This window comes from Streptomyces eurythermus (genome assembly GCF_014649115.1).
GTDB classification, from domain to species: Bacteria; Actinomycetota; Actinomycetes; order Streptomycetales; family Streptomycetaceae; genus Streptomyces; species Streptomyces eurythermus.
Genome location: NZ_BMSK01000009.1, coordinates 54201 through 166330, shown reverse-complemented (window position 1 = coordinate 166330; position 112130 = coordinate 54201). Strand labels below are relative to the sequence as shown.

Annotated in this window: 101 protein-coding genes, 3 tRNA genes and 4 pseudogenes (2 of these 108 cut by a window edge); 47 read left to right on the top strand and 61 right to left on the bottom strand. The window is 72.6% G+C overall.

The window, feature by feature from the left end; all coding sequences use genetic code 11:
* Positions 1-73, top strand: partial view of an SPFH domain-containing protein gene (locus IE251_RS18940; protein ID WP_189754166.1) — the 3' end only. Its footprint begins 1061 nt before the window's first position; 73 of the gene's 1134 nt are visible here — the last part of the coding sequence; its start codon lies beyond the left edge, outside the window; its stop codon occupies positions 71-73.
* Between the two features lie 131 nt (positions 74-204).
* A complete protein-coding gene (locus IE251_RS18935; RefSeq protein ID WP_189754165.1) occupies positions 205-810 on the top strand; it encodes a lytic polysaccharide monooxygenase auxiliary activity family 9 protein in 606 nt (201 codons plus the stop codon).
* Positions 811-856: 46 nt separating this feature from the next.
* On the opposite strand, the gene IE251_RS18930 is transcribed toward IE251_RS18935, so the two are convergent.
* The 7 genes from IE251_RS18930 to IE251_RS18900 all read right to left on the bottom strand — a co-directional run bounded on the left by IE251_RS18930 (position 857) and on the right by IE251_RS18900 (position 6245).
* Positions 857-930, bottom strand: a tRNA-Lys gene (locus IE251_RS18930).
* 96 nt (positions 931-1026) lie between these two features.
* Entirely contained in the window at positions 1027-1779 is a 753-nt protein-coding gene (locus tag IE251_RS18925; protein WP_189754164.1) for an IclR family transcriptional regulator, read from the bottom strand.
* A 177-nt stretch (positions 1780-1956) separates the two neighbouring features.
* Positions 1957-2739 carry an ectoine/hydroxyectoine ABC transporter ATP-binding protein EhuA gene (ehuA, locus tag IE251_RS18920; protein WP_189754163.1) on the bottom strand — a complete coding sequence of 261 codons (783 nt, stop codon included), beginning with the start codon at positions 2737-2739 and terminating at the stop codon, positions 1957-1959.
* Positions 2729-3379 (bottom strand): ectoine/hydroxyectoine ABC transporter permease subunit EhuD, encoded by a 651-nt coding sequence (ehuD, locus tag IE251_RS18915; RefSeq protein WP_189754162.1) that lies wholly within the window; start codon positions 3377-3379, stop codon positions 2729-2731. The genes ehuA and ehuD overlap by 11 nt, the downstream gene beginning before the upstream one ends.
* Positions 3376-4023: an ectoine/hydroxyectoine ABC transporter permease subunit EhuC gene (gene ehuC / locus IE251_RS18910; RefSeq protein ID WP_189754161.1), complete on the bottom strand. Its 648-nt coding sequence runs from the start codon at positions 4021-4023 to the stop codon at positions 3376-3378. Before ehuC ends, ehuD begins: the two co-directional genes overlap by 4 nt.
* Complete coding sequence (gene ehuB, locus IE251_RS18905; RefSeq protein WP_229896840.1) at positions 4020-4937, bottom strand: ectoine/hydroxyectoine ABC transporter substrate-binding protein EhuB; 918 nt, start codon at positions 4935-4937, stop codon at positions 4020-4022. Before ehuB ends, ehuC begins: the two co-directional genes overlap by 4 nt.
* Positions 4938-5291: 354 nt before the next feature.
* The gene (locus IE251_RS18900) at positions 5292-6245 is read right to left on the bottom strand and encodes a D-2-hydroxyacid dehydrogenase (protein WP_189754160.1); all 954 of its coding nucleotides are present in this window, start codon (positions 6243-6245) and stop codon (positions 5292-5294) included.
* A gap of 199 nt (positions 6246-6444) precedes the next feature.
* On the opposite strand from IE251_RS18900, the gene IE251_RS18895 reads away from it, so the two are divergent.
* The 4 genes from IE251_RS18895 (at position 6445) to IE251_RS18880 (ending at position 8425) form a co-directional block, all read left to right on the top strand.
* Positions 6445-7173 (top strand): maleate cis-trans isomerase family protein, encoded by a 729-nt coding sequence (locus IE251_RS18895; RefSeq protein ID WP_189754159.1) that lies wholly within the window; start codon positions 6445-6447, stop codon positions 7171-7173.
* A 103-nt stretch (positions 7174-7276) separates the two neighbouring features.
* On the top strand, positions 7277-7645 hold the full coding sequence (locus IE251_RS18890; protein WP_189754158.1) for a DUF8844 domain-containing protein: 369 nt from the start codon (positions 7277-7279) through the stop codon (positions 7643-7645).
* 134 nt (positions 7646-7779) lie between these two features.
* Complete coding sequence (locus IE251_RS18885; protein WP_189754157.1) at positions 7780-8361, top strand: bifunctional DNA primase/polymerase; 582 nt, start codon at positions 7780-7782, stop codon at positions 8359-8361.
* A tRNA-Lys gene (locus tag IE251_RS18880) sits at positions 8352-8425 on the top strand. Before IE251_RS18885 ends, IE251_RS18880 begins: the two co-directional genes overlap by 10 nt.
* A 100-nt stretch (positions 8426-8525) precedes the next feature.
* Here IE251_RS18880 and IE251_RS18875 read toward each other — a convergent pair.
* Entirely contained in the window at positions 8526-9740 is a 1215-nt protein-coding gene (locus tag IE251_RS18875) for a M6 family metalloprotease domain-containing protein (protein WP_189754311.1), read from the bottom strand.
* A 367-nt stretch (positions 9741-10107) separates the two neighbouring features.
* On the opposite strand from IE251_RS18875, the gene IE251_RS18870 reads away from it, so the two are divergent.
* On the top strand, positions 10108-11913 hold the full coding sequence (locus tag IE251_RS18870) for a putative bifunctional diguanylate cyclase/phosphodiesterase (RefSeq protein WP_189754156.1): 1806 nt from the start codon (positions 10108-10110) through the stop codon (positions 11911-11913).
* Here IE251_RS18870 and IE251_RS18865 read toward each other — a convergent pair.
* From IE251_RS18865 to IE251_RS18845, 5 genes are all read right to left on the bottom strand, one after another.
* Positions 11892-12989: an LLM class flavin-dependent oxidoreductase gene (locus IE251_RS18865; RefSeq protein WP_189754155.1), complete on the bottom strand. Its 1098-nt coding sequence runs from the start codon at positions 12987-12989 to the stop codon at positions 11892-11894. The two genes, IE251_RS18870 and IE251_RS18865, sit on opposite strands and share 22 nt — an antisense overlap.
* A gap of 88 nt (positions 12990-13077) precedes the next feature.
* The gene (locus IE251_RS18860; RefSeq protein WP_189754154.1) at positions 13078-14415 is read right to left on the bottom strand and encodes an AAA domain-containing protein; all 1338 of its coding nucleotides are present in this window, start codon (positions 14413-14415) and stop codon (positions 13078-13080) included.
* Positions 14412-16001 carry an amino acid adenylation domain-containing protein gene (locus tag IE251_RS18855; RefSeq protein WP_189754153.1) on the bottom strand — a complete coding sequence of 530 codons (1590 nt, stop codon included), beginning with the start codon at positions 15999-16001 and terminating at the stop codon, positions 14412-14414. The genes IE251_RS18860 and IE251_RS18855 overlap by 4 nt, the downstream gene beginning before the upstream one ends.
* On the bottom strand, positions 15992-17227 hold the full coding sequence (locus IE251_RS18850; RefSeq protein WP_373302025.1) for a hypothetical protein: 1236 nt from the start codon (positions 17225-17227) through the stop codon (positions 15992-15994). Before IE251_RS18850 ends, IE251_RS18855 begins: the two co-directional genes overlap by 10 nt.
* Positions 17124-18068 carry a phosphatase PAP2 family protein gene (locus tag IE251_RS18845; protein WP_189754152.1) on the bottom strand — a complete coding sequence of 315 codons (945 nt, stop codon included), beginning with the start codon at positions 18066-18068 and terminating at the stop codon, positions 17124-17126. Before IE251_RS18845 ends, IE251_RS18850 begins: the two co-directional genes overlap by 104 nt.
* 249 nt (positions 18069-18317) lie before the next feature.
* Between IE251_RS18845 and IE251_RS18840 the strand changes: the two genes are divergently transcribed.
* Positions 18318-18914 (top strand): histidine phosphatase family protein, encoded by a 597-nt coding sequence (locus IE251_RS18840; protein WP_189754151.1) that lies wholly within the window; start codon positions 18318-18320, stop codon positions 18912-18914.
* Between the two features lie 74 nt (positions 18915-18988).
* On the opposite strand, the gene IE251_RS18835 is transcribed toward IE251_RS18840, so the two are convergent.
* The gene (locus IE251_RS18835) at positions 18989-20461 is read right to left on the bottom strand and encodes an NsdA family TPR-like regulatory protein (RefSeq protein ID WP_189754150.1); all 1473 of its coding nucleotides are present in this window, start codon (positions 20459-20461) and stop codon (positions 18989-18991) included.
* Between the two features lie 274 nt (positions 20462-20735).
* On the opposite strand from IE251_RS18835, the gene IE251_RS18830 reads away from it, so the two are divergent.
* Together IE251_RS18830 and IE251_RS18825 are read left to right on the top strand one after the other, a co-directional pair.
* The gene (locus IE251_RS18830) at positions 20736-21143 is read left to right on the top strand and encodes a hypothetical protein (RefSeq protein WP_189754149.1); all 408 of its coding nucleotides are present in this window, start codon (positions 20736-20738) and stop codon (positions 21141-21143) included.
* 93 nt (positions 21144-21236) lie between these two features.
* Positions 21237-22100 (top strand): spermidine synthase, encoded by an 864-nt coding sequence (locus IE251_RS18825; RefSeq protein ID WP_189754148.1) that lies wholly within the window; start codon positions 21237-21239, stop codon positions 22098-22100.
* A 20-nt stretch (positions 22101-22120) separates the two neighbouring features.
* On the opposite strand, the gene IE251_RS18820 is transcribed toward IE251_RS18825, so the two are convergent.
* A complete protein-coding gene (locus tag IE251_RS18820; RefSeq protein WP_189754147.1) occupies positions 22121-22666 on the bottom strand; it encodes a hypothetical protein in 546 nt (181 codons plus the stop codon).
* A 151-nt stretch (positions 22667-22817) separates the two neighbouring features.
* On the opposite strand from IE251_RS18820, the pseudogene IE251_RS18815 reads away from it, so the two are divergent.
* The 3 genes and pseudogenes from IE251_RS18815 to IE251_RS18805 all read left to right on the top strand — a co-directional run.
* Positions 22818-23510 (top strand): annotated as a pseudogene (locus tag IE251_RS18815) (response regulator transcription factor); the annotation flags it as partial.
* Positions 23511-23938: 428 nt separating this feature from the next.
* Positions 23939-25342: a sensor histidine kinase gene (locus IE251_RS18810; RefSeq protein ID WP_189754146.1), complete on the top strand. Its 1404-nt coding sequence runs from the start codon at positions 23939-23941 to the stop codon at positions 25340-25342.
* A gap of 110 nt (positions 25343-25452) precedes the next feature.
* Positions 25453-26916: a glycoside hydrolase family 18 protein gene (locus IE251_RS18805; protein WP_189754145.1), complete on the top strand. Its 1464-nt coding sequence runs from the start codon at positions 25453-25455 to the stop codon at positions 26914-26916.
* A 64-nt stretch (positions 26917-26980) separates the two neighbouring features.
* Here the strand turns inward: IE251_RS18805 and afsR are convergent, their stop codons facing one another.
* Positions 26981-29902, bottom strand: a complete 2922-nt coding sequence (gene afsR, locus IE251_RS18800; protein ID WP_189754144.1) for an SARP-family global regulator AfsR — start codon at positions 29900-29902, stop codon at positions 26981-26983.
* A gap of 340 nt (positions 29903-30242) precedes the next feature.
* On the opposite strand from afsR, the gene IE251_RS18795 reads away from it, so the two are divergent.
* Positions 30243-30434, top strand: coding sequence for a hypothetical protein (locus IE251_RS18795; RefSeq protein ID WP_229896839.1), 192 nt, complete (start codon positions 30243-30245; stop codon positions 30432-30434).
* A 109-nt stretch (positions 30435-30543) separates the two neighbouring features.
* Here IE251_RS18795 and IE251_RS18790 read toward each other — a convergent pair whose 3' ends face one another.
* Together IE251_RS18790 and IE251_RS18785 are read right to left on the bottom strand one after the other, a co-directional pair.
* Positions 30544-31968 (bottom strand): GH1 family beta-glucosidase, encoded by a 1425-nt coding sequence (locus tag IE251_RS18790; RefSeq protein ID WP_189754143.1) that lies wholly within the window; start codon positions 31966-31968, stop codon positions 30544-30546.
* A 151-nt stretch (positions 31969-32119) separates the two neighbouring features.
* Positions 32120-33169 carry a LacI family DNA-binding transcriptional regulator gene (locus tag IE251_RS18785; RefSeq protein ID WP_189754142.1) on the bottom strand — a complete coding sequence of 350 codons (1050 nt, stop codon included), beginning with the start codon at positions 33167-33169 and terminating at the stop codon, positions 32120-32122.
* 484 nt (positions 33170-33653) lie between these two features.
* On the opposite strand from IE251_RS18785, the gene IE251_RS18780 reads away from it, so the two are divergent.
* The 5 genes from IE251_RS18780 to IE251_RS18760 all read left to right on the top strand — a co-directional run bounded on the left by IE251_RS18780 (position 33654) and on the right by IE251_RS18760 (position 40322).
* The gene (locus IE251_RS18780; RefSeq protein ID WP_189754141.1) at positions 33654-34976 is read left to right on the top strand and encodes an ABC transporter substrate-binding protein; all 1323 of its coding nucleotides are present in this window, start codon (positions 33654-33656) and stop codon (positions 34974-34976) included.
* Between the two features lie 410 nt (positions 34977-35386).
* Positions 35387-36379, top strand: coding sequence for a carbohydrate ABC transporter permease (locus IE251_RS18775; RefSeq protein ID WP_189754140.1), 993 nt, complete (start codon positions 35387-35389; stop codon positions 36377-36379).
* A 14-nt stretch (positions 36380-36393) separates the two neighbouring features.
* Positions 36394-37317, top strand: a complete 924-nt coding sequence (locus IE251_RS18770; protein WP_189754139.1) for a carbohydrate ABC transporter permease — start codon at positions 36394-36396, stop codon at positions 37315-37317.
* 419 nt (positions 37318-37736) lie between these two features.
* Entirely contained in the window at positions 37737-39179 is a 1443-nt protein-coding gene (locus IE251_RS18765) for a GH1 family beta-glucosidase (RefSeq protein WP_189754138.1), read from the top strand.
* Between the two features lie 87 nt (positions 39180-39266).
* Positions 39267-40322 (top strand): LacI family DNA-binding transcriptional regulator, encoded by a 1056-nt coding sequence (locus IE251_RS18760; protein ID WP_189754137.1) that lies wholly within the window; start codon positions 39267-39269, stop codon positions 40320-40322.
* Positions 40323-40444: 122 nt separating this feature from the next.
* Here the strand turns inward: IE251_RS18760 and IE251_RS18755 are convergent.
* From IE251_RS18755 to IE251_RS18740, 4 genes are all read right to left on the bottom strand, one after another.
* Positions 40445-40517 (bottom strand) — tRNA-His (locus tag IE251_RS18755).
* Between the two features lie 107 nt (positions 40518-40624).
* Positions 40625-41227 carry an oligoribonuclease gene (orn, locus tag IE251_RS18750; protein WP_189754136.1) on the bottom strand — a complete coding sequence of 201 codons (603 nt, stop codon included), beginning with the start codon at positions 41225-41227 and terminating at the stop codon, positions 40625-40627.
* A gap of 91 nt (positions 41228-41318) precedes the next feature.
* Positions 41319-42542 carry a helix-turn-helix domain-containing protein gene (locus IE251_RS18745; protein ID WP_189754135.1) on the bottom strand — a complete coding sequence of 408 codons (1224 nt, stop codon included), beginning with the start codon at positions 42540-42542 and terminating at the stop codon, positions 41319-41321.
* A gap of 378 nt (positions 42543-42920) precedes the next feature.
* Entirely contained in the window at positions 42921-43190 is a 270-nt protein-coding gene (locus IE251_RS18740) for a hypothetical protein (protein ID WP_189754134.1), read from the bottom strand.
* A gap of 317 nt (positions 43191-43507) precedes the next feature.
* Here IE251_RS18740 and IE251_RS18735 point away from each other — a divergent pair, with 317 nt between their 5' ends.
* A complete protein-coding gene (locus tag IE251_RS18735) occupies positions 43508-44035 on the top strand; it encodes a universal stress protein (protein WP_030782457.1) in 528 nt (175 codons plus the stop codon).
* A gap of 135 nt (positions 44036-44170) precedes the next feature.
* Positions 44171-44731 carry a GPR1/FUN34/YaaH family transporter gene (locus IE251_RS18730; protein ID WP_189754133.1) on the top strand — a complete coding sequence of 187 codons (561 nt, stop codon included), beginning with the start codon at positions 44171-44173 and terminating at the stop codon, positions 44729-44731.
* 69 nt (positions 44732-44800) lie between these two features.
* On the opposite strand, the gene glmS is transcribed toward IE251_RS18730, so the two are convergent.
* Both glmS and IE251_RS18720 read right to left on the bottom strand, forming a co-directional pair.
* Complete coding sequence (gene glmS, locus IE251_RS18725; protein ID WP_189754132.1) at positions 44801-46618, bottom strand: glutamine--fructose-6-phosphate transaminase (isomerizing); 1818 nt, start codon at positions 46616-46618, stop codon at positions 44801-44803.
* A 76-nt stretch (positions 46619-46694) separates the two neighbouring features.
* Complete coding sequence (locus IE251_RS18720; RefSeq protein ID WP_030782447.1) at positions 46695-46952, bottom strand: hypothetical protein; 258 nt, start codon at positions 46950-46952, stop codon at positions 46695-46697.
* A gap of 165 nt (positions 46953-47117) precedes the next feature.
* Here IE251_RS18720 and IE251_RS18715 point away from each other — a divergent pair, with 165 nt between their 5' ends.
* Positions 47118-48683 (top strand): purple acid phosphatase family protein, encoded by a 1566-nt coding sequence (locus tag IE251_RS18715; protein WP_189754131.1) that lies wholly within the window; start codon positions 47118-47120, stop codon positions 48681-48683.
* Positions 48684-48704: 21 nt separating this feature from the next.
* On the opposite strand, the gene IE251_RS18710 is transcribed toward IE251_RS18715, so the two are convergent.
* Positions 48705-49583: a DUF4429 domain-containing protein gene (locus tag IE251_RS18710; RefSeq protein ID WP_189754130.1), complete on the bottom strand. Its 879-nt coding sequence runs from the start codon at positions 49581-49583 to the stop codon at positions 48705-48707.
* Positions 49584-49667: 84 nt separating this feature from the next.
* On the opposite strand from IE251_RS18710, the gene IE251_RS18705 reads away from it, so the two are divergent.
* Positions 49668-51269 (top strand): beta-N-acetylhexosaminidase, encoded by a 1602-nt coding sequence (locus IE251_RS18705; RefSeq protein ID WP_189754129.1) that lies wholly within the window; start codon positions 49668-49670, stop codon positions 51267-51269.
* Between the two features lie 66 nt (positions 51270-51335).
* Here IE251_RS18705 and IE251_RS18700 read toward each other — a convergent pair whose 3' ends face one another.
* The 6 genes from IE251_RS18700 to IE251_RS18675 all read right to left on the bottom strand — a co-directional run bounded on the left by IE251_RS18700 (position 51336) and on the right by IE251_RS18675 (position 58411).
* Positions 51336-53108: an IucA/IucC family protein gene (locus IE251_RS18700; RefSeq protein WP_189754128.1), complete on the bottom strand. Its 1773-nt coding sequence runs from the start codon at positions 53106-53108 to the stop codon at positions 51336-51338.
* Complete coding sequence (locus tag IE251_RS18695) at positions 53105-53629, bottom strand: GNAT family N-acetyltransferase (RefSeq protein WP_189754127.1); 525 nt, start codon at positions 53627-53629, stop codon at positions 53105-53107. The genes IE251_RS18700 and IE251_RS18695 overlap by 4 nt, the downstream gene beginning before the upstream one ends.
* Positions 53626-54912, bottom strand: coding sequence for a lysine N(6)-hydroxylase/L-ornithine N(5)-oxygenase family protein (locus IE251_RS18690; RefSeq protein WP_189754126.1), 1287 nt, complete (start codon positions 54910-54912; stop codon positions 53626-53628). Before IE251_RS18690 ends, IE251_RS18695 begins: the two co-directional genes overlap by 4 nt.
* Positions 54896-56338: a lysine decarboxylase DesA gene (gene desA, locus IE251_RS18685; protein ID WP_189754125.1), complete on the bottom strand. Its 1443-nt coding sequence runs from the start codon at positions 56336-56338 to the stop codon at positions 54896-54898. The genes IE251_RS18690 and desA overlap by 17 nt, the downstream gene beginning before the upstream one ends.
* Positions 56339-56460: 122 nt before the next feature.
* Complete coding sequence (locus IE251_RS18680; RefSeq protein ID WP_189754124.1) at positions 56461-57306, bottom strand: siderophore-interacting protein; 846 nt, start codon at positions 57304-57306, stop codon at positions 56461-56463.
* A 52-nt stretch (positions 57307-57358) separates the two neighbouring features.
* Positions 57359-58411 carry an ABC transporter substrate-binding protein gene (locus IE251_RS18675; RefSeq protein ID WP_189754123.1) on the bottom strand — a complete coding sequence of 351 codons (1053 nt, stop codon included), beginning with the start codon at positions 58409-58411 and terminating at the stop codon, positions 57359-57361.
* A gap of 781 nt (positions 58412-59192) precedes the next feature.
* Between IE251_RS18675 and IE251_RS18670 the strand changes: the two are divergent.
* Together IE251_RS18670 and IE251_RS18665 are read left to right on the top strand one after the other, a co-directional pair.
* Positions 59193-59276: pseudogene (locus IE251_RS18670) on the top strand (IS5/IS1182 family transposase); the annotation flags it as partial.
* Between the two features lie 70 nt (positions 59277-59346).
* On the top strand, positions 59347-59700 hold the full coding sequence (locus tag IE251_RS18665) for an SH3 domain-containing protein (RefSeq protein WP_189754122.1): 354 nt from the start codon (positions 59347-59349) through the stop codon (positions 59698-59700).
* Between the two features lie 272 nt (positions 59701-59972).
* On the opposite strand, the gene IE251_RS18660 is transcribed toward IE251_RS18665, so the two are convergent.
* The 4 genes from IE251_RS18660 to IE251_RS18645 are packed head-to-tail and all read right to left on the bottom strand — an operon-like array spanning position 59973 to position 65621.
* On the bottom strand, positions 59973-61133 hold the full coding sequence (locus IE251_RS18660) for an acyl-CoA dehydrogenase family protein (RefSeq protein WP_189754121.1): 1161 nt from the start codon (positions 61131-61133) through the stop codon (positions 59973-59975).
* 5 nt (positions 61134-61138) lie between these two features.
* Complete coding sequence (locus IE251_RS18655) at positions 61139-62080, bottom strand: hydroxymethylglutaryl-CoA lyase (protein ID WP_189754120.1); 942 nt, start codon at positions 62078-62080, stop codon at positions 61139-61141.
* Entirely contained in the window at positions 62077-63993 is a 1917-nt protein-coding gene (locus tag IE251_RS18650; protein WP_189754119.1) for an acetyl/propionyl/methylcrotonyl-CoA carboxylase subunit alpha, read from the bottom strand. Before IE251_RS18650 ends, IE251_RS18655 begins: the two co-directional genes overlap by 4 nt.
* 11 nt (positions 63994-64004) lie before the next feature.
* Positions 64005-65621 (bottom strand): carboxyl transferase domain-containing protein, encoded by a 1617-nt coding sequence (locus IE251_RS18645; protein ID WP_189754118.1) that lies wholly within the window; start codon positions 65619-65621, stop codon positions 64005-64007.
* 96 nt (positions 65622-65717) lie between these two features.
* Between IE251_RS18645 and IE251_RS18640 the strand changes: the two genes are divergently transcribed.
* The 4 genes from IE251_RS18640 (at position 65718) to IE251_RS18625 (ending at position 69563) form a co-directional block, all read left to right on the top strand.
* Positions 65718-66314, top strand: coding sequence for an SACE_7040 family transcriptional regulator (locus IE251_RS18640; protein ID WP_189754117.1), 597 nt, complete (start codon positions 65718-65720; stop codon positions 66312-66314).
* A 548-nt stretch (positions 66315-66862) separates the two neighbouring features.
* Entirely contained in the window at positions 66863-68020 is a 1158-nt protein-coding gene (locus IE251_RS18635; protein WP_189754116.1) for an acyl-CoA dehydrogenase family protein, read from the top strand.
* 34 nt (positions 68021-68054) lie between these two features.
* Positions 68055-68930: an acyl-CoA thioesterase gene (locus IE251_RS18630; RefSeq protein ID WP_189754115.1), complete on the top strand. Its 876-nt coding sequence runs from the start codon at positions 68055-68057 to the stop codon at positions 68928-68930.
* 207 nt (positions 68931-69137) lie between these two features.
* Positions 69138-69563, top strand: coding sequence for a hypothetical protein (locus tag IE251_RS18625; protein ID WP_189754325.1), 426 nt, complete (start codon positions 69138-69140; stop codon positions 69561-69563).
* 97 nt (positions 69564-69660) lie between these two features.
* Here IE251_RS18625 and IE251_RS18620 read toward each other — a convergent pair whose 3' ends face one another.
* Both IE251_RS18620 and IE251_RS18615 read right to left on the bottom strand, forming a co-directional pair.
* On the bottom strand, positions 69661-70449 hold the full coding sequence (locus tag IE251_RS18620; RefSeq protein WP_189754114.1) for a phosphatase: 789 nt from the start codon (positions 70447-70449) through the stop codon (positions 69661-69663).
* A gap of 78 nt (positions 70450-70527) precedes the next feature.
* Positions 70528-72045 carry a PucR family transcriptional regulator gene (locus IE251_RS18615; protein ID WP_189754113.1) on the bottom strand — a complete coding sequence of 506 codons (1518 nt, stop codon included), beginning with the start codon at positions 72043-72045 and terminating at the stop codon, positions 70528-70530.
* Positions 72046-72215: 170 nt separating this feature from the next.
* On the opposite strand from IE251_RS18615, the gene IE251_RS18610 reads away from it, so the two are divergent.
* Genes IE251_RS18610 through IE251_RS18600 form a run of 3 tightly spaced genes read left to right on the top strand, consistent with a single transcriptional unit; the run spans position 72216 to position 76400 of the window.
* On the top strand, positions 72216-73682 hold the full coding sequence (locus IE251_RS18610) for a sodium:solute symporter family protein (RefSeq protein ID WP_189754112.1): 1467 nt from the start codon (positions 72216-72218) through the stop codon (positions 73680-73682).
* 55 nt (positions 73683-73737) lie between these two features.
* Complete coding sequence (speB, locus tag IE251_RS18605) at positions 73738-74718, top strand: agmatinase (RefSeq protein ID WP_030618710.1); 981 nt, start codon at positions 73738-73740, stop codon at positions 74716-74718.
* Complete coding sequence (locus IE251_RS18600) at positions 74715-76400, top strand: thiamine pyrophosphate-binding protein (RefSeq protein WP_189754111.1); 1686 nt, start codon at positions 74715-74717, stop codon at positions 76398-76400. The genes speB and IE251_RS18600 overlap by 4 nt, the downstream gene beginning before the upstream one ends.
* Here IE251_RS18600 and IE251_RS18595 read toward each other — a convergent pair.
* The gene (locus tag IE251_RS18595) at positions 76388-76798 is read right to left on the bottom strand and encodes an ATP-binding protein (RefSeq protein WP_189754110.1); all 411 of its coding nucleotides are present in this window, start codon (positions 76796-76798) and stop codon (positions 76388-76390) included. The genes IE251_RS18600 and IE251_RS18595 overlap by 13 nt on opposite strands.
* Positions 76799-77040: 242 nt before the next feature.
* On the opposite strand from IE251_RS18595, the gene IE251_RS18590 reads away from it, so the two are divergent.
* Complete coding sequence (locus IE251_RS18590) at positions 77041-77799, top strand: GntR family transcriptional regulator (protein ID WP_189754309.1); 759 nt, start codon at positions 77041-77043, stop codon at positions 77797-77799.
* A gap of 51 nt (positions 77800-77850) precedes the next feature.
* On the opposite strand, the gene IE251_RS18585 is transcribed toward IE251_RS18590, so the two are convergent.
* Positions 77851-78207: a peptidase inhibitor family I36 protein gene (locus IE251_RS18585; RefSeq protein WP_189754109.1), complete on the bottom strand. Its 357-nt coding sequence runs from the start codon at positions 78205-78207 to the stop codon at positions 77851-77853.
* Between the two features lie 274 nt (positions 78208-78481).
* Between IE251_RS18585 and IE251_RS18580 the strand changes: the two genes are divergently transcribed.
* Both IE251_RS18580 and IE251_RS18575 read left to right on the top strand, forming a co-directional pair.
* Positions 78482-79405, top strand: coding sequence for a serine hydrolase (locus tag IE251_RS18580; protein ID WP_189754108.1), 924 nt, complete (start codon positions 78482-78484; stop codon positions 79403-79405).
* A 53-nt stretch (positions 79406-79458) separates the two neighbouring features.
* Entirely contained in the window at positions 79459-80484 is a 1026-nt protein-coding gene (locus tag IE251_RS18575) for an esterase-like activity of phytase family protein (RefSeq protein ID WP_189754107.1), read from the top strand.
* Between the two features lie 102 nt (positions 80485-80586).
* Here IE251_RS18575 and IE251_RS18570 read toward each other — a convergent pair whose 3' ends face one another.
* The 6 genes from IE251_RS18570 to IE251_RS18545 all read right to left on the bottom strand — a co-directional run bounded on the left by IE251_RS18570 (position 80587) and on the right by IE251_RS18545 (position 86896).
* Positions 80587-81246: a histidine phosphatase family protein gene (locus IE251_RS18570; protein ID WP_189754106.1), complete on the bottom strand. Its 660-nt coding sequence runs from the start codon at positions 81244-81246 to the stop codon at positions 80587-80589.
* A gap of 118 nt (positions 81247-81364) precedes the next feature.
* Positions 81365-82621: a protein kinase family protein gene (locus tag IE251_RS18565; RefSeq protein WP_189754105.1), complete on the bottom strand. Its 1257-nt coding sequence runs from the start codon at positions 82619-82621 to the stop codon at positions 81365-81367.
* Positions 82622-82691: 70 nt separating this feature from the next.
* Positions 82692-83864, bottom strand: coding sequence for a class II D-tagatose-bisphosphate aldolase non-catalytic subunit (locus tag IE251_RS18560; protein ID WP_229896838.1), 1173 nt, complete (start codon positions 83862-83864; stop codon positions 82692-82694).
* Between the two features lie 256 nt (positions 83865-84120).
* Positions 84121-84633 carry a MarR family winged helix-turn-helix transcriptional regulator gene (locus IE251_RS18555; protein WP_189754104.1) on the bottom strand — a complete coding sequence of 171 codons (513 nt, stop codon included), beginning with the start codon at positions 84631-84633 and terminating at the stop codon, positions 84121-84123.
* Between the two features lie 35 nt (positions 84634-84668).
* A complete protein-coding gene (locus tag IE251_RS18550; RefSeq protein ID WP_189754103.1) occupies positions 84669-85664 on the bottom strand; it encodes an LLM class oxidoreductase in 996 nt (331 codons plus the stop codon).
* Positions 85664-86896, bottom strand: a complete 1233-nt coding sequence (locus IE251_RS18545) for an MFS transporter (protein ID WP_189754102.1) — start codon at positions 86894-86896, stop codon at positions 85664-85666. The genes IE251_RS18550 and IE251_RS18545 overlap by 1 nt, the downstream gene beginning before the upstream one ends.
* Before the next feature lie 155 nt (positions 86897-87051).
* On the opposite strand from IE251_RS18545, the gene IE251_RS18540 reads away from it, so the two are divergent.
* Positions 87052-87531 carry a MarR family winged helix-turn-helix transcriptional regulator gene (locus IE251_RS18540; RefSeq protein ID WP_229896837.1) on the top strand — a complete coding sequence of 160 codons (480 nt, stop codon included), beginning with the start codon at positions 87052-87054 and terminating at the stop codon, positions 87529-87531.
* Positions 87532-88003: 472 nt separating this feature from the next.
* Here IE251_RS18540 and IE251_RS42315 read toward each other — a convergent pair.
* From IE251_RS42315 to IE251_RS18520, 5 genes and pseudogenes are all read right to left on the bottom strand, one after another.
* A pseudogene (locus tag IE251_RS42315) lies at positions 88004-88090 on the bottom strand (DUF881 domain-containing protein); the annotation flags it as partial.
* 138 nt (positions 88091-88228) lie between these two features.
* The gene (locus tag IE251_RS18535; protein ID WP_200692172.1) at positions 88229-88894 is read right to left on the bottom strand and encodes an HAD-IA family hydrolase; all 666 of its coding nucleotides are present in this window, start codon (positions 88892-88894) and stop codon (positions 88229-88231) included.
* Positions 88895-88927: 33 nt separating this feature from the next.
* The gene (locus IE251_RS18530) at positions 88928-89683 is read right to left on the bottom strand and encodes an AfsR/SARP family transcriptional regulator (RefSeq protein ID WP_189754101.1); all 756 of its coding nucleotides are present in this window, start codon (positions 89681-89683) and stop codon (positions 88928-88930) included.
* Between the two features lie 39 nt (positions 89684-89722).
* A complete protein-coding gene (locus IE251_RS18525; RefSeq protein WP_189754100.1) occupies positions 89723-90394 on the bottom strand; it encodes a ThuA domain-containing protein in 672 nt (223 codons plus the stop codon).
* Positions 90395-90466: 72 nt separating this feature from the next.
* On the bottom strand, positions 90467-91675 hold the full coding sequence (locus IE251_RS18520) for an FG-GAP repeat domain-containing protein (RefSeq protein WP_229896836.1): 1209 nt from the start codon (positions 91673-91675) through the stop codon (positions 90467-90469).
* Between the two features lie 362 nt (positions 91676-92037).
* On the opposite strand from IE251_RS18520, the gene IE251_RS18515 reads away from it, so the two are divergent.
* The 3 genes from IE251_RS18515 (at position 92038) to IE251_RS18505 (ending at position 97779) form a co-directional block, all read left to right on the top strand.
* Positions 92038-95757, top strand: coding sequence for an ABC transporter ATP-binding protein (locus tag IE251_RS18515; protein ID WP_189754098.1), 3720 nt, complete (start codon positions 92038-92040; stop codon positions 95755-95757).
* A gap of 108 nt (positions 95758-95865) precedes the next feature.
* The gene (locus IE251_RS18510) at positions 95866-96255 is read left to right on the top strand and encodes a hypothetical protein (RefSeq protein ID WP_189754097.1); all 390 of its coding nucleotides are present in this window, start codon (positions 95866-95868) and stop codon (positions 96253-96255) included.
* Positions 96256-96360: 105 nt separating this feature from the next.
* Positions 96361-97779 (top strand): S28 family serine protease, encoded by a 1419-nt coding sequence (locus IE251_RS18505; RefSeq protein WP_189754096.1) that lies wholly within the window; start codon positions 96361-96363, stop codon positions 97777-97779.
* On the opposite strand, the gene IE251_RS18500 is transcribed toward IE251_RS18505, so the two are convergent.
* Positions 97776-99626, bottom strand: a complete 1851-nt coding sequence (locus IE251_RS18500) for a glycoside hydrolase family 3 protein (protein ID WP_189754095.1) — start codon at positions 99624-99626, stop codon at positions 97776-97778. The genes IE251_RS18505 and IE251_RS18500 overlap by 4 nt on opposite strands.
* 233 nt (positions 99627-99859) lie before the next feature.
* On the opposite strand from IE251_RS18500, the gene IE251_RS18495 reads away from it, so the two are divergent.
* Entirely contained in the window at positions 99860-100453 is a 594-nt protein-coding gene (locus IE251_RS18495; RefSeq protein WP_189754305.1) for an RBBP9/YdeN family alpha/beta hydrolase, read from the top strand.
* A 99-nt stretch (positions 100454-100552) separates the two neighbouring features.
* On the opposite strand, the gene IE251_RS18490 is transcribed toward IE251_RS18495, so the two are convergent.
* The 3 genes from IE251_RS18490 to IE251_RS18480 all read right to left on the bottom strand — a co-directional run bounded on the left by IE251_RS18490 (position 100553) and on the right by IE251_RS18480 (position 103846).
* Positions 100553-101800, bottom strand: coding sequence for an MFS transporter (locus tag IE251_RS18490; RefSeq protein ID WP_189754304.1), 1248 nt, complete (start codon positions 101798-101800; stop codon positions 100553-100555).
* Between the two features lie 87 nt (positions 101801-101887).
* A complete protein-coding gene (locus IE251_RS18485; protein WP_189754094.1) occupies positions 101888-102688 on the bottom strand; it encodes a sugar phosphate isomerase/epimerase family protein in 801 nt (266 codons plus the stop codon).
* Positions 102689-102796: 108 nt separating this feature from the next.
* Complete coding sequence (locus tag IE251_RS18480; protein ID WP_189754093.1) at positions 102797-103846, bottom strand: LacI family DNA-binding transcriptional regulator; 1050 nt, start codon at positions 103844-103846, stop codon at positions 102797-102799.
* 235 nt (positions 103847-104081) lie between these two features.
* On the opposite strand from IE251_RS18480, the gene IE251_RS18475 reads away from it, so the two are divergent.
* From IE251_RS18475 to IE251_RS18460, 4 genes are read left to right on the top strand one after another with little or no spacing between them, the layout of a single operon-like run.
* On the top strand, positions 104082-105233 hold the full coding sequence (locus tag IE251_RS18475) for a Gfo/Idh/MocA family protein (RefSeq protein ID WP_189754092.1): 1152 nt from the start codon (positions 104082-104084) through the stop codon (positions 105231-105233).
* Entirely contained in the window at positions 105230-106381 is a 1152-nt protein-coding gene (locus tag IE251_RS18470; protein ID WP_189754091.1) for a dihydrodipicolinate synthase family protein, read from the top strand. The genes IE251_RS18475 and IE251_RS18470 overlap by 4 nt, the downstream gene beginning before the upstream one ends.
* Complete coding sequence (locus tag IE251_RS18465; protein ID WP_189754090.1) at positions 106378-107211, top strand: sugar phosphate isomerase/epimerase family protein; 834 nt, start codon at positions 106378-106380, stop codon at positions 107209-107211. The genes IE251_RS18470 and IE251_RS18465 overlap by 4 nt, the downstream gene beginning before the upstream one ends.
* Positions 107212-107219: 8 nt before the next feature.
* Complete coding sequence (locus IE251_RS18460; protein ID WP_189754089.1) at positions 107220-107753, top strand: hypothetical protein; 534 nt, start codon at positions 107220-107222, stop codon at positions 107751-107753.
* A 54-nt stretch (positions 107754-107807) separates the two neighbouring features.
* Here the strand turns inward: IE251_RS18460 and IE251_RS18455 are convergent, their stop codons facing one another.
* Both IE251_RS18455 and IE251_RS18450 read right to left on the bottom strand, forming a co-directional pair.
* A complete protein-coding gene (locus tag IE251_RS18455) occupies positions 107808-108317 on the bottom strand; it encodes a DinB family protein (protein WP_189754088.1) in 510 nt (169 codons plus the stop codon).
* Positions 108318-108389: 72 nt separating this feature from the next.
* Positions 108390-109145, bottom strand: coding sequence for an SDR family NAD(P)-dependent oxidoreductase (locus IE251_RS18450; protein ID WP_189754087.1), 756 nt, complete (start codon positions 109143-109145; stop codon positions 108390-108392).
* Positions 109146-109271: 126 nt separating this feature from the next.
* On the opposite strand from IE251_RS18450, the gene IE251_RS18445 reads away from it, so the two are divergent.
* On the top strand, positions 109272-109706 hold the full coding sequence (locus tag IE251_RS18445; RefSeq protein ID WP_189754086.1) for an Rrf2 family transcriptional regulator: 435 nt from the start codon (positions 109272-109274) through the stop codon (positions 109704-109706).
* A 13-nt stretch (positions 109707-109719) separates the two neighbouring features.
* Positions 109720-109803: pseudogene (locus tag IE251_RS18440) on the top strand (hypothetical protein); the annotation flags it as partial.
* 13 nt (positions 109804-109816) lie between these two features.
* Here the strand turns inward: IE251_RS18440 and IE251_RS18435 are convergent.
* A complete protein-coding gene (locus IE251_RS18435) occupies positions 109817-110137 on the bottom strand; it encodes a hypothetical protein (protein WP_189754085.1) in 321 nt (106 codons plus the stop codon).
* Positions 110138-110301: 164 nt separating this feature from the next.
* Here IE251_RS18435 and IE251_RS18430 point away from each other — a divergent pair, with 164 nt between their 5' ends.
* Positions 110302-110502 carry a hypothetical protein gene (locus IE251_RS18430; protein WP_189754084.1) on the top strand — a complete coding sequence of 67 codons (201 nt, stop codon included), beginning with the start codon at positions 110302-110304 and terminating at the stop codon, positions 110500-110502.
* Positions 110503-110523: 21 nt separating this feature from the next.
* Here IE251_RS18430 and IE251_RS18425 read toward each other — a convergent pair whose 3' ends face one another.
* The 4 genes from IE251_RS18425 to IE251_RS18410 form a co-directional block, all read right to left on the bottom strand.
* The gene (locus tag IE251_RS18425; protein ID WP_189754083.1) at positions 110524-110973 is read right to left on the bottom strand and encodes a nuclear transport factor 2 family protein; all 450 of its coding nucleotides are present in this window, start codon (positions 110971-110973) and stop codon (positions 110524-110526) included.
* Between the two features lie 114 nt (positions 110974-111087).
* Positions 111088-111318: a DUF397 domain-containing protein gene (locus IE251_RS18420; RefSeq protein WP_189754082.1), complete on the bottom strand. Its 231-nt coding sequence runs from the start codon at positions 111316-111318 to the stop codon at positions 111088-111090.
* A complete protein-coding gene (locus IE251_RS18415) occupies positions 111308-111538 on the bottom strand; it encodes a DUF397 domain-containing protein (RefSeq protein WP_189754081.1) in 231 nt (76 codons plus the stop codon). Before IE251_RS18415 ends, IE251_RS18420 begins: the two co-directional genes overlap by 11 nt.
* Positions 111525-112130, bottom strand: the 3' portion of a protein-coding gene (locus IE251_RS18410; RefSeq protein WP_189754080.1) for a helix-turn-helix domain-containing protein. 219 nt of this gene lie beyond the right edge of the window; the window shows 606 of its 825 coding nt (coding positions 220-825); its start codon lies off the right edge, out of view; the stop codon is at positions 111525-111527. The genes IE251_RS18415 and IE251_RS18410 overlap by 14 nt, the downstream gene beginning before the upstream one ends.

The following is a 112130-nucleotide window of genomic DNA, read 5'->3' as shown; positions in this document are numbered from 1 at the left end:
CGACTACGACCGCAAGGTGCTGGTCCGGGACCTGACGGTGGCGTTCTGCTCGGGGCGCGGGGAGCCGGTGTAGCGGCGCGACGAACCTCTGCGCGATTGGTATGGACACGTTCAACTAACGGCAATAATCTGAGACTTGGTCTAGACCTACCTGCACGGCGCACCGAACTCCCAGAACACCCCACGTTCCCCAGGAGCGGCAGCATGCGCACCAAGACCAAGTTGTCCGCGGTCGTACTGGGCGCGGTGACCGCCGGAGCGTTCGCGCTCTCCACCGGCGGTGCCAGCGGCCATGGCTACACCGATCTCCCCATCAGCAGGCAGAAGCTCTGTCAGAACGGCACCGTGACCAACTGCGGCCAGATCCAGTGGGAGCCGCAGAGTGTCGAGGGCCCCAAGGGCTTCCCGGCCGGCGGACCCGCCGACGGCCAGATCTGCAACGCCGGGCTGGGGCAGTTCGCCCAGCTCAGCGCGCCGAAGACGCCGTCCGGCGCGGCCTGGCCGACCACGAAGGTGACGGGCGGCCAGTCGTACGGCTTCCGCTGGCAGTTCACCGCCAGGCACGCCACGACGGACTTCAAGTACTACATCACCAAGCCGGGCTGGAACCAGACCCACAACCTCGCCCGCTCCGACCTCAACCTCACGCCGTTCCTGACGGTGCCCTACGGCGGCCAGCAGCCGCCGTCCACGCTCAGCCACAGCGGCACCCTGCCGTCCGGCCTGAGCGGGCACCACGTCATCGTCTCGGTGTGGACGATCGCCGACACGGGCAACGCGTTCTACGCCTGCTCGGACGTCACCTTCTGAGCGCATACCGAAAGGCCCCCCGCCGAGGCGAGGGGCCTTTCCCAGGTGCGCCGCCAGGGACTCGAACCCCGGACCCGCTGATTAAGAGTCAGCTGCTCTAACCAACTGAGCTAGCGGCGCATGACTCCCGCCTGCCTCGGGTTTTTCCTTCCCGCGGCCGGCGACGAAGAAAATACTACCTGGTCCGAAGGGGTGCTCGTGACCACCCCGGCGACCCTAGATCGCCAGCGAGAGCAGGACCGGTGCCGCCTTGCGGTTCAGGGTCTCCGCGGCCCGCTTCAGCCGGTGGGCGTCGCGCACCGGCAGCGACAGGGCGAGGCAGCCGACCGTGGAGCCCGCGGTGACCGGTACGGCGGCGCAGACCGTGCCGACCGCGTACTCCTGGAGGTCGAGCACCGGCGCCGACGGCGGCTGGGCCTCCAGCCGGGACAGCAGCAGCTTGTCGCTGGTGATCGTGCGCGAGGTGAGCCGGGCCATCCTGTGCCGGGCCAGGTGGTCCCGGCGGGCGTTGGCGTCCAGCTGGGTCAGCAGGCTCTTGCCGACGGCCGTGGCGTGGGCGGAGCAGCGGAAGTCCACCCACTCGTTGACCGCCGGGGTGGCCGGCCCGGCGGCGTACTGGGTGACGCGGACCTCGCCGTCCACGTACCGGCTGAGGTAGACGGCGGCGCCGACCGCGTCGCGCAGCCGGTCCAGGTTCTGCTGGAGCTTGTCGCGCAGGGCCCGCTCCCGGTCGTGCGCCGAGCCGAGCCGGCGCAGGGTCTCGCCGGTGACGTACGCGCTGTCGGCGATCTCCTGGACGTAGCCCTCGCGGCGCAGCATCCGCAGCAGGCCGGTGAGCCGCCCGGGGCCCAGGCCGGTGCGGCGGGCCAGCTCGGCGGCGGTGATGCCGGCCGGGTGGCCGGAGACGGTCTCCAGCACCCGCAGGGCTTCCTGGGCGCAGTGGTACGGGGCGGTCGGCTTGAAACTCATGGGTCCCCCTCGGCCGCGATCCGGGTCGGATCGTGTCCACGATAGCCGCGCGGGGACCCCCGGGAAGAGGGTGTCGGCGAGAAGAAGCCCCTTCGTGTGCGCGCTCCCACCGGCGGCGAGATCCGCTGGCATATGCCATAGGCATGTACCGGCCGGTCCGCCGGCGGACCCCGCCGCTCACAGCACCGCGCTGATGAACTCCCGGGTCCGCTCCCGCTCCGGGTCGCCGAAGATCTTCTCCGGCGGGCCCGCCTCGATGACCCGGCCCGCGTCGAACATCAGTACCTGGTCGGAGATGTCCCGGGCGAACCCCATCTCGTGGGTCACGCACAGCATCGTGATGTCGGTGCTGCGCGCGATGTCCCGCAGCAGGTCGAGCACGCCCGCGACCAGCTCCGGGTCGAGCGCGGAGGTCACCTCGTCCAGCAGCAGCACCTGGGGCCGCATCGCCAGCGCCCGGGCGATCGCCACCCGCTGCTGCTGCCCGCCGGACAGCCGGGTCGGCTTCGCGTCGCACTTGTCGGCCAGCCCCACCAGGTCCAGCAGCTCCCGTGCCCGCGCCTCGGCCTCGTCCTTCGACAGGCCGAGCACCCGGACCGGCGCCTCGGTGAGGTTGCGCAGCACCGACATGTTCGGGAACAGGTTGAACTGCTGGAACACCATCCCGATCTTCTTGCGGACCTCCCGGACCTGCTTCTCCGGCGCCGGGAACAGCCGCTGCCCGGCCACCGTGATCGTGCCCTCGTCCGGCTCGGCGAGGGTCATCAGCAGTCTGAGGATCGTGGTCTTGCCGGAGCCGGAGGGCCCGATCAGGGTGACGTGCCGCCCCGCGTCCACGGACAGGTCCAGCCCGTCCAGGACGGTGTTCTCCCCGAACCGCTTGGTCACCCCCTCGATGCGGATCAGCTCGGTCGGCACGGTGCCGGTCACGGCCGGCTGCTTGCTGGTCTCAACGGACAAGGCGTCGCTCCAGGGTGCGCAGAAGAAGGGAGGCCAGATACGACACGACGACGAAGGCGATCCCGATCACCGTCAGCGGCTCGGTGAACTGGAAGTGCTGCTGGGAGACGAGCCGCGCCCGGCCCAGCATCTCCAGCACGCCGATCGTCATCAGCATCGGCGTGTCCTTCAGCATCGCGATCACGTAGTTGCCGAGCGGCGGCACCACCCGGCGCACCGCCTGCGGCAGCACCACCGCCGTCCAGGTGCGCCGCACCGGCAGGCTCAGTGCCGTCGCGGCCTCCCACTGACCCGCCGGCACCGCCTCGATGCCGGCCCGGTAGACCTGCATCGTGTACGTGGAGTAGTGCAGCCCGAGCCCGAGGACCCCGGTGGTCAGCGGGGACAGGGTCACCCCCGCCTCGGGCAGCACGTAGAACAGGAAGAACAGCTGCACCAGCAGCGGGGTGTCCCGCACGAACTCCGTGAAGACCCCCACCGGCCAGCGCACCCACCGGGTCGGCGCCCGCATCAGCAGCGTCCACACCAGACCCAGCGCGAACGAGATCAGCGACCCCAGGGCCAGCGCCTCCAGCGTGACGACGAGCCCCTTGCCGAAGTACGGCAGGAAGTCGGCGACCGCTCCCCAGTCCCAGGTCATCGGGCCACCTCCGCCTTCAGCCGGCGCTCCAGACCGCGCATCCCGCGGGTGAGCAGGAACGCGATCACGAAATAGATCAGCAGCAGGTACCCGTAGATCTGGGCGCTCTGCTGGAGGGCGAGCCGGACCAGGTTGCCGCTGAAGGCCAGGTCGCCCATGCCCGTGATGGACACCAGCGCGGTGCCCTTGAGTAGTTCGATCAGCAGGTTGGAGAAGGACGGGATCATCTCCGGCACCGCCTGCGGCAGAAGGATCAGCCGCAGCCGCTGCCAGGGCGTGAAGCCGAGCGCGATCCCGCCCTCGCGCTGCGCCGGGTCCACCGCCGCCAGCGCACCGCGCACGATCTCGGCGCCGTACGCGCCGTAGGTCAGGCCCAGCGCGAGCGTGCCCGCCCACATCGGCACCAGCTGCCAGCCGAAGGCGACCGGCAGCACGAAGAACACCCAGAAGATCATCACCAGCGCCGAGGTGCCCCGGAACACCTCGGTGTACAGGCCGGCGACGAAGCGGACCAGCCGCGAGCGGTGGGTGCGCGCGGCACCGGCGACGAAGGACATCGCGGCGGCCAGCAGCGCGCTGTACACCAGCAACTGGAGGGTGACGCCGACCCCTTGGAGGATGATTTTCCACAGCCCCGCGGTCATCGGCGGCACAGCTCCTTCGCGGTCAGGGTCGTCATCTCCGCCTCGGTGAAGCCGAAGGGCCGTACGATCCGGTACAGCTCCCCGCTGCGGCGCAGCTTGTGCAGCTCGGCGTTGAAGGCGTCCCGCAGCCGGGTCTCGGTCGGCCGGAACGCGAACGCGCCGCCGTCCGCCTTCGGTTTGCCGTCCACGAGCGCGACGAACGGCTTGGTCGACTCGGCCTTGGCGGAGCCCCGCGCGACCATCCGCGCGGTGACCGCCGTGGCCGCGAACAGGTCGACCCGCCCGGACTCCACGGCGTTCAGCCCGGCCACCTGGTCCGGGACGATGACCAGGTCGTTCTCCTTGAAGCCCGCCTCCACGGCGTGCTGGATCTGCGCGTACCCGGTGCCGGTGGCGATCTTCGCGTGCCGGCGCAGCGCGTCCGCGTAGGTCCGCAACCCGAGCGGATTGCCCTTGGGCACGATGAACGCGTCCGGCATCTGGTAGTCGGGGTCCGCGAAGATGACCTGCTCGCAGCGGTCCGGGGTGACGTACATCCCGGCGGCCACCACGTCGAACTGCTGGGCGTTCAGCCCCGGGATCAGCGAGCCGAACTCGGTCGGCACCGGCTGCACCCGCTCCACCCCGAGCCGCCCGAAGACGGCCCGGGCCAGCTCGGGTGCCTCCCCGGTGAGCCTGCCGTCCCGGTCGATGTACCCGAAGGGGACCTCGCCGGCGATCCCGAGCCGTACGACACCCTGGGCGCGCAGCCGCTCCAGCAGGTCGCCGCCGTCCTTCCCGGACGCCGACGCCACCCGTGTGCAGCCCGCCGCGCCCAGCGCGCCGAACGCCGCGAGTCCCGCCAGCACGGAGCGCCGGGTGTGTCTGCGTTCCGGCCGTATGGTGTGTGCGTCGTTCCCACGTGGTGCAGCCATGGCGGCGCGGCTACCCAGACGTAATCCGGCTATGCACCCCGGTTCTGCCGGCCGGGCGATTCGTCACCGTCTCGCCCGGACCGGGTGATGTGCCCTGCCCCGACCGCCTGTTGCGCCCGCCCGGCGGGTGTCGGAGCACGGCGGTGGCGGCCGGCTCCCCGCGTCTCCGGCGGGCCCGGGACTCACGGGCCCGGGCGAGCGCGTTCACCTCCGGCTGGATCCGCCGCGCCCGCTCCAGCACCTGCCCGGTCACCTCCACCGGGCCGAACTCGCCCGTGCGGTCACCCTCCAGGAGCCGCACGGCCGTGAGGTCGGTGAGCCGCACGCACCCTCCGGGGGACCGGCGCGGGGCCTTCAGCGGCCGGGCACATAGCCGCGCGTCTTGTCGACCACGTTCGGCAGAGGTCTGCCCGCCGCCCACCGCTCGTACAACTCCACGAACTGCGCACCGAGCCGATCGCGCCACCCGAAGGTGTCGCCGCTCATGTGCGGGGACACGATCAGCCCCGGCAGTTTCCACAACGGGCTGTCCCCGGGCAGCGGTTCGGTGGCGAACACGTCCAGGGCCGCGCCCGCGATCCAGCGCCGCTCCAGCGCGTGGACGAGGGCCTCCTCGTCCACCAGGCCGCCCCGGCCGACGTTCACGAAGAACGCCGAGGGCTGCATCACACCGAACCGGTGCGTGTCGAACATGCGGTACGTCCGCTCGGTCAGCGGCGCCGCCGCGATCACCCAGTCCGCGCGGGAGATCAGCCGGTCCAGGTCGTCCGGGCCGTGTATCCCGGTCCGCGGCACCCGCCCGACCAGCGCCGTCCGCACCTCCAGGGCCTTCAGGGCCCGCACGATCGCCCGGCCCATGGGCCCCGAGCCGACCACGCACGCGTGCGTGCCCGCCACCCGCCGGGTCTCCCGGTGCACCCAGGTGTGCTCCCGCTGGTGGGCCAGGGTGCGCGGCAGGTCCTTGGCGACCGCCAGCACCAGGGCCGCCACATACTCGGCCACCGGCTGCTCGAAGATCCCGCGCGCGTTGGTCACCACCGTGTCCGACGCGGCCAGCTCCGGGCACATCAGATGGTCCACGCCCGCGCTCGCCGTGTGCACCCAGCGCGGCCGGGGTCCGTCCCCCGGCCACGCCTCGCGCACCGCGTGCGAGGTGAAGTCCCACACGAGCAGGACATCCGCGGCGGGCAGCCGCTGAGCCAGGTGCGCCTCGTCCGTGCGCACGATCCGGGCGCGTCCGGTCAGGCGGCCGAGCCGGGGCGGGGGATCGGCGTCGAGGACCAGCACGGTGGGGGACGACGGTGTCATGCGGGCGGCTCCCGAAGGTCTGACCTGCGCGGACCGTGCACGGACCGACCACGCTCGCACCCGGACGCGGCGCCGTCAACACGGCCGCGTACCCCGAAGGCGCGGTGCCGCGCCTTCGGGGTACCCGGGCCATGGGCCCGCCGGGCACACCCGCCCGGGGACGGCCCGTACCGCCGGACCACCATCAGGAAGGCTGGACATGACCGCACTCGGATTCCTCTACCCGGGCCACCGTGCCGAGGACGACTATCCGCGCATCGAGCAGCTCCTGGGCAGCGACATCCGGGTGGACCTGATCCACACCGACCCCGGCGAGGACACCCGCGAGCCGGCGGCGCTGCGCGAGCTGGGCTCCGCCGAGCGGTTCGCCGAGGGCGTGGAGGCACTGCGGCTGACCGGCGCCGAGACGGTGGTGTGGGCCAGCGCCGGCGGCGGCTTCGTCCACGGCCTCGCGGGCGCCCAGGAGCAGGTGCGCACCCTGGCCCGGCTGGCCGGGATGCCCGCCTCCTCCACCTCCTTCGGCTTCGTCAACGCGGCCCGCGAGCTGGGCGTACGACGGGTCGCCGTCGCCGCGGCCTACCCGGAGGACCTCGCCGGCCTGTTCACGGACTTCCTGCGGGCCGGCGGCCTGGAGGTGACCGGCCCGCGCTCCCCGGCCGCCGCCCCGGCCGAGGTCGCCGGCTGGGGGCGGGAGGAGGTGCTCGCCCTGGCGCGCGCGGCGGACACCCCCGACGCCCAGGCCGTCCTGCTGCCGGACACGGCCCTGCACACCGCCGCCCACCTCGGCGTGCTGGAGAAGGCGCTGGCCAAGCCGGTGCTCACCGCCAGCCAGGTCACGGTCTGGGAGGCCCTGCGGCTGGCGGACCGCCGGGTGAACGCGCCGACCCTGGGCAGCCTGTTCACCCGGGAGCCGCTCGTGCAGGTGTGACCCCGGGATCTCCTCGCACCGGGTCCCTTGCGCGGGCGCGGGACAATGGACGGTGGCCCACCCGAAGGCGGTGCCGGCGAACCGTACGAGGAGGAGACAAGACATGGCGGAGCCCACGCCGCGTCGCAACGAACCGCGGCTACGCCCCGCGCCCCTGCTCTTCGAGCCCGCGGAGGCGGCCTCGGACCCCGAGCACTTCTTCGACCTGGAGTCGATCGAGGATCCGCGGGAGCTGCTGTCCCGGGCGACGGAGCTGACCCAGGCGTTCCGCGCGGCGGCCGACCGGGCCGTGGAGTTCCAGGCCGTCGCCGCCGCCCAGCTCGCCGACCCGCGCCGGTTCGACCGGCTGACCCCGGCGGACATCGCCGAGCGGGCGGAGTGGACCGAGGACTATGCCAAGAAGATGGTCGAGTTCGGGCGGGACCTGATGCGCGGCGAGGGCGAGGGGCGGACGTCGGCCGATTCGTTGTAGCGCGCGGCACGGCGGTCGTTCCCGGCCGCCAGGGGCATATGCCGGGCGGGCAAGATACTCCTCCTCGGCCGTCCTGTCCCGGTTTTCCGCAACTCAGCGAAGTTGCTCGCTGACGGGCTGTACATCTGGGTGCCATGACGACCAGTGCCCCGAACGTGACCTGTGACAGCCTCGGCGCCGTCGCCTGGCTCGCCTCGGCGGGAACCCACCCGCGCAGCACGCTCGCCCTGTGGCAGGAGCGCCCGGACGCCCCGGTGGTCCTGCCCTGCGGCACCGTCTTCGACGTGGTCAGCGCCCCGGTGGTGTTCGGGCGCCGCATGCTGGGCCGGCTGTGGGGCGCGGGATCGCGGTCGGGCCCGGTCGCGGTGTTCCGGGGCCGCACGCTGTTCTTCGCCGCCCCCGGCACCGCCCAGCGGCTGCCCTCCCTGCTGGCCTGGGAGGAGTGGGGCACCCGGCGGGCCCGGGAGGTGCCGCCGCTGCTGTGCCACGGCCCGGGCGACGCCGTGACCGTGCCCCCGCTCGCGCCCCTGAGCTGCGACGACACCCCCGGCGCGGCCCGCTGGCTGGTCGCCCCGGACGGCCGGTACCCCTGGCTGCCGGGCCCGGAGGTGGTGCTGTGGGCGGCCGTGGGAGCCGCCCGGTCCGCCGGACGGCCGTCGATTTCTCCTCACCGTGACCAGGGTGCTAATGTCTACGACGTCAGCAGGCGCCGCTAGCTCAGTTGGTTAGAGCAGCTGACTCTTAATCAGCGGGTCCGGGGTTCGAGTCCCTGGCGGCGCACATGCGAAAGGCAGCGGGCCGAATTCGAAAGAATTCGGCCCGCTGCTTTTGTATACGAACGGCCCTCGCCGCCTTTGCGTACGAACAGGGCCGGCGGGGCTCAGCCACGCACCCCCGGGGTGATCGTCACCGTCCACGCCCCCGACGCCGTCCTGCCCTCCGCCTCCACCCGCACGCCCTCCCCGGGCACGGTGAAGCGCTCGCCGAGGAAGACCGGCGCGTCCGCGAGCGGCGGGTAGACCGAGTCCTCCCAGCAAGCCTCGGTGCGCGGATGGGCGTCGACCACCTGGACCGGGCCGTCCCCGGAGGCGGCGCCGCCGCGCACCCGGTAGACCAGGATCCCCTGCCGGCAGGCCCCGTGGTCGGCGCCGGCCGGGCCGCGCGCCTCGAAGGCGAGGGCGCTGTCCGGCCCGGTGCGCACCACGGCCAGCTTGACGCCGTGCCCGAGGCCGAAGGCGGACCCGCCGCCGGCCACCGGCAGCGGGGCGCCCGGTCCGGCCGCGAGCGGCTCCAGGGTGAGGCGGCTCGGCGCGGCACCGCGCACGCACACCACCTGGCGCGGATCCAGCCAGCCGAGCCGCCATTTGTGCCAGCCCAGCAGATCGGGCGCGAGACCGAACTGGCTGCCCATCAGGTCCCAGTCGCCCACATGGGTGTCCCAGTCGCCCTTGCCGTCGGCCGGGCGGTGGTAGAGGTCGGGCAGGTCGAAGACGTGGCCGGTCTCGTGGGCGAGGACCAGCCGGTCCGGCGGGTGGTGCTCGAAGACGGTGACGACCCGGTGGATGTCGGTGCCGTCCGCGCGCAGGGGCGCGTCGAGGTTCACCACCTTCGTGGCGTCCGAGTCGACCCCGGGCGCGTCCGGGTCGGCGACGAGGTAGACGACCTGGTAGCGGGAGAAGTCGACCTCCTTGTCGGCCACGGCGAACGCGTCGCGCAGATAGTCGGCCCGGTCCTTGGCGCTCCAGTCCCGCCGTATGGCGTACGACGTCGAGGGGCGCGGCATGCGCAGCCAGCGCTCCAGCGGGTGCGGGCGCAGGGTGAACCTGCCGTAGGAGGACTGCGCGTAGAAGCCGGTGGTGGCCGGGAAGTGGTCGGCCGTCAGCTCCTTGGGAGTGGTGCGCGGGGCGGAGTCGGGGAATGACAGGAAGACCAGGACGGCGTCGAGGGTGCCGGCCGGACGGGGGTAGGCGGTGTTCCAGGTGTCCACGCCCTCCGAGTGGTGGGCCTCGGTGCGGTGCAGCGCGCACGGGGCGGTGGAGAACGGCTCGGCGGCCGACGGGCCGGTGAGGATCGAGGTAGCGGCGAGCGCCGACATCGTGGTGCACACGGCGGCGGTGCTGCGCAGCTTGGGCACGGACGTGACCTCCGGGTGTGGTTCGCGGGACCCGCACCCAGATTGCTGGTATTCATTGATTTATGCCCTGTTTGTCTGCACCAGAAGGGTGAGCGCGCGCCCATTGAGCGCCGGGCGCGCCCCGGCGCTCGATATCCGGAAACATTCACGGAACGTCACAACTTGTCGGAGGGCTGAAGAAGCTGCCCAGGTGCGGGCAGAAACGATCTGTCAGAACCTGTGCTCGGTCCGGGACACTGGACATCGGCTGGAAGGGCCCGGGGCCAGCCTCTATGATCGGCACACTTTCCGGCACGGACAGAGATCGAGTGCACTGCGGGAGCGAGCGGTGAGCGGAACGTCCGAAGGGCCGACGCCCGCGGCAGACCTCGACCGGTCAGCCGTCACAGACAGTCACTACACCACCTACCACCGTGTCTTCGCGACCGCCCCGCTCGCCATGGCGGTCGTGGGTCCCGAAGGGCTCGTCGTCACCGCCAACACCGCCCTCGGCGAACTGCTCGGCATCGACGCGGAGACGGTCGTCGGGCGGTCCGCCGCCGACCTGGTGGACCTGGCCGCGGACGCCCGCGGCCGGCACGCCTTCCAGGAGGTGCTCGGCGGACGCCAGACCCGGCTGCGCTGCACCCGCCGGCTCAAACAGCCGGGCGGGAACTCGGTGTGGGCGCAGATCACCCTCGCCCCGCTGAGCGGCGGCGAGCCCGGCGCCCTGATGTCGGTCACCGACATCAGCGCCAGCCGTGAACTCCAGGCGCAACTGCGGCATTTGCAGATGCACGACCCGGTGACCCGGCTGCCCAACCGCACGCTGTTCTTCGAGCGGCTGACGGCCGCGCTGGAGGCGGAGCCGTACGAACAGGGCGGCACCGGCCGGATCGGCCTGTGCTATCTCGACCTCGACGGCTTCAAGGCCGTCAACGACACTCTCGGCCATCGTGTCGGCGACCGGCTGCTTTCGGCCGTCGCCGGGCGGCTCACCCGGGTCGCCGACGCGGCCGGCTACGCCCGCGCCGCCACCCCCCTGGTGGCCCGGCTCGGCGGCGACGAGTTCGCCCTGCTGGTGGAGGACTCCACCGGCACCGAACAACTCGCCGACCTGGCCGACTCCGCGCTCAAGGCCCTTCAGGAACCCTTCGACCTGGCCGGCCAGCGGCTGTCGCTGACCGCGTCCATCGGCGTCGTCGAACGGCACACCGCGGGCACCACGGCCACCGGGCTGATGCAGGCCGCCGATACGACGCTGTACTGGGCGAAGGCCGACGGCAAGGCCCGCTGGACCCTGTTCGACCCCGAGCGCAACGCCCACCGCATGACCCGCCAGGCCCTGTCCTCCACCCTCCGTCCCGCCATCGAACGGGGCGAGTTCGCCCTGGAGTACCAGCCGCTGGTGGCCATGGAGGACGGCCGGCTCAACGGCGTCGAGGCGCTGATCCGCTGGCACCACCCGCAGTTCGGCACGCTCACGCCGAATCGGTTCATCGGACTGGCCGAGGAGGACGGCTCGATCGTGCCGCTGGGCCGCTGGGCGCTGGTCACCGCCTGCCGGCAGGCCCGCCGCTGGCAGCTCGACCGCCCTGGCGAACCGCCCATCTTCGTCAGCGTCAACGTGGCCGTGCGGCAGGTGTGGGACTCCGACCTGGTGGCCGACGTCGCCGAGACCCTCGCCGAGACCGGGCTCGCCCCGCACCTGCTCCAGCTGGAGCTGACCGAGTCCGCGGTGATGGGCTCGGCCGGCCGTCCGCTCCAGGCCCTCCAGGCGCTCAGCGACATGGGCGTGCGCATCGCCATCGACGACTTCGGCACCGGCTACTCCAACCTCGCCTACCTGAGCCGGCTGCCGGTCTCCGCGCTGAAGCTGGACGGCTCCTTCGTCCGGGGCTTCCAGTACGAGGAGGCCGCCCGGGACGCCATGCCCAACCCGGCCGACGAGGTCGTCGTGGAGGCGATGATCCAGCTCGCCCACCGGCTGGGCCTCACGGTCACCGCGGAGTGCGTGGAGACCTCGGCCCAGGCCAGCCGGCTGCGCCGGATCGGCTGCGACACCGGGCAGGGCTGGCTGTACTCCCGCCCGGTGCCGCCGGATCGTATCTCCGAGCTGCTCGGGGCGCGGACCTACGCGGTCGGCAACCCGTAGGCGTCCGCGATCAGTTCGTACGAGCGCAGCCGCAGCTCGCCGCGGTGCGCGTGCGAGACGAGCATCAGCTCGTCGGCTCCGGTGCGCTTGTGCAGATCGTCCAGGCCGGTGCGGACCTCGTCGGCCGTGCCGTGCACGATGTTCGCCGTCCAGGAGGTGATGAACTCCTCCTCCATCGGGCCGAACTCGTGCCGCTCGGCCTCCTCCGGGTCGGGGAAGAGGCCCGGCCGGCCGGTGCGCAGCCGGAGCATGTTCAGCGCCATCGCCCGGGTCTGCCGGCGGGCCTCCCGCGCGTCGTCCGTGGCGAGCGCGGAGACGCCGATGAGGGCGTAGGGCTCGGCCAGGACGGCGGACGGCCGGAAGGTCTCCCGGTACAGGTCCAGGGCCGGGATGGTGTTCTGCGCGGAGAAGTGGTGCGCGAAGGCGAACGGCAGACCGAGCAGGCCGGCCAGCCGCGCGCTGAACCCGGAGGAGCCGAGGAGCCAGACCGGCGGGCGGTGCGGGGACTGCACCCCGCCGGGCGAGGTGCCCTGCACCGGACCCGGGATCGCGTGGATGCGCCGGTAGGGGTGCCCGTCGGGGAAGTCGTCGTCCAGGAACCGGGTCAGCTCGGCGAGCTGCTGCGGGAAGTCGTCGGCGCCCTCGTTCAGGCGTTCGGTACGGCGCAGGGCCGCGGCGGTGGCGCCGTCCGTGCCCGGCGCCCGCCCCAGCCCCAGGTCGACCCGGCCCGGGGCCAGCGCCTCCAGCGTGCCGAACTGCTCCGCGATCACCAGCGGGGCGTGGTTGGGCAGCATGACGCCGCCCGAGCCGAGCCGGATGCGGTCGGTGTGGGCGGCGAGGTGGGCGAGGATCACCGCGGGGGAGGAGGAGGCCACGCCGGGCATGGAGTGGTGCTCGGCGACCCAGTACCGGTGGAAGCCGCGGGACTCCGTGAGCCGGGCGAGCGCCACGCTGGTGCGCAGGGCGTCGGTGGCGGTACTGCCCGCGCCGACGGTCACCAGGTCCAGCACGGAGAGGGGCACGGGGGCGCTGCCGCGCGTGACCCCCCTGATCTCGTCTACCTCGTCTGCCGCCACGGTATGGCCTCCTGTTCCGAGCACTGCGCTGTCCTCCGGGCGCTAACAGGAGGGAGTCCCCGTTTATTCCGGGGGCGGCGCACTTCGCTCAGGGGCGCCAGAGCACCCGGTGTTCGGTCAGGTGGGAGAGCACCGCGTGGTTCGCCTCCCAGCCGTCCGGGAACTTCACCAGCGTGCCCAGCTGGACCGGTTCCGTGGCGGGGTAGTCGTCCAGGAGGTCGGGGACGCCGGCCCGGCAGACCATGATGCAGGCGTGGCGGTGGCGGGAGGCCAGGACGCACAGGCGGCCGGTCTCCAGGTGGAACGCGGTGGCGTCGGGCCGGCCGGAGAGCGGGTGCAGGACGACCGTCACGTCGTACTCCCGGCCCTGGAGCCGGTTCGCGGTGTCGACCGTGACGTCCCGGACGCCCAGCTCGGCCAGGGCCGCCCGGACCGCCGCCGCCTGGTCGCGGTGGGCCGTGCCCACGGCGACCCGGTCGGCCGTCAGCGGGGTGGGGCCGGGGGAGCGCTCGGAGGTCGCCGCGCCGCCGCGGTCCAGCAGCCGGCGCACCACCGTCGCCACCGCCCGCACCGCCTCCGGGTCCGTGCGCGGAGTGTGCCGGGCGGGCAGCTCCAGCAGGCCCCAGCCGGACTCCGCGGCCTCGTCGATCACCCGGTCCGGGCCGGAGCCGTCCGAGGGCACGGCGAAGGCCAGCCGGCGGTCACCGTGGGCCGTGCCGCTGCGGAAGGGCGTGTACGGGTAGAACGCGTCCGACACCAGGGGGGCCGCCGACGCAGGCAGCCGCCAGGACACCGGCAGCCGGTGCTGGGGCAGGCCCGGGTTGTGGGCCAGCAGCGTGGTGACCGCCGAGGCCGAGGGGTCGTAGGACAGACCCGCCCACTGTTCGCCGCCCACGATGGAGAACGGGTCCAGCTGGCCCGGGTCGCCCACGAACAGCGCCCGCTCGAACAGGCCGGCCACGGCGAGCAGGGAGTCCGAGCGCATCTGGTACGCCTCGTCCACGATCGCGTGCCGCCACGGCTCGTCCACCTTCACATGCGCCCACTTCGCGGCGGTGGACAGCACGACGGGCAGCCCGGCGAGGTCGGCCGCCTTCGCCGACGTACGCACCTGCGGCAGCTCGTCCAGCGCCTTGTCGTAGGCGTCGGTGTCACTGCTGTGCAGCCGGCCGACAGGCAGCTCCGGGTTCTTCTCGGCCAGCCGCAGCACCAGGTCGTCCACCTGGGCGTTGGTCTGCGCCACCACCATCAGCGGGCGGCCCGCCGCGGCGAGTTCCAGGGCCGCGCGCACCACCAGCGTCGACTTGCCGGCGCCCGGCGGGGAGTCCACCACGACACCCCGCTCGGTGCCGTGCAGCGTGTCGTGGAGGATCGCCTCGGTGGCGCGGCCGGCCGCGGTGCCGGGATCGAAGTCGACGGTCGTCACAGCACGTCCTCCTCGGTGACGGGGTCGGGGGCCTCCGGCGGCGCCTCGCCCGGCGGGCCGCCGTGCGTCCACGGGGTGTCCTCGGGGTCGGGCAGCTTCGCGCCGCCGCGCTGCTCGTGCTCGAACAGCGTGAAGCAGACCCGGTCGCCCTTCTCCGGCACCGAACCGGGCTCGGGCTCCTTGCCCCGGCCCATCCGGTCCAGGACGCGCAGGGTCAGCACCCCCTCCGCCTCGTACCCGACGAACTCCGCCGACTGCGGCCGGCCGTCCAGCGAGCGGTACACCCGCGCCCGCTCCGCGAGGTGCGGCAGGTCGTCCGTGCGCACGGTCACCAGCGGGCGCGGGCTCGGCCGCCTGCCCTCGCTGTACGCCATCACGACATCGGTCACCTCGCCCGCGAACGCCTCCCCGGCCAACCGCCGCCCGGCCATCACCAGCGGATCGTCCAGCGCCTCCTGCGCCTCCAGCCGGGCCTGCTCCCGCTCGCGCGTGGCCAGCTTGTTCGCCGCCGTCACCGCGTCGTCCCGGCGCGGCTGCGGCGGCTCGCCGGCCCGCACCCGGTCCCGGTGCGCGGTGAACGACCAGCGGTCCCGCGTCCAGCGCCCCTCCACGTGCGCGCCCGCCGGCAGCGCCCGCAGCAGGTCCAGGCCCCGCCACACCGCGTCCCAGGTGGGCCGGGTGCGGCTTGCGACCAGGTCGCGGATCTCCCGCTCCGCGGCGGTGAGCGCGGCCAGCCGGGCGTCGGCCGTCAGCGGGTCCTCGGCGGCGGCCAGGGCCGTCCGCGCGCGGTCGTACCGCTCGATCGCCGGGGCCAGCAGCTTGTTGTCGAACGCCGGGTCGGTCGCGGGACCGGCCGGCGGGCACAGCAGCTGGCCGTCGGCGTCCCGGGCGAGCTCCGCCCGGCGGGCCGCCTCGGCGCCGGTCATCCCCACCGGGGGCTCGATCCAGGCCAGCAGCGCGCCCAGGTGCTGGTCCTCCAGGCCGGACTGGCCGGTCGCCCAGTGCCGGGACAGCACGTCGGTCAGGGCCAGCAGCAGCGAGGAGCCGGGCACCCGGGCCCGCTCGCCGTAGTGGGTCAGCCAGCGGCCGAGCAGCGGCACCCGGGGCGGCGCCGGGTAGGGCGCGTCCGGGTCCTGCTCGGCGGTGCGCCTGAACCGCATCGAGCGGCCCAGCAGCCGGACGAAGTCCAGGCCGGTGCGGCTCGGCACGATCAGCTGGGGCGCGTCCGCGCACAGCTCGGCCGCCACCTTGACCCGCTTGCCGGTCTCCGGGTCGGTCTCGGTGCGCTCGGCGGCCTCCACGGCGTCCGCGTACGACTCGATGTGCGGCAGCACGACGTCGGCCAGGTCGGCGAGGAACGTGAAGCGCAGATCGCGGTCCCGGGGCTGCGGCACGACCAGCAGCCGGGGCGCGTCCCGGTCGGTGCCGACCAGCGCGCCGAGCGGGGCGCCGGTCTCACCGGAGGTGGTCAGCGGCACGAACACCAGCGGGCGGTCGGACAGATGCCGGTGCCGGACCGTCGCCGCCGGCTGGGCCCGGCCGCTGTCCACGGCCTCCAGCCGGGCCAGGGTGGTGATCAGGGACACGCGCGCACCTCCCCGGCGCTCGCCGAGGGGTCGTCGGCCGGGAGGTCGGCCGCCCTCTCGGCGGCCGTCCGCAGGGCCTCCGCGCGCAGCGCCGCCGCGCGGCGCAGCGCCGCCACCGCCGGGTCGGCCGGGTCGCCGCTCACGCCCCGGGCGGCGGACAGCACCTCCGCCACGGTGGCCAGGCCGCCCAGTTCGGCCCGCAGGGGCCGGCCCAGCCGGGTGACCGCACCGGCCGCGCGGGCCCGCTCCCGGCAGTGGAAGGCCAGTTCGCAGGCGGACAGGCACTCCGGCGCGTAGGCCGCCGGCACCGCCTCCACCGCCGCCGTCAGCTCCTCGGCGGGCTGGTCGGGCGCGAAGCACGTGCCCTCGGGCAGCGTGTCGGCGATCTCCTCGATCCGGGTGAGCCGGGCGAGCTGGCGGGCGGTGACCGCGCGCTGTTTGCGGATGTCCACGGCGGAGCCCGCGGGCAGGTTCGAGAAGTCCTTCGGGCACACCAGCAGCACCTGGTGGCGCACCTCGGGAGCGGGGTCGAGGCGGGCGGCGACCTGCTCCAGCGCCAGCACGTACACCGCCGCCTGCCGGGCCGCCGCGCCCGCCTTCGCCGGGTCCGCGGCGCCGTCCACCATCGGGAAGGACTTGATCTCCACCACCGACCAGCCGCCGTCGGGGTGCACCACCACCGCGTCCGGCTCCAGGAAGGCGAGCGAACCGGCCACGTCCAGGGCGAGCATCGGATGGTCCAGCAGCGTCCAGCCGCCCGCCCGGGTGGCCTCGCGCAGCGCCAGCGCCGTACGGGCCGTACGCCCCTCGGGGCCGTGCGCGGTCAGGTCGGGCACGGCCGCGCCGGCGGGCGGCTCGGCGCCCGGGTCGAGCCGGGCGTGCACCAGCCGCAGCAGCTCCGCGCCGCCGTCCGCCTTCACCCGCGCCTCGAACGCGTTGCCCCGGGTCAGCGCGAACTGCGACTGCCCGAAGCCGGACGGGGCGCCCAGCGCCGTCGCCAGCCGGGCCTTGTCCACCCCGGCGCCGTCCAGGATCGCCCGTCGGGCGCAGCCCGGGTTCGCGGCGAGCGCCGCGAGGGCGCGGGCGTCCAGGGCCTTGGCCGGTACGTCGGGACCGCGCAGCTCAGCGAGCCGGTGTCGGAGCCCCTTCGCCCGCGTCGGTGGCGGGGGCGTCCGGTCCGGCCGCGGGACCGAGCCGCGACTCGCGCTGCCGTGGAATTCGCTCACCCGCCGAAGTCTGGCATCCGGCACTGACAATCGGGGAACCCGTGCCGGAGGCGACCGGGGCGGCGGGGCGCGACAGCCGGGCCCGGAGCCGGTCCACCGCCCGCATGAGCGGCGCCGCCAGCAGGTAGCCGACGCCCATCACGGCGACACCCGCGACCGCGTCCAGGAAGTAGTGGTTGGCGGTGCCCATGACCACGATCGCGGTCACCAGCGGGTAGACCACGCCGAGGACCTTCGTCAGGCGCGTGCCGCCGTGGCGCCACAGCAGCACCCCGCACCACAGCGCCCAGCCCACGTGCAGGCTCGGCATCGCCGCGTACTGGTTGGTCATGCCGCCCATGCCGCGCGGGGCGCTGGCCTCGCCGCCCCACCAGCCGTACGAGCTGTACTGCGCCATGGTGTCCACGAAGCCGTGGCCGGCGTCCAGCAGCCGGGGCGGGCAGGTCGGCAGCAGGGTGAAGCCGATCAGGCCGATGAAGGTGGACGCGAGCAGCCAGGTGCGCGCGGCCCGGTAGTGCGGGGCACGCGCGCGGAAGAGCCATACCAGGACGGCGGGCGTGACCAGGTAGTGCAGCGAGGCGTACCAGAAGTCGGCCGGCACGCCGAGCCATGCCTCCCGGGTGAACAGCCGGTTCAGCGGGTGCTCGGCGTTGAGGTGCAGGGTCTTCTCGATGCGCAGGATCGCCAGGCCGTGGTCCACGGCGCCGGAGACGTCACCGCGCGCGAGGAGCCGGCCGGCCGAGTAGCAGCCGTAGACCAGCAGGATCAGCGGCAGCTCGGTCCACCAGCGCGGCCGGGGACGGAGGGCCACCTCGGTGCCCGGTGTCTCGGTCTGCGGCAATCCGATCGCCCTCCCCCTTCTGCTGTGTGCGGTACGCGCGCCCCCGGCGGGCGACCGTGCCACTTTACGGTGTCCCTACCGCCCCCATGAGGGGCCCGTCGGCCATGACTGGTGTGCGTCCGGACCTGGAAGACGCCGGGGCCGCCCGCGGGGTTGCCTGTCGGTGGGGTGCGCGATGATGGAGTGGCCGACAACACTCGTAGCTTCCGTGGCGTCCCCGGGGCGCCACCTCTTCCGGAGAGGTCTCCCATGGCACCGCGCATCCTGCTGGCCCGGCACGGACAGACGGCCTGGTCGCTGTCCGGCAAGCACACCGGCAGGACCGATGTGCCGCTGCTGGAGGAGGGCCGGCACGGGGCCAAGCTGCTCGGCGAGCGGCTGCACCGCGCTCCGCTGGACGGGCTGCCGGACGTGGAGATACGCACGAGCCCGCTCTCCCGCGCGCGCGAGACGTGCGAACTCGCCGGGTTCGGCGAGCGGGCCGAGCGCTGGGACACGCTCATGGAGTGGGACTACGGCGCGTACGAGGGGATGACCCCGGCCGAGATCCAGGCGGTCCGGCCGGGCTGGCTGATCTGGCGGGACGGCGTCCCGGAGGGCGAGTCCGTCGCCGAGGTCACCGCGCGCGCCGACGAGGTGGTGTGCTGGGCCCGCTCGGCCGACCGCGACGTGCTGGTCTTCGCCCACGGCCACATCCTGCGGTCGATCGGCGCGCGGTGGCTGGGCCTGCCCCTGGACTTCGCGGCCCGCATCCGGCTGAACCCCACGTCGCTGTCCGTCCTGGGCTGGGCGTACGGCGAGCCGGCGATCGAGAACTGGAACGACGTGGGTCACCTCGCCGGGTGACGCGGTGAGCCGTGGCGGGGCGGCGCGGGTACGCGGTCCTGCTGATACGCCGCTTCCCCCGCCCGGGCCGGTGACTACACCGGCTCCCCGTCCCGTACCGCACGCGGCCCCTTGCAGGACGCGTGCCGGTTCAGGAACTCCGCCACTCCCGACGCCCGCCGGTGCGGCAGCAGCACCCGCGCCGTCCCGGCCAGCATTGCCTGGATCCGCGAGGACTGGACCTGGTCCAGCAGCGCGAGCACCCGCAGCCCCGCCTCCGCCGCCTCGTCGGGACGGCCCTCGCGGGCGAGGTCGTCGGCCAGCTCGGCGGTGTAGAGCGCGATGTTGCGGGTGAAGTGCGGATCCTGCGCCTGCGCGGCGCGCCGCGCCTGCCGGGACGCCCGCCGCCAGTCGCCCAGCGTGGACCAGCACTGCGCCTCCAGGCCCGCCAGCTCGGCCTCGCCGTAGAAACTCATCCACTCCGGGTCCGCGTCCGCGCGGCCCCGCTCGAACAGGGCCTGGGCGCGCGCCAGCGCCCGCTCGCAGCCGGTGCGGTCGGCGAGCCCCGCCCAGCCGCCCGCCTCGCGCAGCGCCAGCAGGGACAGCAGCCGGGCCGAGCCGAGGGGCCGCGCGGCGCGCTGCGCGGCCTGCGCGGCCCGGACCGCCTCCCGGGGGCGGCCCGCGTCCCGGGCGAGGAAGGCGGTGTTGCAGAACGCGTGCGCCTCCAGCCCCGCGTCCCCGGTCATCCGGGCGGTGGCCAGCGCCTCCGCGTAGTGCGAGCGCGCGTCGTCGAAGCGGCCGGAGTCATGGGCCAGCCAGCCGACGGAGATGGCCAGTTCACCGGCGCCCGCGTGCAGCCGGTCGGCGGTGGTCTGCCGGGTGGCTCCGGCGTCGAGCAGCGCGTAGGCAGCGCGCAGCGGGGCCGCCGCGCGCCGGTACAGGCCGTCCGCGCCGTGCCGGTCGTCGAGCAGCCGGATGCGGCGGACGGCCTCCTCCAGGGCCATGACCTCGGGGATCCCGGCGCGCCGCGGCAGCGGCTCCGCCGCCTCGGCGGCCGGGGCGAGCCCCAGCGGGGCCAGGGTGGCGGCGGCCACCGTGGCGCCTCCGCCGGTCATGAATGCGCGACGCAGCACGTCGCTCTCCTCGTGGTTCGCGTGGTTCGGGGGATCGTTCTGCCAGGGGTCCCGCGGCTCGTACGGCCCGACGGCCCCGGGCGGCTCACCGGGCGGCTCCCCGGGTGCGGGCCCCCGGGGAGCCGCCACGGCCGTGCGCGCCGCCCGGCCGCGGACGGACGAACGGGGCACGAAACCCAGGTCGGTGAGGGTGCGGCCGGGGAACATATGCAGGAACACCCGCTCGTAGGCGTAGTTGGGGCAGCGGATCTCGCCCGCCTCGACCCGGCCGATGTAGCGCGCGTCACAGCTCACCCGCTCGCCGATCTCGCGTGCGGCCCGCCGGACCAGCGCGGCGAACTCGGCCGGGGAGCGCGGGCCCCGCAGCCGGCGGAAGGCGAGGTTCGGCCGGGGCGGCCGGTCGGGCTGTGACGAGGTCACCGTTGACGACGTCATGGCCGGGTCCTCTCGTGCGAACCGTCGAACCATGCCGGGACCGGGGCGGTTCCGGAGTGGTACCGGGACGGGACGCCTGGCTGACGCTCCGGTTCCGGCGGGCATGAACGTACCCGCTGTACGGGGTCCGGCACGCGGTGTTTGGCCACAAACCGGATATCTCCCGCGTGATCTGCCATGAAGTGCCATCCTTTGCGGCGCACTTCGGCCGTGCCTGTTGACGGGTTGTCGCGTTGAACCCCGTGGACCGCAACAGGGCTGTGTGGAGGCCGGCATGGAGACCAGCCAGAGCAACGAACCTTGTACGTCGCCGTCGTCGTCCGCGTGTGCGGGCGACCCGGCATGCGACCTCGTGACGGTACCGGCCCGGCAGGGGCTGGAGGCGGTCGACATCCTGCGGCGAGCGGGAGCGGACGCGGTGGGGCCCGTCCTGCACGACGACGACCGCGACACCCTCGGCTTCCTGGTGCCGGCCGGTACGGCGGCCTGCTGGGACGTGCCGGGCAGCACCTGCACCGAGACGGACGGGCGCGGACTGCGGCCGGCCCCCGGGCCCCCGGTGGCGGGCTCGGACTGGCTGCTGCCGCCCGGTGAGACCGACCCCGCCACGGACCCGGCGGTACTGCGCCGGGCCCTGGGGGAGGCGGCCAGGCTGATCGAGGTGGCGGACAAGTGCTGCTGAGGCGCCGGCACGCGCTGCCCAGGCGCGTGCCCCGCGCCCCGACCGGTCGCCGGCGGTGCCGCGCCCTGCCGTGACACCTGCGAAAATGGGCGGATGGGCAGGTCCAGGAATACCCGGCGCAGGTCGGCCGTCACCATCGAGGAGCCGGTCGACGGCGGTCTCGCGCAACTCGTCCCCGACCCCGATCGCGGCCGGGCCTGGACCCTCTTGATCGACGGGGCACCCCAGTCGCACGTGGACCTGGACGACCCGGCGTACCTCTCCTTCGACTACCAGCGGCGCCTCGGCCATGTCATCGACCTCGCCGCCCCGCCCGGCCGGCCCGTGCACGCCGTGCACCTCGGCGGCGGCGCCCTCACCCTCGCCCGGTACGTCGCCGCGACCCGGCCCCGCTCCACCCAGCAGGTCGTGGAGCGCGACGCGAGCCTGGTCCGGCTGGTCCGCCGCGAGCTGCCGCTGGACGCGAACGCGCGCGTCCGGGTGCGCGCGGCGGACGCCCGGGAGGGCCTGGCCAAGGTGCCGGACGGCTGGGCCGACCTGGTCGTCGCCGACGTGTTCAGCGGCGCCCGCACCCCCGCCCACCTCACCTCCACCGAGTTCCTCGACGAGGTCCGCCGGGCCCTGAAACCCACCGGGAGCTACGCGGCCAACCTCGCCGACGGCCCGCCGCTCGCCCACCTGCGCGGCCAGATCGCCACCGCCGCCGCCCGGTTCGGCGAACTCGCGCTGATCGCCGACGCGGCCGTGCTGCGCGGCAAGCGCTTCGGCAACGCCGTCCTGGTCGCCTCCGACGCCCCGCTGCCGCTCGCCGAGCTCACCCGCCGCGCCGCCTCCGACCCGCACCCCGGCCGGGTCGAACACGGCCGGGCGCTCACCGACTTCACCGGCGGCGCGGTGCCCGTGACGGACGAGACCGCGGCGGCCTCCCCGGCCCCACCGCCGTCGGTGTTCCGCTAGAGCCGCTGCTCAGGCCCCGCTCAGTACGTGCCGACCTCGACCCGTGGCGGCCCGTCGTGCCAGGTGCAGAACACCGACACCCGGTCCGCGCCCCGGACGAACTCCACCCGGATCCAGCTAGCCGTCTTCCACACCTGCATCGACCAGCCGGTGCCCGGGGTCGCCGAGACGAGCGTGGCGTCGGCCGGACCGAGGTCGAACACCGCCCGGCCGCCGTCGGTGTCGTACGACCTGACCCGGCCGGACGTGCCGGCGGTGACGGACGCGGTGGCGGTGGCGGTGGGGGTGGGGGACGGGGTCCGGGGGCGGGCCGGGGTGGCCGCGGCCGTCCGGGCGGGCGGGTGCCGGGCCGGTTCCTCCGTCGACGGCGGGGCCGGGGAGGTGGCGGGCGCCGGGGGCTCGGAAGCCGTCTGCGGGGCCGACGCTCCGGCCGCCGGGACGGGCAGGGCGCGCGGCGGCTCGTACGCGGTGCCGGCCAGCACCGTGTGCACGCCCCACCAGGACAGCGTGACCGCCGCTCCCGTCGCGAGCAGCCAGGCCAGTACGTGTACGAGTCCTCTGCGCATCGGCGCCATACTGCCTCACCGGTCACAGGTCGCAGGTCACAGCAGCCACACCAGTCACGGCAGTCACCCCGCGTCATGGGGAGTTGTCCACAAGCGCGGAGTTGTCCACAGGCTCCGGACGGGTCCGGCGGCATGGCGTACGGTGCGGCGCATGGCAAGTGTGCTCGTGGTCGAGGACGACCAGTTCGTACGCTCGGCGCTCATCCGGCAGTTGACCGACGCCGCCCACACGGTGCGCAGCGTCGGCACGGCGCTGGAGGCGCTGCGCGAGGTCGCCCACGTCCGTTTCGACGTGGTCGTCCTGGACCTCGGACTGCCCGATCTGGACGGTTCCGAGGCCCTGAAGATGCTCCGGGGCGTCACCGACGTGCCGGTCATCATCGCCACCGCCCGGGACGACGAGGCCGAGATCGTCCGGCTGCTCAACGCCGGGGCGGACGACTATCTGACCAAGCCGTTCTCCGTCGAGCACTTGTGCGCCCGGATGGCGGCCGTGCTGCGCCGGGCCCGGGCGGGCGGCGGGGAGGCGCCGGCCTCGCCCGTGCTCCGGGTCGGCGGCCTGACGGTGGACCCGCTGCGCCGCCAGGCCGAACTCGACGGCGTCCGGCTCGACCTCACCCGCCGCGAGTTCGACCTGCTCGCCTTCCTCGCCGCCCGGCCCGGGGTCGTCGTCGCGCGCCGGGAACTCCTCGCCGAGGTCTGGCGGCAGGCCTACGGCGACGACCAGACCATCGACGTTCATCTGTCCTGGCTCCGCCGCAAACTGGGCGAGACGGCCGCCCGCCCGCGCTATCTGCACACCCTCCGCGGCGTCGGCGTCAAACTCGAACCCCCGGCACCGGAAAGCCCCCTGCCCGAGCCACCGGCACCGGCCGGCTCTGTGCCCGCACCTCCGACGCCCCGACACCCCGTGCCCGAGCCCCCGCCGTCCTCGCAGACCATCCCCGAGCCCTCGGCCCCCGGACCGGCCATGCCCGCCCCGACGGGGCCCTGGCCGGCCATGTCCTACCCGCCGGTGTCCCGGCCGGATGAGTCCCAGCCTCCTGCGTCCTGGCAGGCATGCCCCGAGCCCTCGGCGCCCGGACCGGCCATGCCCGCCCCGACGGTGCCCTGGTCAACGGAGCCTCAGCCGCCGGTGTCCCGGCCGACCGCGCCCGATCCCTTCGCGCCCGACCCTTCCGTACCCGGCCGCTCCATGCCCGGCCCCTCCGACCCCCGCCCCTCCGCCCGTGTGCCCCGTGTGCCCCCGTACCCCTTCGGCGGCGGGCCGCGATGAGGTGGGCGCTGGTCAAGGTCTGTCTCGCGGTGACCACGATGGTCGTCGTCGCCTTCGCGGTCCCGCTCGGCCTGGTCGTCAAGGAGATGGCCCGTGACCGCGCGTTCTCCAACGCCGAGCGGGAGGCCGCCGCGGTCGCGCCCGCGCTGTCCATCACCACCGACCGGGGCCAGCTGGAGCGGGTCGTGGCCTCGGCCGGCGCCGGCTCCCGGATGGCCGTCCACCTGCCCGCCGACGGCGGCCGGGCCGCGCTGGACCTCGGCCGGCAGCGAGCCGCCGCCCGGGACATCCGGGCCGTCCGCGGACTCGGCCGGGCCTCCACCACCACCGTGCCCGGCGGCTCCACCCTGCTCCAGCCGGTCGCCCTCGGCTCGGGCGCGATCGCCGTGGTCGAGGTGTACGTCCCCGAGTCCGAGGTGACCAACGGCGTCGGCACGGCCTGGGCGGTGCTCGCCGCCGTCGGCCTGGCGCTGATCGTCGGCTCGGTGGCCGTCGCCGACCGGCTCGGGGTACGCATGGTGCGCCCCGCGCGCCGGCTGGTGGAGGGCGCGCAGGAACTGGGCGAGGGCAAGCTGGGCGCCCGGGTGCCCGAGGACGGCCCGACCGAACTGCGTTTGGCCGCCAGCGCGTTCAACGCCATGGCCGACCAGGTCGTCCGGCTCCTCGCCAACGAACGCGAGCTGGCGGCCGACCTCTCGCACCGGCTGCGCACCCCGCTCACCGTCCTCAGGCTGAACGCGGCCTCCCTCGGCGGCGGACCGGCCGCCGAGCAGACCCGGGCCGCCGTCGCCCAGCTGGAGCGCGAGGTCGACACCATCATCCGCACCGCCCGGGAGGCCAAGCCGCAGACGGCCGCCGCCGGGCCCGGCGCCGGCTGCGACGCGGCCGAAGTGGTGCGCGAGCGCATGGAGTTCTGGTCCGCGCTGGCCGAGGACGAGGGCCGTAAGTGGCGGGTGGCCGGGGTGGACCGGCCGGTGCGCGTCCCCGTCGCCCGCGCCGACCTGGCCGCCGCCCTCGACGCCCTGCTCGGCAATGTCTTCCGGCACACCGCCGAGGGCACCGCCTTCGCGGTCGACGTGCACAACGGCGAGGACGCGGTGATCGTGCTCGTCTCCGACGCGGGTCCCGGCATACCCGACCCGCGGGCCGCGATGGCCCGCGGCCGGGGCTCCGGGCACACCGGCTCCACCGGGCTGGGCCTGGACATCGTCCGCCGGCTCGCCGAGTCCACCGGCGGGGATGTGCGCATCGGCTCCTCGGTGCTGGGCGGCACGGAGGTGCGGGTCTGGTTCCAGCAGGCCGGCCGGCAACCGGTGGGCCGCGGCCGGAGAGGGGCCGTGCGCAGGCGCCGGCCGGGCAAATCGGTCTTGGCCTTTAACCGTTCCCGATCGCTTCCTTAAGCGAACCCTAAGACCCGCGACGGGCGCCCCGGACAAGCGGTTTGTCCGTTTCCGGGTCGCTAGCGTGCTGCCGCACCCCACCCCCGTGAACAGCGAAGGCAGGCACGCGCATGAGCACGCACCGGCGCAGGATCAGTGGCAGGAACAAGGCGATAGGCGGCCTGCTGGCCGCGGCCGTGATCGGCGGCGGCGCGCTCCTGCTCACCGGCACCGCCAACGCGGCCGGGGTGAACGCCGCGTACACCAGGACCAGCGACTGGTCCACGGGCTACACCGCCCAGTACGTCGTCACCAACAACACCGGCCAGACCGAGAAGACCTGGACGCTGGAGTTCGACCTGCCCGCGGGCGCCACGCTCTCCTCGCTCTGGAACGGCGAGTCGAGCGTCAGCGGCCGGCACGTCACCGTGAAGCCGGCCGTCTGGGACACCGCCGGGCTGGCCCCCGGCAAGTCGGTGACCGTCGGCTTCGTGGTCAGCGGCGGCGGCGACCCGGCCGGCTGCCGCATCGACGGCGCCCAGTGCTCCGCGGACGGCGGCGCCACCCCCGAGCCGAGCGGCCGCCCGACCCAGACCACCCCGGCCCCGGACCCCACCCCCACCAGGACGGCCACGCCGACGCAGACCGCCACCCCGGCCCCCACCCCGTCGCAGAGCACCGGCACCGGAACCGGCGGCACCGCCCCCGCCGGCTTCGCCCCCTACGTCGACACCTCCCTCTACCCGGCCTTCGACCTCCTCGCCGCGGCCGACGCCACCGGCGTGAAGAACTACAACCTCGCCTTCCTCACCGACGGCGGCGGCTGCACCCCCAAGTGGGGCGGCGTCACGGACCTCACCGGCGACGGCGTGGCCGCGCAGATCGGCGCGCTGCGCGCCAAGGGCGGTGACGTACGGGTCTCCTTCGGCGGCGCCTCCGGCTCCGAGCTGGCCACCACCTGCTCCTCCGCGGACGCGCTGGCGGCGGCGTACGGCAAGGCGGTCGACGCCTTCCAGCTGACCAAGGTGGACTTCGACGTCGAGGGCGGCGCGCTGCCCGACAAGGCCGCCAACACCCGCCGCGCCCAGGCCATCGCCAAGCTCCAGGCCCGGCACCCCGGCCTGGACGTCTCCTTCACCCTCCCGGTGATGCCCGAGGGCCTCACCCAGGCCGGCGTCGACCTCCTCGCCGACGCCAAGGCCAACGGCGTGCGGATCGGCGCCGTCAACATCATGGCCATGGACTACGGCGCCTCGTACGGCGGGGACATGGGAACCTACGCCGAGCAGGCCGCGACCGCCACCCAGGCCCAGGTCAAGAGCGTGCTGGGGCTGTCCGACGCCGCCGCCTGGAAGGCCGTGGCCGTCACCCCGATGATCGGCGTCAACGACGTCTCCTCCGAGGTCTTCAAGGTCGAGGACGCCACCCAGCTGGTGAACTTCGCCAAGTCCAAGGGCCTCGGCTGGCTGTCCATGTGGTCCGCCACCCGGGACAAGAGCTGCGCGGGCGGCCCCAAGCCCGCCGCCGACCCCACGTGCAGCTCCGTCGCCCAGGACCCGTACGCCTTCTCGAAGGCGTTCGGCGCCTACAAGTGACCGACCCCCACGGGCGTACCCGCCCCGGCCGGACGGCTCCGCCTCCGGCCGGGGCGGGTCCGGTTCAGGAGGCCAGCGCCGACGCGGCGCCTTCGTGCAGCAGGTCCCGCAGGTCGCGTGCCTCGTCCGCGCCCAGCCCCTCGTACAGGGCGAGGGCCTCCCGCCAGCAGGACTCGGCCCGGCCGGACTGGCCGAGCCGGCCGAGCGCGCGGCCCAGCAGCGTCAGCGCGTTCGCCCGCCACACGTCCCCGCCGACCTCGTCCAGCGGGATCAGCGCGGCCTCGGCTGAGGCCGCGGCAGCCGCCGGGGCGTCCTGGGCGAGGTGGATCTCCGCCATCCGGTAATGGGCCATGCTCTGCCAGAACAACTGCCTGCCGCCCCGGAACACCTCCAGCGCCTCGCCGAGCAGGCGCAGCGCGGCGGCCGGCTCTCCGGTGGCGGCCGACGCCAGCGCCAGGGCGTAGCGCGCGTTGGCCCCGCGCAGGGCGTGGCCCATCGCGTCGTACATCTCCATCCCCTGCCGGGCGAGCCGGACGGCCTCGTCGGGGCGGCCGGCCGCCATGCGGAGGCGGGAGAGGAGGGACAGCGCCATCGCCTCGCCGGGCCGGTCGCCGCAGGCGCGGAAGCCGTCGGCCGCGTGGGCCAGATACCCGTCACCGTCCGCGAGCCGGCGCTGGTACTGCGCGATGACGCCCCGCCGGTAGCAGGCCCAGGCCGTGGTCAGGGGATCGGTGCCGGTGCTCAGCTCGACGGCCCGCGCGGCGGCCCCGTCCGCTTCCTCGAACCGGCCGCTGATCACATGGGCGTGCGCCACCGTGACCAGCGCCCGCGCCTCGGCCCGCCGGTCGCCGGCCGCGCGGGCGGCGTCGCACAGGGCCAGGGCCGTCTCCTCGTACGCCCGCGCGCCGCTGCCCTCGGACAGGTCGAGCGCGGCCCACAGCGTGTCCACCGCGCGGCCGAGCAGCGGCGGCCGCGCCGACTGGCGTACCACGGAGAGCAGGGATCCGGCCTCCGCGTACAGCCAGTCCTGGGCTTCCCGCGCGCCGGTGAAGGACAGCCCGGGCCGTCCGGCGTCGTGCAGATGCTCCACCAGCCGGTCCCCGGGCCGTTCGACCGCGTACGCCCGGGTGGCCGTGGCCAGGTGGAAGTCCAGCAGACGGGCGAGGGAAGCCTCCCGTTCGCCGGGCCCCTCGTCCCGCTCCGCGCAGGCACGCGCGAAGAGGCGGACCAGATCGTGCAAGCGGTAGCGGCCGGGCGCGGCCGACTCCAGCAGGGAGGTGTCGACCAGGGACTCCAGCAGATCCTCGGCGTCCTCGGCCGGGAGGTCCAGGACCGCCGCCGCCGCGGCCAGGGAGATGCCCGGGCCGTCGGCCAGGCCGAGGAGGCGGAAGGCGCGGGCCTGGGCCGGCTCCAGCTGCCCGTAGGCGAGTTCGAACGTGGCCTTGACCGCGAGGTCGCCCGCCTGGAGTTCGTCCAGCCGGCGCCGTCCGTCGGCGAGCTTGGCCGCCAGCACCGAGACCGTCCAGGTGCGGCGGGCCGCCAGGCGGGCGGCGGCGATACGGATGGCCAGGGGCAGGTAGCCGCAGGCCGCGACCACCTCCATGGCCGCCTCGCGCTCCGCCCGCACCCGCTCCTCGCCCACGATCCGCGTGAACAGGGCCAGGGCCTCCTGCGGGGACATGACGTCCAGGTCCACCAGATGGGCGCCCGCCAGGTCCAGCATGCGCACGCGCGAGGTCACCACGGCCGCGCAGCCGGGGGTGCCGGGCAGCAGCGGGCGTACCTGGGCCGCGTCCCGGGCGTTGTCCAGGACCACCAGGACCCGCCGGCCGCGCAGCAGCGAGCGGTACAGCGCCGCCCGCTCCTCCGCCGAGTCGGGGACCGCCGCATCCGGGGTGCCGAGCGCGCGCAGGAACGAGCCGAGCACCGTGGCCGGTTCGGCGGGGTGCCGCCCCGCGCCCTGGAGGTCGGCGTACAGCTGCCCGTCCGGGAAGGCGTCGCTCGCCCGGTGCGCCACCTGCACCGCCAGTGCCGTCTTGCCGACCCCGCCGATGCCCGTGAGGGACGACACGGCCATCACCTCGCCCTCGCCCGACGCGAGCACGTCGTGCAGCTCCTCCACGAAGGCGGTCCGGCCGGTGAAGTCGGGTACAGACGCGGGCAGTTGAGCGGGCACGACGGGCAGGGCGGCCGGTCCGGTCACCGGGGCCGAGGGCGCCGAAAGGGCCGGGTCGGCCTGGAGGATGCGCTGCTGGAGGTAGCTGAGGCCGGGACGCGGGTCGACGCCGAGTTCCTCGGCCAGGAGGCGGCGGGTGTCCGCGTACACCGCGAGGGCCTCCGCCTGCCGGCCGCTGCGGTACAGCGCCAGCATCAGAAGTTCGCGCAGCCGTTCGCGCAGCGGATGGGCCGCCGTCAGCGCGGTCAGCTCGGCCACCGCCTCGGCGTGCCGGCCCTGCTCCAGGTCCAGGTCCAGGCGGGACTCGATGAGTTGCAGCCGCCACTCCTCCAGGCGGGCCCGCTGTGCCTCCGCGTACGGGCCGGGCACGCCGGCCAGCGGCTCGCCGTCCCACACCGCGAGCGCCCGGCCGAGGACGTCCCGCGCCTGGTCCAGGTCTCCGGCGGCGCGGGCCCGCTCCGCCTCCTCCGCCAAGCGCTGTGCGGTCCATAGGTCGACGGCGCCCTCGGGCAGCGCGCTGATCGCGTATCCGCCCGAACGGCTGACCACGACGTCGGAGCCCAGCACCTTCCGCAGCCGGGAGGCATACGTCCGCACGACGGGCAGCGCCGACGCGGGCGGTTCGGCACCCCACAGGGAGTCGATCAGCTCGGCGGCGGTCGCCGTGCGGCCCTCGCGCATCAACAGGGCTGCCAACAGGGCCCGTTGGTAGGGGCTCCCCGTGGGCAGGGACTCCTCGCCCCGCCAGGCGCGCACCGGGCCGAGGAGGGAGAACCGCAGTTCTGCGTTACCGGATACCGATTCACGCATGACGCCCCCTTCCCGCAAGTCAGGGTAACAACCAGCGTGGATGGCGCATATATCGTTCGTATATCTCGGCGCGCGACTATCGGACGAGCAGTCTTCCGCGACTTGCCCAGTCCGGAGCTGACCTGAGCGGGGGGAACCCAGGGGTGGCTCCCTGGGACCCCTGCTCCTTCGTTGTCTCGGCCAACTCTGGCCCACGGGGCTTGGTTTGAGCTACCGTCATATCACCGGCGCCTTTCCGTGACTGTCCATGTCCCCCGCCAAGGGACGCGTATGGCCTGCTCGCGGCGGGGCCGGCACCGGACTGGGCATGTCGCACAGAGAAGAGCGCCGTATGCACTCGATGAGTCCTGCTGTCCTGCTCTCGGCCGGAGTCGTGGTGACTCTGGCCTATTTCGTCCTCGTGGCCTATCTCGCCCGGGCCCTGAAGTCGGCACACCGGCTGCCCGTGGTGATCGCGGCGCTGACCGGGCTCGTCGGAGCCCTCCCGGCCATCCTCTACGCGCTGTACTCCGCGCTCAAAGTGATCGCCTGACGCCCGGCGTCCCCCACCGGGGACGACGAAGGGCGCGGCCCGCCCCCCACGGCAGGCCGCGCCCTTCGGGCCGAACGGCCCACCCCCACGGCAGGCCGGGTCCTTCGAGCTAGACCGCCGGCACCGGCGGCAGCGCCCCGCTGCGGGCCGCCTCGCCGTACCAGCGGGCGCTCGACTTCGGCGTCCGCTCCAGCGTCGCGTAGTCCACGTAGACCGCGCCGAACCGCTTGCCGTAGCCGTACGCCCACTCGAAGTTGTCCATCAGCGACCACAGGTAGTAGCCGCGTACATCGGCGCCGTCGGCGATGGCCCGGCGCACCTCCGACAGATGGCCGTGCAGGTAGGCGATGCGCTCGGGGTCGTGGACGCGGCCGTCGGGGTCGGGCTTGTCGTCGTAGGCCGCGCCGTTCTCGGTGACGTACAGCGGCAGGCCCGGCGCCTCACGGGTGTAGCGCATGATCAGGTCGTACAGGCCCGTCGGGTCGATGGTCCAGCCCATCTCCGTGCGCTCGCCCGGCGTCTGGTGGAAGACGATGTCGTCGGCGCACGGCCAGGGGGAGTGCTCGCCGCCGCCGTGCCCGTCCAGCCGGGGCCCCTTCACCTCCCCGGACGCGGCCGAGACCAGCGCCGGCGTGTAGTAGTTCAGGCCCAGCGCGTCCAGCGGCGCGTTGATCGTGCGCAGGTCGGTGTCCTGGACGTGACTCCAGTCCGTCACCGCGCGCGTGGCCTCGAACAGCGTCTCCGGATACGCCCCGTGCAGCATCGGGCCGTGGAAGACCCCGTTGGCCAGATCGTCGATGCGGCGGACGGCGGCCAGGTCGGCCGGGTCCTGGCTGAACGGGCGCACCACCGAGGAGTTGAGGCTGACCGCGATCCGGTTGTGGGCGGGCATCGCCGCGCGCAGGGCGGACACGGCCAGTCCGTGCCCGAGGTTCAGGTGGTGCGCGGCGCGCAGGGAGGCCGCCGGGTCGGTGCGGCCGGGCGCGTGCACCCCGGATCCGTAGCCCAGGAAGGCGCTGCACCAGGGCTCGTTGAGGGTGATCCACTGCTCCACCCGGTCGCCGAGCGCCTCCCCGACCAGCCGCGCGTACTCGGCGAAGCGGAACGCGGTGTCCCGCTCCGGCCAGCCGCCCGCGTCCTCCAGCTCCTGCGGGAGATCCCAGTGGTAGAGCGTGATCGCCGGCTTGATGCCGTGCTCCAGCAGCTCGTCCACCAGCCGGCGGTAGAAGTCCAGGCCGCGCTGGACCACCGGGCCCCGGCCCGTCGGCTGCACCCTGCTCCAGGACACGGAGAAGCGGTACGCGGTCAGGCCCAGCTCCGCCATCAGCGCCACGTCGTCGCGGTAGCGGTGATAGTGGTCGACCGCGACGTCCCCGGTCTCACCGCCGGCCGTGCGGCCCGGCGTATGGCTGAAGGTGTCCCAGATCGACGGGGTGCGGCCGTCCTCCCCCGCCGCCCCCTCGATCTGGTACGCCGAGGTCGCGGCGCCCCAGAGGAAGGCGGGCGGAAAGGTCTGTGTCATCGGTTCGGGCATGGAGGCTCTCCCAGGGGTCGAGTGCACGCATTATGCATGGGAGCGCTCCCACGATGGAAGGGGGAGGTGCGGTGGTGCGAGGCGACAGGGGGGCGTGCGGGGGTGCGACGCCATGGGGGGCGTGCGGGGGAGCGGTGTGGCGGACGGTCCGTCAGGCGGACTCCCGCACCACCAGTTCCGTCGGCAGCACCACCCCGCGCTGCCCGGTGCCGCGCTGGGCGATCTCCTCCAGCAGCAGGCTCGCCATCGTGCGGCCCATCTCCGCCAGCGGCTGGCGGACGCTGGTCAGCGGCGGGTCGATGTGCCGGGCCACGATGGAGTCGTCGAAGCCGACCAGCGCCACGTCCCCGGGTATCCGGCGGCCCGCCGCGCGCAGTTCCTGCACCGCGCCGGACGCCATCACGTCGGAGGCGGCGAAGACGGCGTCGAGATCCGGGCGCCGGCGCAGCAGTTCCCGCATGGCCGCGCGTCCGCCCTGCTCGGTGAAGTCGCCCGCCGCGATCAGCTCCTCGGCGACGGGGACCCCGGCGTCGCGCAGCGCGTCCCGGTAGCCGTCGAGCCGGGCCCGCGCCGCGTCCATGTCCAGCGGGCCGGTGATGGTGGCGACGGCCCGCCGCCCGCCGGCCAGCAGGTGCCGTACGGCGAGCCGGGCGCCGCCCCGGTTGTCCGCGCGGACATGGCCGAGCCGCTCCGCCTCGCCGCGGCGCCCGGCGAGCACGGTCGGCACGGCCAGTTCCGCGAGCCGGTCGGGCAGGGTGTCCTCGGCGTGCACCGCCATCAGCAGCACCCCGTCCACCCGCTGCGCGGCCAGGTAGCCGGCCAGTCGGCCGTACTCGGTCTCGTCGCCGGTGAGCACCAGCAGCAACTGCATGCCCGCGCTGGAGAGTCCGGCGGACACGCCCAGGATGATCTCCGAGAAGTACGGCTCGGCGAACAGACGGCTCTCGGCGTCGGGCACCACCAGCGCGACCGAGTCCGTGCGGCGGGTGGCCAGCGAGCGGGCGGCGCGGTTGGGGACGTAGCCGAGTTCCGCGATCGCCCGCTCGACGGCCGCCCGGGAGCGGTCGCTGACCTTGGGGGAGCCGTTGATGACCCGGGAGACCGTGCCGCGGCCCACGCCGGCGCGGGCGGCCACGGCGTTCAGGGTCGGTCGCCGCACGTCCACCGGCCGGGGCGGCTGCGGCTGTTCGGCAGGGCTCATCGTTCACCTTCCGGCGGTCCGGGTCGGGGGCGCTTCATTCTGGCCCAGGATTTCCGGCAACCACCCCGCGACGGCGGGCGGATGCCCGTAGGAAGCCGCCGGTCCCGCCGGTGACCTGGGACGACGCCGGCCGGACCGTGCCCTGCCGAGGTGAGCGGGGCGACACGTTCCCGTGACGTACGGAACACGCTTGCGCAACAACGCCGTCTTCAAGTCTTGACACCCGGCCCCGGCACGGACGAGTCTTCCGGCATGCCGCGTGGGAGCGGTCCCACGGGGTGACCGGGGCTCTCTTCCGTTCGGACGAAACCACCCATGGCCTTCCCCTCTACCTTGCATGGCACACCGTTGACCAGCACGTTTCCATCGCACACCGTGTGCTGTTGGCTAGCCGCTGCTCGATCCGAGAGGGCAGGTCCGGACCGCCCGGCCCGGCGGTCCGAATCCTGAGGTCCCGTTCCCCACTGGAACAAGGAGTAGTGGAATGCGCATCACCCGTACCGGCGGTGGCCACGGCCGCAGAGCGGCGATCACGGTCACGACGGCCCTGACCGCCTCCGCCCTGCTGCTGACCGGTTGCAGCAGCGACGACGGCGAGGCGGGCAGCACGGACGCCAACGGCAACATCACCCTCACGGTGGCCGACTACGGGCAGTTCGGCTACAAGGAAGCCAACCTGTTCGCCAAGTACCACGAGCTGCACCCGAACATCACGGTCAAGGAAGAGACCACCGCCAACGAGCAGGACTACTACCCGAAGCTCCTTCAGCAGCTGAACACGGGCAGCGGACTGGCGGACGTCACCGGTATCGAGGTCGCGCGCATCAAGGAGGTCGTGGACACCCAGGCGGACAAGTTCACCGACCTCGGCAAGACCGTCAACGTCGGCGACTGGGTGTCCTGGAAGGCGAAGCAGGCCACCGCCAAGGACGGCTCGGTGATCGGCGCCGGCACCGACATCGGCCCGATGTCCCTGTGCTACCGCAAGGACCTCTTCGAGAAGGCGGGCCTGCCCACCGACCGCGAGGCCGTCGCCAAGGCCGTCGCCGGCGGCTGGGAGGACTACCTCAAGCTCGGCGAGCAGTACCAGAAGAAGGCGCCCTCCGGCACCTACTTCATGGACTCCGCCTCCGCGATGTACAACGCGGTCGTCTCCTCCTCCACCCAGCAGTACTACGACGCCGACGGCGAGGCGGTCTACAAGGACAGCCCGTCCGTCAAGCAGGGCTGGAACCTGGCCGCGGAAGCCGCCCAGAAGAAGCTCACCCAGGGCCTGCCGCAGTTCACCGACGCCTGGACCGCGGCCCTGCGCAAGGGCAGCGTCGCCACCGTGGCCTGCCCGGCCTGGATGGCCGCCCAGATCTCCACCAACTCCGGTGACGCCTACAAGGGCAAGTGGGACATCTCCCGCGCGCCCGGCTCCACGGCGGCCAACTGGGGCGGCTCCTTCCTGACCGTTCCCAAGAGCGGCAAGCACGTCAAGGAGGCCACCGAGCTGGTCAAGTGGCTGACCGCGCCCGAGCAGCAGGCCGCGGTGTTCAAGGCCGCCGGCATCTTCCCGTCCAACCAGAAGGCATACGACCTGCCCGACGTGAAGAACGCCAAGCTCCCGTACTTCAGCGACGCCCCCATCGGCCAGATCTTCGCCGAGGAGGCCAAGACCATCCCCGAGGCGGTGCTCGGCCCGAAGGACGGCGTCATCAAGGACACCATCTCCAACCAGATCAACAACATGGAGAAGCGGGGCACCGACCCCGACGACGCCTGGAAGGCCGCGACCGAGACGCTGGACAAGGCGCTCGGCTGACCGGCCCGGGTGCGGGCGGCCCCCGAGCCGCCCGCACCCCGCCCGTACGGGCACCCCGCCCCCGCCGCCGGCAGCGCAGACCGGCGCGCGGCACGGGGACCCCGGACCGGTCGTCGAACTCCCGCCGGGCCCGGCCTCCGGGCCGGCGGCGGGAGGCGCGGCGACAGGACCCGGGCCCGGGCGGGTGAGTGCCCGACGACGTGGAGCGGCGCCCGGCCCAGGGTGCCGCCGCCACGGCGTCACCGGCGGGGACCGGCGGCCGACGGCCGGGTTCCGCCCCCTACGCACGTCAGGCCGCGGCACGGGTCGTCCGCCACCGTACCGATCCGCGCGGGGAGCGGCGGACCGGTCCCGGTCCGGACCGCGCCGTACGCCCCACCGGCCGAAACCTTCAGGGAAGGACTCCCTCCGTGGCAACGACAACCCCCGCCCGGGGTGCCTACACCCCGCCGTCCGGCGGCTCCGGTGCCGCGTCGAACGGACGCGGCACATGGCGCAGCCGGCTGTGGCGCTTCGACGACAAGGCGTCGCCGTACGCCTACATCGCCCCCTTCTTCCTGATCTTCGGCGCCTTCGGGCTCTATCCGCTCCTCTACACCGGCTGGATCGCCCTGCACCGGGTGGAGATGACGGGCCTCGACCAGTCCGAGTGGGTGGGCTTCGACAACTTCTCCAGGATCCTCCAGGACGCCGAGTTCTGGACGGCCGTCTTCAACACCTTCGTCATCGGTGTCATCTCCACCGTGCCGCAGCTGCTGGTGGCCCTGGGCCTCGCCCATCTGCTCAACTACAAGCTGCGCGCCAGCACCTTCTGGCGGACCGTCATCCTCACCCCGTACGCCACCTCGGTCGCCACGGCGGCCCTGGTCTTCGCGCTGGTCTTCCGCGCCGACGGCGGCATCCTCAACTGGGTGCTGCACTTCTTCGGCGTGGGCGACATCGACTGGGGCGAGGGCACCTGGACCTCCAAGATCGCCATCTCGGTCATCGTGATCTGGCGGTGGACCGGCTACAACGCCCTGATCTACCTGGCCGCGATGCAGGCGGTCCCCACCGATCTGTACGAGGCCGCCTCCATCGACGGGGCGTCGCGCTGGCAGCAGTTCCGCAAGGTGACCATTCCCTCGCTGCGGCCGACGATCCTGTTCACCATCGTCATCTCGACCATCGGCTCGATGCAGCTGTTCGGCGAGCCGCTGCTGCTCCAGGGCGGCACCCTCGGCTCGATCGGCGGCAGCGAGCACCAGTACGAGACGCTCAGCATCTACCTGTTCAACTACGGCTGGAAGCTGGGGCATCTGGGACCGGCGGCGGCCGTGGCCTGGGCCATGCTCGTCCTGCTGCTGCTGATCGCCCTGATCAACTGGATCGTCGGCCGGTTCGTGCGCAAGAACGCGGCCTGACGGGAGCGACATCGATGACCACGACCAGTCCCACCAAGACCGAGGCGCTGGACCTCCTCCAGACAGCGTCTCCCCCCACCCCCGGCAGGGGCCGCAGCCGGCTCCGCCTGGGCGCCGGCCAGCAGTTGCGGGGCGGCCCGTTCACCTACGCCGCCCTGATCGTCGTCGGGCTCGGCTCGATCTTCCCGCTGTACTGGACGCTGGTGGCCGCCTCGCACGACCAGCAGCGGGTCCTGGACAGCCCGCCGCCGCTGCTGCCGGGCGGCAGACTGGCGAGCAACCTCCAGGCGGCCTGGGAACAGGCGCACCTGGGCAAGGCCATCGTCAACAGCGTGCTCGTGGCCGGCAGCATCACCGTCGCCACCCTGTTCTTCTGCACCCTCGCCGGTTACGCCTTCGCCAAGATGCGCTTCCGCGGCCGGAACGTGCTGATGACCGCGGTCATCGCCACCCTGACCATCCCGCCCCAGCTCAGCGTCGTCCCGCTGTTCATGATGATGGCGGACATCGGGTGGGGCGGAAAGCTGGAGTCGGTGATCTTCCCGACCCTGGTCGGCGCGTTCGGCGTCTTCTTCATGCGCCAGTACCTGATCGAGGCGCTGCCGTACGAGCTGATCGAGGCGGCCAAGGTGGACGGGGCGAGCAACATCCGCATCGTATGGAGCGTGGTGCTGCCCGTGGCCCGGCCCGCGATGATGGTGCTGGGCATGCTCACCTTCGTCCAGGCCTGGAACGACTTCTTCTGGCCCTTCCTCGCGCTGAACCAGCAGGACCCCACCATCCAGGTGGCGCTCGGCCAGCTCAGCGCCTCCTACACGCCCGACCAGAGCATCGTCATGGCCGGCGCGCTGATCAGCACCCTGCCGCTGCTGCTCGTCTTCGTGATCTTCGGCAAGCAGATCGTCGGGGGCATCATGGCGGGCGCGGTCAAGGGCTGACCCCCGGCCGCGGGATCCGCCCCGCCGGACCGGCCCACCACGGGCCGGCCCGTGTCCCACCGTCGGCGCGCCCGACGCGCCGGCCCACCCCTCGTGCCCGGTCCGGTACCGCCCACCTCCTCATCCGCCCCGCAGCGGGCCGTACCGGACCGGACACCACCCGGCCCCGCCGGGGCCGTACCGAACGCGACGACCACCGCCCGGCCACGGCCGCGCCGCCGGCCCCCGCACCGCGTACCGGACCGCCGCACCCGGACGGGCACGGCCTCGTCCCCGTCCGCACCGCGGGCCGCGACGCCCGTACCGCACCGTGGCGGGGCAGACCCGAGGCCGGGCCCCGCCCCGCCCGCGACCGGCTCCCGCACGGCCGGGCCGCCGTCCGTCATCCGTTTCTCTTCGCCTTTGGGAGCGCTCTCACCATGACCGCCGTACGCCCCGAGACCACCGCTCTGCCGGCCTCGGACACCTCCTTCCCGACCGGCTTCGTCTGGGGTGCCGCCACCGCCGCCTACCAGGTGGAGGGCGCCGCCACCGAGGACGGCCGCACCCCCTCCATCTGGGACACCTTCAGCCACACCCCCGGCAAGGTCCGCAACGGCGACACCGGTGACATCGCCGCCGACCACTACCACCGGTTCCGCGACGACGTGGCCCTGATGAAGGAACTCGGCCTCAAGGCCTACCGGTTCTCCATCTCCTGGCCCCGGGTCCAGCCCACCGGCCGGGGCCCCGCCGTCGAGCGCGGCCTGGACTTCTACCGCCGCCTGACCGACGCCCTCCTGGAGGCGGGCATCACCCCGGTCGCCACCCTCTACCACTGGGACCTGCCGCAGGAGCTGGAGGACGCGGGCGGCTGGCCGCACCGCGACACCGCCCACCGGTTCGCCGACTACGCCACCCTCGCCGCCCGCGCCCTGGGCGACCGGGTCGGGATGTGGACGACCCTCAACGAGCCCTGGTGCTCGGCGTTCCTCGGCTACGGCTCCGGCGTGCACGCCCCCGGCCGGACCGACCCGGCCGCCACCCTGCGCGCCGCCCACCACCTGAACCTGGGCCACGGCGAGGCCGTCGGCGCCCTGCGCGCGGCCCTGCCCTCCTCCGCGCAGGTCTCCATCACCCTGAACCTGCACCAGGTGCGCCCGCTCACCGACAGCCCCGAGGACGCCGAGGCCGCCCGCCGCATCGACGCCGTCGGCAACCGGATCTTCACCGGCCCCCTGCTCGACGGCGCCTACCCCGAGGACCTGCTGCGCGACACCGCGCACGTGGTCGACTGGGACGAGCTGGTGCGCGCCGGGGACCTCGCGGAGATCTCCCGCCCGCTCGACGTCCTCGGCGTCAACTACTACGCGCCGACCGTGGTGTCGCTGCCCGCCGACGGCGCCGCCAGCACCCGCAACGACGGCCACGGCGCGAGCGACCACTCCCCGTGGACCGGCTCCGAGCAGGTCGCCTTCCACCTCGCCAACGACGACCTGACCGCCATGAACTGGTCCATCGACCCGAGCGGACTGCACACGCTGCTGACCGAGATGTCGGCCCGGCACCCCGGACTGCCGCTGATGGTCACCGAGAACGGCGCCGCCTTCGACGACTACGTCTCCCCGGAGGGACGCGTCGAGGACCCGCAGCGGATCGCCTACCTCCACTCCCACCTGGACGCCGTCCGCCGGGCCATCGCCGACGGAGCCGATGTGCGGGGCTACTTCCTGTGGTCCCTGCTGGACAACTTCGAGTGGTCCTACGGCTATTCGAAGCGCTTCGGCGCCGTCTACGTCGACTACCCCACCCAGCGCCGCATCCCCAAGGCCAGCGCCCGCTGGTACGCCGAGGTGATCCGGAACAACGCCCTGCCCGCCTGATCGCCCGTCGCCGCCCGCGGAATCGAAGGCGCCGCCGTCACGCTGTTACATTCCTGGCCTGACGGCGGTGAACGGAAGGCGGCGACCATGGCAGGCAACGGTGTGAGGGGCCGGGGCGGCCGGCGGCCGACCCTGGAGGAGGTCGCCGCCCGGGCCGGGGTCGGGCGGGGCACGGTCTCCCGGGTGATCAACGGCTCGCCCCGGGTCAGCGACGCCACCCGCGCCGCCGTCGAGGCGGCCGTCGCCGAGCTGGGCTACGTCCCCAACACCGCCGCCCGCGCCCTCGCGGCCAACCGCACCGACGCCATCGCGCTGGTCGTCCCCGAGCCGGAGACCCGGTTCTTCGCCGAGCCCTACTTCTCCGACATGCTGCGCGGGGTCGGCGCGGGACTGTCCGACACCGAGATGCAGCTGCTGCTGACCTTCGCGGGCAGCGACCGGGAGCGGCAACGGCTGGCCCAGTACCTGGCCGCCCACCGGGTGGACGGCGTCCTGCTGGTCTCGGTGCACGCCGACGACCCGCTGCCCGATCTGCTGGCCGAGCTGGAGATCCCGGCCGTGATCAGCGGCCCGCGCTCGGCGGCCGAGTCGCTCACCTCGGTGGACTCCGACAACTACGCCGGCGCCCGCGCGGCCGTGGAACACCTGCTGTCCCGGGGCCGCCGCCGGATCGCGCACATCACCGGCGCGCTGGACGTCTACGGCGCCCAGCGCCGCGCCGACGGCTACCGCGACGCCCTCGCCGACGCGGGCCGCCCGGCGGACGAACTCCTCATCGAACCGGGTGACTTCACCGAGGAGGGCGGCCGGCGCGCGATGTCCACCCTGCTGTCCCGCCGGCCGGACCTGGACGCGGTCTTCGCGGGCTCGGACGTGATGGCGGCGGGCGCCCGCCAGGTGCTGCGCGAGGCGGGCCGGCGGATCCCGGAGGACGTGGCGCTGGTCGGCTACGACGACTCGGCCATCGCCCGCCACATGGACCCGCCGCTCACCAGCGTCCGGCAGCCCATCGAGGAGATGGGCCGCGCGATGATCGACCTGCTTCTCGCGGAGATCGCCGGCCGGGGCCCGGGACCGGCCCGGGAGGCGGCCCCCCGCCGGGCGGTGCTGCCGGTTCAGCTGGTGGTGCGGGCGTCGTCGTGACACGGCCCACCGGCCGGGCCGCACGGGTCCCGGCCGGTGGGGGAGCGCGAGGGAAGGACGTGACGGAAAAACGAATCAGCCGGTGACCCGTCTTCCGACGGAGTCACCGGCTGATCACTCAGGGTGAGTGACGGGACTCGAACCCGCGACATCCTGGACCACAACCAGGTGCTCTACCAGCTGAGCTACACCCACCACGACCGGCGGTGGAACTTGTCGTTTCCCCGACCGGCCGAGAAGAAGTCTACAGGGTCTTCAGGGGTGCTCGCGCACACGTTTTCGCGCGGGCGGCCGCGGGGCGGCTACGGCGCGGGTACGACGTGCCGGGCGGCGATCTGCCGGGCGGTGTCGGAGTCCGGGCCGGGCTGGGGCACGAAGATGGCCTCGCGGTAGTAGCGCAGCTCGGCGATCGACTCGCGGATGTCGGCGAGGGCCCGGTGGTTGCCGTTCTTCTCCGGGCTGTTGAAGTACGCCCGCGGGTACCAGCGGCGGGCCAGCTCCTTGATGGAGGAGACGTCGACGATCCGGTAGTGGAGGTAGTCCTCCAGGGTCGGCATGTCCCGCAGCAGGAAGCCGCGGTCGGTGCCCACGGAGTTCCCGCACAGCGGGGCCTTGCCGGGCTCCTTCACGTGCTCGCGCACATACGCCAGCACCTGCTCCTCGGCGTCCTGAAGGGTCGTGCCCCGCTCCAGCTCCTCGAGCAGCCCGGACGCGGTGTGCATCTGACGCACCACCTCCGGCATCGTCTCCAGCGCTTGGGCCGGCGGACGGATGACGATGTCCACTCCCTCGCCGAGTACGTTCAGCTCGGAGTCGGTGACGAGGGCGGCCACCTCGATGAGAGCGTCGTCGGACAGCGAGAGGCCGGTCATCTCGCAGTCGATCCACACCATGCGATCGTTCATGCGACCACCCTAAAGCGCACCTGAGCTTTTTACGTGCCCCTGTGCCGCGCGAGAGAAGGGGGCGGGACCTGCCCGCCCCCCTCCGTCGTGCTCAGTTACCGCTGCGCGGGCCCGGCAGCAGACCCACCGCGCCGGCCGGGGCGCGGCGGCTCTGGAGCGGTACTCCGCCTTCGCGGTGCTCGTGGAGCAGCGCGGGGGCGGGGCCGCTCACCGGTCCCGGGCCGGACAGCCCCGCGGGGGCGCCCTGCTGGCCGGTCACCGGCACCGCCGGCTCCGGCTCGCCCGGCCTGTCGCCCTGCGGCCTGCGGGCCCGGTAGGCGGCCCGGTAGGCGGCGGGGGAGGAGCCGAGCTGGCGGCGGAAGTGGCCGCGCAGGGCCACCGGGGAGCGGAAGCCGCAGCGGCCCGCCACCTCGTCCACCGAGTAGTCCGACGTCTCCAGCAGCCGCTGCGCCTGGAGCACCCGCTGCGTGATCAGCCACTGCAGCGGCGCGCTCCCGGTGAGCGAGCGGAACCGGCGGTCGAACGTGCGGCGGCTCATGTAGGCGCGTGCCGCCAGCGTCTCCACGTCGAACTGCTCGTGGAGGTGTTCCAGCGCCCAGGCGACGACCTCGGCGAGCGGGTCGGCGCCGATCTCCTCGGGTAAAGACCGGTCGAGGTAGCGCTCCTGGCCTCCCGACCGGCGCGGCGGGACGACCAGGCGCCGGGCGAGCGCGCCGGCCGCCTCGTTGCCGTGGTCGGTCCGCACGATGTGGAGGCAGAGGTCGATCCCGGCCGCGGTGCCCGCCGACGTCAGCACATCGCCGTCGTCGACGAACAGCTCCCGCGGATCGACGTGCACCGACGGATAGCGCTTGGCCAGCGTCGGCGCGTACATCCAGTGGGTAGTCGCCGGGCGGCCGTCCAGCAGGCCGGCCGCCGCGAGCACGAAGGCGCCGGTGCACAGCCCGACGATGCGGGCGCCCTCCTCGTGCGCCCGGCGCAGCGCGTCGAGCGCCTCCTCCGGCGGCGGCGAGGTGATCGACCGCCAGGCCGGCACGACGACCGTCCCGGCACGGGAGATCGCCTCCAGCCCATGCGGTGCGGTGAGTTCCAGGCCCCCGGTGGTCCGCAGCGGGCCTTCCTCGCCCGCGCACACCAGCAGCCGGTAGCGCGGCACGCCGGCGTCCTGGCGGTCGATGCCGAACACCGAAAGCGGAATGGAACTCTCGAAGATGGGACCGCCGCTGAACAGCAGCACCGCGACGATTTCCTTACGGCGTCGCCCGGACAGTTTCCGGGCTGCGGCATCCTGCGCGGCAGTGGAGTCGTGGCTCATACTGCTAAGCCCCCCTCGGTGGTCGCGGCTCCTCGGTTGTGTCGCTCCTGCACGTTTCCCCTCGGTCCTGCACGAGTCCCCCGCCGTAAAGAAGTCAAGATCGAATTTACTGGTTCCCGCGATCACGCGGTGGCCAGTTCGACACGCCGGACATTGTCGACATGACAACTTGGCGTGAAGCATTCGATCACGAAGCGTTGCACTCACGAGGCGTGCAGGGAAGTGCGCCTTGTCGTCGTGGCCAAACCGCGTAGGGTGCACGGCGGCCCGCAGACCCTTTCCTTGCAGGTGGAACGGGGATTGGGGGGTGGGTCGGGGCCCTCTTGGGCGATATCCAGAAGTTGGCTGAAAAGCAGCGGTCGGAGGCGCGAAAACAGGTCAGTCGACCGGTGTCTGGCCCCGGGTGTGACGTCCGCCTCTTTGCGCGGCGCAACGCGCCGCGCACCGCTCCGACCGGCGCAACAGCAGCCCGCAGACGGCCGTGACGGCGGTGAGACCCAGTGCGGTGCCGACGGCGCCGGCGAGCGCGGTGCCGTACCAGAGCAGGACGACCGGTACGACCACGCAGCTGAAGGCTGCCCACCGGATCACCTCGCCGACGGGGTCCGGCGCGGGGCGGGGGTCGCCGCTGGATCGGGGACCGGGCATCTCGTACTCCCTGTGGCGGTGGATCACCCCGGTTCAACGCGCGTTCGACCGGCCGGTCACCGACCGTACATCTGTGAACGGTGTGCAAACCGCCTGTACGGGGCAGCAACCATTGCGTTACGGGCGCGGCTCGTGCATGCTCCGGTGAACCCCTGCGGATGCCGGGGGGAACCGCTTACGGAGCGTGCGCGGGATCTGGGCTCAGGAGGCGTGCCGCCGTACCCTTGGGGGTATGGGCTTGGGAAGATGTTTCCCGGACACAGCTCCGCCGCACACTGTCGTCCCTCCCCATAAAGGATCACAACGCCGAGACAGCCATGGCCGGTCACGAATTCTTCGAACCCGCGGACCGCAAGCGGCCGGTCGCCGACCCCACGGCGGCCGATCCCCTGGCGGCGGAAGAGCCACGTCCTTCCTGCGACCCCGCCTTCCGGCACGGAGTCGTCGTCGGCTTCGACGGCTCCACCTCCAGTGAGCGCGCCCTCGCCTACGCGATCGGCATGGCCCACCGTTCCCGCTCGGGCCTGATCATCGTCCATGTCGCCAACCGGTTGCCCACCACCGTGTGGGCCGGCTGCGAACCGCCCGTCTTCGTCGATGTGCCGGACCACCGCACCGAGGTCCTGGGGCTCGAACTGGCCTGTGCGGACTATCTGGCCGAGGTGCCGTGGATCCTGGTCGAGCGGGGCGGGGACATCTGCCACGAACTCGAAGAGGTGGGGCGGGAGTACGAGGCCGACGCGATCGTGGTCGGCTCCACGCACGGCATCGTCGGCCGGATCTTCGGCTCCGTCGCCGGACGCCTCGCCAAGCGGGCGCGCCGGCCCGTGATCGTCATTCCCTAGCACATCCCACACCCCCTCAACTCCCTTGGCGCACAGGCGAACTACTGGCGCGTAGCAGGTGTTCCGGCCCTGGTGGAGGGCATATACCGGGCACCGCACCACGGCACCACCGCACCTGCACGAAGGGAGCCCGCCGTGCACAACGACGTCTCCGCGGGAAACGTGACCACCGCCGTGGCCGGCCGGCTGGCCCTCGCCCTGACCCTCCTGGCGTTCGGGCTCGGCACGACCGGCGTCATCCACGGCGTGGGCGCCTCCGACACCGTCACCGTGGCCCACTACGTCGGCGGGGTCACCCTCTTCCTCGTCGGCCTGCTGGCCCTGCACGACGGCGCCGCCGCCTCCGGCGCGGGGTATGTCACGCTCGGCGCCCTGTGGTTCGCCTGGGCCGTGTCGGACCGCGGACCGGCCAACGCCGCCGGGCTCTTCCTGCTGCTGTTCGCGCTGGTCGCGCTCACCCTGACCCTCACCGGCCGGGACGCCCTCGGCCGGCTGCTGTACGGGCTGCTGTTCCTGTCCATGCTGGTGTTGGCCGTCGCGGCCTTCGCCGGCAGTTCCGTGCTCGCCCGGGCCGGCGGCTGGGTGGCCGTCGCCTCGGGGGCGGTGGCCTGGTACGCGGCGACGGCGGCGCTCGCGCACTGGCCGACGGTGGTGTCCCGGCGTGCCGCGGGCCGGGGGGTGACGGCCACCGGTTGAAGTCGAGCGGCATGAGAAGGACCCCCGCGTGCCCGGTGGCACACGCGGGGGTCCGTTCTGCGGCCGTGCCTACTCGACCGTGACCGACTTGGCGAGGTTCCTCGGCTTGTCGATGTCCCGGCCGAGCGCCTTCGCCGTGTGGTAGGCGAGGAGCTGGAGGGGGATGCCCATCAGGATCGGGTCCAGCTCGTCCTCGTTCTTCGGGACGATGATGGTCTGGTCCGCCTTCTCCTGGTGCTGGTGGGCCACCGCCAGGATCTTGCCCTCGCGGGCCTTGATCTCCTCCAGGGCCGCGCGGTTCTTCTCCAGCAGGTCGTCGTCGGGGACGATCGCGACCGTGGGCAGGGCCGGCTCTATGAGGGCCAGCGGGCCGTGCTTCAGCTCGGAGGCGGGGTAGGCCTCGGCGTGGATGTAGGAGACCTCCTTGAGCTTCAGGGAGGCCTCGCGGGCCACCGGGTAGCCCCGGACGCGGCCGATGAAGAGCATCGAGCGGGCGTCGGCGTAGCTCTCCGCCAGCCGCTTGATCTCCTCCTCCTGCTCGAGGATCTCGGCGATCTGCCCGGGCAGCTTGCGCAGGCCCTCGATGATCCGCTTGCCGTCGCGGACCGACAGGTCGCGGGTGCGGCCCAGGTGCAGCGCCAGCAGGGCGAAGGCCACCGTGGTGTTGGTGAAGCACTTGGTGGAGACGACGCAGACCTCGGGGCCGGCGTGGACGTAGACGCCGCCGTCGGCCTCGCGGGCGATCGCCGAGCCGACCACGTTGACCACGCCGAGGACCCGCGCGCCCTTGCGCTTCAGTTCCTGCACGGCGGCCAGGACGTCGTAGGTCTCACCGGACTGGGAGACGGCGATGTACAGGGTGTCGGGGTCCACGACCGCGTTGCGGTAGCGGAACTCGGAGGCCGGCTCGGCGTCGGCGGGGATGCGGGCCAGCTCCTCGATCATCTGGGCGCCGATCATGCCCGCGTGGTAGGAGGTGCCGCAGCCGAGGATCTTCACCCGGCGGATCCGCCGGGCCTCGCGGGCGTCCAGGTTGAGGCCGCCGAGGTGCACGGTGGAGAACCGGTCGTCGATCCGGCCGCGCAGCACCCGGTCCACGGCGTCGGCCTGCTCGAAGATCTCCTTGTGCATGTAGGTGTCGTGGCCGCCCATGTCGTACGACTCGGCCTCCCACTCCACGGTGGTGGGCTCGGCGGTGGTGCGCGTGCCCTCGGTGGTGTAGGTGCGGAAGTCGTCGGCCTTGAGGGTGGCCATCTCGCCGTCGTCGAGGGTCACTATCTGGCGGGTGTGGGTGACCAGCGCGGCGATGTCGGAGGCGACGAACATCTCCTTCTCGCCGATGCCGAGGACGACCGGGGAGCCGTTGCGGGCCACCACGATCCGGTCCGGGAAGTCGGCGTGCAGGACGGCGATGCCGTAGGTGCCCTCGACCAGCCGGACCGCCTGGCGGACCTTGTCCTCCAGCTTCTCGGCCTGCGAGCGGGCGATCAGGTGGGTGAGGACCTCGGTGTCGGTCTCGGAGAGGAACTCGACACCGTCCGCCTCCAGCTTGCGGCGCAGGTCGGCGGCGTTGTCGATGATGCCGTTGTGGACGACGGCCACCTTCTGGTCGGCCGACATGTGCGGGTGGGCGTTCACGTCGGAGGGGGCGCCGTGGGTGGCCCAGCGGGTGTGGGCGATGCCGGTGGTGCCCTTGAAGCGGGCCGGGACCCTGGCCTCCAGGTCGCGCACCCGGCCCTTGGCCTTGACCATCTTCAGACCGGGCGTCTTCGGGGAGGTGACGACGATGCCCGCGGAGTCGTAGCCCCGGTACTCCAGGCGCTGGAGGCCCTCCAGGAGGAGGGGGGCGACATCACGCTTCCCGATGTAACCGACAATTCCGCACATATATAGAGGTATCCCTTGGCTGTCGCTGGTCCGGGCGGGAGGGGTCTGGCCGAGTGGGTCCGGGCTGCTGCCGGGCTCAGCCGTAGACCATGCGGCGCAGCTGCCTGAGCGAGAGCTCCGGCGGCGCCACCGCCCGGTATTTCAGATCCGCCTCGATCCGCTGGAAGATCTCCGCGTTCACCAGGCCCTGGGCCTGGAGCTCGCGGTGGCGGCGACGGACGTACTCCTGGGTCGTCTCGTCGAAGTAGGCGAGCACGTCCTGGACCACGCGCAGTGCCTCGCCCCGGCTCAGGGGCGTGGACCGCGTCAGATGATCTACGAGTTCGTCGTGCACCCGGTAGATCCTGGGGTACCGGCGCCTGTTTCGCAAGAATCGTGCCCGATTCCGGGCAGAGGGCTGTTGAAACTCTTATGGCGCCCTGTTCGCCCCCTGTCCACCCGGAGTCCCGCATCCCGTTGCCCGAGCCGACGAGTTTCAGACGCCATGGACATTCCTCGTATGGGCGTTCCCGAGCACCTGGCCGAGCGCATGAGCATGGCCGAGCAGCACGAGTACCTGCGCGCCAGATTCTCGCGGCGCACCATGATCCGGGGCGGCGCGGTCACGCTGGGCGCCGTCGCCGGTGGCGCGTTCGTGCCGGGGGCCACCGCCCGGGCCGCCGTGCCGGCCCGGGACACCGCGCCCGCCGCCGCCACGGTCGACGGCGCGCACGTCGCCCCCTTCGGCCGCCACCTGGCCTGGGGCAACGACCCGCGCACCGAGATCACCGTCTCCTGGCAGGTCCCGCTCGCCGTCAAGAAGCCGTTCATCCGGATCGGCGCCCACCCCTGGGACCTCTCCCGGAAGATCGAGGCCGAGGTCCGCACCCTGTACACCCCGGCCGGGGTCGGCGCGAGCGGCGACCACACCCAGTACTACCTGCACGCCAGGCTGACCGGCCTGCGCCCCGGAAAGACCTACTACTACGGCGTCGGCCACCAGGGCTTCGACCCGGCCGAGCCGCACCTGCTGGGCACCGTGGGCACCTTCACCACCGCCCCCGCCCACAAGGCGCCGTTCACCTTCACCGCCTTCGGCGACGAGGGCGTCGGCTACCACGGCCTGGCCAACAACAGCCTGCTGCTCGGCCAGAACCCCGCCTTCCACCTGCACGCCGGCGACATCGCCTACGCCGACCCGTCCGGCGCGGGCAAGACCGCCGACACCGGCTTCGACGCGCGCACCTGGGACTCCTTCCTCGCCCAGACCGAGACCGTCGCCAAGCAGGTCCCGTGGATGCCGGCGTACGGCAACCACGACATGGAGGCCTGGTACTCGCCCAACGGCTACGGCGGCGAGGACGCCCGCTGGACCCTGCCGGACAACGGCCCGGACCGGAAGAACCTCCCGGGCGTCTACTCCTTCGTCTACGGCAACACCGCCGTCATCTCGCTCGACGCCAACGACATCTCCTACGAGATCCCGGCGAACTTGGGCATCTCCGGCGGAACCCAGACCAAGTGGCTGGAAGCGCAGCTGAAGAAGTTCCGCGCCGCCAAGGACGTGGACTTCATCGTCGTCTTCTTCCACCACTGCGCCTACTGCACCTCCACCGCCCACGCCTCCGAGGGCGGGGTGCGCCAGGAGTGGGTGCCGCTGTTCGAGAAGTACACCGTGGACCTGGTCATCAACGGCCACAACCACCAGTACGAGCGCACCGACGTGATCAAGGCGGGCGAGGTCACCAAGAAGCTGCCCATCGGCGGCACGGCCTACCCCGAGACCGACGGCGTGGTCTACGTCACCGCCGGCGCGGCCGGCCGCAGCCTCTACGCCTTCTCCGCCCCCGACACCTACGAGGGCCACGAGCACGAGACCGACTCCGTCGCCTCGTTCGTCAACACCAAGGACGGCAAGGTCCACGAGACCGTCGCCTGGTCCCGGGTGCGCTACCTGAACTACTCCTTCCTGCGCGTGGACGTCAGCCCCGCGCCCAGGGGCCGCCAGACCACCCTGAAGGTGTCGGGCATCGCCGAGACCGGCGCCCGCGTCGACCACTTCACCGTGTCCCGCACGGCCAAGTAGCCCCCGCGGCACGGGCGGTCCTCACAGACGCTTGAGGACCGCCTGCTTGGCCAGCGCGAACTCCTCGTCCGTCAGCACCCCGTCACGGTGCAGCTCGCCCAGCTCCCGCAGCCGCCGCAGCAGCGTGTCGTGGTCGTCGTCCCCGGCCCGCTGCTCCCCGGCCCGTTGCGCCGGGATCCGCCCCGCCTCCTCCCGCGCGGCCGAGGGGTGCGGCAGCCGCGCCTGCACCGCCGCCGCGACCAGGGCCATCAGCGGGTCCTTGCGGAACCCCCACAACTCCACCGCGTTCGGGTCGTGCTTGGGCGGCACGCCCACCGGCGCACCGCGCACCAGGAACCGCAGGTGCCCGTTCTCCAGACCGGCCGCCGGCTGCCAGTCCACACCGGTGAGGTCGGCGAGCGGAATCGTGCGGGGCCCGGCCGACGCCTTGGACTCCTCCGTCTTCCAGTTCCACTCCAGCCGCACCCGCTCCCCGTCGAAGCTCGCGGTGCCGTCCCCGGCCGAGGCGGACACCGGCAGCGACGGGCCCGGCAGTAGGTACTCGTCGACCGGACCGGGCGAAATCCCCTCCAGCAGCAGGGCGTTGCGCAGCTCGTCGGCGACGTACTCGGCCACGCCGTACCGGTCGGGCTCCACGACCAGCTGATAGGGGTCGTGCGGCTCGGTCAGCCGGCCCGCGGTGGCCTGGAGCAGCGGATCGGCGCCGTCGCGCAGCCGCAGCCTGAGCCGCCCCGACTTCCGGCCCTGCTCGACGGAGACTCCGGCCAACGCGCGCAGCGGCACGACGAGTTCGCCCAGCTCACGGCGGAGCAGGCCGACGTTCTTCTCCCGGCCCGGAGTGATCCGCAGAGCGTCGCCGTCGAAGGCCCAGGTGCCGTCCTTCTGGATGATGTCCGCCATACGGGGATTGTTTCACCCGATCTGCGGCACAGTGGAGGACGACCCCGTCAGACGGTCAACTCCCCTTAACCGAAGGGAGCGCATGTGAGACCGAACCACGGCACGACTCCCCGGACGTTCCGCGTCCTCGCCACCCTGCTGCTGCTCGCGGCGGCCGGTGCCTTCGGCGTCGGCGCGGCCCCCGACGTCCAGGCCGCCGCCCCCTCGCCGCTGGACCGGGTGGTCCCGGCGCCCGTCTCCGTCGAGCCGGGCGGCACGCCGTACCGCATCACCCGCGCCACCCGCATCCGCGTCGGCGGCTCCGCCGAGGTCCGCCGCATAGGCGCCTACCTCGCCGGCATCCTGCGCCCGTCCACCGGATACCCGCTGCCGCTCACCGACCACGGCAGCGGCGGCATCCGGCTCCGGCTGCAGAACGGCGACTACGGAGCCGAGGGCTACCGGCTGCACAGCGGCGCCGGCGGCGTCACCCTCACCGCACGCACCCCCGCCGGGCTCTTCCACGGCGTCCAGACCCTGCGCCAGCTCCTCCCGCCGGCCGTCGAGAAGAAGACCGTGCAGCGCGGCCCCTGGCACATCGCCGGCGGCACCATCGAGGACCGCCCCCGCTACGCCTACCGGGGCGCCATGCTCGACGTCTCCCGGCACTTCTTCACCGTCGCCCAGGTCAAGCGCTACATCGACCAGGTGGCCCTCTACAAGGTCAACGAACTGCACCTGCACCTCAGCGACGACCAGGGCTGGCGCATCGCCATCGACTCCTGGCCGCGCCTGGCCACCCACGGCGGCGCCACCCAGGTCGGCGGCGGCCCCGGCGGCTACTACACCAAGGCCGACTACCGGGAGATCGTGCGGTACGCGGCCTCCCGCTACCTGGAGGTCGTCCCCGAGATCGACATGCCCGGCCACACCAACGCGGCCCTGTCCTCCTACGCCGAACTGAACTGCGACGGCGTGGCACCCCCGCCCTACACCGGCACCCAGGTCGGCTTCAGCTCGCTGTGCGTGCCCAAGGAGGTCACCTACGACTTCGTGGACGACGTGATCCGCGAGGTGGCCGCCCTCACCCCCGGCCGCTATCTGCACATCGGCGGCGACGAGGCGCACTCCACCAGCCACCCCGACTACGTGGCCTTCATGGACCGGGTGCAGCCGGTGGTCGCCCGCTACGGCAAGACGGTCATCGGCTGGCACCAGCTCACCGGCGCCCGCCCGGCCCCGGGCGCCCTCGCCCAGTACTGGGGCCTGGACCGCACCGGCGCCGCGGAGAAGGAACAGGTGGCGCAGGCCGCCCGGAACGGCACCGGGATCGTCCTGTCCCCGGCCGACCGGATCTACCTCGACATGAAGTACACCGCCGCCACGCCCATCGGCACCAAGTGGGCGGGCCTGGTGGAGGTCCAGCGTTCCTACGACTGGGACCCGGGCTCCTATCTCGCCGGGGTGCCCGCCCAGGCCGTCCGGGGCGTCGAGGCACCCCTGTGGACGGAGACCGTGAAGACCACCGCCGACATCGAGTACCTGGCCTTCCCCCGGTTCGCCGGGGCGGCCGAGCTGGGCTGGTCGCCGGCCGCCCGGCTGGGCTGGGACGGCTACCGTGAGCGGCTGGCCGCGCAGGGCCCGCGCTGGGACGCCCTCGGCATCCGCTACTACCACTCGCCGCAGGTGCCCTGGCCGACGTCCTGACGGTGGAAAGCCGGCGGGCACCCCGAAGGACCGTACTCCGGGGTGCCCGTCCGCCTCGCCGGCCCGTCAGAACCCGGCGAGGGGGTTCTCCAGGGTGCCGATCAGCTGGAGCGCGCCGGACGGATCGGCGAGGTCCACCATCTGCTTGTTGTCGCGCAGCTGGAGCCGGTTGAGGCAGGACAGCGCGAACTCCGGGGCGAACATGTCGTACTGCCGGAACCGGTCGGCCAGCTGCGGATTCGCCTCCTGGTACTCGCGGGTGACCTCGGCGACCGTGCGCCAGAAGCCGTCCTCCTCCAGGATGCCCTCGGCGGCCAGCTGGGCGGCGAGGAAGCGGAAGAAGCAGTCGAAGACGTCCGTGAAGATCGACAGCAGCTTCTTGTCCTCCGGGACCTCCACCCGGATGCGCGCCACCTCCGGCGGCAGCGCCGCGTCCGGGTCCATGACGGCGATCTCCTCGGCGATGTCCTTGTAGACCGCCCGGCGCACCGCCCCGTCCCGCAGCACCAGGATCGTGTTCTCGCCGTGCGGCATGAACACCAGGTCGTAGGCGTAGAAGCTGTGCAGCAGCGGTGTGTAGTAGGCCCGCAGATACCGCCGCAGCCACTCCACCGGGGCCAGGCCCGAGCGCTCGATCAGCGCGCCCGCGAAGGAGGCGCCCTCGTGGTCGACGTGCAGCAGCGAGGCCATCGTCGCCAGGGACTCGCCCTCCTGAAGCGAGGGCACCGGGCTCTCCCGCCACAGCGCGGCCAGCATCTTGCGGTACGGCGAGTAGCGGTCGGTGGCCCGCTCGTACTCCAGGTGCCGGTAACCGACGGCCGCACGCTCCCGGATGATCGACAGGCCGCTCGCCTTCAGCACCGGGTCGCTGTCGATCAGCTGGGCCAGCCAGTCGTTGATCGCCGGGGTGGCCTCCATGTAGGCGGCCGAGAGACCGCGCATGAAGCCCATGTTGAGGACCGACAGGGCCGTCTTCACATAGTGCTTGTGCGGGGCACTGGCGTTGAAGAAGGTACGGATCGACTGCTGGGCCAGGTACTCGTCGTCGCCCTCGCCGAGCGGCACCAGCAGATCCCGGGCCACCTCGGCGGCGAAGGTGACGCTGAGCTTGTTCCACCACTGCCAGGGGTGGACCGGTATGAACAGGTAGTCGGCGGGGTCCAGGCCCCGGCCGGTGAGGCGGGACCGGAACCGGGCCACCGTCTCCTCGCCCAGCTCCTCGCGCAGGAACGACTCGTACTCGATCCCCACGCCGGCCGTGAACGCGGCCCGCGAGCGGTGCGCGGCCAGCCACACCAGCCGGACGGGGCTCGCCGTCTCCGGCGCGTACGACAGGTACTCGTGGACGCCGAAGCCGAGCCGCCCGTTGTTCGCGACGAAGCACGGATGGCCCTCGGTCATCCCGGTCTCGATCGCCTGGAACCCGGCGCGCGACAGCTCGGCCGAGGTCACCTGCGGCTTGGTGAGCTTGTAGCAGGTGCCCGACAGGGTGGAGGAGATCTCCTCCAGGTACACCGGCAGGATCTCGTCGCTCAGCCCCAGCGACTCCTTCAGCTCGATGAAGAAGTCCAGCGCGGCCAGCGGGAGTTCCTCGCCGTCGCGGTGCCGGGTGATCGAGTCGGCGTCGATCTGCCAGTGGTCCAGGGCCCGGCGCACGGCGGCGAACCGGTAGCCGGTCAGCCCGTCGTCGCTGCGCACGACGTACCGGCCGCCGTCCTGCTCCTCCGGGGTGATCAGCCGCTCGTGCGCGAACTCGGCGAGGGCCTTGCGCACCAGCAGGCGGTTGGCCCGCTCCCACCGCTCGGGGGACAGATGGGCCACGGCGTCGGCGAGGGTCATGCGGTCACCGCCTTCTCGAACTGCTCGCGGGTGCAGAAGCTCAGCAGCGCCCGCTTCTCCGGCTTGTCGATCTCCCGCTCGGGCACGAACCCGACGGCGGCGTTCAGGGCGTGCACCGCCGTGTTGCGGACGTCCGGCTCGACCACGACCCGCTCCACCGCCGGGTCCTCGAACAGGTGCGCCATCACGGCGGTGATCACGGCCCGGGTGAACCCGTGCTCGGGGGTGTCCGTGGCCGGCGTCAGGAAGTGCATCCCGACGTCCCCCGGCCGCGCCTCGTACAGCCCCACCAGCTCCCGGTGCGCGGGATCGTACTTCTCCATCAGGAACACCGGCTCACCGCCGCGCAGCCCGAACAGCGCGTGGTGGTGCTCGTCCGCCGCGATCTCCATATAGGCCCGCTCGACGTCCTCCAGCCGCGCGTCCTGCATCATCCAGAACGCCGCCTTGGGATGCGTGACCCAGGCGTGCAGCAACTGGGCGTCGTTCAGCGGATCGACGGGTCGGAATGCGAAGGTCATACGGCGAACTCCTGGAAGGCGATGGACTTTTCGACCGGGTAGTACTCGGTGCCGAGGAGTTCTCGGATGATGTACGCGTTCCGGTACGCGCCCATGCCCAGGTCGGGGCTGGTGATGCTGTGGGTGTGGACGCCGGCGTTCTGCAGGAAGACCCCGCGGCCGGTGATGTCGACGGCGTAGTTGCGGGCCACGTCGAAGCGGCCGTGGCCGTCGAAGCGGAGGCGGTCGCGGACGGGGTCGAGGAAGGCCGGCGGGGTGTAGTGGTAGCCGGTGGCCAGGACCAGGCCCTCGGTGCTGATCCGGAAGTCCTTGTCCTGCTCGTCCTGGTGGAAGCCGAGGGTGTAGGTGCCGTCCGCGTACGTCGCCGTGCGCAGCGTGGAGTTGGTCAGCAGCCGGGTGGGCACTCCGCGGTCGCCGCTGACGACGTTCTTTTGGTAGAGCAGGTCGAAGATGGAGTCGATCAGGTCCGAGTTGATGCCCTTGAACAGGCCCTTCTGCTGCTTCTCCAGCCGGTAGCGGGTCTCCTCGGGCAGCGCCCGGAAGTAGTCGATGTAGTCCGGGGAGGTCATCTCCAGGGTCAGCTTGGTGTACTCCAGCGGGAAGAACCGCGGGGAGCGGGTGACCCAGTTGAGCTGGTAGCCGTGGGCGTCGATCTCCGAGAGCAGCTCGTAGTAGATCTCGGCCGCGCTCTGGCCGCTGCCGACGACGGTGATGGACTTCTTCTCCAGCAGCTCCGCCTTGCGGTGCATGTACCGGGAGGTGTGCAGGAAGTCCCCGCCGAGGTCCCGGCACGCCTCGGGGACGAAGGGCACGGTGCCGGTGCCGAGCACCAGGTGCCGGGCGCGGTAGGTGTCCCCGGCCTCGGTGCGCACGGCGTACAGCCCGTCGTCGTAGGACACCTCGGTGACCGTGGTGCCGAAGCGGACGCAGTTCAGCTTCCCGGCGGCCCAGCGGCAGTAGTCGTCGTACTCGACGCGCAGCGGGTAGAAGTTCTCGCGGATGTAGAACGAGTACAGTCTGCCCTTCTCCTTCAGGTAGTTCAGGAAGGAGTACGGCGAGGTCGGGTCGGCCAGGGTGACCAGGTCCGACATGAACGGGGTCTGGAGGTGGGCGCCGTCCAGGAACATCCCGGAGTGCCACTCGAAGTCCGGCTTGGACTCCAGGAAGACGCCGTCCAGCTCGGCGATCGGCTCGGTGAGGCAGGCGAGGCCGAGGTTGAAGGGGCCGAGCCCGATCCCCACGAAGTCGTAGGTCTTGGTCGGGCTGTCAGGACGCGCGGTCAAGGGACTCTCCCAGGTACTGCTCGGCATGGCCGGCGATCAGATCGAGGACGGCGGCGATGTCGTCCGCCTTGGTCTCGGGGTTGAGCAGGGTGAACTTCAGGTAGTGGCGGCCGGCCACCTTGGTGCCCGCGACCACGGCGTCACCGGAGGCGAACAGGGCCTTGCGGGCGTAGAGGTTGGCCCGGTCGATCTCGGCCGGGTCGGTGACGGCCGCCGGGATGTAGCGGAAGACGAGGGTGGACAGCGAGGGTTCGACCACGACGTCGTAGCGCGGGTCGGCGGCCAGCAGCTCCCAGCCCTCGCGCGCCAGGTCGCAGACCTCGTCGAAGAGCTGCCCGATGCCGTCGGCGCCCATCGTGCGCAGGGTCAGCCACAGCTTGAGGGCGTCGAAGCGCCGGGTGGTCTGGAGGGACTTGTCCACCTGGTTGGGGATACGTTCCTGCACCATGCGGCGCGGGTTGAGGTACTCGGCGTGGTAGGTGGCGTGCCGCAGGGTGGCCGCGTCCCGGACCAGCACGGCGGAGGAACTGACCGGCTGGAAGAAGGACTTGTGGTAGTCGACGGTGACGGAGTCGGCGCGCTCGATGCCGTCGATGCGGTCCCGGTACTTCAGGGAGGCCAGCAGCCCGCAGCCGTAGGCGGCGTCCACGTGCATCCACACGCCGTACTGGGCGCACAGCCCGGCGATCTCCGGCAGCGGGTCGATGGAGCCGAAGTCGGTGGTGCCGGCGGTGGCGACGACGGCCATGGGCACCAGGCCGTCCCGCGCGCAGCGCTCCAGCTCGTGGGCGAGGGCGACGGTCTGCATGCGCTTGTCGTGGTCGACGGGGATGACGACGACGGCGTCCGGGCCGAGCCCGAGCAGTTTCGCGGACTTCTTGACGCTGAAGTGGCTGACCTCGGAGGCGAAGATCCGCAGTTTCGCGAGCGAGTCGCTCTTGGCCTCCTCCCGCGCGAGCAGCAGCGCCTGGAGGTTGGACTGGGTGCCGCCGGAGGTGAAGACGCCGTCGGCGGCCGGGCCGAGGCCGATGCGGGCGGCCGTCCAGTCGATGAGCTTGCGCTCGATGAGGGTGCCGCCGGCCGACTGGTCCCAGGTGTCCAGCGAGGAGTTGACGGCGGACAGCACGGCCTCGGCGAGCACCGCCGGGATGACCACGGGGCAGTTGAGGTGGGCCAGGTAGCGAGGGTGGTGGAAGTAGACCGCGTCCCGCAGGTAGACGTCCTCCAGTTCGTCCAGCACGGCGGTGGTGTCGCCCAGCGGACGGTCGAGGTCGATCGCGTCGATGGCGGGGGAGAGGGCGTCCACGGTGACGCCGGTGAACGGACGGTCGGTGGTGGCGAGTTTGGCCGCCACCCGCTCGACTCCTTCGGTCACGGAGCGGCGGTAGTGCTCCGCGGTGAGGCCATTGAGCAGGTGCGAGCGCATGTGGGGGTCCTCCGAGCGGATGGTCCGTGCGGGATGATCTTAGGTTAGCCTAACCTAAGTCTCGCGGAGGGGGGCATGCCTCACCCAAGGCCGGATCAGGCCAAAGGGGGAGGGCTTCCGGGCTACTCGCCCGTCGCGCGGAGCTGTTCCTCCGTCAGGCCCTGGCGCCAGTAGCCGACGAACGTCACGCGCCGCCGGTCCACCCCGAGTTCCCCGACGAAGTGCCGCCGCAGGGCCTTGACCTGGCCGGACTCCCCGGCGAGCCACACATACGGCCGCTCGGCGGCCGGCAGCGCGGCGGCCCGTACGGCGTCGACGGCCATGGGGGACCCGTCCCGCCGCACGAGCCACGTGATCTCCGCGTCCGCCGGCGTGCGCACGACCTGCACATCACCGGCGTGCGGCACCTCCAGCCAAGCCCGGACCCGGGTGCCGGCGGGCAGGGACTCCAGGATCGCGGTCGCGGCGGGTACGGCCGTCTCGTCGCCGCACAGGACGACGAGGTCGGTGTCCCCGGGCGGACGGAAGCGGATCGCCCGGTTGTCGGCGACGGCCGGTCCGAGCAGCAGCACCCGGTCGCCGGCGGCGGCCCGCGCGGCCCAGCGGGAGGCGGGGCCGGCCGGGGTGGCGGCACCCGGCTCCACGCCGTGCAGGGCGAAGTCGATGTCGATCTCGTCGGGGTCGCGGCGCAGCGCCCGCAGTGTGTACGAGCGCATCACGGCCCGTATGCCGTCCGGCAGTTCACGCCAGCCCTGCCACCAGCCGTCGCCCAGCTCCAGCGGGACCGCCGGTTCGCTCTGCCCGGGGTGCGGCAGGAACAGCGACAGGGACTGGTCGCGTCCGTCGGAGTGGAAGGCGTGCAGGTCGGTACCGGTGAAGGTGATCCGGACCAGAGACGGACCGAGCCGCCTCGTCCGTACGACCTGGAGGGAGAAGAATCGGAACGGGGCGGCTACGGCCGTGGTCATGTGTGGCTCCTGAGGGTGGGGTTCAGGGCTTTGTGGGAGGGCTGGACCGTCGTCAGCTGACCTTCTTGGCCTTCTCCAGGGCCTCGGCCAGGTTGGTGAGCAGCGGCACGCACTTGTCGTACGAGAGGATCGGCTCGGGGGAGCGGGGGATGACCTGACCCGCCTTCACCGCGGGCAGCTTCTTCCAGGTGGCCTTGGTGATGTCGGCGGGCTGGATCGCCTGGGAGCGGTCGTCCATCATGATGATGTCGGCGTCGTACTTGTCGACGTTCTCCCAGCTCAGCGACTCGTACCAGCCGCCGCCGCCGTTCTTCTGCTTGGCGGCCTCGGACGGCTCGACGAAGTTCACGCCGAGGGACTTGAAGTACTCCAGGTCGATGGAGAGGTTGGTGCCGGAGACGTAGAGCAGCTGGTCGCTGGCGCTGCCGACCATCACCTTGATGTCGGGCTTGGCCTTGGCGGCGGCGCGCAGCCGGGCGGCGGCGTCCTCGAACCGCTTCTTGGCGTCGGTGACCTTCGCGGCCTTCATGTCGGCGCCGAGCGACTCGGCCAGGTCCCACATGCGCTGGAGCGGCTGGGTGAGCTGGCGGTCGTAGACGGAGATGCCGACGCTGGGGGCCAGCTGGGAGATCTTCTTCTTCGACTCCTCGGGGACGTACCAGAGGGTGCCGACGCCGTCGAAGATCGTCGTGATGAGCACGTCCGGGGCGAGGGAGGCGTACTTCTCGATGTTGAACTGACCCCAGGTGTTGCCGAGGATCGTCACCTTGCTGACGTCCATGTCGCCGGCCTGGACGTCGGGCTTGCCGTCGGTGGTCTTCGTCGGGCCGAAGACGCCCTTGGCCTGGATGCCGTAGTCGTACAGCGCGGCGGCGACGCCGGTGAACGCGACGATGTTCGCGGGGACCTTGTCCAGCTTCACGGTCGTGCCGCGGTCGTCCTTGAACGACCAAGGGCCCGACTTGCCCGTGCCCGCGCTCCCGTTGGAGCCACCGTCTTTGCCCTTGTCGTCCCCGCAGGCGGCGAGCGCGGCACCGAGGCCGAGGGCGCTGCCCGCGGCGAGCAGTCCGCGGCGGGTGAGGTGGGTGGCACGGGCGTGGGACATGGGTATGACTGCTTTCGACCGGGGCGAAGCGCCCGCCGGACAAGTTCGAAGGTAGGTTAGCCTAACCTCATCTGATGTCCAGGGGGTGGGGTTGCCCCGTTGCGTGGGACGCGTTCACCTCTTCCCTCAAGTGGCCGTCGGGCCGCTCGCTTCTCGGTCAGTGTCGTGCTTCCACGGGCCGCCTCAAGGGCGCTGCGCGTCGCCTTCGGCGATGGGCCTCCGGCCCACCCTTGACCCGGCCCGCTCCAGCACGGGTAAGAAGCGAGCGAGCGGCCGAAAGAACAGTGGCCCAGCCCGGTACCGGACCCACAGGTGGGCTACAAGGTCCCGTCAGCAGGGCACGCGGTCGCGCCTCGCCGGCACGCCGGGCCGGCCGAGCGGCCTGCGGGGCGGTGGGTGGTGCGCGCTCGCGTCTCGCCGGCACGCCGGGCGGCCAAGCGGCCTGCGGGCAGGTGGAGGGCGCGCGGTCGCACCTCACCAGCACGCGGGCCCGTCCAGCGGCCTCCGGCCCGGCGGGTGGTGCGCGCTCGCGTCTCGCATGGACGCCGGGCCGGCGAAGCAGCTTGCGGTCCGGTGGCGGGCCCTCCGGGAGAGCGGGCAGTTTGCAACGCCCACCGCGAGGGCGGGGGCGAGGGGGGCTAGTTATGGACGAGTATTCCAAAACGAGCCGCCCGCCCACCGGGCTCACCGTCCATCCATCCGGCAACCGCGCTGAATGAGCGTGTTCGGCGCCGGCCCGTCGGCCGCGCAAGGACGCCGTGTCGACCGGCCCCGCCGCGACACAACCACCATCGCCGACGGCGGGTACCAAGGCACCGGCCTGCTCATCCCGCACCGCAGACGACGAGGCCAGACGCACCTCAGCGGCCTTTAGGGAGAGACCAGTTGGCCGATGTAGGGTTCCGATGATCATGAAATCAATGAATAGAGGAACTGTGCGGCTCTCTCTGAAGGTTGCGACTGTCACCGCTTCGCTCATAGGCGCCACAGCGTTCGCGATCGTCCCGGCCAGCGCGGCGCCCGCGCAGACCGCTTCCGCCGCCGCGACCTGCTACGTCCACAACAACTCCAGCTCCGCGCTGAACGTGCGCAGTGGGGCCGGGCCGTCGTACTCGGTCATCGGCACCATCGCCCCCAAAGGAAAGCTTCCGTGCGGCAGCCTCGGTGAGCGCGAGGTGACCGGCGGGAAGTACACCGCGTGCGGTGGCACCAGCCCCTATTGGATGACCGTCCGGATCAACGGGGTCGACGGCTGGGTGGCCTCGGCGTGCGTGTCATTGGGCCTCTGAACATCACCGGAGAAGCACCCCCCTGGCTGACCGAGGTGCAGTTCGCCGGGCTGGTGGCGTTGGTGTGTCATCGGGGCGGGTACGGGTGAAGAACCGCGCTCTCCGGAGCCGCTCAGCTACAACTTCCGCCACTACCACGGACTGGCACCGGAGGTCGGGACGGCTTCCGCTCCGAAACGGTGCACGCGGCGACTCGTGGCGCACAGGTGTCCGGGGAGCCGTCGGCCCAACCGCTCCTCGGACACCCGTGACCCCGCGCAGGCGGCGTCGGCTCAGCCCGCCAGCCCCAGTTCCCGCGCGATCAGCATCCGCTGCACCTCGCTCGTGCCCTCGCCGATTTCCAGGATCTTGGAGTCTCGCCACATGCGGGCCACCGGGTACTCGTTCATGAAGCCGTACCCGCCGTGGATCTGGGTGGCGTCGCGGGCGTTGTCCACGGCGACCGTGGAGGAGTGGAGCTTGGCCAGGGCGGCCTCCTTCTTGAAGGGTTCGCCCGCGACCAGGCGGGACGCCGCGTCGCGCCAGGCCAGGCGGGCCGTGTGGGCCTTCATCTCCATGTCCGCGATCTTGAACTGGATGGCCTGGTTGGCACCGATCGGGCGGCCGAAGGCGTGACGTTCCTTCGCATACTTGACCGACTCGTCCACACAGCCCTGGGCCAGGCCCGTGGCGAGCGCGGCGATGGCGATGCGGCCCTCGTCCAGGATGCGCAGGAACTGGGCGTAGCCGCGGCCCTGTTCGCCCAGCAGGTTGGCCGCGGGGACACGGACGTCGGCGAACGACAGCTCGCGGGTGTCGGAGGCGTTCCAGCCGACCTTCGAGTAGGGCGCCGCCACCGTGAAGCCCGGGGTGCCGGACGGCACGATGATGGCCGAGATCTCCGGGCGGCCGTCCGGCTTGCGGCCGGTGACCGCGGTGACGGTCACCAGGCCCGTGATGTCCGTGCCCGAGTTGGTGATGAAGCACTTGGTGCCGTTGATCACCCACTCGTCGGTGTCCGGGTCCAGCCGGGCCGTCGTACGGGTCGCCCCCGCGTCGCTGCCGCCGTCCGGCTCCGTCAGGCCGAACGCGCCCAGGATCTCGCCCGCGCACAGACGGGGGAGCCACTGACGCTTCTGTTCCTCCGTGCCGAACAGGTGCAGCGGCATCGCGCCGAGCGAGACGCCGGCCTCCAGGGTGATCGCCACCGAGGAGTCCACCCGGGCCAGTTCCTCCAGGACGAGGCCCAGTGCCAGGTAGTCGCCGCCCATCCCGCCGTACTCCTCCGGGAACGGCAGCCCGAACAGGCCCATGCGGCCCATCTCGCGGACGATCTCGTACGGGAACTCGTGCCGCTCGTAGAAGTCGCCGATCTTCGGCGCCACGACATCGTGCGCGAACTCCTCCACCGTACGGCGGAGTTCCTCCAGCTCGGGGCTGAGACGGTGGTCCATGCTGATCACTGGTCCTTGTGGGAGAGAGCGCGGACGGTACGGGACGGGCTGGGCCGGCCCAGCTGTTCGGCCATCCACACGCTGGTGGCGGTCAGACGGCCGAGGTCGACCCCGGTCTCGATGCCGAGCCCGTGCAGCATCCAGACGAGGTCCTCGGTGGCGAGATTGCCGGTGGCGGACTTGGCGTACGGGCAGCCGCCCAGCCCCCCGGCGGAGGCGTCCACGGTGGTGACGCCGTGCTGGAGGGCGGCCAGGGTGTTGGCGAGCGCCTGGCCGTAGGTGTCGTGGAAGTGGACGCCGATCGCGTCGGTCGGCACGCCCCGCTCGTTCAGCAGGGCGAGCAGCGCCCGGACCTGGCCCGGGGTGGCCACCCCGATGGTGTCGCCGAGGCTCAGCTCGTCGCAGCCCATGTCCCGCAGCGCCCCGCACACCCGCGCCACCTGGGCGAGCGGCACCGGGCCCTCCCAAGGGTCGCCGAAGCACATGGAGACATAGCCGCGCACCCGTACGCCCTCGTCCTTCGCGCGCCGCACCACCGGCTCGAACACCGCGAGGGACTCCTCCAGCGTGCGGTTGAGGTTGGCCTTGGCGAAGGACTCGGTGGCGCTGGCGAACACCGCGACGTACTCGGCGCCGAGGGCGAGGGCCCGGTCCAGGCCGCGCTGGTTGGGCACGAGCACCGGAAGCGCCGCGTCCAGGTCCTTGACCCGGGGGAACAGCTCTTCCGCGTCGGCGAGCTGGGGCACCCACTTGGGGTGGACGAAGCTCGTCGCCTCGATGGTGGTCAGGCCCGCGCCGGCCAGCCGGCGGATGAACTCGGCCTTCACCTCCGTCGGTACGGCCGTCTTCTCGTTCTGCAGCCCGTCGCGCGCGCCCACCTCGTGGATCCGCACCCGCGCGGGCAGTCCCTCGGCCGGTACGGCCATGGGCAGACCCCGGGCGCTCATCCGGCCGCCTCCTCGAGCGGTGCGATGACAGCCAGCACCTGGTCCATGGCGACCGTGCTGCCCGGCGTCACGTCCAGTTCGGCGACCGTGCCGGCGTGCGGGGCGGAGATGACGTGTTCCATCTTCATCGCCTCCACCACCAGCAGGCTCTGCCCGGCGGTCACCTCGTCGCCGACGGCCACCTTGACCACCGTGACCGTGCCCGGCATGGGCGCGGTGAGGGAGTCGGCGCCCGCGTGGGCCGCGCGGTTCAGGGACGCGGCGACCGGGTCGTGGTCGCGCACCTGCCAGGCGTCGCCGTCCCGGCCGAGCCAGTCGCCGGCGCGGCGGAAGGTGTGCCGGACGCCGTCCAGGGTGACGCTCACCCGGTCACCGGTGACGGTGTGGACGCCCCGGGGGGTGTGGGCGACGGGTTCGCGCACCCGCAGGTGGAAGACGGGCGGCTTCGGGGTGCCGCCGAGCCGCCAGCCGTTCGGCACCGAGAACGGGTCGGTCCAGCCCTCCGCGCGCGGCTGAAGTGCCTCCAGCCGTACGGCCGCCGCTGCCTCGTACACCTCCTCGGGCACCTCGCCGGGGACCAGGTCGTCCACCACCCGCTCCACCAGACCGGTGTCCAGGTCGCCCGCGACCACCGCCGGATGGGCCAGCAGCCGGCGCAGGAACCCGGCGTTGGTCTGCACGCCCAGCGTGACCGTCCGGGCGAGGGCCGCCCGGAGCCTGCGCAGCGCGGTCGCGCGGTCGGGGCCGTAGGCGATCACCTTGGACAGCATCGGGTCGTACAGGCTGCCCACCTCGGTGCCCTCGCTCAGCCCGGAGTCGGTGCGCACCCCGTCGCCCTCGGGCTCGTCCAGCAGCAGGACCGTGCCGCCGGAGGGCAGGAAGCCGCGCGCGGGGTCCTCGGCGCAGATCCGGGCCTCCACCGCGTGCCCGGTGAGCGTGATGTCCGACTGGGCGAAGGGCAGCCGCTCGCCGGCCGCGACCCGCAGCTGCCACTCCACCAGGTCCAGTCCGGTCACCAGTTCGGTGACCGGGTGCTCCACCTGGAGGCGGGTGTTCATCTCCATGAAGTAGTACTGCGACGGGTCGTTGCCCGGGACGATGAACTCCACCGTGCCCGCGCCCCGGTACCCGCACGAGCGGGCCGCCTGCACGGCCGCCTCGCCCATCGCGGCCCGGGTCGCCTCGTCGAGGAGCACGCTCGGCGCCTCCTCGACGACCTTCTGGTGGCGCCGCTGGAGGGAGCACTCGCGTTCGCCGAGGTGCAGCACGTTGCCGTGACCGTCGGCGAGCACCTGGATCTCGATGTGCCGGGGCCGGTCGATCCACCGCTCCACCAGCAGCGTGTCGTCGCCGAAGGAGGTGCGGGCCTCCCGGCGGGCGGCGGCGATCTCCTCGTCCAGCACGGTCAGGTCCCGCACCAGGCGCATGCCCTTGCCGCCACCGCCGGCCGACGGCTTCAGCAGCACGGGCGCGCCCAGGGCGCGGGCCGCCTCGGCCAGCTCCGGGTCGCGTCCGCCGGGCACCACCGGCACCCCGGCCGCCTCGACCGTCTCCTTGGCCCGGATCTTGTCGCCCATCAGCGCGATCGCGTCCGCCGGCGGGCCGATGAACACCAGCCCGGCCTCCTCGCACGCCCGCGCGAAGGCCGCGTTCTCGGCGAGGAAGCCGTAGCCGGGGTGGACGGCCTGGGCGCCGGTGCGGGCGGCGGCCTCCAGCAGCCGCTCCACCGACAGATAGCTCTCGGCGGCCGGCGCCGGGCCGATCCGCACCGCCGTGTCGGCCTCCCGTACGTGCCGCGCGTCGGCGTCGGCGTCGGAGAAGACCGCCACCGAGCGCACGCCCAGGGCGCGCAGCGTACGGATCACGCGTACGGCGATCTCGCCCCGGTTGGCCACCAGCACTGTGTCGAACACGGTTCCCCTCCTCACATCCGGAAGACGCCGAACTGGGGGTCTCCCAGAGGCGCGTTGGCGCAGGCCGTCAGGGCCAGACCGAGGACCTGACGGGTGTCCAGCGGGTCGATCACGCCGTCGTCCCAGAGCCGGGCGGTGGCGTAGTAGGCGTTGCCCTGGCGCTCGTACTGGGCGCGGATGGGCGCCTTGAACGCCTCTTCGTCCTCGGCGGGCCACTCCTCGCCGCGCCCCTCCAGCTGGTCCCGCTTGACGGTCGCCAGCACGGACGCGGCCTGCTCGCCGCCCATCACGGAGATCTTGGCGTTGGGCCACATCCACAGGAAGCGGGGGGAGTAGGCCCGGCCGCACATCGAGTAGTTGCCCGCGCCGTAGGAGCCGCCGACCACCACCGTCAGCTTGGGCACGCGCGTGCAGGCCACCGCGGTGACCATCTTGGCGCCGTGCTTGGCGATGCCCCCCGCCTCGTAGTCCCTGCCGACCATGAAGCCCGAGATGTTCTGGAGGAATACCAGCGGGATGCCGCGCTGGTCGCACAGCTCGATGAAGTGGGCGCCCTTCTGGGCGGACTCGGAGAACAGGATGCCGTTGTTGGCGACGATCCCCACCGGGTGGCCGTGGATCCGCGCGAACCCGGTGACCAGCGTCTGCCCGAACTCCGCCTTGAACTCGGCGAACCGGGAGCCGTCGACCACGCGCGCGATGATCTCGCGGACGTCGTAGGGGGTACGGGAGTCGACCGGGACGGCGCCGTAGAGCCCGTAGGGGTCCACCTTGGGTTCGACGGACGGCCGGACCTCCCAGGGCAGGGTCCCCCGGGCGGGGAGCGTGGCCACGATGTCCCGGACGATCCCGAGCGCGTGCGCGTCGTCCTCGGCGAGGTGGTCGGTGACGCCGGAGACCCGGGAGTGCACCTCTCCGCCGCCCAGCTCCTCGGCGGTGACGACCTCGCCGGTGGCCGCCTTCACCAGGGGCGGCCCGCCGAGGAAGATCGTGCCCTGGTTCCGCACGATCACGGCCTCGTCGCTCATCGCCGGGACGTACGCCCCGCCCGCCGTGCAGGAGCCCATGACGGCCGCGATCTGCGGGATGCCCGCGCCGGACATGCGGGCCTGGTTGTAGAAGATCCGGCCGAAGTGGTCCCGGTCGGGGAAGACCTCGTCCTGCATCGGCAGGAAGGCCCCGCCGGAGTCGACCAGATAGACGCACGGCAGCCGGTTGTCCAGGGCCACCTCCTGGGCGCGCAGGTGCTTCTTGACCGTCATCGGGTAGTACGTGCCGCCCTTGACCGTCGCGTCGTTCGCCACGATCACGCACTCGCGGCCGCTGACCCGCCCGATGCCGGCGATCACGCCGGCGGCCGGGGCCTGCCCGTCGTACATCCCGTCGGCCGCGAGCGGCGCCAGCTCCAGGAAGGGCGAGCCCGGGTCGAGCAGTGTGTCCACCCTGTCCCTGGGCAGCAGCTTGCCGCGCGCGGTGTGCCGCGCCCGGGCCTTCTCGCCGCCGCCGAGGGCCGCCGCGGCCAGCTTGCCGCGCAGCTCCTCCACGAGTGCGAGATGGGCCTGTTCATTGGCCCGCCAGCCCTCCGACGCGGGATCGGCCGCGCTGTGAAGCTCCGGTGCCTCCTGCATCCTGCGGTCCCCTCACCGGTGTCCGAACCTGTTAATGAGCGTTAACCATTTCCCTCAGGTTAACGACCGCTAACGTCGCTGTCTAGAATTGTCGGCATGGCCAGCAGAACCGACGCCCCCACCCGCCGCGAGCAGATCCTCAAGGAGGCCGCCCGGCTCTTCGCCGAACGCGGCTTCCACGGCGTCGGTGTCGACGAGATAGGCGCCGCCGTCGGCATCAGCGGCCCCGGTCTGTACCGGCACTTCCCGGGCAAGGACGCGATGCTGGCCGAGCTGCTGGTCGGCATCAGCGGACAGCTGCTCACCGGTGCCCGGCGCCGGCTGGCGGAGGCCGACGGGATCCCCGCGACCCGGGTGCTGGACTCCCTGATCGAGGGCCACATCGACTTCGCCCTGGACGACCGCCCGCTGATCACCCTGCACGACCGCGAGCTGGACCGGCTGCGCGACAGCGACCGCAAGCTGGTGCGCCAGTTCCAGCGGCAGTACGTGGAGCTGTGGGTGCAGGTGGTCCGCGAGGTCTACCCGGACCTGACCGAACCGGCCGCCCGCTCGGCCGTCCACTCCGTCTTCGGCCTGCTGAACTCCACCCCCCACCTCGGCCGCGCCGGCACGCTCCCCGGCCGGGGGACGACGGCGGACCTGCTGCACCGGATGGCGCGGGGGGCGTTCGAGGCGGCGGGGCGGGAGTAGCCGCCGTACGGCTGCCTCCCCCGGGGGGCCTCGGCCGTTCGGGGGTCGTCCGCCGTGACCTCGTGGGGTGGCGCGGGCTGATGGGGCCGCCCCGGGTGGGAGGCGTGGCCGCGGGGCTGCCATCGCCGCCGACGGGGAGTTCCACGGATCCTGTCCGGGGCTGCCCGGGTGGGCGCTGCCTGCCGTCCCTGCCCGCTGCCTGTTGCCCCCATGGGCTGCCTGTCGCCTGCCGCCCCTGCTCTGCGCCCGCAGTGCCCGGTACTCGAAGGACGCCGCCTGTCGGCTGTGCCCTGTGCCCTGTGCTCCGGGGCCGGGCCCGTCCCGCCGCGCCCCGTGCGGACCGTCGCGCCCGGTGGGCTGTCGGTGTGCGGCCGGGTGCCGCAGGGCTCTTCCCTAGGGGCCGGGCCGTGTCCTCGGGCCCCTCTTCGCACGCGTGACGAGCATTACGGAGCAACACCCCTGGACGGGCTTCCGTACTCGCCGGTACGGTAAGTGAGCAAGCGCTTAGACATGCTCGAAGTCATGCCGAGGTACGTGGAGGTGGCGGCGTGCGCCGTACGGTGTTCAACGAGGATCACGAGGCGTTCCGGGAGACCCTTCGCGCCTTCATCGAGGCCGAGGTCGTCCCGGTCTACGACGAGTGGTTCGCCGCCGGCCAGGCGCCGCGCGACTTCTACTACAAGCTCGGCGAGCTGGGCATCTTCGGCATCAGCGTGCCCGAGGAGTTCGGCGGCGCGGGCCTGGAGACCCACAAGTTCGAGGCCGTCCTCTACGAGGAGACCGCGCGCGCGGGCGTGCAGTTCGGCGGCTCCGGCGTGCACGTGCTGCTCGCCCTGCCCTACATCAAGATGCTCGCCACCGAGGAGCAGAAGAAGCGCTACCTGCCGAAGTTCGTCACCGGCGAGGAGATGTGGGCCATCGCGATGACGGAGCCGGGCACCGGTTCCGACCTCGCGGGCATGAAGACCACCGCCAAGCTGAGCGAGGACGGCACCCACTACGTCCTCAACGGCGCCAAGACCTTCATCACCGGCGGCGTCCACGCCGACAAGGTGATCGTCTGCGCCCGCACCTCCGCGCCCACCGCCGAGGACCGCCGCCACGGCATCTCCCTGTTCGCCGTGGACACCAAGTCCGAGGGCTACTCCATCGGCCGCAAGCTGGACAAGCTGGGCCTGCGCACCTCCGACACCGCCGAGCTGGCCTTCGTGGACGTCAAGGTGCCCGTCGAGGACCTGCTCGGCGAGGAGAACAAGGGCTTCTACTACCTCGGCCACAACCTGGCCTCCGAGCGCTGGGGCATCGCCTTCGGTGCCTACGCCCAGGCCAAGGCCGCCGTCCGGTTCGCCAAGCAGTACGTGCAGGAGCGCACCGTCTTCGGCAAGCCGGTCGCGCACTTCCAGAACACCAAGTTCGAGCTGGCCGCCTGCCAGGCCGAGGTGGACGCCGCCGAGGCCGTCGCCGACCGCGCGCTGGAGGCGCTGGACGCCGGCGAGCTGACCCCCGCCGAGGCCGCCTCCGCCAAGCTGTTCTGCACCGAGGTCGCGCACCGCGTCATCGACCGCTGCCTCCAGCTGCACGGCGGCTACGGCTACATGAACGAGTACCCGATCGCCCGCCTGTACGCGGACAACCGCGTCAACCGCATCTACGGCGGCACCAGCGAGATCATGAAGACGATCATCGCCAAGGACATGGGTCTCTGAGGACGCCCGGCCCCCGGCGGTATACCTGCACGCCATGAGCAAGGCACTCCAGGACCTCCTCGATCTGCTCCGCCTGGAGCGGATCGAGGAGGACATCTTCCGCGGCGAGTCCCGCCCCGCCGTCGTCCCGCGCGTCTTCGGCGGGCAGGTCGCGGCGCAGGCGCTGGTCGCCGCCGGGCGCACGGTCCCCGCCGACCGGCCCGCCCACTCCCTGCACGCGTACTTCCTGCGTCCCGGTGACCCGGGCGCGCCGATCGTCTACACCGTGGACCGCATCCGCGACGGCCGGTCCTTCACCACCCGCCGGGTGGTCGCCGTCCAGCACGGCAAGCCGGTCTTCCACCTCTCCGCGTCCTTCCAGACGTACGAGGACGGGCTGGAGCACCAGGCGCCGATGCCCGCCGCCCCCGACCCGGTGACCCTGCCCACCTCCCAGGAGCGGCTGGGCGGCTACGGCCACCTCGCCCCCGAGGTCGTCGAGCGGTTCCTCCGGGCCCGCGAGGCGGTCGACCTCAGGTACGTGGACGAGCCGCCGTACGGGCGCTACGGCGAGCCGCGCGAGCCGCACTCCCAGGTGTGGTTCCGCGTCAACGGCAAGCTCGACGGCGACGACCCGTTGCAGCACGTCGTCCTCGCCACCTACGTCTCCGACATGACCCTGCTCGACTCCGTACTGCTCGCCCACGGGCGCGGCGGCTGGGCCGTCGGGGACGTCGTCGGGGCGTCCCTGGACCACGCGATGTGGTTCCACCGGCCCTTCCGGGCGGACGAATGGCTGCTGTACGACCAGGAGTCGCCGTCGGCGTCCGGCGGCCGCGGCCTCGGTCAGGCCCGCATATACACGCAGGACGGACGGCTCGCCATCACCGTCATCCAGGAGGGCGTGGTCCGCGTTCCGAGGCGGCCGTGACGGATGTGCTTCTCAAGATGACTTGTGACGTATGTCCGATTAGGCTCTCTGGGTGAAGGGCCGCAGCGAACGCCATTTCGTTCATTCCCTGCTGCGGTGACACCTGAAGACCGCGCCGCATCTTCCTCATCACCGCGGCGACGGCCATCCACCTCGCGCCTCCCCCTCGGGGAACCGCGAGAGACGATGGAGATGGAAGGTATTCCCATGCGATCACAGCGCACGAGGCGTCTTGTCGCGTTGTCCGCCTCCGGTCTGCTGCTGGCCGGCGGAGCCGCGTTCGGCACGGCCGCGACGGCCTCCGCCTCGGACTACAGCAGCGACAGTTCCTACAGCTGGTCCCACGACGACCACGGTGGCTGGTGGAACGACGATGACGACGACTACGGCTACGGTGGCGACCACGGCGGTGGCTACGGCGGCGACCACGGCGGCGGCTACGGCGGCGACCACGGCGGCGGCTACGGTGGCGACCACGGCGGCGGCTACGGCGGTGGTGACCACGGCGGCGGCGGTCACGGTGGTGGCGGCCACGGCGGTGGCGGCGGTCACGGTGGCGGCGGCCACGGCGGTGGCGGCGGTCACGGCGGTGGCGGTGGCGGCGGCCACGGAGGCGGTGGTGGCGGTCACTGATCCGGTCTGACAACCGAACACCGAGTGCGGCCCCGTCAGCGGGGCCGCACGTCGTTTCCGGGACCGGAGACGGTGACGCGACCGGGCTGTCGAGCCGTCAGGCCAGGCCCGCCCCGGCCAGCAGGTACGCCGTCATCGGGTCGTAGTGACGGGGGCTGACCACATGGTCGTCCAGCGGGACCACCACCTGCACGGTGCCCTCCGACTCGGCGAGGAAGAGCGCCGGGTCGTTGCAGTCGGCGTACCCGACGGAGTCCACGCCGTGCTGCCCCGCGTATCCCGCCCAGCCGTGGTCGGCCACCACCAGGTCGGGCAGCGGACGCCCCGCGCGCTCGAGTCCGGTCAGGACGGCCCGCATCGGCTCCCCGGAGTGGGTGTGCCACAGCGTCGCCCCGTGCTCCAGCACGGCCACGTCCGCGAACTGCATGACGTACCCCTCGTCCGTGCTCAGCCCGTCCGGGATGACCACGATCTCGCAGCCCGCGGCGCGCAGCGCGGCGGCCGTGGCCCGGTGCACGTCCAGCAGTCCGCCCGGGTGCCCGGTGGCGAACAGCACCCGCTGGCGTCCCTCGGCCGCCTTGCGCAGCCGCGCCGCCATCCGGTCCAGCGCGTCCACGGTCAGTTCGGGGTCGATGGTGTCCTGCCCGTACCGGTACTCCGGGTCGTCGTTGACACCCACCCGCTCGGCCATCACCGCGAGCACGTCCTGCTCGTCCGTCCAGCGGTCGCCCAGCTCCAGGCCGAGCCAGAAGTCGCGGACACCGTTGGCGAGCTGACGGTAGTGGGAGAGGTTGTTCTCGCGGGGCGTGGCGACGTCCCCCGCGATGCGGGTGCGCACCAGATGGTCGACGAGCTGGGCGCGGCTGGGTGTCCCGGATATCGGCATGGCTCCCATTGTGGGGCAGCGCACGGCGCCGGTCCCGGAGATATCGGCCGCTGGGACGGGGGTCACGTGCCGGGGCGGTCAGCCCCGGCGCAGGGCGAACCACAGCTCCATGCGCGCGTCCGGGTCGTCCAGGTCGGTGTCCAGCAGGGCCGCGCAGCGGGCGACACGCTGCCGCACGGTGTTGCGGTGCACGCCCAGCGCCACCGCCGTACGGTCCCAACTGCCGTGCAGCGACAGCCAGGCGCGCAGGGTCTCGGCGAGCGCGGGCTGCCCGGCGAGGGGGGCGAGCAGGGTACGGGCGTGCGTCTCGGCGTCCGCCGCCGGCACCAGGTCCGCGAGCGCCGGCCGGGCGGCGTGCCGCAGCAGCGGGACGCGGGTGGCGCGGGCCCGGGCCAGGGCGCGGGCGGCCTGGGTGTCGGCGGCCGGCCACTCCCGGGGCTCGGCCGGGGCGCTCACCCCGAGGGTCCAGCCGGGCTGCGGCTGCGGTACCCGGTCGGCGGGCACCAGGACCCGTACGGTCTCGCCGGCGAGGTCGACCAGCGGCGAGCCCAGGGCGGCGCCGAGCGCGGAGGCGGCGACCGGGTCCGGGGCCTGGGCCTCCGGCCGGGCGTGTACGACGAGCCGGCGGCCGGCACCGAGCAGCGGGGCCACCTCCTCGGGCGGGGCGCCGAGCAGCAGCCGCACCAGCGCGGAGGACCGGGCCGCGCCGGCCCCGCTGTGGTGCTCCCCGGTCAGCAGCGCCAGCAGCACGGCGGCGACCGACGCGATGGTGTGGTCCCCGGCCTCCCGCCGCCGGCCGGCCACCCCGAGCACGAACCCCTCCCCGGCCCCGAGCGCGTAGACCGCGAGGTGCACACCGCCGTGGGTGTCGGTGGCGGAGGCGGGGTGCGCGGGGGCCTTCGCCGGGTGGGAGGCCGGCCTGACCACGCCGGCCAGCCCGGCCAGGGCCGCCCGGACCTCCGGCGGTGTCTCCCGCCCCGCCCCCGCGACCTCCGTGCCGTCCGGGCCGTAGAGGACCGCCCGGCCGGACAGGTGCTGGGACAGCCGGCGCAGGACCGAGGGGATGGGGTCGGGGCGGGCGGCGGCCGCCGCGAGGCTCTGCTGGGCCTCGGTGACGCGGCGCAGCTCGGCCAGCCGGGCCTGGGCCATCAGCTGCCAGACCGCGCGGGCCACGGCCGAGAACGTGGTGTGCGGCGGGACCTCCAGCAGCGGCAGGCCCCGCTGCTCGCAGGCGGCGACCAGGGCGGGCGGGACCGTGTCGTGCACCGGGGCCACCCCGAAGCCGAGCGCCGTGCCGCCCCCCGCCACGATCCGGGAGACGTAGCCGGCGAAGTAGTCCCCGGGTTCCGCCCCCTCCGGGATGTGCACCCCGGCGGTGAGCAGCAGTTCGCCGCCCAGCAGGTAGGGGGAGGGGTCGGTCATCTCCGAGGTGTGCGCGCCGTGGATCACGGTCCCGGGGTCCGCGGGACCGGCGATCTGCCGCAGGGCGAGGTCCTCCCGGGCCAGCAGCGCCTGGAGCGGCACCGGCGGGGTCGGCGGGACGGCGGGGGCCGGGGCTGGGGTGATCGTCTCCGGCATGGTGTGCGTACCCTCCATCCCGCCCCGTTCCTCTGTATGAAACGTACACTTCGCAGTCGCTTTCCGGCCACCTACTGTCAGGTGAGCACGGCAGCCGCGGGTACGGGCGGATGTCCCCGCGAGCCGCTGCCGACACCGAAGGATCTGCACGACACGCCACCGGACAGTGCGCGAAGGAGGGCCGCCCCATGGCCGTCGACTACACAGTGATCGTCGTCTATCTCGCCGGCATGCTGGCGATGGGCTGGTGGGGCATGCGCCGCGCCAAGTCCAAGAGCGAGTTCCTGGTGGCGGGCCGCCGCCTGGGCCCGGCCATGTACTCCGGCACCATGGCGGCGATCGTGCTCGGCGGCGCGTCCACCATCGGCGGCGTGGGGCTCGGCTACCAGTACGGCCTGTCCGGCGCCTGGATGGTCTTCACCATCGGCCTCGGGCTCCTCGCCCTGTCCGTGTTCTTCTCCGCGCGCATCGCCCGCCTGAAGGTCTACACCGTCTCCGAGATGCTGGACCTGCGCTACGGCGGCCGGGCGGGCGTGATCTCCGGCCTGGTCATGTGGGCGTACACGCTGATGCTCGCGGTGACCTCCACCATCGCCTACGCCACCATCTTCGACGTGCTGTTCGACGTGAACCGCACCGTCGCGATCGTCCTCGGCGGCGCGATCGTCGTGGCGTACTCCACCCTCGGCGGGATGTGGTCCATCACCCTGACCGACATGGTGCAGTTCGTCGTCAAGACGATCGGCGTGCTGCTCCTGCTGCTGCCCGTCGCGGTGGTCAAGGCGGGCGGCTTCGCCGAGATGAAGGCCGAGCTGCCGACCTCCTACTTCGACCCGCTCGGCGTCGGCGGCGAGACGATCTTCACGTACGTGCTGATCTACACCTTCGGCATGCTGATCGGCCAGGACATCTGGCAGCGCGTGTTCACCGCCCGCAGCGACCGCACCGCCCGCTGGGGCGGCACGGTGGCCGGGACCTACTGTCTGGCCTACGCCCTCGCCGGCGCGGTGATCGGCACCGCCGCCAAGGTGCTCTACCCGGACCTGGGCAGCCCCGACGACGCCTTCGCCACCATCGTCAAGGACGAACTCCCCGTCGGTGTGCGCGGCCTGGTGCTGGCCGCCGCCCTGGCCGCCGTGATGTCGACCTCCTCCGGCGCCCTGATCGCCTGCGCCACGGTCGCCAACAACGACATCTGGTCCCGGCTGCGCGGCCTCGCCAAGCGCTCCGGGGACCACGAGGAGCACGACGAGGTCGCCGGCAACCGCGCCTTCATCCTCGTCATGGGCCTCGCCGTGATCGGCACCGCGATCGCGCTGAACGACGTGGTCGAGGCGCTCACCGTGGCCTACAACCTGCTCGTCGGCGGCCTGCTGGTGCCCATCCTCGGCGGCCTGCTGTGGAAGCGCGGCACCGCCCAGGGGGCGCTGGCCTCCGTCGCCGTCGGCGGCCTGTCCGTCATCGGCCTGATGGCCGGCTACGGCATCCTCGCCAACGAACCCGTCTACTACGGCCTGCTGGCCTCCCTCGTGGCCTATGTCGCCGTCTCCCTGGCCACCCGGCCCACCGACGAGGCCGTCCTCGCCGTCTGGCGCGAGCGGCTCGCCGGGCGGCCTTCCGAACTGTCGTCCGAAACGGTCCCGGCTCACCAGTAGAGTCATGGGAAAGCAGTACATGCGCGATGAAGCGCAAGAAAGAAGGCATTTCAGTATGAGCAGCAACGAGACGCCCCGCGGCCCCGTCGACTCCTCCCGCGTCCCGCGGTACGCCGGCCCCGCGACCTTCGCCCGGCTGCCCCGCCTGGACGAGGTCGGCACCGCCGATGTGGCCGTGGTGGGCGTGCCGTTCGACTCCGGCGTCTCGTACCGGCCCGGCGCCCGCTTCGGCGGCAACGCCATCCGCGAGGCGTCCCGGCTGCTGCGCCCGTACAACCCGGCGCAGGACGCCTCCCCGTTCGCCCTGGCGCAGGTCGCCGACGGCGGCGACATCGCGGTGAACCCGTTCAACATCAACGAGGCCGTGGAGACCATCGAGGCCGCCGCCGACGACCTGCTCGGCACCGGCGCCCGCCTGATGACCCTCGGCGGCGACCACACCATCGCGCTGCCGCTGCTGCGCTCGGTGGCGAAGAAGCACGGCCCGGTGGCCCTGCTGCACTTCGACGCCCACCTGGACACCTGGGACACCTACTTCGGCGCCGAGTACACCCACGGCACCCCGTTCCGGCGCGCGGTGGAGGAGGGCATCCTCGACACCTCGGCCCTCTCCCACGTCGGCACCCGCGGCCCGCTGTACGGCAAGCAGGACCTCACCGACGACGAGAAGATGGGCTTCGGCATCGTCACCTCGGCGGACGTCTACCGCCGGGGCGCCGACGAGATCGCCGACCAGCTGCGCCAGCGCATCGGCGACCGCCCGCTGTACATCTCCATCGACATCGACTGCCTGGACCCGGCGCACGCGCCCGGCACCGGCACGCCCGAGGCGGGCGGCATGACCTCCCGCGAACTGCTGGAGATCCTGCGCGGCCTGGCGTCGTGCAACCTGGTCTCGGCGGACGTGGTCGAGGTCGCCCCGGCGTACGACCACGCCGAGATCACCTCGGTCGCGGCCTCCCACACCGCCTACGAACTGACCACCATCATGAGCCGCCAGATCGCCGCGGCCCGGAAGGACGCTGAAGCGAAGTGACCCACGACCACGACCTGGTACTCCGCCCGACGCCGGCGCAGATCACCGCCGCCCTGAACCCGCCCCCGGGGCGCAACGGCGGAGACCTGGTCGTGGAGACGCTGGCCGGGCTCGGCGCGACGACCGTCTTCGGCCTGCCCGGCCAGCACGCCCTCGGCATGTTCGACGCGCTGCGCCGCTCCGCGCTGCGCTACGTCGGCCTCCGGGTGGAGAACAACGCGGGCTTCGCGGCCGACGCGTACGGCAGGGTCACGGGCGAGGCGGCCCCGCTGCTTCTCTCGACGGGTCCGGGGGCGCTGATGTCGCTGGCCGCGCTCCAGGAGGCGGCGGCGGCCAGCGCGCCGGTGCTGGGGATCGGCAGCCAGATCCCGGTCGCGGGCCTGGGCGGGGCCCGCAAGGGCTACCTCCATGAACTCCCCGACCAGCCGGCGTCGTTCCGGGACGTGGTGAAGTCGGTTCACACGGTCCGCAGCCAGTCCCAGATCCCGTCGGCGATCGCGGCGGCCTGGAAGTCGGCGCTGACGGCACCGCACGGCCCGGTGTGGGTGGAGATCCCGCAGGACGTGCTGCTGGCGGAGACGTCCCTGCCGGTGGTGACGGCGCCGGACGCCACCCCGGACGACCTGCCCCCGCGCCCCGAACTGACCGCCCTGGCCGCCCACTTGCTGTCCCACGCCGAGCGCCCGGCGATCATCGCGGGCGGCGGGGTCGTACGGTCGGACGCCTCGGGGAAGCTGCGGCTGCTGGCGGAGAGGCTGAACGCGCCGGTGGTGACCACGTTCGGCGGCAAGGGCGCGTTCCCCTGGAACCACCCCCTCTCCCTCCAGTCCTGGCTGGAGGACCGCCACACCACGGACTTCCTGGAGGAAGCGGACGTCCTGCTGGTGATCGGCTCGGGCCTCGGCGAACTCTCCTCCAATTACCACACGTTCAAGCCCCGGGGCCGGGTGATCCAGATCGAGGCCGACCTCGGCAAACTGGAGTCCAACCACCCGGCCCTGGGCATCCACGCGGACGCCCGCCTGGCCCTCCAGGCCCTGCTGGAGACGGTCGAGGACCGCCCGGACGAGACGGCGCGGGAGCGCGTACGCGAGCTGCTGACAAAGGTGGCGGCCCGCATAGACGGCCAGAACCTGACCCTGGAGCAGCAGGTCCTGTCGTCCGTCCGCCAGGCCCTCCCCACCGACTCCCCGTCCTTCTGGGACATGACGATCCTGGCGTACTGGGCCTGGTCGGCGTTCGACGCGCAGGGCCCGAACCTCATGCACTCCGCCCAGGGCGCGGGCGGCCTCGGCTACGGCTTCCCGGCGGCCCTCGGCGCGGCGGCGGCCGACCCGACCCGCCCGGTCCTGGCGGTCTCCGGCGACGGCGGAGCCCTGTACTCGATCGCCGAACTGGCCACGGCCAAGCAGTACGACCTCCCCGTCACCTGGCTGATCATCGACGACGGCGGCTACGGCATCCTCCGCGAGTACATGACGGACGCCTTCGGCGAACCGACGGCCACGGAACTCCACCGCCCCGACTACGTGGCCCTGGCGGAATCCTTCGGCGTGACGGGACTGCACACGACCCCGGAAACCCTCCAAGAGGACTTGACCAGAGCCCTGAACACCCCGGGCCCGTCGGTGGTCGTACTCCCGGCGGTGCTCCGGATGTTCGCACCGACTCATCTGGGCTGAGCGAGGGGCGTCAGCAGCAGTTCGGACCAGACCGCCTTGCCGATGCCGTGCCGCCGGGGACAGCAGCCCCAACGCACCGAGAGGGCGCTGATGATGGCGAGACCGCGGCCCTGTTCGTCGTCGGTCGCCGCCGTCTTCGGCATCGGCCGGGCATGGTTGGCGTCGGCCACCTCTACCCGCAGTCGGCCGTCGTACCGGGCGATGCGGACGCCGATCTCCCGGCCGGCCGGGCTCCGGGCGTGCCGGATGGCGTTGCTCATCAGTTCCGCGAGCAACAGCTCAGCGTTGTCGGCGACTTCGCCGTCGATCTTCCACTCAGTGAGCTGCGCGCGGAGTAGGGCACGGGCGCGTCCGGCACTGCGCGGGCCGTGGGGCAGGCGCCATTGGACTTCCGTCATGCCGGGGCAACCGGGCGCTCGTTGGGTGCCGTTGTCTGGCACGGGGGCCTCCGAGGTGATCAGGCCACAGGCGAGGATGGGCTACATCTCTAGAGATGTGAGAAGTAAAGCCTTGACGGAGACTCGCCGCAATACATCTCTAGAGAAGTGGCCCTGGATGGCCGAATGCGGACGCCGTCTGACTGGGGCTGGGAGACCTCTGATGCCTAGGATGTCTAGAGATGATCGGAGGAGAGGTCTGGATGAGCGGCCGGGAGACGGGGCGGCAGCCCAAGTACCAGCGGATCGCGGCGGAGCTTCGCGCGGCGGTCGAGGCCGGCCGGTACGGGCCGGGGGACCGGTTGCCCGGTGAGAACGACCTGATGGCCGAGCACGGTGTCGCCCGCATGACGGCACGGCAGGCGCTGGGCGTGCTCCAGGCGGAGGGCATCGCGGAGGCCCGCAAGGGTGCCGGGGTGTTCGTCCGCGACTTCAGGCCCATCCGCCGCCGGGGCATCGAGCGGCTCGCGCGGGAGCGGTGGGGTGCGGGGCGTTCGATCTGGTCCGCCGATATCGGGGACAGGGAACTGGTCGTGGACTCGGTCGAGGTGACGGAGGAGGCGGCGCCCGCCGCCGTGGCGGCGGTGCTGGGGCTTGGCGAGGACACCAACGTCTGTGTCCGGCGGCGGCGGTTCGTGCTCGACGGCAAGCCCGTGCTGCTGTCCACGTCCTATCTGCCGGCCGCGCTTGTCGCGGGTACGGCGATCACCCGGCCGGATACCGGGCCCGGTGGCACGTACGCGCGGCTCGCGGAGTTGGGGCGCGGGCCCGTGCGGTTCCGGGAGGAGGTCCGGTCCCGGATGCCCGGCGCGGAGGAGGCCGAGCGGCTGGCGTTGCCGGTGGGGGTGCCGGTCGTGTTGGTCGCGCGTACCGCCTTCGACGCCGAAGGGCTCGCGGTCGAGGTCAATGAGATGGTGCTGGACTCGTCGGCCTATGTGCTGGAGTACGACTTCGAGGCCTGAGGGGGCCAACTGCTTCCTCAGACCTCGTAGTCGGTGCGCGGACGGCGTGGGTCAGCAGCCGCCCGGGCCCACCCCGTCGATGCGGCCGCCGAAGTCGCTCAGGTAGCGGGAGCGCCAGTCGCCGTTGAAGACGTCCCGCTTCTCCACCGGGCCCCAGTTGATGAAACAGGCGCGGGTGGAGGAGACGAACGAGCCCACGTGGTCGTGGAGGAACGACGGCATGTCGCGGTAGCCGCTGCGGGACGTCCACTCCCAGGAGGAGCCGCCGAAGTTCTCGCCGCTCCAGAAGCAGACGGAGCCGTCGGGGCAGGAGGGCTGGGCCGCCTTGGCGGTCGCGGTCTGGGTGGGCAGGAGTACGGCGGTCAGGGCGAGGGCGGCGGCCAGCGTCCAGGAGCGGAGCTGCTTCATGGGGCTCTCCAGAGACAGGAGTCGGGGTGGCCGGCAGGACGGTGCGCCGGGCACCGTCATGGTGAGGGCAGGCTGTCCTGACACGCCCGGCGGTCACTTCCGCTTCGCCGGTGTGAGGGAAGAAGTGGGACTAGTAGGACCCCAGTGGTGAGCAACCCCGTCTTTCCGAACGTACGTGCAACCGTCGGCAGTCCTGGCGAGTCCACTAAGGCGGCGCACCAGTGCGCTCAAGGGCGTTCAGGGGGACGCCCGGACCTTCAAGGGGACTTTTTCCATGACTCACCGGACCACCGGCCGGGCCGGCGCGCTCGCGGCCGTCGTCAGCGCCGCGCTGCTCATACCCGCCGTCACCGCCGCCACCCCGGCCGCCGCGGCCACGCCCACCGTGACCTGCACGTCGGCCAAGGCGGGCCTCGCCGCCAAGCTGAAGAAGGACATCACGGCCGCCCTGTCGAACCGCAAGGGCACCGTCGCCGTCGGCCTCTACGACCGCAGCACCAAGACCACCTGCACCCTGCGGGCCACCAGCGCCTACGACTCGGCCAGCACCGTCAAGGTCACCGTGCTCGCCACGCTGCTGTGGGACGCCAAGAAGCACAACCGGTTCCTGACGAGCACCGAGCAGTCGCTCGCCAAGGCCATGATCACCCAGTCCGACAACAACGCGACCAGCAAGCTCTGGAAGCAGCTCGGCATGACGAAGATCAAGGGCTTCCTCCAGGCCGCCGGCATGACCAAGACCGTGCCGGGCACGGGCGGCTACTGGGGCCTGACCCAGGAGAACGTCAACGACGAGCAGAAGCTGCTCCAGCTCATCACCGCCAAGAACAGCGTGCTGAGCGACAACTCCCGCGACTACATCCAGAAGCTGATGGGGCAGGTCGTCTCCTCGCAGCGCTGGGGCACCCCGGCCGGCGCGCCGTCCTCCGTCTCCGTGCACGTCAAGAACGGCTGGCTGCAGCGCTCCACGCACGGCTGGCGCGTGCACAGCCTGGGCACCTTCAAGGGCGCCGGCCACGACTACATGATCACCGTGCTGACGCAGGACAACAGCACGATGAACTACGGCGTGACCACCATCCAGAACGTCGCCAAGGCCATCCACAAGGACCTGGTGCCGACCACCTCCGGCGTCACCCGCTTCACGCCGACGAGTCAGCCGCGCGAGGCGTTCGTCGCCGCGCCGCCGCAGGGCTGACGCTTCACGAGGCGGCTTCCCGCACGTCACTAGCCGGCCCTACGGTGACGGCCATGCGCCTGAAGACCGTATGCGCCGGCCTCGCCGCCGGCCTGGCGGCGGTCACCTCCCTGACCGCCGCCGGACCCGCCGCCGCCCACTCGCCGGACCGCCACGCCTGTTCGCCGTACGTCGTCCTCGACCGCTTCTCCGACGCGCTCGACAAGACGACGTACGAGGGCACGTACACCGGCAACCTCTCCGCCCTCGCCGTGGACCGGGACGGCTCGCTCGCGGCCCTCGGGGACCGCTCGTCCCTGTTCCGGCTGGACGCCCGTACCCTCCGGCCCGAGGGGGTCGTCCGCCTCGCCGACGAGAAGGGCGCCGACCTCGACTCCGAGGGCCTGGTCGTCGACCGCGACGGCACCCGGCTGGTCTCCTCCGAGACCGAGCCGTCCGTCCGCCGCTACGGCCCCGACGGCCGCCTCCTCGACCGGCTCCCGGTGCCCGCCGCCCTCCGGGTCGCCCCGGCCGGCCGGGCCACCGCCAACCAGACCTTCGAGGGTCTGACCCTGCTGCCCGGCGGCCGTACCCTGCTGGCCTCCATGGAGTACGCGATAGCCGGCGACTCCGCCGGGATCGTCCGCTTCCAGACCTGGCGGGGCCACCGGGGCCGCTTCACGCCCGCCGCCCAGTACGCCTACCGCACCGACCCCGGCCTCGGCGTCCCCGAGGTCCAGGCGACACCCGACGGCCGTCTCCTCGTCCTGGAGCGGGGCTTCACCGCGGGCGTCGGCAACACCGTCCGCCTCTACCTCGCCGACCCCCGCCACGCCACCGACACCCGGGACATCGAGAACCTGACGGGCCAGAGCGGCGTCCGGCTGGTGACGAAGACCCTGCTCGCCGACATCGCGGCCTGCCCGTCGCTCGGCGCCACGGCCAGGCAGCCCCAGCCCAACCCCCTGCTGGACAACATCGAGGGCATGACGGTGACCGGCCGCGACACCAAGGGCCGCCTGAAGGTCCTCCTGGTCAGCGACGACAACCAGAACCCGGCCCAGACCACACGGTTCTACGCCCTGCGGGTACGGATCTGAGGACCGGCCCCGCTCTCACGGCAAGGGCCCGGAACCTCCTCTTGCGAGGACGTTCCGGGCCCTTGTACGCGCTCAGTGGCTCACCCCCGGGCGGGGGACGGCTCACGGGGTGGCTCCGGCGGCGGGCCGGGCCGCGGACAGCCAGCCCGCCCAGCGCAGGCGCAGCCGGCCGTCCGGGTCCGTACGGGCCGTGAGTTCCGCCGCCTCGCAGTTGAGCCAGCGGGGCCGGTGCGCCCGCTCGAACAGGGCCCGGTCGGCGGGCGGCAGCAGGACGGTGAGGGCCTCGGTGAACAGGCCCCCGTGCCCGACCACGACGGCCGCCGATCCCTCCGCCCGGTCGTCCGTGACGGTGCGCAGGGACGTCTCGAACCGCTCGACCGCCTCCGCGAGGCTCTCACCGCCGGGGAAGCGCGCGGTTTCCTCGCCCAGCCGCCAGGCGGCGATCACCTTCTCGTAGGCGTCGCGGTCGTCGGGACGGCCGGAGCCGTCGAGTTCGCCGACGTCGAGTTCCCTGAGCCCCTCGAGGACCCGGATGCCGGTCCCCGGCGGGGCCAGTACCTCGGCCGTGTGCCGCGCACGGCGCAGCGGGGAGGACCACCATGCGGTGTCCGGCCCGCGGCCGGGCCGGCGCAGCAGGGGCGCGAGGGCCTCGGCCTGCCGGATCCCGCGCGACGTCAGCCGGAAGTCCGCTCGCCGGAAGGACAGGATGTGGTGGACGTTGGCCGGGTTCTCCCCGTGCCGGACCAGGAACAGGCGGATCACTTCGACCTCGTTCTTCCTTCCCGCGGCCCGCGGCTGGTGGTGTGCCCTTCTCGGGTTGCGGGCGGTCCGCCCGGGAGCCACTGTCCCTCCGGGCGGACCGCCACCGGCCGGGCCCGGGTCAGCCCAGCAGCGACAGCGCGGCGTCGTGGTCGACGCGGCCCCCGGCCTCCAGCTGGCGCACGGCGTCCTCCAGGAAGAGGACCCCGTAGAGGTAGTGCCCCGTCGCGAGGTCGACCGGGTCCAGCTGGTCGGCGGTGTCCTCACCCGTGCGCTTCTTGATGTCGGACAGCCGGCAGGCGGCCTCGGCGAGCAGGTGGAAGGCGTGCCCGAGCAGGTAGCGGCTCTCCCAGCCGGGGTCGTCCGCGGTGAGCCGCTGGAACGCGGGCAGGCCGCGCAGCAGTCCGAGCAGGCCGTGGGCCGCGGCCCGGTAGGCGGGGTAGGTGCCGCCCTCGATGGCCACCTGCCACTCCCCGGCGTCCTCGGCCAGCCGGAAGCCCTTGCGCAGACCGGCGTCCCACACCGTGAAACTGAACAGGATCTTGGACAGGTCGTAGGCGGGGTCCCAGTGCCCGAGGGTGCCGCGCGGGTCGATGATGCGGTACCCGCCCCGGCCGGCGCTCACGGCCGCGTCGTCCAGTACGAGGATGTTGCGGGTGTTGAGGTCGCCGTGGACCGGGTAGTACAGGCGGGCCGGATCGACCCCGGCCGTCAGCTCGGGCCGGTCCACCAGGGTCTGCGCCAGCCGCAGCGGGTTGCGGCAGACGACGCCGTTCACGGTGATCGTCTCCGCGTCGACCAGCGCGTCCGGCAGGTACTTCTGCAGCAGCCAGTAGCGCCGGATGAGCCGGTCGGCGTGCACCTCGGCGATGTGCCCGGGCGCCGTCTCCTCGCTGCTGCGCAGATAGCCCTGCCCGACCAGGTCCGACAGGATGCGGCGCAGCTGGGGCGTGTACCGCTTCTCCACGTCCTCGCCCGCCCGCAGCGGGGCGGCGATGTCCTGGTTCGCGTAGAACGGCATGGTGTACGCCGACCAGTTGTCCCCGTGGAACTCGTCGGACAGCTCGGTGTACACCTCGCGCAGCTCGGGGATCTCCGCGCGGATCTTCTCGATCTGCCGGATCTTGACCCGGAAGGAGTCCAGGTCGTGGCCGTCGACGGCGCCCGGTATGTCGACCAGGAGCTTGACGACCTGGAGACCGCCGCCCGGCAGGGCGAGTTTGACCAGGCGGGCCGGCGAGCCGCCCTCGGTGAGCTCTTCGGTGAGGGCGCCGCCGATCCGCTCGGCCAGTTCGCCGAGCAGGGCGTCCTCCACGGCGCCCACGTCGGGGGCCGACGGGTTCTCGTCGTTGGGGACCGTTGCGTTCTGAACAGCCATCAGCTGCAACCTCGTTCGGTGTATGGCCCTTCGGCCGGTGGGGGCGACGGACGGACCGTCGGGGGGAGGGTCAGACGGCGACCGCGGTGTCCCGGCCCGCGGAGACGCCGTCGGGCAGCGCCTCGGCGTAGTGGTCGATGGCACGGTCGACCGCGTCGCGCAGCCGGGCGTCGACATCGATGCCCTTCTTCGCGGCGAAGTGACCGGCGACCTCCTTCAGCGCCTGGAAGTCCTCGGTGGCGAAGGTGTAGTGACCGGCGATGACCGCCCGGTCGGTGTCGCTCGCCGTGGTCTGCGGGTGCATCCACTTCGCCCAGGAGCCGCTGTCGTAGGCCGCCTCGAGGAAGCGTTCGCGCTGCACCGGCAGGTTCAGCTCCTCCAGCAGGGACAGGAAGGCGCGGGTCTCGACCACCCCGAACTCGGGCGCCACGTTGAGCGCGTCCACCCCGGCCGCGTTGAGGAAGCGCAGCTGGTCGCGGCTGAGGTAGTCGCAGTTGTGGGCCTTGAGCGCGATGCCGTGCCGCCGGGTGACGGCGACCAGGGAGCGCACCGCCGAGGCGACCGCGAACGGCGCGATGGTCAGCGCGCCGACGTTGCGCGTCTCCATCACCTTCGTGGCCGTCTGCGCGACGATGAAGGTCGGCAGCGGCAGCCCGGCGCCCTTCAGCCGCTCCAGGGCCGTGGTGACCTGCTCCTCGAACTCCTCGGGGTCGTTGGTGTCGCTGCCCTGGTCCTCGAAGCCGATCTCGAACAGGGTGGCTCGGCCCAGCGAGCGCGCGGTCTCCACGGACTGGCCGTACAGTTCCACCGCCCGGTCGATCGCGTCCTCCAGGGAGGCGACGCCGTCGAGGTCGACGGACGTGTCGACGTGCAGCAGGTCGAAGCCCTGGCGGATGTCCTCGGCGTACGACTCGGCCGCGGACTTCATCGCCTGCTCGACGGAGTAGCGCTGGAGTCTCTCCTGCGGGTTCTGGTAGGGGCCGCCGTGGTCGCGGCACAGCAGGATCAGGCCCTCGGGGTCCCGGGACCGGACGTACTCGGCGAACGACTCGGTCGTCCAGCCCTCCACATAGCCGCCGCCCTGCTCGGCGGCCTCCACCTGGCGGCGGCTGGGGATCAGCATCAGACGGCGCTTGCGCCGGTACGCCACCTGGATCGCCGCGTCCACGGCGTTCTTCGACATCGGTCCCACGCCGAGACGGGAGGGCACGGCGATGTCGGCGGAATTCGTCGGGTTGGTCACGTGTGGGTCCTCCGTGAACGGGGAGACTGTGCGGTGCCGCACAGTGCCGGTCAGGAGCAACCCTCGGTGACGCCTCTTTCCTGGGGACTTCGTGTCTCTTTCGTCGGCCGGGACCTTCGCCCGGCCCGGCGGGACGACGCGGGAACGGCCGGGTACGAACCGGCGCGGGGCGGCTCCCGGGGAGCGGGGGAGTCGCCCGCGCGGTCGAGCGGTCCGGCCGTGGGACGCGCTCAGGCCTTCGGACGCGGTCAGGCCGTCACACGCGGTCCGGCCTTCGGACGCGGTCGGGGCGCGGTGCCGCGGCGGGTGGCGGGGCCTGCCGCGGGGCGCCCGGGCCGCCGCCGTCCGCCCTGGCCGTGCGCAGTACGCAGGCCAGGGCGCTGTCGGCCAAACGTGCGCCCGCGTCGCTGAGGGCACCGGCCAGGGCGGCGCGGACCGGCTGTAACCGGCCGAGCAACTCCTGACCGGCGGTGGTGAGTTCCACCTCGATCCCGCGCCGGTCGGTGGCACACAGCCGGCGGGCGACCAGTTCCCGCCGCTCCAGCCGCGTGATCAGCCGGGTGGCCCCACTGTGACTGAGACGCACCGCGTCGGCGAAGTCCTGCACCCGCACGGCACATCCCCGGTGCGTATGGAGGTGATCCAGTGCCTGGTACTCCTGCACGGACAGCTTGAAGCGGTGCAGCGCTGCGGCCAGGGCTCTGTCCACCTGCGCGCACAGTGACTGCAGCTCCCGCCACGCCGAGGTGGAGAGTTCGTCATCGGCCACGGTGGAGTACCTCGCTTTCTCCTCGCTGGGACGCTTCACATAGAGCCGGGCCCGGGAAACTCCGGCAGTACGTGCTCGGCGATCTCCGCCAGCACGTCGTCGACCGGCCGCCGGCTCCTGCGGAAGTTCAGGGCGACATGCGCCACCCGGGTCTTCTCCAGTCCTTTCAGGTAGTCGACCAGGGCGTGCCGGCCCAGGCGCGCGCCGAACCGGAAGGGCTGCGCGGAGGCGTCCGGGTCGTCCGCCAGGTCGACCAGCATGGTGGTCAGCAGGGGCCGCGGCCGGCCGGGCCCGCACAGGGCGTGCCAGTGGTCCGCGACCGGGCGCATCTCCGCCGGCGGCCGGTGATAGGTGAAGTGACCGTCGGCGTGCTCGGCCAGCCACTCGGGGGTCTGCCGGCCGTGCCCGGCCATGAGCAGCGGGACGGTCCGCTGAGCCGGCGCGGGCAGCACGAGCAGCCGGTGCGGGTCGCCCTGCCCGGCGTCCGTCCACGCCTCCCGCAGTACGCGGACGGCGTCGCGGACCGCCTGGCCGCGCCCGGCGTGGTCCAGGCCGAAGGCCGGGTACTCCACGGGCCGGTCGCCGGAGGCGATGCCGAGCAGCAGCCGGCCGCCGCTGAGCCGGTCGACGGTCGCGGCCATCTTGGCTATGTGCAGCGGGTGCCGCAGGGGCAGGGCGACGGCGGCCGTGCCCAGCAGGATGCGCTCGGTGGCGGCGGCGAGATAGCCGAGGTAGGGGAACGGGTCGTAGACCTGGCCGGCGTCGCCGAACCCCGGGTCCCACAGCGGTACGTCGCGCATCCACAGCGCGGTGAAGCCCAGCCGGTCGGCGAGCGCGGCCAGTTCCCGGTGGCGGCTCAGGTCGGGCACGCCGGACGGCCGGCCGTCCGCCCGGGCGCGCCGGGTGCCCTCCCGCGACCAGTCGTTGTCCAGGGGCAGTTCCACGCCGAGGGTGAGGCGGCCGGGGGCGGGGACCAGCCGGCCGAGCGCGTCGGGGCGGGCCGTGGCCGCGGGCTGGGGGGCGTCGGTCATCACGCCTCCGCCGGGGAGGGGGCGGCGCCCTCGACGGCGCGGTCGACGGTGGCCCCGGGCTGGTCCGCGATGTCCCGGTCGCTGGGCTTGCCGTGGGTGTCGAGCCAGCCGGAGTAGGCGGCGATGCCCAGGCCGATCAGGGAGATGACCGCGGCCACGGGGCCGAGGGCGGTCATGGAGTGGCCGGTGTCGATCACCCGGCCGCCGATGAAGGAGCCGCCGGCGTTGGCCACGTTGAAGGCGGAGATGTTGAAGGCGCTGGCGACGGCGGGGGCGTCGCTGGCCTTGGCGAGGATGCGCATCTGCAGGGGCGGTACGGTGCCGAAGGCCGTGGCGCCGAGCAGCAGGACGGAGACGGCGGCCGCGGTCTTGTCGTGGCTGGTGAAGCTGAAGGCGAACAGGACGGCGCCCAGCGCGAGCAGCACCACGTACACCGTGGGCATCAGCCGGCGGTCGGCGGCCTTGCCGGCCACGAGGTTGCCGATGAACAGGCCGGTGCCGAACAGGACCAGCAGCCAGCTCACGGTGGACTCGGCGAACCCGGTCACGTCGGTGAGCAGGGGCGTGATGTAGGTGAAGAGGGTGAAGACACCGCCGTAGCCGAAGACGGTGATGAGCAGGGCGAGCAGGACCTGGCGCCGCTTGAGGACCCGCATCTCGGCGCGGAAGCTCGGCGGGTTGTCCTGCCGGATGTTCGGCACGAGGACGGCGATGCCGATGGTGGCGATGAGGGCGATGGCGGTCACGGCCCAGAAGGTGGAGCGCCAGCCGAAGTGCTGCCCGAGGAAGGTGCCGAGGGGCACGCCGAGCACGTTGGCGACGGTGGAGCCGGTGAACACCATGGCGATGGCGCTGGCCTGCTTGTCCTTGGTGACCAGTTCGGCGGCGACGACCGAGGCGATGCCGAAGAAGGCGCCGTGGGCGCAGGCGGTGACGAACCGGGCCACCATCAGGATGCCGTAGGCGGGTGCCACGGCGCACAGCAGGTTTCCGACGAGGAAGATGCCGCTGAGGATGAGGATCGTCTTCTTGCGGGGCAGCCGTCCGAGGACCGCCGTGAGGACCGGGGCGCCGACGACGACGCCGAGCGCGTAGCCGGTGACGAGCAGGCCCGCCGAGGTGATGCTGACGTCGAGGTCGTCGGCGACGTTGGGCAGCAGGCCCATGATCACGAACTCTGTCGTGCCGATGCCGAACGCGCTTAAGGCGAGCGCGAGGAGAGCGATGGGCATGGGATGTCCGTCCTTCTGCGTGCTGAGGAGGGTGGGGCAGGCAGTAGTATGTACGTGCATATTACGGCGGTGCAATGATTGCTTATACATGACATGCGGATGCGGCCAATGTACTGTGAGAAGACCAGCACCATCGCGGAGGAGAGGAGCCTGGCGTGCCGCTCGTCGGTCAGGTGAGTCCCGTCATCGAGCTGCCCACTGCCCTTGAGCAGCGCTGGCAGACGATGCGAATTCTGATGGCGCGGATCGAGGACGCCTTGGCCAAGGCCCTGCAGGCGGCGCACGGCCTGTCGGTCTCCGAGTTCGCGACCCTGTCCGCGCTGGCGTACTCGGACGACGACGGCCATCTGCGCCAGCAGTTCCTGGCCGACTCCATTCCCCTCAACCAGAGCTCCCTGAGCCGGCTCGTCGGCAGGCTGGAGAAGCTCGGCCTGACCGAGCGGTACCTGTGCCCCCACGACCGGCGGGGCGTCTACACGCAGATCACGGACAAGGGACGGGCGTGCGTGGAGGAGGCCCGCGTCGTCTACGTCGAGACCCTGGAGGCCGCGCTGGCCGAGGCGGCCCAGGACGAGGACCTCGCCCCGGCCGCGGCATGGCTCGCGAAGGCGGCCCACCCCAAGTCCCGCGCCTGACAGCGCCACCGGGGCCCGGACAAGCGGACGCACACGGTCGCCGACGCCGGGCCGTGCGTGCGGGCGCGTGTTTCCGGGGCGGGGCACGTGTCGTCGCCGGCCGGGACTGTGCCTGCGGGCGGCCTCGCCCCGGTTTCTGATCGTGCCCGGTGGTCCCGGGGTGGGCGGGCTCGCGGCGTCGTCAGGAGCGGTCCTCCCGGAGGCCCCCTCGTGGAAGTGCCCTCGCCAGGGGCCTTCCTCGGGACAGCCGCCCTCGGCGCCGCCGCCGGCCGCAGGGCCGTCCCGGACGAGGCCGTGGCCGGTGAGTCCGCCGCCGGGCTTCCGGGCCGGGCCGGTGGGGGCGGCGGGCCGTCGGCTCGGCAGGCTCCGTTCCGTCCGCTGCTGCGGCCCGGCGGCGGACGGCTCCGAGCCGGCCCGTTCCCGGACCGGCCCAGGGCGTTGCCGGCTACCGCCGGCCTACGGCGTGCGGACTGCCCTCGCCCGCGGGCTTCCGCCGGGCGGTGGCCCCGGCGTGTCCGTCGTCGAGGGTGTGGTCCATGACGTCGGTGATCAACGACATGGAGGCGTCCGGGCACTGCGGCCGCAGGCTGCCCCGAACGGCGCGCGTCACCGCGCGGACGCGCCCGGAGCGGGCCCGGCAGCCGTATCCGCCTCTCCCTCCCGGCATCCGTGTACCGCTTCTCCCGGCCCGGGCGGATCAGCCGGGAAGCGGGTCGTGGGTCCTGCCGATGTGGCCGAGCAGGTCGGCCGGGCTGGTGATCGTCACGTCGACCAGGTCCGCCGCGGCGCCCAGGCCCGCGCCCGCGACGCCGGCCACGCGGGCGCCGGCGGCCCGCGCGGCCCGTACCCCCGCTTCGGCGTCCTCCACCACCAGGCACCGCCCCGGCGCCAGCCCCAGCCGCCGGGCGGCCTGGAGATAGCCCTCCGGGCTGGGCTTGCCCTCGGTCACGTCGTCCGCGGTGACCAGGACCTCGGGCAGCCGGATGCCGATGGCCCGCAGCCGCGTGGTGGCCGTGGCTCTGCTCCCGGACGTCACGATGGCCCAGGGAAAACCTCTGAGCTGTTCGGTCAGCTCGACCGCCCCCCGGCAGGCGGAGATGCCCTCCAGGTCGGCGGTCTGCACCCGCTCCAGCTCGGCGCCCTCCTCGCCGGCGTCGAGGTGCGGGGCGAGCAGGGCCACCGTCTCCACCGCCCGGCGGCCGGGTAACAGGGGAACCACCTGTTCCCAGGGGATGTCATGGCGCGCCGCCCAGGCACGCCAGACGCGGTCGATCACCGGGGACGAGTCCACCAGGACGCCGTCCAGGTCGAACAGGACGCCGCCGGCCGTCAGCACGGCATCCATTCCTCGGGGCACGGGCATGTTCTCTCCTTCGTCGAATCCGTACGGTGCCGGTCAGGCGGCGAGCAGTTCGTGGAAGAGCTCCCGGAGCCGGACCCCGGGCTCCACGCCCAGTTCGCTCACGAACACGTCCCGCGCCGTGTGGAAGGCGGCCACCGCCTCCGCGCTGCGCCCGGCCTCCAGCAGCGCTCTCATCAGCAGGTACCAGGTGCTTTCCCGCAGCGGATCCGCCATGGCCAGCCGGCGCAGCTCCGGTACCGCGAGCAGCGAGTCGCCCATCGCGATCCGCACTTCGTTGACGCGCTCCAGCACCCACAGGTGGCCGTCCCGGAGCTGGAGCCGTTTCTCGTCGTAGGCCCCGGCGAGGGGCACGTCCTCCAGCAGCTCGCCCCGCCACAGGGCGAGCGCCTGCTCCAGGTGGCGGCGCTCGACGGCCAGGTCACCGCTGTGCCGCGCCTCCATCGCGACGCGGGTCGCTCCCTGGTAGGCGGCCAGGTCCGTGCTCAGCCCGTCGCAGTCGATCCGGTACGACCCCTGCCCGGTGCGGATGGCGGAGCCCAGCCGGCAGTCCGCCCGCACCAGCAGACGGCGTAACCGGGTCATGTGGATGTGCAGGGCCGCCCGCTCGTTGCTCGGCCGGTTGCCGTCCCACAGGTACTCGGCCAGGCGCCGCGCGGAGACGGCTCTCGGATAGTCGGCGAGGAGCACGGCCAGCAGCCCCCGCTGTCTCTGCGCGGGGATGTCCAGGAGACATCCCCGCACGAAGAACCGGAACTCTCCGAGTAACTGCGCCTGAAACAACGCGTCCACGATTCCCCCTGCCGCACTCGTGTCCCGGTGATGACTGCATCAACGCTGCGGGCCCCGGCGGGCGGCCCAGCCGATCCCCTGCCGCACCAGCCGGGTGGCGTCCGGCTGGGTCAGGTCCTTCAGGTAGTGGCCGACGGAGCAGTAGAAGACCCGGCCCGCGCCCCAGCGCCGGACCCACGCCACGGGCATCCGCTGGCCCTCGATCCAGGGCAGGTGCTCGCCGCTGAACACCGTCTCCGCCAGGACGTGGTTGGCGGGATCCACATGCATGTAGTACTGCTCGGAGGCGACCTCGAAGTCCGACACGGAGGCGGTCACCTCGTGCGCGGGGTCGGTGATGGTGACCTTGTACGGGACCTCGACGCCCTCGCCGCCCGGGTGGGAGACGCAATTGCCGCCGACGAGGTGGTTGTAGCGCAGGCTGGCCCGGAACGACGCGGCCATGCCGTGCCAGCCCGCGACCCCGGTGCCGTTCTCCACGGCGTGCAGGAGGCTGTCCTCCTGGCGCGTGGTCAGGGTCTCGGTGGTGTGCGCCTGGGTCCAGCCGATGACGATCAGGTCGTAGCCGGTCAGATCCTCCTCCAGCCGGTACGGGTCGTTGATCGTGTCGACGCTCAGCCCCAGGTCCTTCATCTCGGCCAGGGCCCACTCCGCGACCTCGTAGGGCTTGTGGCCCGGCCAGCCGCCGTATAAGTACAGCGCCCGCGTCATGCGTACTCCTTCGTGTCGGAAGTCTCGATGCGCAAGGAAGATCTCGAACGCCACAAGAGCCGAGGGCGTCGCTCAGCTGCCGAGGTTGTGGAAGACGGCCACCACCGGGTCCTTCGCCAGGAAGTAACCGGGGGTGTAGTAGCCGATGGTGGCGAAGTCGGGCCGTCCGTCGCCGTTGAAGTCGGCGACGGCGATACGGGCCGCGGAGTCCTCGGAGACGAGCTGTTTGACCCACAGGCCGGCGGCGGCGTCGACCGCCTTGTAGTAGTAGACCCCCTGCCAGGGGTCCGGGCCGCGCAGGGCGACCAGGAACTCGTCGTCGCCGTCTCCGTCGAAGTCCGCGGCGACGACATGGTGGCCGGGCCCCTCACCGGCCTCGTTCGGGTCGCCGTAGACGTCGAGCACGGTGCGCCGCCAGGTGTCCGCGCCGGCGGTCCGCGTGTACACGGCGACCGTGTTGCCGTGGAAGGGCTCGACGGCGGCCGCGAACCGTGATCCGTGGCTGGTGCCCAGCGCGACACTGCTGCTGCCGCCGAAGCCGGTGGCCTCGCGCTGCCCCTGCTCGCCGAGCCCGAACCGGCGCGCCGACCAGGTGCCGCGGGCGTCGTCCCAGGCGTAGTCGCTCAGCCCCTCGGCGCTCGCGACGGCCAGTTGCTGCCGTCCCGCGGCGTCGGTGCCCTGGACCGTGTAGTCGTGCAGGACGGTGAAGGAGGCGTCGTCGACCGCGCTGACCTGCCAGTCGGCGGCGCTCAAGGGGTCCTCCGGCACGTCGAAGACCGTCACCCGCGCCGGCTGGGCCAGCCCGGCCCGGCCGCCCGCTCCGCCGACCACCGGAAGCGCCAGCAGCTGGAGCCGGTCGGCGCGGGTGAAGTGCCCCACCCGCAGGCGGTGCGCCGATACCAGGCCGCCGACGCGACGGCGCTCCCACGGGCCCGAGTCGCGCGGATCGCCGGGGTTGCGCAGCCACGAGATGGTGCCGTCGTCCGGTTTGTGCGCGTACATGCTCTCGCCGTAGTCGTGGCAGACGACCAGGTCGAGGCTGCCGGTCCCGGTGAGGTCCGCCGCGGCGAACGCCACCGGCTGGCTCAGTTCCGCGATGGTGTGCGGCTTCCAGGCGGACCGCTGCGCGCCCGGGTTCTCGTACCAGCGGACCACGCCTTCGGCGAGCCCTGAGGTCAGCAGTCCGGGCCGGCCGCTCCCGTCGAGGTCCAGTGCCTCGATCCAGTACCCGTCGGTCAGTCCCTCGGCCACGACTTCCCGTTCGAAGCGAGGTATTCGCACGACGCCTCCTAGAGCGGGTAATACCCGCATGCAGGTATTATGCATAAGCATAAGATGCTCTGGCGCATACTAAGGGGAATGCGAGACGCGGCATATGACGTAGGTCACTCCGCCGTGCCGGTGTGTGCGCGGGACTCGCGTAAAGCGGGAGCAAAAAGCGGGGGAACAGAGGCATGCGGCGAGCGCGTCGTCGCGTCCGCCCGCTACGGGGAGCATCCCCGCCTGTCGGCACCGCTATGCCCCGGGCACATACCCACCGGAAGGCGGATCGCGTCGCGTCGGCAATTGTTGCGGAGGGATGAAATCCGCATCTCCCGGCGTTGACGCCTTGCGGTAGAGCAGGGCGAACGGAAGGCACCGGCGTGGCAGCGCAACGGGGATGGGCACGACGGCTGGCGGGATACGCCTGGCGGTATCCGAAGGACGTCGTCCTGGCTCTCGGCTCCTCCCTCGCCGGCATGGCGGTGATGGCCGTCGTCCCCCTGATCACCAAGGTGATCATCGACGATGTGATCGGCGACCACAGCCGCGCCATGGCCCCCTGGGCCGGCGCCCTCATAGGCGCCGCCGTCCTCGTCTACGTCCTCACCTACATCCGCCGCTACTACGGCGGCCGGCTCGCCCTGGACGTCCAGCACGACCTGCGGACCGAGATGTACGGCACCATCACCAGGCTGGACGGCCGCCGTCAGGACGAGCTGTCCACCGGGCAGGTCATCGGCCGCGCCACCAGCGACCTCCAGCTGATCCAGGGCCTGCTCTTCATGCTCCCGATGACCATCGGGAACGTCCTGCTCTTCCTGATCTCCCTGGTGATCATGGCGTGGCTGTCGCTGCCGCTCACCCTGGTCGCCCTCGCCGTCGCCCCCGCCCTCGGCTGGATCGCCCGGCGCAGCCGCACCCGGCTGCACCCGGCCACCTGGTACGCCCAGGCGCAGGCCGCCGCCGTGGCCGGCGTGGTCGACGGCGCGGTCAGCGGTGTGCGCGTGGTGAAGGGCTTCGGGCAGGAGGAGCAGGAGACCAACAAGCTCCGCGAGGTCGGCCGCCGGCTGTTCGCGGGCCGGCTGCGCACGATCCGCCTGAACAGCCGCTACACCCCGGCCCTCCAGGCCGTCCCCGCGCTCGGCCAGGTCGCCATGCTGGCCCTCGGCGGCTGGCTCGCCGTGCACGGCCACATCACGCTCGGCACCTTCGTGGCCTTCTCCACCTACCTGGCCCAGCTGGTCGGCCCGGTCCGGATGCTCGCCATGGTCCTCACGGTCGGCCAGCAGGCCCGGGCCGGCACCGAGCGCGTGCTGGAGCTGATCGACACCGAGCCCGCCCTGAAGGACGGCACCAAGGAGCTGCCCGCCGACGCGCCCGCGACCGTCGAGTTCGACGACGTGACCTTCGGCTACGACGAGAAGCGCCCGGTGCTGGACGGGATCAGCCTCGAGATCCGGCCCGGCGAGACCCTCGCCGTCGTCGGCTCCTCGGGCTCGGGCAAGTCCACCCTCTCGCTGCTCCTGCCGCGCTTCTACGACGTCCACCGGGGCGCCGTCCTGATCGGCGGCCACGACGTGCGCGAGCTGACCCTGGACTCGCTGCGGGCCGCGATCGGACTCGTCCCGGAAGATTCGTTCCTCTTCTCCGACACCGTCCGCAACAACATCGCCTACGGCCGCCCGGACGCCACCGACGAGGAGATCGAGGCCGCCGCCCGCGCCGCCCAGGCGGACCGTTTCATCAGCGAGCTGCCGGACGGCTACGACACCAAGGTCGGCGAACACGGCCTGACCCTCTCCGGCGGCCAGCGCCAGCGCCTCGCGCTCGCCCGCGCCCTGCTCACCGACCCCCGCCTGCTGGTCCTGGACGACGCCACCTCGGCCGTCGACGCCCGCGTGGAGCACGAGATCCACGAGGCGCTGAGCCAGGTGATGCGGGGCCGCACCACCCTGCTCATCGCCCACCGCCGCTCCACCCTGAACCTCGCCGACCGCATCGCCGTCCTGGACGGCGGCCGGCTCGCCGACCTCGGCACCCACGACGAGCTCCAGGAGCGCTCGGCCCTCTACCGCCGGCTGCTCACCGACCCGGACGAACTGGGCGGCGTCTCCCCGGGCCACGCCCGCCCGGCCACGCCCGCCGAGGACACCTCCGTCCGCGACGAACTGGACGCCGAGTTCGACGCCGAGCGGGGTGTGACCCCCCGGCTGTGGACCGGCGACCGCGAACCGAAGGACCAGGCGCTGTCCGGCTCCCCGGCCACCCCGGAGCTGCTCGCCCAGGTCGAGGCGCTGCCCCCGGCCACCGACACCCCGGACATCGACGAGGGCCGCGCGACGCTGCCCGAGGAGTCCTACGGGCTGCGCCGCCTGCTGCGCGGCTTCTGGCCGCCGCTGCTGGTCAGCCTGGCGCTGGTCGCCGTGGACGCGGGCGCGGGCCTGCTGCTGCCGGTGCTGATCCGGCACGGCATCGACTCCGGAGTGACCCGGATGGCGATCGGCGCGGTGTGGTCGGCGTCCCTGCTCGCCCTGCTGACCGTGCTGGTGCAGTGGGCCGCGCAGATCGCCGAGACCCGGATGACCGGCCGCACCGGCGAGCGGGTGCTCTACACCCTGCGGCTGAAGATCTTCGCGCAGCTCCAGCGGCTAGGCCTGGACTACTACGAGCGCGAGCTGACCGGCCGCATCATGACGCGGATGACCACGGACGTCGACGCCCTGTCGACCTTCCTGCAGACGGGCCTGGTCACCGCGTTCGTCTCGGTCGTCACCTTCTTCGGCATCATGGTCGCCCTGCTGGTCCTCGACGTGCAGCTGGCCCTGGTCGTCTTCGCCACCCTGCCCCCGCTGGCCGTGGCCACCTTCTTCTTCCGCCGGGCCAGCGTGAAGGCGTACGAGCTGGCCCGCGAGCGCGTCTCGACGGTCAACGCCGACCTCCAGGAGACGGTGTCCGGACTGCGCATCGTGCAGGCCTTCCGGCGGGAGCGGGACGGCGGCCGGCGGTTCGCCGAGCGCAGCGCCGAGTACCGCAGCGCCCGCATCCGCGGCCAGCGGCTGATATCGGTCTACTTCCCGTTCGTGCAGCTGCTGTCGTCGGTCGCGGCGGCGGCCGTGCTGATCGCGGGCGCGGGCCGGGTGGAGGCGGCCACGCTGACCACCGGCGCCCTGGTGGCCTACCTGCTCTACATCGACCTGTTCTTCGCGCCCGTCCAGCAGCTCTCCCAGGTCTTCGACGGCTACCAGCAGGCCACGGTCTCGCTGGGCCGCATCCAGGAGCTGCTGCGCGAGCCGACGTCCACGAAGACCGCCGAGGCCCCGCTGGAGGTGCTCTCGCTGCGCGGCGACATCGCCTTCGAGGGGGTCCGGTTCGCCTACGGCGACGAGGAGGAGGCCCTCACCGGCATCGACCTGACGATCCCGGCCGGGCAGACGGTCGCCTTCGTCGGCGAGACGGGCGCCGGAAAGTCGACCCTGGTCAAGCTGGTCGCGCGGTTCTACGACCCGACCGCCGGCCGGGTCACGGTCGACGGCACGGATCTGCGCGCCCTGGACCTCACCTCGTACCGGCACCGGCTCGGCGTGGTGCCGCAGGAGGCGTACCTCTTCCCGGGCACCGTCCGCGACGCCATCGCCTACGGCCGGCCCGACGCCACCGACGCCGAGGTGGAGGCGGCGGCCCGGGCGGTCGGCGCGCACGAGATGATCGCCCGGCTGCCGGGCGGCTATCTGCACCGGGTGGCCGAGCGCGGCCGGAACCTCTCGGCGGGCCAGCGCCAGCTGATCGCCCTGGCCCGCGCCGAGCTGGTCGACCCGGACGTCCTGCTGCTGGACGAGGCCACGGCCGCCCTGGACCTGGCCACCGAGGCCCAGGTCAACCACGCCACCGACCGGCTCGCGGGCCGTCGCACCACGCTGGTGGTGGCGCACCGGCTGACCACCGCGGCCCGCGCCGACCGGGTCGTGGTGATGGACCACGGCCGGGTCGCCGAGGACGGCACCCACGAGGAGCTGCTGGCCCGCGGCGGCCGGTACGCCGAGCTGTGGCGGACCTTCGTCGGCCGGTCCGAGCCGGAGGAGCCGGTCGGCGCGGCCCGCTGAGACCCCGCCGAATCGTTTGGCTGACGGTCGTGCAACCATCCGGCATACGCGTGCGTCCGTACATCAGTACGGAGACGGGGGAGTGTGACCGGGTACGGGGAGGACGAAGTGGACAGTGGTGCGATACGCCGACGGCTCGCCCTCGGCGCGGCCGTGCTGGCTGCGTCCGGCGCGCTCGCGCTGACGGCGACCGGGACCGCGCAGGCCGCGACCGGCGGCTGTGCCGGGCGCGAGGTGCGGACCCTGCCGTTCAAGACCGGCATCACCCACGTCTACAAACGGGACGGCTACGTCTGCGCCGTCACCGTCCCGCGCACCCCCGGCCCCGCCCGCACCATGTCGGTCAGCGTGCAGGCGCGCGGCAACCGGCCGGTCGTCGACGCCGGCCGCTACACCCGCCTCGCCGGCCCGGTGACCGTGCACGCCGGGCACCGCTGCGTGTGGATCAAGGGCGCGGTGGGCCGCTCCTCGGTCAGCTCCGGCTGGATCCTGTGCTGACCCGCTGAGCAGGGGCGGCCCGGCGACCGGACGAACGTCCTCTGGTGGGGCGGCACTTGCTGGGATAGTTTCCGGCGCACATCTGTCTCACAGGGGAGAGTGCGCATGCGCAAGGCGCTCAGATGGCTGCTCGCGCTCACGGTGCTCATCGGCACGCTGAGCACGGCGGCCGGGGCGGCCACCGCCGCCGGTGATGAGCCCACCGACATCAAGGACCGGCTCCTGTCGATACCCGGCATGAGCCTGATCGAGGAGAAGCCGTACCCCGGCTACCGCTACTTCGTCCTGAACTTCACCCAGCCGGTGGACCACCGCCACCCGGACCGGGGCACCTTCCAGCAGCGGATCACCGTGCTGCACAAGGACGTGAGCCGGCCCACCGTCTTCTACACCGGCGGCTACGGCGTCTCCACCAAGCCCTCGCGCCGCGAGCCCACCCAGATCGTCGACGGCAACCAGGTCTCCCTGGAATACCGCTTCTTCACCCCCTCGCGCCCCGACCCGGCCGACTGGTCCAAGCTCGACATCTGGCAGGCCGCGAGCGACCAGCACCGCGTGTTCCGGGCGCTGAAGGCCCTCTACCCCGCCAACTGGCTGGCCACCGGCGCCTCCAAGGGCGGCATGACGGCCACCTACTACGAGCGGTTCTACCCGGGTGACATGGACGGCGTCGTCGCCTACGTCGCCCCGAACGACGTCGTGAACGACGAGGACTCCGCCTACGACCGGTTCTTCGCCCGCGTCGGCACCAAGGAGTGCCGGGAGAAGCTGACCGCCGTCCAGCGCGAGGCACTGGTGCGCCGCGAGCGCTTGGAGGAGAAGTACGCCGAGTACGCCGCCGCCAAGGGCTACACCTTCGACACCATCGGCGGCCTGGACCGGGCCTACGAGGCGGTCGTCCTGGACTACGCCTGGGGCTTCTGGCAGTACAGCCTGATCGAGGACTGCGACACGATCCCGGCGGCCACGGCGGACGACGACGCGCTGTGGACCTCGCTCGACACCATCTCCGGCTTCGACGCCTACACCGACCAGGGACTGGACCCGTACACCCCGTACTACTACCAGGCCGGCACCCAGCTGGGCGCCCCCACCATCCACTTCCCCGGCATCGACCGGCGCCTGATCCGCTACGGCTACCAGCCGCCCCGGAACTACGTGCCCCGCTCCGTCCCGATGCGGTTCCAGCCGTGGGCGATGCGGGACGTGGACACCTGGGTGCGGCACCACGCCACGCACATGCTCTTCGTCTACGGCGAGAACGACCCCTGGGGCTCGGAGCGCTTCCGGCCCGACGCGGGCGCCCGTGACTCCTACGTGTTCACCGCGCCCGGCATGAACCACGGCGCCAACGTGGCGGGCCTGGTCCCGGACGAGAAGAGCCTGGCCACCGCCCGCATCCTGGCCTGGGCGGGCCTCCCGCGGGCCACCGTCGACCAGGCCAGGCCGCTGGCCCGGTACGACGCGCGGCTGGACGTACGGGAGGCGGAGCGGGAGCCCGCGCTGCGGCCCCGGTTGGCCTAGTACGTCAGCCCGTGCCCGATCGGGTACAGCTCCCGTGCCGGGTCGTCCGCCCGCCGCACCGGCACGGGCAGCCGCCCGCGCGGAGCCACCCGGCCGGCCAGGACCCGTGCGGCGGCGCGCAGTTCGACGTCCGTCCAGCAGTACGTGGCGAGGCACGCCCGGACGGCGGGGAGCTGCGCGATGTCGTACGGGTTGCGGACCGCCACCACGGCCACCGGTCTGCCGGTGGCCAGCAGGCGGTCGACCAGGGTGCGCTGGGAGCTGCCCGCCGTCACGTTGTACGTGGCCACGACCACCGCGTCCGCGTTCCCGGCGGCGGCGACCGCCTTGTCGACGGTCGCGGCGGAGGGCGCGGTGCCGGTGGACAGGGCGGTCGCGGCGAAGCCCAGTTCGGTGAGGGCGGCGGCCAGCACGCCGGTGGGCGGGCCGGTGGTGCCGGACGGGGAGGCCGGGTCGGCGCCGACGACCAGGACCCGCTGTTCCCGGCGGGGGTCGAAGGGCAGCGTGCCGCCCTCGTTGACCAGCAGGGTGGTGGTGCGCTCGGCGATGCGGTCGGCGGCGGCCAGATGGGCCTTGGTGCCCACCGTGCGGCCGATCCGGTCCGGGCTGGCCCACGGGTGGTCGAGCACCCCGCGCCGGGCCTTCAGCCGCAGAATGCGCAGGATCGATTCATCGAGCCGTTCCTCGGTCAGCTCGCCGTTCCGTACGGCCGTCAGCACCGCGTTCCACGCCACGTCCAGCGACGGCGGGTTGAGCAGCTGGTCCACGCCGGCCTTCAGGGCCAGCACCGGTACCCGGTCGTCGCCGTACTTGGTGCGCACGCCCTGCATGCCCAGCGAGTCGGTGATCACGACCCCGTCGTAGCCGAGCTCCTCGCGCAGGATGCCGGTCAGCACCGGCCGGGACAGGGTGGCCGGGTCGCCGGAGCCGTCCAGGGCCGGGAACTGGATGTGCCCGGTCATGACCGAGTCGACGCCCGCCCGGATCGCGGCCCGGAACGGCACGGCGTCCAGCCGCTCCCACAGCTCACGGCTGTGCGTGATGACCGGGAAACCGTAGTGGCTGTCCACGGAGGTGTCCCCGTGGCCCGGGAAGTGCTTGGCGGTCGCCGCCACCCCGGCCGACTGACAGCCGCTCACCTCGGCGGCGACCAGCGCGGCGACCGCGTCCGGGTCGGCGCCGAAGGAGCGGACCCCGATGACCGGGTTGGCCGGGTTGACGTTCACGTCGGCGTCGGGGGCGTAGTCCTGGTGGACGCCCATCGCGCGCAGCTCGGCGCCGGAGATCCGGCCGAGGGTCCGCGCGTCGGAGCGGGAGCGGCCCGCGCCGATCGCCATCGCGCCGGGCAGCAGGGTGGCGGGCCTGCCGATCCGGCACACCGCGCCGTGCTCCTGGTCGGTGGAGATGAGCACGGGCAGCCCGCGCGGCTGGTCCAGCGAGGCCCGCTGGATGCCGTCGGACAGGTCGGCGATCTGCCGCGGGTCACGGGTGTTGTGCGCCCAGGCGAAGTAGATGATGCCGCCGACCCGGTACTTGGCGATCAGCTCGGCGGCGGTGCGGACGCCGAGTTCCTTCAGGTTGGTGTCGATGTCGGCCTGGTCGGGGGCGGTGGCGGAGTGGCCGTAGACCCGCGTCACGAACAGCTGGCCGACCTTCTCCTCCAGTGTCATGCGGGAGATCAGGGCGCGCAGCCGGCGGTCGCCGTCGGCGGCGCCGGCGGCGGTCGGGACCGTCAGCGCGGCGGTGACGCCCGCGGTCGCGGCGAGGACGGCGCGCCGGGACGGCCGTGCGGTGCTTCTTCGCGTGCTTCCCGTACCGGTGTCGCTTCCCGTGCTGGTGTCGGGCACGTGCGCTCCTTCCAGAGGAGAACCGCTGAAGGAAACTTCCGAGGAGTCACCAATATCCGGGAAGTTTCTTTCCGTCAAGGGACTGCACAGTAACCAGGAAGGGGCCGCCGCCCGGGGATTCCCGCGCCGCGTCCGGCCCCCGGAACGGCCCGGACCGGGCCCCGACGGGCCGTCGTGCTCGACGCGTGAACACCCACTGGACCAGGGCGGCCGGCGGAGTGAAGATCGGCGCCATGACGACCCCGCGCTCCTACCTCATCCTGCACGGCTGGCAGAACCACCGTCCGAAGGCCCACTGGCAGCACTGGCTCGCCGACCGGCTCACCGCCCTCGGCCACCACGTCACGTACCCGGGCCTGCCCGACCCCGACGACCCCGACCTGGACGTCTGGCTCGGCGAACTGGCCTGGCACCTGGAGGAGCTGGAAGACACCGGGGAGCGGGTCGTGGTGGCCCACAGCGCCTCCGCCGTGCTGTGGCTGCACGCCGCCGCCCGGGGCATGGGCCAACTGGGGCGCGCCGACCGGGTGCTGCTCGTCGCCCCGCCGTCCGGGTCCGTCCTCGCCCGGCACCCGGAGGTGGCCGCCTTCGCCCCGCCCCCGCTCGACTTCACCCTGCCCGGACCGGCCCGGCTGGTCGCGGGCGACGACGACCCGTACTGCCCCGAGGGCGCGGCCACGCTCTTCGCCGAGCCGCTCGGCATCCCGGCCGACATCCTCCCGGGCGCCGGCCACCTCGCCCTGGACGCCGGCTACGGCCCCTGGCCGGCCGTCCTGTCCTGGTGCCTGGACGAAACGCTGCCGCTCACGGCACGGCCGGCCGGGTAGCGGGCGCCTTCCGCTTGCGCGGTGGATGCGCCTGGGCTTTTCGCGGGGCTGTTCGGCAGCGCCGCCGGCCTTTCCGGTGCACCCTGCTCCGTTGACCGCTCACGGCACGGCCGGTTCCGTGGCGGGGGTCTTGCGGTCGCGCAGTTCGGGGGTGGTCGTGGCGACCGCGGCCACCGCCAGTACGCACAGCGCCCCGCCGGCCACCAGCGCGGTCACGCCGGAGGTCCAGCCGGCCAGGAGGCCGCCGCGTACGTTGCCCAGGCTCGGGCCCGCCTGGCCGACGATCTGCTCGGCCGCGGTGACCCGGCCGAGCAGCGCGTCCGGGGTGCGGGTCTGCACGATCGTGGACCGGGCGACCACCGCCGTCGCGTCCGCCGCCCCGGCCAGCACCAGCAGCGCCAGGCCCGCCCAAGGGCTGGTGGACAGCCCGAACAGGACCAGGGCCGCGCCCCACCCGCCGGACGCGCACAGCATCACCGGGCCCGGCCGGGCGAGCCGGGTCAGCGGGCCGGACAGCGCGGTCGCCGTGACCCCGCCCACCGCCAGCGCCGACAGGAACAGCCCGAGGGTGCGCGGGTCGTCACCGAACCGCTCGGCGTTGACCAGCGGGAACAGGCTCACCGGGAACGACAGCACGGTGGCGGCCAGGTCGGTGATCAGCGCACCGCGCACCACCCGGTGCCCGGCCAGGAACCGCAGCCCGTCCAGCGCGCCGCGCAACCCCGGCCGGGCGGGCGTCCCCTCAGGGGGCAGCGGGGGCAGCCCGAAGGCGCCGTAGAAGGCGAGGCCGAAGCTCAGGGCGTCCAGCAGATAGCACACGCCGATGCCGAACCAGCCGAGCAGCACCCCGGCCAGCGCGGGCCCGAGCAGCATCATCGACTGCGCGGTGACCTGTTGCAGCGCGAGCCCGGCGGCCACCTGGTCCTTCGGCAGCAGGCGGGGCAGGAACACCCCGGCGGCCGGGGCGCCGAGCGCGCCGAACGCCGACTGCACCGCGACCAGCAGCAGCACCCCGGCCACCGGGACGTGCCCGGTGAAGCCCTGCACCGCGAGCGCGAGGGAGCAGACCGCCTGGCCGACGGTGGCCGCGAGGTACACCCGCCGCCGGTCGGCCCGGTCCGCCCAGGCCCCGGCGAACAGCCCGAACCCCACCAGCGGCAGCGCCTGCGCGAGCCCGACGGCGCCGGTCCAGGCGGTGCTGTGGGTCCGGTCCCACACCTGGTACATGACCGTCACCATGGTCATGAACCCGCCGAGCACGGACACGGTCCGCCCGATCAGCAGCCGTCGGAAGACGGGGGAGGTGCGCAGCGGCCGTATGTCGAGCAGGGAGCCGGAGAGGCTCATGAGCGGTGGCGGGCGCGGGGCCCGGGCGGCGATGTCACCGGGGGAGGCTATCCGCACCCCCTGGCACCCGCCAGCGAATATCCCCGCTCAGGCGGCTTCCCCGAGCAGCCGGGCCAGGTACTCCCGCCCCTCGCCCAGCAGCTCCGCGAGCGGCGCCGCCTTCTCGTACCAGCGCTTCTCGTACTCCCAGCACAGCCAGCCGTCCCAGTCCCGCCGGGTGAGCACGTCCACGCACTCGGCGAGCGGCACCGCCCCGGCGCCGAGCGGCAGCGGGGTGGTGTCCTCGGCCGAGGCGACGTCCTTGACCTGGACGTAGCCGAGGTGCGGGGCGAGGGCCGCGTAGCTGTCGTCCGGCTGCTCGCCGCCCAGCCAGGTGTGCAGCACGTCCCACAGCGCGCCGGCATGGCGGTGTCCGACCGGGCCGAGGATCCGGATCGCGTCGGCGCCGGTGCGGTGCGAGTCGTGTGTCTCCAGCAGGATCCTGACGCCGAGCGCGGCGGCGTCCTCGGCGGCGGCTCCGAGCCGTCGCGCGGCGATCGCGTCCGCCTCCTCACGGGGTACGTCCGGGCCGGCGCCGGGAAAGACCCGTACGAAGGGCGCGCCCAGGTCGTGGGCCAGCCGCACCAGCTCCCGGATCTCCGCCAGTACGGGCCCGTCGTCGCCGGCCGCGGCCACCCGGGCGTACCCGGCCAGCCCCACCACCTCCACCCCGGCGGCCCGGAACAGGGCGGCGGCCTCGGCGCGTTCGGCGGGGGTCAGCCCGGGATGCACCGGTTCCTCCGGGTGGGCCCGCAGCTCGACCCCGTGGTAGCCGTGCGCGGTCGCGAGCGAGAGGACGTCCGGGAGGGGCAGCCCGGGGACACCGAGAGTGGAGAACGCCAGCTTCATGAGATCGCTGCGTACCCGTTGCCGACGGGGGTCATGCACCGGCACCCACCGGGGCCGTGCGCCGACGCCCCCGGAGGCCGCGCACCGCCCTCAAGACACTCAAGACACTCAAGACACCCGAGGCACCCCCGTGGACCCCCGCACCATCAACTCCCCCCGCACCGAGGCGATCCCGCCCGGCGGGGGCTCCTCGCGGCCCATGGCGACGCGGCCCGCGCGGGCGCCCGCCTCCGCGAGGGGCAGGCGGACCGTCGTCAGGGAGGGGACCGCGTCGATGCTGAAGGGGAGGTCGTCGAAGCCGGCCACCGAGACGTCCTCGGGGATGCGCAGCCCGGACTCGCGCAGCGCGGCGCACGCGCCGAGGGCGACGGAGTCGTTCGCGGCCACGATCGCCGTCAGGGACGGATCCCGGCGCAGCAGCTCCAGCGTGGCCTCGTAGCCGGACCGGCGGTCGTAGCGGCCGTACACCGTCCAGCGCGGGTCCTCCTCGACGCCCGCCGCCGCGAGCGCGGCCCGGTGGCCCTCCAGGCGGTGCCGGGTGGTCGTACGTTCCACGGGCCCGGCGATGTAGCCCAGCCGGCGGTGGCCGAGGCCGAGCAGATGGGCGGTCAGCGCGCGGGCGCCGCCCCGGTTGTCGAAGGTGAGCGCGACGGCGTCGGTGTCCGGTGCCGGCGGGCGCCCGCACAGCACCACCCGGGTCCCGGCGTCCGCGAGCTTGCGCAGCTTCGCCGCGACCGCCGCCGCGTGCGGCGCGTCCTCCACGGCTCCGCCGGTCAGCACCACGGCCGCGGCCCGCTGCCGCTGGAGCAGCGTCAGATAGGTCAGCTCCCGCTCGGGCGACCCGCCGGTGTTGCAGACGACCGCCAGCCGTTCCCCGCCCGCGCGCCCGCCCGGCCCGCCGATCTCGCCCTGGATCGCGCCGGCCATGATCCCGAAGAAGGGGTCGGCGATGTCGTTGACGAGGATGCCGACCAGGTCGGAGGTGGCCGCGGCGAGCGCGCTGGCCGGGCCGTTGAGGACGTAGTCCAGTTCGTCCACCGCCCGCAGCACCCGCTCCCGGGTGGCGGCGGCGACCGGGTAGTTGCCGTTCAGTACGCGCGACACCGTCGCGGGGGAGACCTGGGCGCGGGCCGCCACGTCCGCCAGGGTCACGGTCATCTCGTCGTCCTCCGGTCACGCGTCGTGTCGTACGCCCTCGTAGACAACCAGGTCGGTGTCCTGGTTCCGAGCAGACCTTACGGCCCAGGCATCCCGCTTGTTCGCCCCCTCGAACAACTCGGCCGGGCGGTCTTGTGCGGAGCGCCCGGCGGCGGTCTTGTACAGACCACGTCCAGAGGCTAGCTTCTCACCTTGTAGAAAGCGCTTGCTACACCGGCCCACGAAAGGGACTCACGTGACACGCAAGACGGTGCGAATCGCCATGAACGGCGTGACCGGGCGCATGGGCTACCGACAGCACCTCGTCCGGTCCATCCTCGCCCTGCGCGAGCAGGGCGGACTCGACCTCGGCGACGGCACCGTGCTGTGGCCCGAACCGATCCTGCTCGGCCGCCGCGAGCATGCCCTGCGGGAGATCGCCGGCCGGCACGGCCTCGACCACGTCTCCACCGACCTCGACGCCGTCCTCGCGGACCCGACCGTCGACATCTACTTCGACGCCCAGGTCACCTCCGCCCGCGAGGAGGCCATCGCCCGGGCGATCGCGGCCGGCAAGCACATCTACACCGAGAAGCCCACCGCCACCGGCCTGGACGGCGCGCTCGGACTGGCCCGCCTCGCCCACGACAAGGGCGTCAAGCACGGCGTCGTCCAGGACAAGATCTTCCTGCCGGGCCTGCTGAAGCTGAAGCGCCTCATCGACGGCGGCTTCTTCGGCCGGATCCTCTCCGTGCGCGGCGAGTTCGGCTACTGGGTCTTCGAGGGCGACTGGCAGCCCGCCCAGCGTCCCTCCTGGAACTACCGCGCCCAGGACGGCGGCGGCATCGTCGTCGACATGTTCCCGCACTGGGAGTACGTGCTGCACGAGTTGTTCGGCCGGGTGACGTCCGTCCAGGCGCTGGCCACCACGCACATCCCGCAGCGCTGGGACGAGCAGGGCAAGCCCTACGACGCCACCGCCGACGACGCCGCGTACGGCATCTTCGAGCTGGAGGGCGGCGCCGTCGCCCAGATCAACTCCTCCTGGGCCGTGCGCGTCCACCGTGACGAACTGGTGGAGTTCCAGGTCGACGGCACGGAGGGGTCGGCCGTGGCCGGTCTGCGCGGCTGCCGCGTCCAGCACCGCAGCGCCACCCCGAAGCCGGTGTGGAACCCGGACATCCCCGCCACCGAGGTCTTCCGCGACCAGTGGCAGGAGGTGCCCGACAACACCGAGTTCGACAACGGGTTCAAGGCCCAGTGGGAGCTGTTCCTCAAGCACGTCTACGCCGACGCCCCCTACCACTGGGACCTGCTGGCCGGCGCCCGCGGTGTCCAGCTCGCCGAACTGGGCCTGAGGTCCTCCGCCGAGGGCCGCCGCGTCGACGTCCCGGAGATCTCGCTGTGACCCTCCACCTCCCCTCCGCCGACGGCACCCTGCGCGCCTACGAGCCCCGCACCGAGCCGCTCGTCTTCGCTGCCGGCACCCCCTTCACCTCCCGTACGGTCTTCTCGGCGGCCCATGTCGTCGCCGATCCCTTCGCCGACGTCACGCCCGACTCGCCCGCCGCCGTCGACTGGGACGCCACCCTCGCCTTCCGCCGCCACCTGTGGTCGCACGGACTCGGCGTCGCCGAGGCGATGGACACCGCCCAGCGCGGCATGGGCCTGGACTGGGCGGGCGCGGCCGAACTGATCCGGCGCAGCGCGGCGGAGGCCCGTGCCGTGGGCGGCCGGATCGCCTGCGGCGTCGGCACCGACCAGCTGCCCGCCGGCTCCCTCGCCGGGATCCGCGCGGCCTACGAGGAACAGCTCGCCGTGGTCGAGGAGGCGGGCGCGCAGGCCATCGTCATGGCCTCCCGCGCCCTGGCCGCCGCCGCCCGCGGCCCCGAGGACTACCTGGAGATCTACGGCCATCTGCTGCGCCAGGCCGCCGAGCCGGTGATCCTGCACTGGCTGGGCCCGATGTTCGACCCGGCCCTGGAGGGCTACTGGGGCTCGTCCGACCTGGACGCGGCCACCGGCACCTTCCTCGAGGTCATCGCCGCCCACCCGGACAAGGTCGACGGCGTGAAGATCTCCCTGCTGGACGCCGGCCGCGAGGTCGAGCTCCGGCGCCGCCTCCCGCGGGGCGTGCGCTGCTACACCGGCGACGACTTCCACTACCCCGAGCTGATCGCGGGCGACGAGCAGGGCTTCAGCCACGCCCTGCTCGGCGTCTTCGACCCCCTCGGCCCGCTGGCGGCGCGGGCGGTACGGGTCCTGGACACCGGTGACGTGCGGGGCTTTTGCGCCCTGCTGGACCCCACGGTGGAGCTGTCCCGCCACCTGTTCCAGCCCCCGACCCGCTTCTACAAGACGGGCGTGGTCCTCCTCGCCTGGCTCGCGGGCCACCAGGACCACTTCGCGATGGTCGGCGGCCTCCAGTCGGCCCGCTCCCTTCCGCACCTGGCCCGCGCCTACGAACTGGCGGACACCCTGGGCCTGTTCCCCGACCCCAAACTGGCCGAGGAACGCATGAGGACCCTGCTGTCGCTGTACGGAGTGACCCGATGAACCCCGACCTCGCCCGCTTCTCCGTCAACCAGATGACGGTCAAGCAGCTCTCCCTCCCCGAACTGGTCGACGCCTGCGCCCGGTTGGGCATCACCAACGTGGGCCTGTGGCGCGAGCCGGTCCAGGCGTACGGCGTGGAGGCGGCCGCCAAGCTGGTCCGCGACGCGGGCCTGACGGTGACGACGCTGTGCCGGGGCGGCTTCCTCACGGCGACCGAACCGGTCGAGCGGATGGAGGCGCTGGGCGACAACCACGCGGCCATCGAGGAGGCCGCCGCGCTCGGCACCGACACCCTGGTCCTGGTCTCCGGCGGCCTCCCGCTGTTCAGCAAGGACCTGCACGGCGCCCGCGAACGCATCGCCGACGCCCTCGCCGTCCTGGCACCGTACGCGGCCGACCGCGGCGTACGCCTCGCCATCGAACCCCTGCACCCCATGTACGCGGCCGACCGCTGCGTGGTCTCCACGCTCACGCAGGCCCTGGACCTGGCCGAACGCTTCCCGGCGGACCAGGTCGGGGTGGCCGTCGACACGTACCACGTCTGGTGGGACGACCAGGCCCCCGCCCAGATCGCCCGCGCCGGCGCGGCGGGCCGCATCCACACCTTCCAGCTCGCCGACTGGACCACCCCCCTCCCCGAGGGCGTCCTCAACGGCCGCGGCCAGATCGGCGACGGCGCGATCGACATGCGCGAATGGAAGGGCTACGTGGAGGCGGCCGGCTACACCGGACCCATCGAAGTGGAGCTGTTCAACGAGGAGTTGTGGGCGAGGGACGGGAGGGAGGTGCTGGCGGAGACGGCGGATCGGTTCCTCGCGCATGTGATCTGATAAAGGGCATGACCGACAAGCTGGGTCCGCTGGAGCGTACCGACGGCCGCTGGGTCCTGGGGGACTCCCGGCGGCCTGACGGGCCGTGGGTGGAGTTCCGCGAGGAAGGACTCCATCAGCACGAGCCGGACACCGAGGGCCTGTTGGTCCCCTGGTCCCGGGTCATGCTGGGCATGCGTGTCACCCTGGGCTCGAAGTACCCGTACAAGGGCCACGGGACCGCCCTGTCCCACACCCTCCCGGGCCCCTGGAAGGGCCAGGGTCGCGGCTACCTGCACATGACCCTGCGCCACCCGTACGAGGACTTCACCCTCCGGTTCGGCATGCACCCCGGCCTGTACAGCCTGACCGAGGTGGTGCTGCTGGAGGAGCTGCTGACGCAGGCGGTACGCGAGAAGCGGCTGGACCGCCTGGCGGCCCCGGACGAACTGGCCCGCGTGGTCGCGTACCTGGCTCCGCTGCGACCCCGTACGTTCAAGGCGTACGCCCGGGCGGTGACGGAGGCGTTCAGCCTGCCGGCCACCCTTTCCGACGGCGGTTGACGCACAGGCGATCCGGGCCGCTTCGGCATGGGGGGACCGATGGCTCCCGCGGACTCAGGCGCCCACGGTCCCGTCGATCCCCTCCCGCAGAAAGTCCGCGTGCCCGTTGTGGCGGCCGTACTCCAGGAGCACGTGCACCATCACCATCCGCAGCGACACCTTCTCGTCCCACCGGGGCTGATACCCGGCCCGGTCCAGCGACTCCGCCTCCCGCTCGATGCGGCGCGAATTCTCCACCTCGGCCTCCCAGGCCGCGAACGCCTCGTCCCTGGTCGACGCGCTCGCGTCGTACGCCGCCTGGAAGTCGATCTCGTCGGACCAGACCATGGGCGCGTCGTGGTCCTCGAAGACCCGGCGGAACCACGCGCGTTCCACCTCCGCCATGTGCCGCACCAGACCGAGCAGCGAGAGCGTGGACGGCGGCATCGACTGCTGGCGCAGCTCCTCGTCGGTGAGCCCTTCGCACTTCATGGCGAGGGTGGCGCGGTGGTAGTCGAGGAAAGCCCGCAGCATCTCGCGTTCGCTGCCGAAACTGGGCGGTCCTATGCGGTGGTCGTCGGTCACTGGCCGTGCTCCTCGTCCGTGCCTGCGTGGAGGGCCAGTATGTAACGCGATGGCGCCGCAGGGGGGTTGCGCTCAGGCGTTGTAGCCGCCGTGGGCGTCCAGCACCGCGCCCGTCACATACGACGCGGCGGGACTCGCCAGGAAGGCGATCGCCGCGGCGATCTCGTCGGGGTGCCCCATGCGCCGCAGGGACAGCGAGTTCAGCAGGGCGTCGAGGGTCTCGGGGTCCGGCGGTTGCATGCCGCCCTCCATCAGTCCGGCTTCCACGACGTTGGCCGTGATGTCCCGGGGCCCGAGGTCGCGTGCGACGCCCATGGTGTACCTCTCGATCCCGGCCTTGGTCGCCGCGTAGTCGGCGAGGCCGGGGGCGCCGACCCGTGAGCCCAGGCCGGAACTCACCGTGATGACGCGGCCGCCGGTGCGCAGCACCCGGGAGGCGGCCCGGATGACGGCGATCACGCCGAGGTAGTTGGTGGCGTGCATCCGGTCCAGTGCGGCGGTGTCGGCATCCGGGTCGTCCACCCTGCGGCCCTGCTCCACCGAGATCGCCGCGTTGTTGACGAGGATGTCCAGGCCGCCGAAGTGCGCGACCACGTCCTCGATCAGCGCCGGCGCCCGGCTCGTGTCCGCCTGGTCGGACTTGAAGGCGACGGCCTTGGCTCCCTTGCCGCGCACCTCGTCCACGACGGCCTGCGCCTGCTTCTCCGAGCTGACGTAGGTGAAGGCCACGTCGGCGCCCTGCTCGGCCAGCAACCGCACGGTCGCGGCGCCCAGCCCGCGCGACCCCCCGGTGACCAGGGCGACCTTTCCCATGAGTGGCTTGCTCATCCTTCTCACCTCACTGATCGATCCCTATCGCAGTCGCAACATTAATTGTTACGACAGACTGTAGCAACCATAACTGTTACGACAGTGCGACGTAGCATGAAGCGTCGCGGCCGAGAGGAGGGGTCCATGAGCGCTAACAGCAGGCTGACCATCGCCGCCCACGCGCTGGCCTGGATCGGCCTCTATCAGCGCCAGGGCCATGAGGTCGCCACCTCCGAGCAGATCGCCACCAGCGCGAACACCAACCCGGTGGTGATCAGACGGCTGCTCGGCGAGCTGCGCAGGGCCGGGCTCGTGGAATCCCGGCGGGGCGTGGGCGCGGGCTGGTCGCTGGCCCGGGACCTGGAGTCGATGACCCTGCTCGACGTGTACGAGGCGGTGGAACCCGGCCCGCTCTTCGCGATGCACCGCACCACCCCGGACCAGGCATGCGTGGTGGGCCGCGGCATCCAGCCGGCCATGCAGGGCGTCTACGACGGCATCGAGCAGACCTTGAGGCAGGAACTGGCCCGCGTCACGCTCGCGGACGTACTCCGGGACGTGCTGGCGGTACCTCGTTAGCCGACGGACCGGTATCCCATGGCGGGACATGCCCACGCGGTTCGGGAAAGGGAAGACGGTGCGTGACCGCCACCGGCGTCGGCCGGCGGCCGGCACATGGGACCGGATCCTCAGCCGAACGTCACGCTTTCCGCCCGGTACGTTCCCCACTGCTCGCCTGTTCGCTTCGGCAGCGGCTGACTTACGCCAGAGCAGCCGTAGGTGTCGAACAGCACGGCATCGGTGTCGGTCTGGTTGTCGGCGCCGAAGGCGGGCGAGTCGAAGTCGTAGCACACGCCGTTGACGGGATTGGTGATCGCCCCGTGAGTGCCGTCGACGCGGTCGTAGACGAAGGTGCCTGTCGCCGCCTGGGCGCTGAAGGCTGGCCCGGTGGCCATGAGGAGCGCGGAAATGGCGGTCAGTGCGGTGCGGGCAACGGGCTTGAGCTGCATCAGGGTGGTGTCCTTCCTCCCGGGTGCGCCTGGTCGGGACCCTCTGGTTGCAAAGGTCCCGTGCCCCTGACGGTCCGAGCAGGCCCTTCGCGGGCTTTCGCCCGAACGAAGGACCCAGTGAAGGCAAGCGCGGGGCGCCCATTCCGACCGCTGAAGGGCGCCGCGTGGCCGAGCCCGTGCGGGTGCGCGGACCGACCGGCCAGGAGGGGCGGAAGCCGCAGCAGACCGTGCGCCGGCTCGGTGCGCTACCGGCGGCGGCGAGTGCCGGTCCGGTTCAACTCGCCGCCTGTGTGCGCCGCGTGCATGGACGCGTCATCCTTGTCGGCCGTGAAGCCTTGCGGTGGTATCAGGGCGAGTGGCTGTGACCAGTGGGTTTGCCGTCGACCTCAGTCTTTCGGTGCCGGCACGGCGCAGGCGTCGGCGATGGCCCGCGTGTCCCAGTAGAACGGACGGACCTCGGTGATCCGCCCGTCCTTGACCGTGATCGCTTGCAGAATGGGAAAGCTCAGTTCACGGCCGGTCGCCCGAGCGCGAGCACGGACCTGTGTGAGCACGACCGCAGTCTCACCGGTGGCCAGGAACTCCTGCTCCACCATCTCGAACGACTCCCACACCTCTCCCATCATGAGGAAGAACTGCGTCATGCCTTTGTGTCCGCGCCAGGTGCCTCCGTAGGGCAGGGCATCTGCTTGGTGCAGCTCGACATCCGGCGCGAAGAAGGGGGCGAGGAGGTCGAACGAAGCCTCACCAGGGCCTCCCGCCGCCAGGTACTCCGCCTCAGCGGCATACATGCCGGTGAGAACTGTTGCTGACTCCGTAGTGGATGACATCGTCATGCCCCCAGCATGAGGACCACACCGAGACCCAGCTGGCGGCAATCAGACGTCGTTGTGCTTGGCGGGGATTCCTCCCCCGTCCCGACGCCGGGTAGTTTTGGGACGGGGTGTTCATTACTGGCCGGGGAGGAGCTGGTCCTTCTTGAGGGCGCTTACGAACGCGGTCCAGCCGTTGGCCGAGAAGAGCAGGGCGGGGCCGGTGACGGCTTTGCTGTCACGGACGGGTACGTCGGCGTGGCCGCGGGCGACTTCGAGGCACTCCGACTGGCTGCCGTCGCTGTAGCTGGACTTGTACCAACCGGTGAGGGCAGCCGAGTTGGGGATGGTGCGCTCATTACTGACCATGTGCGAGCTGGCCCTTCTTGATGGCGGTTACGAATGAGGTCCAGCCGTTCGCCGAGAAGAGTACGGCGGGGCCGGTGATGATCTTGCTGTCACGCACCGGTACGTCAGCGTGGCCGCAGGCAACTTCGAGGCACTCGGCGTTGCTGCCGCCGCTGTAGCTCGACTTGTACCAACCGGTGAGGCTGGACGAGTCGGAGACGGTGCGCTCACTGCTGACCATGTGCGTGTTCCTTCGCTGCGGCTCTGACGAGGGCCAGTGACTCCTGCCGCGGCAAGGCGTCACTCAGCGCCAAAGCGTAGGCCGTCTGACAGGCGCTCACCAGCGGCGGATCATCCATCAGACGGCCAGTTTCGAACGCGTCGACGTATGCCACCGGAGCGGAGTCCTCGAAGCTCATCAGAGTGAGCAGGCTCTCCATGAGCGGGTGAGCCCCCACTCGATACGGAAGGACGTGCAGCCGGATCCGCCGGGACTCGGCCAGGTCGGCGATCTTGTTGAGCTGGTCCGCCATGACCTGAGGGCCGCCAACCATGCGACGCAGCACCGCCTCGTCGAGCAGCGTCCAAATGACAGGAGTCGAGGAGCCGTAGAGAATGCGGCCACGCTCTGTTCGACTGACAACCTTCTCGTCAAGTTCCTCCTCTGTGGAGTTGGGGCGGTAAGCGGCGAACACGGCCCGTGCGTAGTCCGGCGTCTGAAGCCAGCCAGGAACCAGTGTGAGCGCGAACTGCTGCACCAGGATGGCTTGTTGTTCCAACTCGACAGCGGTGGAGAAGCGAGGGTCGTACCTGCTCTCCAAGTCCTCCAGCCA

Coding starts and splice junctions, on each gene's coding strand:
- IE251_RS18810 (WP_189754146.1), top strand. CDS start 23,939: ATGAGGTGGGCGCTGGTCAAGGTCTGTCTCGCGGTGACCACGATGGTC.
- IE251_RS18575 (WP_189754107.1), top strand. CDS start 79,459: ATGCGCCTGAAGACCGTATGCGCCGGCCTCGCCGCCGGCCTGGCGGCG.
- IE251_RS18740 (WP_189754134.1), bottom strand. CDS start 43,190: ATGCCCGGTCCCCGATCCAGCGGCGACCCCCGCCCCGCGCCGGACCCC.
- glmS (WP_189754132.1), bottom strand. CDS start 46,618: ATGTGCGGAATTGTCGGTTACATCGGGAAGCGTGATGTCGCCCCCCTC.
- IE251_RS18565 (WP_189754105.1), bottom strand. CDS start 82,621: ATGGCTGTTCAGAACGCAACGGTCCCCAACGACGAGAACCCGTCGGCC.
- IE251_RS18485 (WP_189754094.1), bottom strand. CDS start 102,688: ATGAAGCTGGCGTTCTCCACTCTCGGTGTCCCCGGGCTGCCCCTCCCG.
- IE251_RS18835 (WP_189754150.1), bottom strand. CDS start 20,461: ATGACGTCGTCAACGGTGACCTCGTCACAGCCCGACCGGCCGCCCCGG.
- speB (WP_030618710.1), top strand. CDS start 73,738: ATGAGCAGCAACGAGACGCCCCGCGGCCCCGTCGACTCCTCCCGCGTC.
- IE251_RS18875 (WP_189754311.1), bottom strand. CDS start 9,740: ATGTCGGCGCTCGCCGCTACCTCGATCCTCACCGGCCCGTCGGCCGCC.
- IE251_RS18450 (WP_189754087.1), bottom strand. CDS start 109,145: ATGAGCAAGCCACTCATGGGAAAGGTCGCCCTGGTCACCGGGGGGTCG.
- IE251_RS18535 (WP_200692172.1), bottom strand. CDS start 88,894: ATGCCCGTGCCCCGAGGAATGGATGCCGTGCTGACGGCCGGCGGCGTC.
- IE251_RS18415 (WP_189754081.1), bottom strand. CDS start 111,538: ATGGTCAGCAGTGAGCGCACCGTCTCCGACTCGTCCAGCCTCACCGGT.
- IE251_RS18715 (WP_189754131.1), top strand. CDS start 47,118: ATGGGCGTTCCCGAGCACCTGGCCGAGCGCATGAGCATGGCCGAGCAG.
- IE251_RS18760 (WP_189754137.1), top strand. CDS start 39,267: ATGGCAGGCAACGGTGTGAGGGGCCGGGGCGGCCGGCGGCCGACCCTG.
- IE251_RS18425 (WP_189754083.1), bottom strand. CDS start 110,973: ATGACGATGTCATCCACTACGGAGTCAGCAACAGTTCTCACCGGCATG.
- IE251_RS18660 (WP_189754121.1), bottom strand. CDS start 61,133: ATGGACCACCGTCTCAGCCCCGAGCTGGAGGAACTCCGCCGTACGGTG.
- IE251_RS18745 (WP_189754135.1), bottom strand. CDS start 42,542: ATGAGCCACGACTCCACTGCCGCGCAGGATGCCGCAGCCCGGAAACTG.
- IE251_RS18785 (WP_189754142.1), bottom strand. CDS start 33,169: ATGAGCCCTGCCGAACAGCCGCAGCCGCCCCGGCCGGTGGACGTGCGG.
- IE251_RS18840 (WP_189754151.1), top strand. CDS start 18,318: ATGGCACCGCGCATCCTGCTGGCCCGGCACGGACAGACGGCCTGGTCG.
- IE251_RS18805 (WP_189754145.1), top strand. CDS start 25,453: ATGAGCACGCACCGGCGCAGGATCAGTGGCAGGAACAAGGCGATAGGC.
- IE251_RS18925 (WP_189754164.1), bottom strand. CDS start 1,779: ATGAGTTTCAAGCCGACCGCCCCGTACCACTGCGCCCAGGAAGCCCTG.
- IE251_RS18680 (WP_189754124.1), bottom strand. CDS start 57,306: ATGACCACGGCCGTAGCCGCCCCGTTCCGATTCTTCTCCCTCCAGGTC.
- IE251_RS18735 (WP_030782457.1), top strand. CDS start 43,508: ATGGCCGGTCACGAATTCTTCGAACCCGCGGACCGCAAGCGGCCGGTC.
- ehuB (WP_229896840.1), bottom strand. CDS start 4,937: ATGGCTGCACCACGTGGGAACGACGCACACACCATACGGCCGGAACGC.
- afsR (WP_189754144.1), bottom strand. CDS start 29,902: ATGCGTGAATCGGTATCCGGTAACGCAGAACTGCGGTTCTCCCTCCTC.
- IE251_RS18935 (WP_189754165.1), top strand. CDS start 205: ATGCGCACCAAGACCAAGTTGTCCGCGGTCGTACTGGGCGCGGTGACC.
- IE251_RS18795 (WP_229896839.1), top strand. CDS start 30,243: ATGAGTCCTGCTGTCCTGCTCTCGGCCGGAGTCGTGGTGACTCTGGCC.
- IE251_RS18580 (WP_189754108.1), top strand. CDS start 78,482: ATGACTCACCGGACCACCGGCCGGGCCGGCGCGCTCGCGGCCGTCGTC.
- IE251_RS18590 (WP_189754309.1), top strand. CDS start 77,041: ATGAGCGGCCGGGAGACGGGGCGGCAGCCCAAGTACCAGCGGATCGCG.
- IE251_RS18825 (WP_189754148.1), top strand. CDS start 21,237: ATGGGCAGGTCCAGGAATACCCGGCGCAGGTCGGCCGTCACCATCGAG.
- IE251_RS18790 (WP_189754143.1), bottom strand. CDS start 31,968: ATGCCCGAACCGATGACACAGACCTTTCCGCCCGCCTTCCTCTGGGGC.
- IE251_RS18675 (WP_189754123.1), bottom strand. CDS start 58,411: ATGTCCCACGCCCGTGCCACCCACCTCACCCGCCGCGGACTGCTCGCC.
- IE251_RS18550 (WP_189754103.1), bottom strand. CDS start 85,664: ATGACCGACGCCCCCCAGCCCGCGGCCACGGCCCGCCCCGACGCGCTC.
- IE251_RS18630 (WP_189754115.1), top strand. CDS start 68,055: ATGAGCAAGGCACTCCAGGACCTCCTCGATCTGCTCCGCCTGGAGCGG.
- IE251_RS18625 (WP_189754325.1), top strand. CDS start 69,138: ATGCGATCACAGCGCACGAGGCGTCTTGTCGCGTTGTCCGCCTCCGGT.
- IE251_RS18890 (WP_189754158.1), top strand. CDS start 7,277: ATGGCGGAGCCCACGCCGCGTCGCAACGAACCGCGGCTACGCCCCGCG.
- IE251_RS18695 (WP_189754127.1), bottom strand. CDS start 53,629: ATGACCTTCGCATTCCGACCCGTCGATCCGCTGAACGACGCCCAGTTG.
- IE251_RS18830 (WP_189754149.1), top strand. CDS start 20,736: ATGGAGACCAGCCAGAGCAACGAACCTTGTACGTCGCCGTCGTCGTCC.
- IE251_RS18460 (WP_189754089.1), top strand. CDS start 107,220: ATGACCGACAAGCTGGGTCCGCTGGAGCGTACCGACGGCCGCTGGGTC.
- IE251_RS18780 (WP_189754141.1), top strand. CDS start 33,654: ATGCGCATCACCCGTACCGGCGGTGGCCACGGCCGCAGAGCGGCGATC.
- IE251_RS18820 (WP_189754147.1), bottom strand. CDS start 22,666: ATGCGCAGAGGACTCGTACACGTACTGGCCTGGCTGCTCGCGACGGGA.
- IE251_RS18655 (WP_189754120.1), bottom strand. CDS start 62,080: ATGAGCGCCCGGGGTCTGCCCATGGCCGTACCGGCCGAGGGACTGCCC.
- IE251_RS18495 (WP_189754305.1), top strand. CDS start 99,860: ATGACGACCCCGCGCTCCTACCTCATCCTGCACGGCTGGCAGAACCAC.
- IE251_RS18615 (WP_189754113.1), bottom strand. CDS start 72,045: ATGGAGGGTACGCACACCATGCCGGAGACGATCACCCCAGCCCCGGCC.
- IE251_RS18465 (WP_189754090.1), top strand. CDS start 106,378: ATGAACCCCGACCTCGCCCGCTTCTCCGTCAACCAGATGACGGTCAAG.
- IE251_RS18420 (WP_189754082.1), bottom strand. CDS start 111,318: ATGGTCAGTAATGAGCGCACCATCCCCAACTCGGCTGCCCTCACCGGT.
- IE251_RS18895 (WP_189754159.1), top strand. CDS start 6,445: ATGACCGCACTCGGATTCCTCTACCCGGGCCACCGTGCCGAGGACGAC.
- IE251_RS18610 (WP_189754112.1), top strand. CDS start 72,216: ATGGCCGTCGACTACACAGTGATCGTCGTCTATCTCGCCGGCATGCTG.
- desA (WP_189754125.1), bottom strand. CDS start 56,338: ATGCGCTCGCACCTGCTCAATGGCCTCACCGCGGAGCACTACCGCCGC.
- IE251_RS18640 (WP_189754117.1), top strand. CDS start 65,718: ATGGCCAGCAGAACCGACGCCCCCACCCGCCGCGAGCAGATCCTCAAG.
- IE251_RS18770 (WP_189754139.1), top strand. CDS start 36,394: ATGACCACGACCAGTCCCACCAAGACCGAGGCGCTGGACCTCCTCCAG.
- IE251_RS18585 (WP_189754109.1), bottom strand. CDS start 78,207: ATGAAGCAGCTCCGCTCCTGGACGCTGGCCGCCGCCCTCGCCCTGACC.
- IE251_RS18900 (WP_189754160.1), bottom strand. CDS start 6,245: ATGACACCGTCGTCCCCCACCGTGCTGGTCCTCGACGCCGATCCCCCG.
- IE251_RS18490 (WP_189754304.1), bottom strand. CDS start 101,800: ATGAGCCTCTCCGGCTCCCTGCTCGACATACGGCCGCTGCGCACCTCC.
- IE251_RS18595 (WP_189754110.1), bottom strand. CDS start 76,798: ATGACGGAAGTCCAATGGCGCCTGCCCCACGGCCCGCGCAGTGCCGGA.
- IE251_RS18445 (WP_189754086.1), top strand. CDS start 109,272: ATGAGCGCTAACAGCAGGCTGACCATCGCCGCCCACGCGCTGGCCTGG.
- IE251_RS18525 (WP_189754100.1), bottom strand. CDS start 90,394: ATGACGCGGGCGCTGTACTTATACGGCGGCTGGCCGGGCCACAAGCCC.
- IE251_RS18710 (WP_189754130.1), bottom strand. CDS start 49,583: ATGGCGGACATCATCCAGAAGGACGGCACCTGGGCCTTCGACGGCGAC.
- IE251_RS18885 (WP_189754157.1), top strand. CDS start 7,780: ATGACGACCAGTGCCCCGAACGTGACCTGTGACAGCCTCGGCGCCGTC.
- IE251_RS18505 (WP_189754096.1), top strand. CDS start 96,361: ATGCGCAAGGCGCTCAGATGGCTGCTCGCGCTCACGGTGCTCATCGGC.
- ehuC (WP_189754161.1), bottom strand. CDS start 4,023: ATGACCGCGGGGCTGTGGAAAATCATCCTCCAAGGGGTCGGCGTCACC.
- IE251_RS18620 (WP_189754114.1), bottom strand. CDS start 70,449: ATGCCGATATCCGGGACACCCAGCCGCGCCCAGCTCGTCGACCATCTG.
- ehuD (WP_189754162.1), bottom strand. CDS start 3,379: ATGACCTGGGACTGGGGAGCGGTCGCCGACTTCCTGCCGTACTTCGGC.
- IE251_RS18765 (WP_189754138.1), top strand. CDS start 37,737: ATGACCGCCGTACGCCCCGAGACCACCGCTCTGCCGGCCTCGGACACC.
- IE251_RS18480 (WP_189754093.1), bottom strand. CDS start 103,846: ATGACCGTGACCCTGGCGGACGTGGCGGCCCGCGCCCAGGTCTCCCCC.
- IE251_RS18545 (WP_189754102.1), bottom strand. CDS start 86,896: ATGCCCATCGCTCTCCTCGCGCTCGCCTTAAGCGCGTTCGGCATCGGC.
- IE251_RS18645 (WP_189754118.1), bottom strand. CDS start 65,621: ATGCAGGAGGCACCGGAGCTTCACAGCGCGGCCGATCCCGCGTCGGAG.
- IE251_RS18435 (WP_189754085.1), bottom strand. CDS start 110,137: ATGCAGCTCAAGCCCGTTGCCCGCACCGCACTGACCGCCATTTCCGCG.
- IE251_RS18700 (WP_189754128.1), bottom strand. CDS start 53,108: ATGACCCTCGCCGACGCCGTGGCCCATCTGTCCCCCGAGCGGTGGGAG.
- orn (WP_189754136.1), bottom strand. CDS start 41,227: ATGAACGATCGCATGGTGTGGATCGACTGCGAGATGACCGGCCTCTCG.